Annotated in this window: 95 protein-coding genes, 2 tRNA genes and 4 pseudogenes (2 of these 101 only partly in view); 43 read left to right on the top strand and 58 right to left on the bottom strand. The window is 52.6% G+C overall.

All coding sequences use genetic code 11. The annotated features are described in order from the left end of the window. Positions 1-995, top strand: the 3' portion of a protein-coding gene (locus OOJ60_RS13445; RefSeq protein WP_205612717.1) for a methyl-accepting chemotaxis protein. The gene continues 118 nt to the left of window position 1, outside the view; only the last 995 of its 1,113 coding nucleotides appear in the window; its start codon lies off the left edge, out of view; it ends in the stop codon at positions 993-995. Between the two features lie 63 nt (positions 996-1,058). Here OOJ60_RS13445 and fbp read toward each other — a convergent pair whose 3' ends face one another. Next, positions 1,059-2,057 (bottom strand): class 1 fructose-bisphosphatase, encoded by a 999-nt coding sequence (fbp, locus tag OOJ60_RS13440; RefSeq protein WP_042289463.1) that lies wholly within the window; start codon positions 2,055-2,057, stop codon positions 1,059-1,061. 175 nt (positions 2,058-2,232) lie between these two features. Between fbp and mpl the strand changes: the two genes are divergently transcribed. Further along, complete coding sequence (mpl, locus tag OOJ60_RS13435) at positions 2,233-3,606, top strand: UDP-N-acetylmuramate:L-alanyl-gamma-D-glutamyl-meso-diaminopimelate ligase (protein ID WP_060570914.1); 1,374 nt, start codon at positions 2,233-2,235, stop codon at positions 3,604-3,606. A gap of 103 nt (positions 3,607-3,709) precedes the next feature. On the opposite strand, the gene yjgA is transcribed toward mpl, so the two are convergent. Further along, complete coding sequence (gene yjgA, locus OOJ60_RS13430; RefSeq protein WP_060570913.1) at positions 3,710-4,261, bottom strand: ribosome biogenesis factor YjgA; 552 nt, start codon at positions 4,259-4,261, stop codon at positions 3,710-3,712. Positions 4,262-4,357: 96 nt separating this feature from the next. Here yjgA and pmbA point away from each other — a divergent pair, with 96 nt between their 5' ends. The 10 genes from pmbA (at position 4,358) to OOJ60_RS13380 (ending at position 13,501) form a co-directional block, all read left to right on the top strand. Then, positions 4,358-5,710 (top strand): metalloprotease PmbA, encoded by a 1,353-nt coding sequence (gene pmbA / locus OOJ60_RS13425; protein ID WP_042289456.1) that lies wholly within the window; start codon positions 4,358-4,360, stop codon positions 5,708-5,710. A gap of 328 nt (positions 5,711-6,038) precedes the next feature. Then, positions 6,039-6,377 (top strand): glycine dehydrogenase, encoded by a 339-nt coding sequence (locus tag OOJ60_RS13420; RefSeq protein WP_060570912.1) that lies wholly within the window; start codon positions 6,039-6,041, stop codon positions 6,375-6,377. A gap of 10 nt (positions 6,378-6,387) precedes the next feature. Next, entirely contained in the window at positions 6,388-6,750 is a 363-nt protein-coding gene (locus tag OOJ60_RS13415; RefSeq protein ID WP_000435389.1) for an SFCGS family glycine-rich protein, read from the top strand. 2 nt (positions 6,751-6,752) lie between these two features. Further along, entirely contained in the window at positions 6,753-7,052 is a 300-nt protein-coding gene (locus OOJ60_RS13410; RefSeq protein WP_042289449.1) for a DUF4312 family protein, read from the top strand. Positions 7,053-7,074: 22 nt separating this feature from the next. Next, positions 7,075-7,851: a DUF4311 domain-containing protein gene (locus OOJ60_RS13405; RefSeq protein ID WP_042289446.1), complete on the top strand. Its 777-nt coding sequence runs from the start codon at positions 7,075-7,077 to the stop codon at positions 7,849-7,851. Between the two features lie 11 nt (positions 7,852-7,862). Further along, on the top strand, positions 7,863-8,507 hold the full coding sequence (locus tag OOJ60_RS13400; RefSeq protein WP_042289444.1) for a DUF4310 family protein: 645 nt from the start codon (positions 7,863-7,865) through the stop codon (positions 8,505-8,507). A 92-nt stretch (positions 8,508-8,599) separates the two neighbouring features. After that, a complete protein-coding gene (locus tag OOJ60_RS13395; protein WP_199957015.1) occupies positions 8,600-9,733 on the top strand; it encodes an amidohydrolase/deacetylase family metallohydrolase in 1,134 nt (377 codons plus the stop codon). Next, entirely contained in the window at positions 9,717-10,835 is a 1,119-nt protein-coding gene (locus OOJ60_RS13390) for a DgaE family pyridoxal phosphate-dependent ammonia lyase (RefSeq protein WP_042289439.1), read from the top strand. The genes OOJ60_RS13395 and OOJ60_RS13390 overlap by 17 nt, the downstream gene beginning before the upstream one ends. Next, entirely contained in the window at positions 10,832-11,572 is a 741-nt protein-coding gene (gene dagF, locus OOJ60_RS13385) for a 2-dehydro-3-deoxy-phosphogluconate aldolase (RefSeq protein WP_042289437.1), read from the top strand. The genes OOJ60_RS13390 and dagF overlap by 4 nt, the downstream gene beginning before the upstream one ends. Positions 11,573-11,590: 18 nt before the next feature. Further along, positions 11,591-13,501 (top strand): BglG family transcription antiterminator, encoded by a 1,911-nt coding sequence (locus tag OOJ60_RS13380; protein WP_205612716.1) that lies wholly within the window; start codon positions 11,591-11,593, stop codon positions 13,499-13,501. A gap of 48 nt (positions 13,502-13,549) precedes the next feature. Here OOJ60_RS13380 and nrdG read toward each other — a convergent pair whose 3' ends face one another. From nrdG to treR, 5 genes are all read right to left on the bottom strand, one after another. Next, positions 13,550-14,014, bottom strand: coding sequence for an anaerobic ribonucleoside-triphosphate reductase-activating protein (gene nrdG, locus OOJ60_RS13375; protein WP_042289432.1), 465 nt, complete (start codon positions 14,012-14,014; stop codon positions 13,550-13,552). A gap of 158 nt (positions 14,015-14,172) precedes the next feature. Continuing rightward, positions 14,173-16,311, bottom strand: coding sequence for an anaerobic ribonucleoside-triphosphate reductase (nrdD, locus tag OOJ60_RS13370; RefSeq protein WP_205612715.1), 2,139 nt, complete (start codon positions 16,309-16,311; stop codon positions 14,173-14,175). A gap of 403 nt (positions 16,312-16,714) precedes the next feature. Beyond that, positions 16,715-18,370: an alpha,alpha-phosphotrehalase gene (gene treC / locus OOJ60_RS13365; protein WP_200035692.1), complete on the bottom strand. Its 1,656-nt coding sequence runs from the start codon at positions 18,368-18,370 to the stop codon at positions 16,715-16,717. Positions 18,371-18,418: 48 nt separating this feature from the next. Next, positions 18,419-19,837 carry a PTS trehalose transporter subunit IIBC gene (gene treB, locus OOJ60_RS13360; RefSeq protein ID WP_042289756.1) on the bottom strand — a complete coding sequence of 473 codons (1,419 nt, stop codon included), beginning with the start codon at positions 19,835-19,837 and terminating at the stop codon, positions 18,419-18,421. Between the two features lie 145 nt (positions 19,838-19,982). Then, a complete protein-coding gene (gene treR / locus OOJ60_RS13355) occupies positions 19,983-20,930 on the bottom strand; it encodes a trehalose operon repressor TreR (protein ID WP_042289426.1) in 948 nt (315 codons plus the stop codon). Between the two features lie 189 nt (positions 20,931-21,119). On the opposite strand from treR, the gene mgtL reads away from it, so the two are divergent. Next, positions 21,120-21,173 (top strand): mgtA regulatory leader peptide MgtL, encoded by a 54-nt coding sequence (mgtL, locus tag OOJ60_RS24855; protein ID WP_350396681.1) that lies wholly within the window; start codon positions 21,120-21,122, stop codon positions 21,171-21,173. Positions 21,174-21,319: 146 nt separating this feature from the next. Then, positions 21,320-24,028: a magnesium-translocating P-type ATPase gene (gene mgtA, locus OOJ60_RS13350; protein ID WP_200035691.1), complete on the top strand. Its 2,709-nt coding sequence runs from the start codon at positions 21,320-21,322 to the stop codon at positions 24,026-24,028. Positions 24,029-24,128: 100 nt separating this feature from the next. Here mgtA and gbpA read toward each other — a convergent pair whose 3' ends face one another. The 10 genes from gbpA to arcA form a co-directional block, all read right to left on the bottom strand. Continuing rightward, positions 24,129-25,580, bottom strand: a complete 1,452-nt coding sequence (gbpA, locus tag OOJ60_RS13345; RefSeq protein ID WP_042289422.1) for an N-acetylglucosamine-binding protein GbpA — start codon at positions 25,578-25,580, stop codon at positions 24,129-24,131. A gap of 168 nt (positions 25,581-25,748) precedes the next feature. Next, positions 25,749-26,135, bottom strand: coding sequence for a 2-iminobutanoate/2-iminopropanoate deaminase (gene ridA / locus OOJ60_RS13340; protein ID WP_000047541.1), 387 nt, complete (start codon positions 26,133-26,135; stop codon positions 25,749-25,751). Between the two features lie 75 nt (positions 26,136-26,210). Beyond that, positions 26,211-26,672 carry an aspartate carbamoyltransferase regulatory subunit gene (pyrI, locus tag OOJ60_RS13335; protein ID WP_012907399.1) on the bottom strand — a complete coding sequence of 154 codons (462 nt, stop codon included), beginning with the start codon at positions 26,670-26,672 and terminating at the stop codon, positions 26,211-26,213. A 13-nt stretch (positions 26,673-26,685) separates the two neighbouring features. After that, the gene (pyrB, locus tag OOJ60_RS13330) at positions 26,686-27,621 is read right to left on the bottom strand and encodes an aspartate carbamoyltransferase (protein ID WP_042289420.1); all 936 of its coding nucleotides are present in this window, start codon (positions 27,619-27,621) and stop codon (positions 26,686-26,688) included. 35 nt (positions 27,622-27,656) lie between these two features. Next, the gene (gene pyrL, locus OOJ60_RS13325; protein ID WP_042321688.1) at positions 27,657-27,758 is read right to left on the bottom strand and encodes a pyr operon leader peptide; all 102 of its coding nucleotides are present in this window, start codon (positions 27,756-27,758) and stop codon (positions 27,657-27,659) included. 99 nt (positions 27,759-27,857) lie between these two features. Further along, a complete protein-coding gene (locus OOJ60_RS13320) occupies positions 27,858-28,337 on the bottom strand; it encodes an arginine repressor (RefSeq protein ID WP_205612714.1) in 480 nt (159 codons plus the stop codon). A 29-nt stretch (positions 28,338-28,366) separates the two neighbouring features. Next, positions 28,367-29,770, bottom strand: coding sequence for a YfcC family protein (locus OOJ60_RS13315; RefSeq protein ID WP_042289414.1), 1,404 nt, complete (start codon positions 29,768-29,770; stop codon positions 28,367-28,369). A 58-nt stretch (positions 29,771-29,828) separates the two neighbouring features. Next, complete coding sequence (gene argF, locus OOJ60_RS13310) at positions 29,829-30,833, bottom strand: ornithine carbamoyltransferase (RefSeq protein ID WP_205612713.1); 1,005 nt, start codon at positions 30,831-30,833, stop codon at positions 29,829-29,831. Between the two features lie 123 nt (positions 30,834-30,956). Next, positions 30,957-31,883, bottom strand: a complete 927-nt coding sequence (arcC, locus tag OOJ60_RS13305) for a carbamate kinase (RefSeq protein ID WP_205612712.1) — start codon at positions 31,881-31,883, stop codon at positions 30,957-30,959. Positions 31,884-31,893: 10 nt separating this feature from the next. Further along, positions 31,894-33,114, bottom strand: coding sequence for an arginine deiminase (arcA, locus tag OOJ60_RS13300; protein WP_060570902.1), 1,221 nt, complete (start codon positions 33,112-33,114; stop codon positions 31,894-31,896). 677 nt (positions 33,115-33,791) lie between these two features. Here arcA and OOJ60_RS13295 point away from each other — a divergent pair. After that, entirely contained in the window at positions 33,792-34,244 is a 453-nt protein-coding gene (locus OOJ60_RS13295) for a YhcH/YjgK/YiaL family protein (protein ID WP_042289403.1), read from the top strand. 47 nt (positions 34,245-34,291) lie between these two features. Here OOJ60_RS13295 and argF (OOJ60_RS13290) read toward each other — a convergent pair whose 3' ends face one another. Beyond that, positions 34,292-35,296 (bottom strand): ornithine carbamoyltransferase, encoded by a 1,005-nt coding sequence (gene argF, locus OOJ60_RS13290; RefSeq protein WP_042289398.1) that lies wholly within the window; start codon positions 35,294-35,296, stop codon positions 34,292-34,294. A gap of 163 nt (positions 35,297-35,459) precedes the next feature. Here argF (OOJ60_RS13290) and rraB point away from each other — a divergent pair, with 163 nt between their 5' ends. The 3 genes from rraB to OOJ60_RS13275 all read left to right on the top strand — a co-directional run bounded on the left by rraB (position 35,460) and on the right by OOJ60_RS13275 (position 37,639). Next, on the top strand, positions 35,460-35,882 hold the full coding sequence (gene rraB, locus OOJ60_RS13285) for a ribonuclease E inhibitor RraB (RefSeq protein WP_199957023.1): 423 nt from the start codon (positions 35,460-35,462) through the stop codon (positions 35,880-35,882). A gap of 12 nt (positions 35,883-35,894) precedes the next feature. Beyond that, positions 35,895-36,707 (top strand): tRNA isopentenyl-2-thiomethyl-A-37 hydroxylase MiaE, encoded by an 813-nt coding sequence (gene miaE / locus OOJ60_RS13280; RefSeq protein WP_205612748.1) that lies wholly within the window; start codon positions 35,895-35,897, stop codon positions 36,705-36,707. Positions 36,708-36,808: 101 nt separating this feature from the next. Beyond that, positions 36,809-37,639 carry a topoisomerase II gene (locus OOJ60_RS13275; RefSeq protein ID WP_199957024.1) on the top strand — a complete coding sequence of 277 codons (831 nt, stop codon included), beginning with the start codon at positions 36,809-36,811 and terminating at the stop codon, positions 37,637-37,639. Positions 37,640-37,645: 6 nt separating this feature from the next. Here the strand turns inward: OOJ60_RS13275 and OOJ60_RS13270 are convergent, their stop codons facing one another. Continuing rightward, positions 37,646-38,146, bottom strand: coding sequence for a GNAT family N-acetyltransferase (locus OOJ60_RS13270; protein WP_200035685.1), 501 nt, complete (start codon positions 38,144-38,146; stop codon positions 37,646-37,648). 186 nt (positions 38,147-38,332) lie between these two features. Here OOJ60_RS13270 and OOJ60_RS13265 point away from each other — a divergent pair, with 186 nt between their 5' ends. Beyond that, entirely contained in the window at positions 38,333-39,532 is a 1,200-nt protein-coding gene (locus OOJ60_RS13265) for a YjgN family protein (protein ID WP_205612711.1), read from the top strand. Positions 39,533-39,617: 85 nt separating this feature from the next. Here the strand turns inward: OOJ60_RS13265 and OOJ60_RS13260 are convergent, their stop codons facing one another. From OOJ60_RS13260 to pepA, 3 genes are all read right to left on the bottom strand, one after another. Further along, a complete protein-coding gene (locus tag OOJ60_RS13260; RefSeq protein WP_205612710.1) occupies positions 39,618-42,473 on the bottom strand; it encodes a valine--tRNA ligase in 2,856 nt (951 codons plus the stop codon). After that, positions 42,473-42,916 (bottom strand): DNA polymerase III subunit chi, encoded by a 444-nt coding sequence (gene holC, locus OOJ60_RS13255; protein WP_042289386.1) that lies wholly within the window; start codon positions 42,914-42,916, stop codon positions 42,473-42,475. The genes OOJ60_RS13260 and holC overlap by 1 nt, the downstream gene beginning before the upstream one ends. Positions 42,917-43,036: 120 nt before the next feature. Then, a complete protein-coding gene (gene pepA, locus OOJ60_RS13250) occupies positions 43,037-44,548 on the bottom strand; it encodes a leucyl aminopeptidase (RefSeq protein ID WP_060570896.1) in 1,512 nt (503 codons plus the stop codon). A 153-nt stretch (positions 44,549-44,701) separates the two neighbouring features. On the opposite strand from pepA, the gene ytgA reads away from it, so the two are divergent. The 3 genes from ytgA (at position 44,702) to lptG (ending at position 46,997) form a co-directional block, all read left to right on the top strand. Continuing rightward, positions 44,702-44,752, top strand: a complete 51-nt coding sequence (gene ytgA, locus OOJ60_RS13245; RefSeq protein ID WP_211180521.1) for a protein YtgA — start codon at positions 44,702-44,704, stop codon at positions 44,750-44,752. A 62-nt stretch (positions 44,753-44,814) separates the two neighbouring features. Continuing rightward, the gene (lptF, locus tag OOJ60_RS13240) at positions 44,815-45,915 is read left to right on the top strand and encodes an LPS export ABC transporter permease LptF (RefSeq protein WP_042289383.1); all 1,101 of its coding nucleotides are present in this window, start codon (positions 44,815-44,817) and stop codon (positions 45,913-45,915) included. Continuing rightward, positions 45,915-46,997, top strand: coding sequence for an LPS export ABC transporter permease LptG (gene lptG / locus OOJ60_RS13235; RefSeq protein ID WP_042289381.1), 1,083 nt, complete (start codon positions 45,915-45,917; stop codon positions 46,995-46,997). Before lptF ends, lptG begins: the two co-directional genes overlap by 1 nt. 79 nt (positions 46,998-47,076) lie before the next feature. Here the strand turns inward: lptG and OOJ60_RS13230 are convergent, their stop codons facing one another. Together OOJ60_RS13230 and ahr are read right to left on the bottom strand one after the other, a co-directional pair. After that, positions 47,077-48,579 (bottom strand): helicase HerA-like C-terminal domain-containing protein, encoded by a 1,503-nt coding sequence (locus OOJ60_RS13230; RefSeq protein ID WP_042289380.1) that lies wholly within the window; start codon positions 48,577-48,579, stop codon positions 47,077-47,079. A gap of 135 nt (positions 48,580-48,714) precedes the next feature. Further along, positions 48,715-49,734 carry an NADPH-dependent aldehyde reductase Ahr gene (gene ahr / locus OOJ60_RS13225; protein ID WP_205612709.1) on the bottom strand — a complete coding sequence of 340 codons (1,020 nt, stop codon included), beginning with the start codon at positions 49,732-49,734 and terminating at the stop codon, positions 48,715-48,717. 198 nt (positions 49,735-49,932) lie between these two features. On the opposite strand from ahr, the gene OOJ60_RS13220 reads away from it, so the two are divergent. Both OOJ60_RS13220 and OOJ60_RS13215 read left to right on the top strand, forming a co-directional pair. Then, positions 49,933-50,017: transfer RNA gene (locus OOJ60_RS13220), tRNA-Leu, on the top strand. Positions 50,018-50,215: 198 nt separating this feature from the next. Then, on the top strand, positions 50,216-51,466 hold the full coding sequence (locus OOJ60_RS13215; protein WP_205612708.1) for a tyrosine-type recombinase/integrase: 1,251 nt from the start codon (positions 50,216-50,218) through the stop codon (positions 51,464-51,466). A 106-nt stretch (positions 51,467-51,572) separates the two neighbouring features. Here OOJ60_RS13215 and brxL read toward each other — a convergent pair whose 3' ends face one another. From brxL to OOJ60_RS13145, 15 genes and pseudogenes are all read right to left on the bottom strand, one after another. Next, complete coding sequence (gene brxL / locus OOJ60_RS13210) at positions 51,573-53,633, bottom strand: protease Lon-related BREX system protein BrxL (protein WP_205612747.1); 2,061 nt, start codon at positions 53,631-53,633, stop codon at positions 51,573-51,575. Positions 53,634-53,890: 257 nt separating this feature from the next. Then, positions 53,891-56,494, bottom strand: coding sequence for a BREX-1 system phosphatase PglZ type A (gene pglZ, locus OOJ60_RS13205; protein ID WP_205612707.1), 2,604 nt, complete (start codon positions 56,492-56,494; stop codon positions 53,891-53,893). Positions 56,495-56,711: 217 nt separating this feature from the next. Then, positions 56,712-58,517 carry a BREX-1 system adenine-specific DNA-methyltransferase PglX gene (gene pglX / locus OOJ60_RS13200; protein WP_205612706.1) on the bottom strand — a complete coding sequence of 602 codons (1,806 nt, stop codon included), beginning with the start codon at positions 58,515-58,517 and terminating at the stop codon, positions 56,712-56,714. Further along, entirely contained in the window at positions 58,517-61,519 is a 3,003-nt protein-coding gene (locus OOJ60_RS13195; protein WP_205612705.1) for a reverse transcriptase domain-containing protein, read from the bottom strand. Before OOJ60_RS13195 ends, pglX (OOJ60_RS13200) begins: the two co-directional genes overlap by 1 nt. Before the next feature lie 16 nt (positions 61,520-61,535). Beyond that, a complete protein-coding gene (locus OOJ60_RS13190; protein ID WP_137675670.1) occupies positions 61,536-62,000 on the bottom strand; it encodes a hypothetical protein in 465 nt (154 codons plus the stop codon). A gap of 22 nt (positions 62,001-62,022) precedes the next feature. Further along, positions 62,023-63,957 (bottom strand): BREX-1 system adenine-specific DNA-methyltransferase PglX, encoded by a 1,935-nt coding sequence (gene pglX, locus OOJ60_RS13185; RefSeq protein ID WP_205612704.1) that lies wholly within the window; start codon positions 63,955-63,957, stop codon positions 62,023-62,025. Positions 63,958-64,043: 86 nt separating this feature from the next. Further along, the gene (locus OOJ60_RS13180) at positions 64,044-65,798 is read right to left on the bottom strand and encodes a DUF262 domain-containing protein (protein WP_079805578.1); all 1,755 of its coding nucleotides are present in this window, start codon (positions 65,796-65,798) and stop codon (positions 64,044-64,046) included. Positions 65,799-65,899: 101 nt separating this feature from the next. Next, complete coding sequence (gene brxC, locus OOJ60_RS13175) at positions 65,900-69,622, bottom strand: BREX system P-loop protein BrxC (RefSeq protein ID WP_233470897.1); 3,723 nt, start codon at positions 69,620-69,622, stop codon at positions 65,900-65,902. 101 nt (positions 69,623-69,723) lie between these two features. Further along, a complete protein-coding gene (locus tag OOJ60_RS13170) occupies positions 69,724-70,338 on the bottom strand; it encodes a DUF1788 domain-containing protein (RefSeq protein ID WP_001201808.1) in 615 nt (204 codons plus the stop codon). Continuing rightward, a complete protein-coding gene (locus tag OOJ60_RS13165; protein WP_062933985.1) occupies positions 70,335-70,934 on the bottom strand; it encodes a DUF1819 family protein in 600 nt (199 codons plus the stop codon). The genes OOJ60_RS13170 and OOJ60_RS13165 overlap by 4 nt, the downstream gene beginning before the upstream one ends. A gap of 157 nt (positions 70,935-71,091) precedes the next feature. Continuing rightward, positions 71,092-71,175 (bottom strand): annotated as a pseudogene (locus OOJ60_RS24850) (putative zinc ribbon protein); the annotation flags it as partial. 149 nt (positions 71,176-71,324) lie between these two features. Then, positions 71,325-71,897 carry an inovirus-type Gp2 protein gene (locus OOJ60_RS13160; RefSeq protein WP_038879444.1) on the bottom strand — a complete coding sequence of 191 codons (573 nt, stop codon included), beginning with the start codon at positions 71,895-71,897 and terminating at the stop codon, positions 71,325-71,327. 216 nt (positions 71,898-72,113) lie between these two features. Beyond that, positions 72,114-72,713, bottom strand: coding sequence for a hypothetical protein (locus OOJ60_RS13155; RefSeq protein WP_205612703.1), 600 nt, complete (start codon positions 72,711-72,713; stop codon positions 72,114-72,116). Positions 72,714-72,816: 103 nt separating this feature from the next. Next, complete coding sequence (locus OOJ60_RS13150; RefSeq protein ID WP_038879451.1) at positions 72,817-73,023, bottom strand: helix-turn-helix transcriptional regulator; 207 nt, start codon at positions 73,021-73,023, stop codon at positions 72,817-72,819. A 165-nt stretch (positions 73,024-73,188) separates the two neighbouring features. Then, the gene (locus tag OOJ60_RS13145) at positions 73,189-73,707 is read right to left on the bottom strand and encodes a hypothetical protein (protein ID WP_233470896.1); all 519 of its coding nucleotides are present in this window, start codon (positions 73,705-73,707) and stop codon (positions 73,189-73,191) included. Between the two features lie 463 nt (positions 73,708-74,170). Between OOJ60_RS13145 and OOJ60_RS13140 the strand changes: the two genes are divergently transcribed. The 15 genes and pseudogenes from OOJ60_RS13140 to OOJ60_RS13070 all read left to right on the top strand — a co-directional run. Continuing rightward, positions 74,171-75,082 carry a hypothetical protein gene (locus OOJ60_RS13140; RefSeq protein WP_228751173.1) on the top strand — a complete coding sequence of 304 codons (912 nt, stop codon included), beginning with the start codon at positions 74,171-74,173 and terminating at the stop codon, positions 75,080-75,082. Between the two features lie 99 nt (positions 75,083-75,181). Then, the gene (locus OOJ60_RS13135; protein ID WP_205612702.1) at positions 75,182-76,045 is read left to right on the top strand and encodes a GTPase family protein; all 864 of its coding nucleotides are present in this window, start codon (positions 75,182-75,184) and stop codon (positions 76,043-76,045) included. 95 nt (positions 76,046-76,140) lie between these two features. Then, positions 76,141-76,965 (top strand): DUF932 domain-containing protein, encoded by an 825-nt coding sequence (locus OOJ60_RS13130; protein ID WP_180791979.1) that lies wholly within the window; start codon positions 76,141-76,143, stop codon positions 76,963-76,965. A gap of 208 nt (positions 76,966-77,173) precedes the next feature. Beyond that, positions 77,174-77,884: a DeoR family transcriptional regulator gene (locus tag OOJ60_RS13125; protein ID WP_032686432.1), complete on the top strand. Its 711-nt coding sequence runs from the start codon at positions 77,174-77,176 to the stop codon at positions 77,882-77,884. A 25-nt stretch (positions 77,885-77,909) separates the two neighbouring features. After that, the gene (locus OOJ60_RS13120; protein WP_205612701.1) at positions 77,910-78,446 is read left to right on the top strand and encodes a DUF4339 domain-containing protein; all 537 of its coding nucleotides are present in this window, start codon (positions 77,910-77,912) and stop codon (positions 78,444-78,446) included. Between the two features lie 41 nt (positions 78,447-78,487). Further along, positions 78,488-78,925 (top strand): hypothetical protein, encoded by a 438-nt coding sequence (locus OOJ60_RS13115; protein ID WP_205612700.1) that lies wholly within the window; start codon positions 78,488-78,490, stop codon positions 78,923-78,925. Between the two features lie 66 nt (positions 78,926-78,991). Further along, positions 78,992-79,402, top strand: a complete 411-nt coding sequence (locus OOJ60_RS13110; protein WP_205612699.1) for a hypothetical protein — start codon at positions 78,992-78,994, stop codon at positions 79,400-79,402. 77 nt (positions 79,403-79,479) lie between these two features. Beyond that, complete coding sequence (locus OOJ60_RS13105; RefSeq protein WP_071602627.1) at positions 79,480-79,716, top strand: DUF905 domain-containing protein; 237 nt, start codon at positions 79,480-79,482, stop codon at positions 79,714-79,716. Between the two features lie 85 nt (positions 79,717-79,801). Next, positions 79,802-80,260 (top strand): antirestriction protein, encoded by a 459-nt coding sequence (locus OOJ60_RS13100; protein ID WP_032686429.1) that lies wholly within the window; start codon positions 79,802-79,804, stop codon positions 80,258-80,260. Between the two features lie 15 nt (positions 80,261-80,275). Continuing rightward, complete coding sequence (locus tag OOJ60_RS13095) at positions 80,276-80,752, top strand: JAB domain-containing protein (RefSeq protein WP_205612698.1); 477 nt, start codon at positions 80,276-80,278, stop codon at positions 80,750-80,752. Between the two features lie 8 nt (positions 80,753-80,760). Continuing rightward, entirely contained in the window at positions 80,761-80,982 is a 222-nt protein-coding gene (locus OOJ60_RS13090) for a DUF987 domain-containing protein (protein ID WP_071602634.1), read from the top strand. Between the two features lie 18 nt (positions 80,983-81,000). After that, positions 81,001-81,318 (top strand): type IV toxin-antitoxin system YeeU family antitoxin, encoded by a 318-nt coding sequence (locus OOJ60_RS13085; RefSeq protein ID WP_032686426.1) that lies wholly within the window; start codon positions 81,001-81,003, stop codon positions 81,316-81,318. Between the two features lie 20 nt (positions 81,319-81,338). After that, on the top strand, positions 81,339-81,692 hold the full coding sequence (locus tag OOJ60_RS13080; RefSeq protein WP_205612697.1) for a TA system toxin CbtA family protein: 354 nt from the start codon (positions 81,339-81,341) through the stop codon (positions 81,690-81,692). A gap of 236 nt (positions 81,693-81,928) precedes the next feature. Beyond that, on the top strand, positions 81,929-82,936 hold the full coding sequence (locus tag OOJ60_RS13075; protein WP_205612696.1) for a restriction endonuclease: 1,008 nt from the start codon (positions 81,929-81,931) through the stop codon (positions 82,934-82,936). A 176-nt stretch (positions 82,937-83,112) separates the two neighbouring features. Further along, a pseudogene (locus OOJ60_RS13070) lies at positions 83,113-83,595 on the top strand (tyrosine-type recombinase/integrase); the annotation flags it as partial. A gap of 614 nt (positions 83,596-84,209) precedes the next feature. Here the strand turns inward: OOJ60_RS13070 and OOJ60_RS13065 are convergent. Together OOJ60_RS13065 and OOJ60_RS13060 are read right to left on the bottom strand one after the other, a co-directional pair. Then, a pseudogene (locus tag OOJ60_RS13065) lies at positions 84,210-84,824 on the bottom strand (McrC family protein); the annotation flags it as partial. A 42-nt stretch (positions 84,825-84,866) separates the two neighbouring features. Next, positions 84,867-84,971: pseudogene (locus tag OOJ60_RS13060) on the bottom strand (IS481 family transposase); the annotation flags it as partial. Between the two features lie 117 nt (positions 84,972-85,088). Here OOJ60_RS13060 and OOJ60_RS13055 point away from each other — a divergent pair. Next, on the top strand, positions 85,089-85,682 hold the full coding sequence (locus tag OOJ60_RS13055; RefSeq protein WP_205612695.1) for a hypothetical protein: 594 nt from the start codon (positions 85,089-85,091) through the stop codon (positions 85,680-85,682). A gap of 354 nt (positions 85,683-86,036) precedes the next feature. On the opposite strand, the gene OOJ60_RS13050 is transcribed toward OOJ60_RS13055, so the two are convergent. The 8 genes from OOJ60_RS13050 to OOJ60_RS13015 form a co-directional block, all read right to left on the bottom strand. Further along, positions 86,037-86,333, bottom strand: coding sequence for a hypothetical protein (locus tag OOJ60_RS13050; RefSeq protein WP_205612694.1), 297 nt, complete (start codon positions 86,331-86,333; stop codon positions 86,037-86,039). Between the two features lie 411 nt (positions 86,334-86,744). Next, a complete protein-coding gene (locus tag OOJ60_RS13045; RefSeq protein WP_205612693.1) occupies positions 86,745-87,164 on the bottom strand; it encodes a hypothetical protein in 420 nt (139 codons plus the stop codon). A gap of 128 nt (positions 87,165-87,292) precedes the next feature. Beyond that, positions 87,293-87,733 (bottom strand): hypothetical protein, encoded by a 441-nt coding sequence (locus OOJ60_RS13040; protein WP_205612692.1) that lies wholly within the window; start codon positions 87,731-87,733, stop codon positions 87,293-87,295. Between the two features lie 602 nt (positions 87,734-88,335). After that, entirely contained in the window at positions 88,336-88,545 is a 210-nt protein-coding gene (locus OOJ60_RS13035; RefSeq protein ID WP_268077414.1) for a hypothetical protein, read from the bottom strand. 100 nt (positions 88,546-88,645) lie between these two features. Next, entirely contained in the window at positions 88,646-89,104 is a 459-nt protein-coding gene (locus tag OOJ60_RS13030) for a hypothetical protein (RefSeq protein WP_205612691.1), read from the bottom strand. Continuing rightward, positions 89,104-100,005 (bottom strand): hemagglutinin repeat-containing protein, encoded by a 10,902-nt coding sequence (locus OOJ60_RS13025; RefSeq protein WP_205612690.1) that lies wholly within the window; start codon positions 100,003-100,005, stop codon positions 89,104-89,106. Before OOJ60_RS13025 ends, OOJ60_RS13030 begins: the two co-directional genes overlap by 1 nt. A 12-nt stretch (positions 100,006-100,017) precedes the next feature. After that, positions 100,018-101,712 (bottom strand): ShlB/FhaC/HecB family hemolysin secretion/activation protein, encoded by a 1,695-nt coding sequence (locus OOJ60_RS13020; protein WP_205612689.1) that lies wholly within the window; start codon positions 101,710-101,712, stop codon positions 100,018-100,020. Between the two features lie 655 nt (positions 101,713-102,367). Beyond that, positions 102,368-102,443: transfer RNA gene (locus OOJ60_RS13015), tRNA-Ile, on the bottom strand. Between the two features lie 125 nt (positions 102,444-102,568). Between OOJ60_RS13015 and mug the strand changes: the two genes are divergently transcribed. After that, positions 102,569-103,075, top strand: coding sequence for a G/U mismatch-specific DNA glycosylase (gene mug / locus OOJ60_RS13010; protein ID WP_060570862.1), 507 nt, complete (start codon positions 102,569-102,571; stop codon positions 103,073-103,075). Between the two features lie 88 nt (positions 103,076-103,163). On the opposite strand, the gene rpoD is transcribed toward mug, so the two are convergent. From rpoD to rpsU, 3 genes are all read right to left on the bottom strand, one after another. Then, positions 103,164-105,011 carry an RNA polymerase sigma factor RpoD gene (gene rpoD, locus OOJ60_RS13005; RefSeq protein WP_042289358.1) on the bottom strand — a complete coding sequence of 616 codons (1,848 nt, stop codon included), beginning with the start codon at positions 105,009-105,011 and terminating at the stop codon, positions 103,164-103,166. A 258-nt stretch (positions 105,012-105,269) separates the two neighbouring features. Further along, a complete protein-coding gene (dnaG, locus tag OOJ60_RS13000; protein ID WP_042289356.1) occupies positions 105,270-107,015 on the bottom strand; it encodes a DNA primase in 1,746 nt (581 codons plus the stop codon). Positions 107,016-107,250: 235 nt separating this feature from the next. Then, entirely contained in the window at positions 107,251-107,466 is a 216-nt protein-coding gene (gene rpsU, locus OOJ60_RS12995; RefSeq protein ID WP_001144069.1) for a 30S ribosomal protein S21, read from the bottom strand. Positions 107,467-107,693: 227 nt separating this feature from the next. On the opposite strand from rpsU, the gene tsaD reads away from it, so the two are divergent. Next, the gene (gene tsaD / locus OOJ60_RS12990; protein ID WP_042289353.1) at positions 107,694-108,707 is read left to right on the top strand and encodes a tRNA (adenosine(37)-N6)-threonylcarbamoyltransferase complex transferase subunit TsaD; all 1,014 of its coding nucleotides are present in this window, start codon (positions 107,694-107,696) and stop codon (positions 108,705-108,707) included. Positions 108,708-108,728: 21 nt separating this feature from the next. On the opposite strand, the gene OOJ60_RS12985 is transcribed toward tsaD, so the two are convergent. Continuing rightward, a complete protein-coding gene (locus tag OOJ60_RS12985) occupies positions 108,729-109,397 on the bottom strand; it encodes a LuxR C-terminal-related transcriptional regulator (RefSeq protein ID WP_199957043.1) in 669 nt (222 codons plus the stop codon). Between the two features lie 303 nt (positions 109,398-109,700). Here OOJ60_RS12985 and OOJ60_RS12980 point away from each other — a divergent pair, with 303 nt between their 5' ends. After that, positions 109,701-111,752, top strand: a complete 2,052-nt coding sequence (locus OOJ60_RS12980; protein WP_205612688.1) for a S8 family serine peptidase — start codon at positions 109,701-109,703, stop codon at positions 111,750-111,752. Positions 111,753-111,787: 35 nt separating this feature from the next. On the opposite strand, the gene ureG is transcribed toward OOJ60_RS12980, so the two are convergent. The 5 genes in view from ureG to OOJ60_RS12955 are tightly spaced (at most 9 nt apart) and all read right to left on the bottom strand, a layout consistent with a single transcriptional unit that may run on beyond the window. Continuing rightward, on the bottom strand, positions 111,788-112,405 hold the full coding sequence (gene ureG / locus OOJ60_RS12975) for an urease accessory protein UreG (protein WP_042289346.1): 618 nt from the start codon (positions 112,403-112,405) through the stop codon (positions 111,788-111,790). A 9-nt stretch (positions 112,406-112,414) separates the two neighbouring features. Beyond that, on the bottom strand, positions 112,415-113,089 hold the full coding sequence (locus OOJ60_RS12970) for an urease accessory protein UreF (protein WP_205612687.1): 675 nt from the start codon (positions 113,087-113,089) through the stop codon (positions 112,415-112,417). Further along, positions 113,089-113,553, bottom strand: a complete 465-nt coding sequence (gene ureE / locus OOJ60_RS12965; RefSeq protein WP_205612686.1) for an urease accessory protein UreE — start codon at positions 113,551-113,553, stop codon at positions 113,089-113,091. Before ureE ends, OOJ60_RS12970 begins: the two co-directional genes overlap by 1 nt. A 9-nt stretch (positions 113,554-113,562) precedes the next feature. Continuing rightward, a complete protein-coding gene (ureC, locus tag OOJ60_RS12960; RefSeq protein WP_060570857.1) occupies positions 113,563-115,266 on the bottom strand; it encodes an urease subunit alpha in 1,704 nt (567 codons plus the stop codon). Further along, positions 115,259-115,343: the 3' portion of an urease subunit beta gene (locus tag OOJ60_RS12955; protein WP_042289337.1), read on the bottom strand. Its footprint extends 236 nt past the window's final position; 85 of the gene's 321 nt are visible here — the last part of the coding sequence; the start codon falls outside the window, past its right edge; the stop codon is at positions 115,259-115,261. Before OOJ60_RS12955 ends, ureC begins: the two co-directional genes overlap by 8 nt.

Genomic DNA, 115,343 nt, shown 5'->3' with positions numbered 1-115,343 from the left:
GGTTCTACTATGGGATCATGACCGGCGCGACGCTGACTGCCATTGCGCTGCTGATGGTGGTCTGGTTGCTGCTGCGTAACCAACTCCTGAAGCCGCTTGATAATGCGGTTGAGCAACTGGAGCGTCTGGCAACGGGGGATTTATCGTCTGTTGAAAGTCGTTATGCCAGCGCCGAGTTCAATCGTCTACAGTCGGCGCTTGCCGGGATGCGCGTGGCGCTGAGTGAATCCGTCAGGCGCGTCCGTGACGCCAGCGCGCAAATTGACACCGGCAGTCGTGAGCTGACCGCCGGCAATCTGCATCTCGCTTCGCGTACTGAATCGACGGCGACATCGCTGGAGCAAACTGCCGCCAGCATGGAAGAGCTTACCGCGACGGTGAAGCAGAATGCGGAAAACGCCGACCAGGCGCACCGGCTGGCAAAGTCTGTTTCTGACACCGCCGACCGCGGTAGCGAAATGGTCTGTTATGTCATTGAGAAAATGCGCGATATTTCCGGCAGTTCACACCGGATCGCCGATATTCTTGGCGTGATCGACGGCATTGCTTTCCAGACCAATATCCTGGCGTTGAACGCCTCCGTGGAAGCGGCGCGGGCCGGGGAGCAGGGGCGCGGTTTTGCCGTGGTGGCAGGCGAGGTGCGTAACCTGGCGAGCCGCAGCGCCGAGGCGGCGAAAGAGATCCGTATGCTTATCGGCGATTCTCAGGCGCAGGTGAACGAAGGCAGCGATCTGGCCATGCAGGCGGGCGAAACGATGGATGAGATCGCCAGCGAAGTGATGCGCATGACGTCGCTAATGCGGGAAATCGCCAGCGCGTCACAGGAGCAGAGCCGCGGCATTGAGCAGGTTAATATCGCGGTTAGCCAGATGGATGAAACCGCGCAGCAAAACGCGGTGTTGGTGCAGCAGTCCTCTGCGGCCACCCGCTCGCTGGAAGCGCAGTCTCATGCCTTAATCGACGCGATGGCGACCTTTAAACTGCAGACGGCGTAACGGCAAAACGCAGGTCGGATAGCGGTTTCGCCTTATCCGGCCTGCGCATGCCGTCTGTCATCTTTATGCGTCCGGGTACTCACGAATAAAGCGCTCAACGTCGTCAACCATATGATCGTTACCGACGAAGAACGAACGACGCTGGTGCAGGCTTTCCGGAATGATATCCAGAATACGCTCTTTCCCGTCGCTGGCTTTACCGCCCGCCTGCTCGGCGAGGAACGCCATCGGGTTGCACTCATACAGCAGGCGCAACTTCCCTTCCGGATGGCTGGCGGTGCTTGGGTAGAGGTAGATCCCGCCTTTCAGCAGGTTGCGGTGGAAGTCCGCCACCAGTGAGCCAATGTAGCGCGAAGTGTAAGGACGATTGGTCGGCTTATCTTCTTCCTGACAGAATTTGATGTACTTCTTAACACCATTAGGAAACTTGATGTAATTGCCTTCGTTGATGGAGTAGGTTTTGCCTTTCTGCGGGAAGCGCATGCGTTCCTGGCTCAGACAGAACACGCCCAGCGACGGATCGTAAGTAAAGGCATGTACGCCGCAGCCGGTGGTGTACACCAGCATGGTGGAAGAACCGTACACCACGTAGCCCGCGGCAACCTGCTTGTTGCCTGGCTGCAGGAAGTCTTCTTCCGTCACCGGCGTACCAACCGGGGTCACGCGACGATAAATAGAGAAAATGGTTCCGACAGAGACGTTAACATCGATGTTGGACGAGCCATCCAGAGGGTCCATCAGTACGACATACTTCGCGTGTTCACAGCCTTCAAAAACGACGATTTCGTCTTCTTCTTCAGAGGCGATGCCCGCGACGATATCGCGCGCCTTGAGTGCAGCTTTCAGTTTCTCGTTCGCGAACAGATCGAGTTTCTGCTGAACCTCGCCCTGCACGTTCTCAGCACCGCTGGCACCCAGGATATCGACCAGACCGGCCTTGTTGATATCGCGGTGGATGATCTTGGCGCCCAGCTTTATTGCCGACAGCAAAGCAGTGAGCTCACCGGTAGCATGAGAGAACTCGTGCTGCTTTTCGACAATAAATTCACCTAACGTTTTCATAACACTTTCCCTGCAATTGATATGGAGTAAAGCGACCGTAACAATCTTAACAAATATTTCAGGGGCTGCGCTCAGGTGAATCGCGCCAGCAAAGTACGGATTATCCTGAAATGCGTTTCTCACTTGCCTGACATATGCGTAAAATGGCCCGCAGATTAAAAAAGGATAGTGACGTATGCGCATTCATATTTTGGGAATTTGTGGCACCTTCATGGGCGGCCTGGCGATGCTGGCGCGCTCACTCGGTCATGAAGTAACAGGTTCGGACGCCAATGTGTATCCGCCGATGAGCACGTTACTTGAAAATCAAGGTATTGATCTGATTCAGGGTTATGACGCCAGTCAGCTCGACCCACAGCCTGATCTGGTGATCATTGGCAACGCCATGACGCGTGGGAACCCGTGCGTTGAAGCGGTGCTGGAAAAAAACATCCCGTACATGTCCGGCCCGCAGTGGCTGCATGATTTTGTCCTGCGCGACCGCTGGGTGCTGGCCGTGGCAGGCACCCACGGTAAAACCACCACTGCTGGCATGGCGACCTGGATCCTGGAAGCCTGTGGCTACAAGCCTGGCTTTGTGATCGGCGGCGTTCCGGGCAACTTCGAGGTCTCAGCGCGTCTGGGCGAAAGCGATTTCTTCGTGATTGAAGCCGATGAATACGACTGCGCCTTTTTCGACAAGCGCTCCAAGTTTGTTCATTACTGCCCGCGCACGTTAATCCTCAATAACCTCGAGTTCGATCACGCGGATATTTTTGACGATCTGAAAGCGATCCAGAAACAGTTCCACCACCTGGTGCGCATCGTACCGGGCCAGGGACGGATTATCTGGCCGGAACACGATATTAACCTCAAGCAGACGCTGGCGATGGGCTGCTGGAGCGAGCAGGAGCTGGTGGGCGAGCAGGGCCACTGGCAGGCGAAGAAGCTGAACGTCGATGCCTCTGAGTGGGAAGTGTGGCTGGATGGTGAAAAAGTGGGCGAAGTGAAGTGGTCGCTGGTGGGCGAGCACAACATGCACAACGGCCTGATGGCGATTGCCGCTGCGCGTCATGTCGGCGTTCAGCCTGCGGATGCCGCAACGGCGCTGGGGTCGTTTATTAACGCCCGCCGTCGTCTGGAACTGCGTGGCGAAGCGAACGGCGTGACCGTCTATGATGATTTTGCCCATCACCCGACCGCGATCCTGGCGACCCTTGCCGCGCTGCGCGGCAAAGTGGGCGGCACCGCGCGCATTATCGCCGTGCTGGAACCGCGTTCCAATACCATGAAAATGGGTCTGTGTAAGGACGATCTGGCGCCGTCATTAGGCCGCGCCGATGAGGTGTATCTGCTACAGCCGCCGCATATTCCGTGGCAGGTGGCTGAAGTGGCGGAGGCCTGCGTACAGCCTGCGCACTGGAGCGGAGACGTTGACGCGCTGGCGGAGATGGTCGTGAAAACCGCGCAGCCGGGCGATCACATTCTGGTGATGAGCAACGGCGGGTTTGGCGGTATCCACCAGAAGTTACTGGATGGGCTGGCGAAGAAAGCGGCAGCCGCAGAGTAAAACAGTACCCGGTGGCGCTGGCGCCTACCGGGCCTGGACAATGCGCAATCTCGATAGCCGGACAAGGCGCACGCGCCGCTATCCGGCAGATTGCCACACGCTATTACGCGTCGTTTTCCGCCAGTTCGCGCAGATACTGGAAGATTTGGCGCGCGGATTTCGGCGGTTTATTTCCTTCTTTCTCTTTCTTCGCGTTACGGATCAGCGATCGTAATTGCTGACGGTCGGCATTGGGCCACAGGTTCAGGACTTCCGCGACCGCGTCATCCCCTTCGACGATCAAACGATCGCGCAGGTTTTCGAGCTTGTGGAACAGCACCACCTGCTGGTTGTGGCGGTTTTTCAGCTTGTCCAGCGCCTGACGAATTGGCTCCACGTCACGGCTTCGCAGCATTTTACCAATCAACTGCAGCTGGCGGCGACGGCCTTCCATCTTGATACGCTGAGCCAGCTCAATGGCGGCCCGCAGATCCGCATCCAGCGGGATCTTATCCAGCGCGTTTTTCCCCAGATCCACAATTTCTGCGCCCAGGCGTTTTAATTCCTCGGCATCGCGTTTAATTTCACTTTTGCTGACCCAGATAATTTCATCGTCTTCGTCTTCGATGTCATCACCGGGAACGTCGTCGAGCCAGTCTTCGGGCTGCTTTGTCATCTCAGGCTCCTTAAAAAAAAGAGGCTAATGTTACCAGTTAAGATGCGCACTGAAAAACGGTTCTCTGTTAGACTTCAGAGAAACTCTCTCTACAGTATGGCATTTGCGATGAAAGTAATCTCACAAGTTGAAGCGCAGCGTAAGATTCTGGAAGAAGCGGTCTCGACAGCGCTGTCGTTAGCGTCAGGCAAATCCGACGGCGCGGAAGTCGCCGTCAGCAAAACCACCGGCATTAGCGTGAGCACACGTTACGGTGAAGTGGAGAATGTTGAATTCAACAGCGATGGCGCGTTGGGGATTACCGTTTATCACCAGAACCGTAAAGGCAGCGCGTCATCCACCGACCTCAGTCCGCAGGCGATTGCCCGTACCGTACAGGCGGCGCTGGACATTGCGCGCTACACCTCGCCGGATCCGTGCGCAGGCGTGGCGGATAAAGAGCTGCTGGCCTTCGATGCGCCGGATCTCGATCTGTTCCATCCGGCGGACGTGTCCCCGGACGAAGCTATTGAGATGGCGGCGCGCGCCGAGCAGGCGTCCTTACAGGCGGACAAGCGCATCACCAACACCGAGGGCGGCAGCTTTAACAGCCACTATGGCATTAAAGTGTTCGGGAACAGCCACGGTATGCTGCAGGGCTATTGCTCTACCCGTCATTCGCTGTCCAGTTGCGTGATCGCCGAAGAGAACGGCGATATGGAGCGTGACTACGCCTACACGATTGGCCGCGCGTTGGGCGACCTGCAAACGCCTGAGTGGGTTGGGGCCGAGTGCGCGCGTCGTACGCTGTCCCGCCTGGCGCCGCGTAAACTTTCGACCATGAAAGCGCCGGTGATTTTCGCTAATGAAGTGGCGACCGGACTGTTCGGCCATCTGGTTGGCGCGATTGCCGGCGGCTCGGTGTACCGTAAATCCACCTTCCTGTTGGATTCGCTGGGTAAACAAATTCTTCCCGACTGGCTGACAATTGAAGAACATCCGCACCTGCGTAAAGGGTTGGCGTCGTCACCGTTCGACAGCGAAGGCGTGCGCACGGAACGCCGTGACATCGTTAAAGACGGCATTCTGACCCAATGGCTGTTGACCAACTATTCCGCGCGCAAGCTGGGACTGAAAAGCACCGGCCATGCGGGCGGCATTCACAACTGGCGTATTGCCGGACAAGGGCTGAGCTTTGAGCAGATGCTGAAAGAGATGGGCACCGGGCTGGTGGTGACAGAACTGATGGGCCAGGGGGTAAGCGGCATCACCGGTGATTACTCGCGCGGCGCGGCCGGCTTCTGGGTGGAGAACGGCGAAATCCAGTATCCGGTAAGTGAAATCACCATCGCCGGGAATTTAAAAGAGATGTGGCGCAATATCGTGACTGTCGGTAACGATATCGAAACCCGCAGCAATATTCAGTGTGGTTCGGTTCTTCTGCCGGAAATGAAGATTGCCGGACAATAATCCGCCTCAGGCGGCAAACGCGCGACAGGCCGGATAAGACGCTTTGCGGCGTCATCCGGCATTGCTTCGCACCCATAAGTAAACGTAATACCCATCACACTTCTCAACTTATTCCATCAATAGCATTGTTCGTTTTCCTCCTTTCGTTTCCGCTTCATTTCTCGATACAAATCACACTTTTCCAGCGATAAATCAGCAAAACCGCCTTTTCTGTGGAACAGATCACTATCGCCACTCGCCTTTCCACTTCGAAGTGGAAAACAACTCGCTACAAACTTTTTACCTCCGCCGTTAGTTTTAACCCAGAGCCATTAACGGGGTAAGACGAGTGAATAACGGAGCAGTAATGAACGACATGGGGGAACAGGTGGCGCAGACGGCGGCACTGGCCGATCGCATGCTGGCGCAGGTGTACGCATTACTGCGTGAACATCACATCATTCCCAACGCCGTACAGGAACAAATGCTGACGTCTCATGTTCGCGCCATGGCGCACCGGTCAGTGACCGGCGAGCCTTTGCCGGAAGTGGAAGCCAGTTTATTTGATGAAATATCCGCCGAATCAATGGCGCTTGCCCGCGACGTGGTGGCGGCGTTTGGCAATCTTCCCGAGGAAGAAGCCTGGCTGCTGTCGGTCCACTTCGAAGTCGCGAAAGACAATCTTTAAGGAGCAAATAATGGAACAAATTACCGTTGTGATTGGCGATCGTCTGGGAAAAGGCCAGAAAGTGGCGGCAGGCGTCGAGAAAGCGGGCGGCCGTGCGGTAGTGGTGCCGGGCGTGGCGGCGGATATGAAGCTGGGGGACGTTATGAAAGCGGAAAATGCCACCTTCGGCATCTCTTTCTGCGGCAGCGGCGGCGCAGGTGCGATCACCGCGCAAAACAAACATGGCTATAAAGCCAAATACGGGATGCGCTCAGTGGATGAAGGCGTAACGGCGATTAACGAAGGCTGCAACGTGCTGGGTTTCGGCTTTATGGATAAAGAAGAGCTTGGCGAACGTCTGGTGCAGGCCTGGCAGAAAAAGTACGGCGCCTGAGTATGAAAGAACAATTCACCACCACGGTGAGAGTCTCCGGGAAAGGCGAAGCCAAAGCGCGCGCCTTTGCCGATGCCCTGAACCACGTTCAGGCTGCGGTCATGAAGGCATCGCCGCATATTTTACTGCGTATTGAGCCACAGGATGTGCAGGTTGTTCAGGCGCGTGAATCGGTACGAAAAGAAGCGTTTCTGTTCTTCTTTTTGCGCCGCGAAAGGCGGACGTACAGCGTGGAGCTGGACGTGACCGTCAACGTGACAGCCATCAATCTGGACAAGGTGGATTTTGTCTCGCAACGCTGATTCTTGTTAAAAAGGCATAACTATGTTCCTGATAATTTTAATAAAATCGCTCATCATCGGCGGCCTGGTCGGCGTAGGTGTGGGTGCCGGGGCTGCACGCATGTTTCATGCGCCTACCACACAGGGGATGGGCGCATTTCGTACGTTGGGGGAACTGAACTCCTGCGAAGGGGATCCGGCTTCTCACTTCTCCTTCGGCCTGGGCTTCTTCTTCAACGCCTGGGCGTCCTCCGTGGCGGCGGGGGCATTCACTCAGGACGTCGATCACCGCATCATACCGAACTGGGGCGCGGCGGCGCTGATGCTCAAAAACCGCAACGTGGGTGAAACGCTGCACGATCCGAAAAAGATGGCGATTGCCTGCGGCATCATCGGCATGATCGTGGTGACCTTCCTGAACCTTACCGCCTCCTCGGTGCCGGAAGCCTTGCAGGTCACCGCTGTGAAAGTGCTGGTGCCTGCGGCAAACCTGCTGGTCAACACCGTGATGCCGGTGATCTTCTGGTTGGCGGCGATCGACGCCGGTAAGAAATCCGGTTTCTGGGCGACCGTTTTCGGCGGCGCGGCGCAGCTGATTATGGGGAACGCCGTTCCGGGGCTGGTGCTTGGTATTCTGATCGGCAAGGGCGTCGAAGAGAGCGGCTGGAACCACGTCACCAAAGTCATGATGGCCGCCATTGTGCTGCTGTTTGTCCTGAGCGGCTTCTTCCGCGGCTTCGATATGAAGCTGATCGAATCCTTCCACATGACCGTGCCGAACTGGCTCGAACTGATCCACAACTCGCTTAGCGGCAAATAACGGAGGCCACAATGGAACAGAATAAAGGTTTTTGGTTTGCCGACTGGTCGTTTCCGATCTTCGTTGGCCTGCTCTCTTCCGGCGTGTTTGCCGGGACGCACATGTACTACCTGTACGGTATCGGCGCGTTTAACGAAGTGGCTTTTGTGGCGATGCTGAAGGCGGGGATGGATACCGGCTCCTACGGCGCGGTTGCGGCGTTTGGCGCCAGCTTCCTGTTCGCCCGCATTATTGAAGGTTCGCTGGTGGGGATTCTGGATATCGGCGGGGCCATTCAGACTGGCGTTGGCCTGGGCGTTCCGGCGCTGCTGCTCGGCGCTGGCATTATTTTCCCGGTCGAGAACTTTATCGCCTCTCTGGTAACCGGTCTGGCGATTGGCCTGGCGATTGGTTACGTCATCATTCTGGCGCGTAAATTCACCATCAACCAGAGCGATTCGACCTACGGGGCGGACGTCATGATGGGGGCCGGTAACGCCTCTGGCCGTTTCCTGGGACCGTTGATTATTCTGAGCGCGATGACCGCCTCTATTCCGATTGGCGTGGGGTCGCTGCTGGGCGCGTTGTTGTTCTATATCTGGCAAAAACCGATCACCGGCGGCGCGATCCTCGGCGCCATGATTTTAGGCTCCATCTTCCCGATCGCGATCAGCTGATGACCGCCTCCAGGCCGGATAGGGCAGTGGCGCCACTATCCGGCACATCATCCCGGCGGGCGTAGAATCGCCCGCGCAAACAGGAGAGTGACATGTTTGATTTACTCCTGCGCCGTGCACGTCTGGTCGACGACACGGTATGCGATATCGCGATAAAGGACGGCAAAATTGCCGCGCTGGGCGAGATAAACGATCCGGCGGTGAAAACCGTCGACTTACGCGGCGAATGCTACGCCAGCGCCGGGTGGATTGACTCTCACGTTCACTGCTATCCGAAATCCCCCATTTATTATGACGAGCCAGACAGCGTCGGCATTGCAACCGGCGTGACCACCGTCGTGGATGCAGGCAGTACCGGTGCTGACGATATTGATGATTTCTACACCCTTACCCGCGACGCGGCGACGGAGGTGTATGCGCTGCTTAATATCTCCCGCGTCGGGCTGATTGCGCAAAATGAACTGGCGAACATGGCGAATATTGACGCCGACGCGGTAAAGCAGGCGGTGAAGCGTCACCCGGACTTTATCGTCGGCCTGAAAGCGCGCATGAGCAGCAGTGTGGTCGGTGAAAACGGCATCACCCCGCTGGCGCGCGCAAAAGCCATTCAGAAAGAGAACGGCGAACTGCCGCTGATGGTGCATATCGGCAATAACCCGCCGAATCTGGATGACATTGCCGGGCTACTGAGTGCCGGCGACATTATCACCCATTGCTACAACGGCAAACCTAACCGCATTCTGACGCCGGAAGGGGCGTTGCGCGCCTCGGTCACCCGGGCGATTCAGCGCGGCGTGCGGCTTGATGTCGGTCACGGTACCGCCAGCCTGAGCTTTGCGGTGGCGAAGCGCGCCATCAGCTTAGGCATTCTGCCGCACACCATCAGTTCGGACATTTATTGCCGCAACCGCATCAGCGGTCCGGTGCATTCGCTTGCCAACGTGATGTCGAAATTTCTTGCTATCGGCATGTCGCTGCCGCAGGTCATCGACTGTGTGACCGTTAACGCCGCCGAAGGGCTGCGTCTGAAAAATAAAGGTCGCCTCCTGCCGGGCCAGGACGCCGATCTCACCCTCTTTACGCTTCAACGCCAGCCCACCGTGCTGGTGGATGCTGAAAACGACAGCTTACAGGCTGACATGCTGTTAGTGCCGCTTGCCGCGATTCGCGCGGGCAAGGGCTATATGACCGAACAAGGGAGCGCGGAACATGCCTTCAATTTTTGAGAAATACAATCTAAAACAAGTCATTAATACCTCGGGCCGCATGACGGCGCTGGGCGTTTCCACGCCGCGCCCGGAAGTTGTAGACGCGGCGATGGCCGGGATGAATCAGTACTTTGAAATGAAGGATCTGGTGAATAAAACCGGCGAGTACATTGCGAAACTGCTGGAGGTGGAAGGCGCGACGGTGGTCTCCTGCGCGTCAGCGGGCATTGCCCAGTCGGTGGCTGCTGTTCTGGTGCAGGACAGCGACTGGTTGCTGGAAAACCTCCACGTTACGCCCATAGAAAAGAACGAAATCGTGCTGCCGAAAGGCCATAACGTCAATTTCGGCGCGCCGGTCGGCACAATGGTGGCCCTCGGCGGCGGTAAGCTGGTGGAGGCTGGCTATGCCAACGAATGCTCCGCAGCCCAACTGGCGGCGGCGATTACGCCGCGTACTGCGGCCATCCTCTATATCAAGTCCCACCACTGCGTACAGAAAAGTATGCTCAGCGTCGAGCAGGCGGTGGTGGTGGCGCGCAAACACAATCTGCCGCTGATCGTCGATGCCGCAGCGGAAGAAGATTTGCAGTGCTACTACCGCGCCGGCGCTTCTCTGGTGATCTATAGCGGCGCGAAGGCCATTGAGGGTCCGACCAGCGGTCTGGTGATAGGCAAAACCCAGTATGTGGAATGGGTGAAACGTCAGACGGCGGGCATTGGCCGGGCGATGAAGGTCGGTAAAGAGGGCATCCTCGGCCTGACCTGCGCCATTGAGCTTTACCTGAACGCGCAAAAAGAGAGCGGGGCGGAAATGGTGGAAAAAATGACGCCGTTTATCGACACGCTGAACACCCTGAACGGCGTAAGCGCCCGCGTGGTGTGGGACAGCGCCGGACGCGACATCGCGCGCGCTGAGATTAAATTCGATGAAGCGGTGACCGGCATCGCGACCGGCGAACTGGTAGAGGCGCTCAAACAGGGCGAATACGCCATTTATTTCCGCGGGTACAAAGCCAACGAAGGGATTATTGAAGCAGATGTGCGCAGCGTAGACCGCGCGCAACTGGAGATTGTGGCGCGCCGTATTGGCGAGGTGATTAACCAGGAGAAAACAGCATGAAACTGACCCCTAATTTTTACCGCGATCGCGTTTGCCTGAACGTGTTGGCAGGCTCGAAGGATAACGCCCGTGAGATCTACGCGGCGGCGGAAGGACATGTGCTGGTCGGCGTGCTCTCTAAACATTACCCGGATGTCGACAGCGCCGTGGCTGATATGCGCGAGTATGCCCAACTGATCGATAACGCGCTGTCGGTAGGGCTTGGCGCGGGCGACCCGAACCAGTCGGCGATGGTGAGTGAGATCTCGCGTCAGGTGCAGCCGCAGCATGTCAATCAGGTTTTCACCGGCGTGGGGACCAGCCGCGCGCTGCTGGGGCAGGGCGAAACGGTGGTGAATGGACTGGTGTCGCCTACCGGCACGCCGGGAAAGGTGAAGATTTCTACCGGGCCGCTAAGCAGCCGCGCCGCTGACGGCATAGTTCCGGTCGAAACGGCCATTGCCCTGCTCAAGGATATGGGCGGCAGTTCCATCAAATACTTCCCGATGGGCGGCCTGAAATGCCGCGATGAATTTAAAGCGGTAGCCGAAGCCTGTGCGCGTTATGACTTCTGGCTGGAGCCGACGGGCGGTATTGATCTCGATAACTATGCCGAGATTTTGCAGATTGCGCTGGACGCGGGTGTGAGCAAAATCATTCCTCACATTTATAGTTCAATTATTGATAAGGTGAGCGGTAATACCCGTCCGGACGATGTGCGCCAGCTGCTGGCGCTCACCCGGACGTGCTTAGGCTAAAAAAACGAGGAGAGTGACGTGCGATTCCCCAACCAACGTTTAGCGCAACTGTTTGCGATGTTGCAAAACGAGACGCTGCCGCAGGATGAGCTGGCGCAGCGGTTGTCGGTCTCCACGCGTACTGTTCGTGCCGATATCACGGCGCTTAACGCTCTGCTGACCCAGCACGGCGCGCAGTTTATCCTCAGCCGGGGAAACGGTTATCAGCTCAGGATCGATGACCCGGCCAGTTTTCAGACCTTACAGGCGCAGCAGCCCAGCGCGCTACGCATTCCGCGCACCAGCCAGGAACGCGTGTATCATCTGATGGTTCGCTTTCTGACTTCTGCCTTTTCCATCAAGCTGGAAGATTTAGCTGATGAATGGTTTGTCAGTCGGGCGACCTTGCAAAACGACATGGCGGACGTGCGCGAATGGCTGCAGCGTTACCATTTGACGCTGGAAACCCGCCCGCGTCATGGCATGAAGCTGTTTGGCAGCGAGATGGCGATCCGCGCCTGTCTGACCGATCTGTTATGGACGCTGGTACAGCAGGATCCGGCGAATCCGCTGGTGATGGAAGAGGCGCTGTACGCAGGCGTGCCGTCGCAGTTGCAGCCTGTCCTTGAGGATATTTTTAACCGTTTTCACATTCGCCTGACCGACGAAGGCGAGCTGTTTTTACGCCTTTACTGTGCGGTGGCGGTGCGCCGCATCAGCGAAGGCTATCCGCTGTCGGAATTTGCCACCGAAGAAGTGGAAGAAAATGTCTGCCTGGCGGCGCGTGAGATTGCCGGTGTGATCCAGCATCTGGCGAATCATCCGCTTTCGGTGTCGGAAGAAAACTGGCTAAAGGTGCATATTGCCGCCCGCCAGGTGCAGGAGATTGCGCCGAGCGCGATCAACGCCGACGACGAAGAAGCGCTGGTGAATTACATCCTGCGTTTTATCAATAGCCAGTACAACTACAACTTGTTGAATGACAAGCAATTACATGCGGATCTGCTGACCCATATCAAAACGATGATCACCCGGGTGCGCTACCAGATCATGCTGCCGAATCCGCTGCTGGAAAACATCAAACAGCATTATCCAATGGCGTGGGACATGACGCTGGCGGCCGTCTCCAGTTGGGGGAAATACACGCCCTATAGCATCAGCGAAAATGAGATCGGTTTTTTGGTGCTGCATATTGGCGTAGGGCTTGAACGTAGTTACAACATTGGTTATCAGCGGCAACCGAAGGTTCTGCTGGTCTGCGATGCGGGTAACGCGATGGTGCGGATGATTGAAGCGGTACTGGCGCGTAAATATCCGCAGATTGAAATTGTTCGTACGCTGACGCTGCGCGACTACGAACAGCGCGAAAGCATCGCAGAGGATTTTGTGATTGCCACCGCGCGGGTCGGTGAAAAAGACAAACCGGTCGTGCAGATTGCGCCGTTTCCCACCGACTATCAACTGGAGCAGATCGGCAAGCTGGTGTTGGTCGACCGTACCCGTCCGTGGATGTTGAACAAATACTTCGACGCCGCCCATTTCCGCATTATTGACGGTGAGATGGAAAGGCAGACGCTGTTTAAAACGCTGTGCGATCAGTTGCACCGTGAAGGCTTTGTCGATGCCGAATTTCTTGATTCGGTGGCCGAGCGTGAAGCCATTGTCAGTACTATGCTCGGCGACAGCATCGCGCTGCCCCACGCCCTCGGATTGCTGGCGAAAAAAACGGTGGTCTATACGGTGCTGGCGCCGCAGGGTATTGCCTGGGGAGATGAAACCGCGCACGTCATCTTTTTACTCGCCATCAGCAAAAGTGAATACGAAGAAGCGATGGCGATCTACGATATTTTCGTGACCTTCCTGCGCGAGCGCGCCATGACGCGCCTGTGCGCCTGCCAGAATTTCGCCGACTTTAAAGCGGTGGCGATGGAGTGCGTGAGCCGTTTTTGAGAGCCGTTTGTCCGCTGTTTCAGTATGTTGCGGAAATAAACAAGCCTGTTAACGCAGGTGATGCACAACCTGATTGCTGCTGCCGCGCCAGATAAGCGCCGGGTCTTTCAGATCCTGCACAAATTTGCCATCAACCAGCACGTTGATCAGATCCACTACCTGCATTTGCGCGGCGTTGAGCTCATCGAGCTTGTAGCCGGTCCACACCCAGATATCTTTTCCCGGACATTCAGCACGAATGCGCTGCACCAGTTTCAGGATATCCGGTACGTTTTGAGGATGCAGCGGATCGCCGCCGGAAAGCGAAATTCCCTGACGGTGAATACGCGTGTCGTTCAGATCGTTAACGATCTGGTCTTCCATCTCTTTGGTAAACGGTTTACCGGAATTCAGCCGCCAGGTGCTTTTGTTGTAGCAGCCGGGGCACTCGTGCACACAACCTGAAACAAACAATGTGCAACGGGTACCGGGGCCGTTGACGATGTCGACAGGGTAGTACTGGTGATAATTCATCTTCACTTCTCAATTGACGCCATTACTGCGTTGGCCGCGCTCGCTCACCCGGGTCACTTACGACTGTAAGCTCCCCGGGATTCACTGACTTTCCGCCTTGTCCTGGCGCCAGTTGCTTTGCGAAAAGCGTCGCTCTGCCGGGCAATAATACTGCCTGCTTAACCGAGCTGCCCGTTACCTAAATGCTTAACTCGGCGCTTCACTTCTTCCTGCTTACCGGCGTTAAACGGACGTGCGTCCGGACTGCCCAGGTAGCCGCAGACGCGGCGGGTGACGGAGACGCGGGCGGCGTCGTGGTTACCGCATTTCGGGCAGGTAAAGCCTTTGCTGGTACACTCGAACTCACCGGTAAAGCCGCATTCATAGCACTCGTCGATCGGCGTGTTGGTACCGTAGTACGGCACGTGCTGATAGCTGTAATCCCACACGTCTTCCAGCGCTTTCAGGTTGTGCTGAATGTTTGGATACTCGCCATAGCAAATGAAGCCACCGCTCGCCAGCGGCGGGTATGGCGCTTCGAAATCGATCTTGTCGTACGGGTTCACCTTCTTCTCCACGTCGAGGTGGAAGCTGTTGGTGTAATAGCCTTTATCGGTTACGCCCGGCACCACGCCAAACTCGGCGGTATCCAGACGGCAGAAGCGGTCGCAGAGGTTTTCACTCGGCGTGCTGTACAGGCTGAAGCCGTAGCCGGTTTCGTCTTTCCACTGATCCACCGCCTGGCGCAGACGTTCGACAATCGCGATGCCTTTGGCGCGCAGTGTGTCGTTGTCGTACATGTGCTCGCCGCCGAACAGGGCGTTGATGGTTTCATGAATACCGATATACCCCAGCGAAATCGACGCGCGACCGTTTTTGAAGATCTCTGCGACATCGTCGTCGGCTTTCAGACGCACACCACAGGCGCCTTCCATATACAGGATGGGCGCCACGCGCGCTTTCACGCCTTCCAGACGGGCGATACGGGTCATCAGCGCTTTACGCGCCAGCACCAGACGGTCATCCAGCAGTTTCCAGAACGTCGCTTCGTCGCCTTTCGCTTCCAGCGCGATGCGCGGCAGGTTCAGGCTGATTACGCCCAGGTTGTTGCGCCCATCGTGTACCTGTTCGCCGTTCTCGTTTTCCCAGACGCCGAGGAAGCTGCGGCAGCCCATCGGCGTTTTGAACGAACCGGTCACTTTCACGACCTGATCGTAATTCAGGATATCCGGGTACATGCGCTTACTCGCGCACTCCAGCGCCAACTGCTTAATGTCGTAGTTCGGATCGCCAAATTTGTGGTTCAGGCCGTCGCGAATGGCAAACACCAGTTTCGGGAACACGGCAGTCTTGCGGTTTTTGCCGAGACCCGCGATGCGGTTGCGCAGAATCGACTGCTGAATCAGTCGCGATTCCCAACTGGTGCCCAGCCCAAAGCCAAAGGTCACGAACGGTGTCTGACCGTTAGCGGTGTGCAGCGTGTTTACTTCGTATTCCAGAGACTGGAATGCGTCGTAGCACTCTTTTTCGGTACGCGAATGCGCGTAGCCGTCGGCATCCGGAATCTGCCACTCATCGGCAGTTTTACGGTGCTTATTAAAGCTGGCGGTGACAAACGGCGCCAGCACTTCATCAATACGGTTAATGGTCGTGCCGCCGTAAATATGGCTGGCGACCTGAGCGATAATTTGCGCGGTCACCGCCGTGGCGGTGGAGATGGACTTCGGCGGTTCGATCTCCGCATTCCCCATTTTGAAGCCCTGAGTCAGCATGCCTTTCAGGTCGATCAGCATACAGTTGAACATCGGGAAGAACGGCGAGTAGTCCAGATCGTGGTAGTGGATATCACCCCGCTCGTGCGCCTGTACGACATCTCGCGGCAGCAGGTGCTGACGGGCGTAGTGTTTCGCCACGATACCGGCCAGCAGATCGCGCTGGGTCGGGATCACTTTGCTGTCTTTGTTGGCGTTTTCGTTAAGCAGCGCGGAGTTGGTTTGCTCCACCAGGCCGCGAATTTCCTGGTTCAGGCGGCCGCGCTTCTCGCGCTGGATATCGCGATCGTGGCGATACTCAATGTAGGCGCGCGCCAGCTGCTTATACGGACCGGACATCAGCTGGTTTTCAACCGCGGTCTGGATCTCATTGATATCGACCTGGCTACGTCCATTCATCTGGCTGCTAACGACTTCTGCGACGGTGGCGCAGTAATCTGCGTCATCGACTCCCGCTGCTTTAGCTGCACGCAGAATGGCTTCTTTGATGCGCTCTGATTTAAACGGCACTTTACAGCCATCTCGTTTCATCACATGCGGTGTCATGATCACTCCATATTTATAAGAACAGGTTATCCACAGAGGCTGGGGAAGCCGTGTTGGGCTTATTCATCTCTTTATCCAATGACTTCCCGCAATCCAGACCCATGTTATCCACAATTTTGCCCTCAGGCGGTGTTTTGTCGTTGTAGCAATTGTAGTCGATTAATACAACATGTTGGGTCGGCGTGCATTTTAAATTCTATATGTAGTGATTTGCATCAAAAGTGTTTGAACTTTTCTTGATGTAGCGCAAAGTAAAAACCAGAGCGTACAGATGACGGGCACTACGCGGTTTGTAAATTATTGCGAGAAAAATCTGATTAATTATTCAACGAAAACAGGGAGGTAAGGCGGGAGGCACATTCAGCCCGGGAATCCTTTCGCCGGGCAGGACAGAGGTATGGATTTACTTCCGCAACCACCAGACTGCTTCAAACGGGCGTAGCGTCATGGTTGTCGGCTGCGGCGAGACTTCCTCGTAGTTATGCATCAGGCATTGCCACTTACCGTGCCAGCGTTCTGGCTGCCAGGGCTGGCATTCACCGCTCAGGTTGGCGATCGCCAACAGCGTCTGGCCCTGCCATTCACGACGATAGCACCAGAGATGTGGGCTGTCGGGCAGCAGATCCTGATAGTCGCCCCAGGTCAATACTGGCTCTGCTTTACGCAGCGCGATCAGCCGCTGGTAGGTGTAGAACACAGAATTCGGATCGCCCACTGCCGCCGCCACGTTGATGTCGGCGTAATTATCGCAGGGCGCAATCCACGGTTCGCCGGTGGTAAACCCGGCATTTGGGCTATCGTCCCACTGCATCGGCGTGCGGCTGTTGTCGCGGGATTTACTCGCCAGGATCGCCAATAACTCATCCGCTTCGCGCCCTTGCGCGCGCAGCGCTGCAAACATATTGTGACTTTCCACATCGCGGTAGTCGGTGATCTGCGAGAAGTGCGGATTGGTCATGCCGATCTCCTCGCCCTGGTAAATGTACGGCGTGCCCTGCATACCGTGCAGTACCATCGCGAGCATTTTCGCCGCCGGAACGCGGTATTCGCCTTCATCGCCAAAACGCGAAACGATGCGCGGCTGATCGTGGTTACACCAGAACAGCGCATTCCATGCCACGTTGTGCATTCCCTGCTGCCAGTGGCGGAACAGGGCTTTTAGCGCCACCATGTCCGGTTTCGCCAGCGTCCATTTTTCGCCGCCGGGATAATCCACCTTCAGATGATGAAAGTTAAAGGTCATCGACAGTTCGCTGCCGCTGAGTGACGCGTAGCGCTGGCAGTGTTCCAGGGTGGTGGAGGACATCTCGCCGACGGTCATCAGACCGCGCGGGGTGAACACGTCGCGGTTCATCTCATGCAGAAATTCATGGGCGCGCGGACCGTCGGTGTAGAAACGTCGACCGTCTCCGTCCAGGTCGTCAGGAAAGCGCGGGTCTTTGGAGATCAGGTTAACGACGTCCAGACGCAGGCCGTCTACGCCGCGATCCGCCCAGAACTCGCACACCTTTTTCAGTTCAGCGCGCACCGCCGGGTTCTCCCAGTTCAGGTCCGCCTGTTCCGGCGCGAACAGGTGCAGGTAATACTGTTCACTTTGCGCGTGCCAGCGCCAGGCGTTGCCGCCAAATTTGGAGCGCCAGTTATTCGGAGGCGCGTCAGGCGAGCCGTCGCGCCAGAGATAAAATTCGCGATACGGACTGTTTTTGTCCTGTGCGGCGTTAAACCACGGGTGCTGGGTGGAAGTATGGTTAAACACCATATCGAGGATGATACGGATGCCGCGCGCTTTGGCCTGGGCCACCAGTTCGTCGAAATCGTCAAGCGTACCATAGGCCGGATCGATGGCGGTATAGTTGGCAACGTCGTAACCATTATCTACCTGTGGGGAGATATAGAACGGCGTCAGCCAGAGGGCATCCACGCCCAGCTTTTGCAGGTAGTCGAGACGTCGGGTCACGCCGCGCAAATCGCCGGTGCCGCTTCCGGTGGTATCCTGAAAACTCTTTGGATAGATCTGGTAGATCACGCCGTTTTGCCACCAATGGGGAAGGGTAGTCATAGCAAATTCCTGGTTATGCGAGGGGGCGCAACTGCGCCCCAAATGAAGTCAGACAATCTGTAAGGTGCCCTGACGGTGTTTACGCTGATACACAAACGAAGTCAGCACCATCGGAATAACAATCGCGATCGCCATAGCGGCGGCGTACACCTGCCAGTAGGTGGGCTGAATCGAGAGAATGCCCGGCAGGCCGCCGACGCCAATCCCGTTTGCCATCACGCCGTTCAGGCCGCACAGCAGACCGGCAAGCCCGGAGCCAATCATTGCGCAGAGCATCGGGAAGCGGTATTTCAGGTTGATGCCGTACATCGCCGGTTCCGTAACGCCCAGGTAGGCGGAAATGGCGGCGGGCACGGAGATTTCGCGTTCGTTATGTTTACGGCTGGAAATAATAATTCCTACCACGGCGGACGCCTGGGCGATGTTAGACAGCGCGATCAGCGGCCAGACCGGCGTGCCGTTCATGCTCTGGATCATCTGCATATCGATGGCGAGCGTTGTCTGGTGTACTCCGGTGATCACCAGCGGGGCGTACAGGAAGCCAAACAGGGCGGCGCCAATGGGGGCGAAGCTGCCGGTCATCAGATGGCGCACCGCGAACGCGACGCCGTCGCCGATCATCCGACCAAACGGACCGATCAGCGCGTGGGCGAGGAAGACCGCGAGGATTAACGAACAAACCGGTACGATCACCAGGTACAGGTAGTCCGGCACGATGCGCTTCAGGCGCGTTTCAATAAAACCGAGCGTCAGACCCGCCAGCAGTGCCGGGATTACCTGCGCCTGGTAACCAACTTTAGCGATGCTGAACAGGCCAAAGTCCCAGACTTCCGGCAGTTGTTGCCCGAGGAGATACGCGTTCATTAGCTGCGGTGAAACCAGCGTGACGCCCAACACAATACCCAGGATCGGCGTGCCGCCCATTTTTTTGACCGCCGACCAGCAGATCCCGACCGGCAGGTAGAAGAAAATCGCTTCGCCAATCAGCCATAAAAAGTCATAGACGGTTTTCAGTGCCGGATACATCTGCGCCAGCGTCTGGCCGTTGCTCATCGGCACATCGCCAATCACGTTGCGAAAGCCAAGGATTAAGCCGCCGCTGATCAGCGCCGGCAGTAGCGGGAAGAAGATTTCGGCGAAATGGGAGATCAACTGCTCATGCCATTTCATATTCTGGCGCGCGGCTTTTTTCGCCTGCTCTTTGTCGGCGTGGGCCTGGCCGGTGGTGGCCAGCAGCGCCTTATAGTAATCACCGACATTGGTGCCAATCACTACCTGAAATTGTCCGGCGTTGGTAAAGCAGCCTTTGACCATCGGCAGTTGTTCGATCTCTTTCGGACGGGCAATGGCTGGTTGATTCAGTACAAAGCGCAGACGTGTCAGACAGTGGCTCACCGTCGCGATGTTTTCCCGCCCGCCAACCAGCGCAATAAGCTGGTCGATATCCGTTTGTTTGATTTTACTCATCATGAAGCCTCATGGCGATGACTGTGAAAATGGGTGTTGCTGGACTGGCGACAGAATATATCCGCGATGAATATTTAAAAATGGGAACGTTCCCGAAACGCAGCGAAGATCACAAATTCGCGTACAGAAAGCGGTCAGTTGCGGATCAGGAAAGCATGGAAGGAATGACGATCTGGCGCAGTTCGCCGCGCCCGGTGATCTGATCGATCAGTTGGGAAGCCGCCTGGCGTCCGGCTTCGGCGTAGCCCGGATCGACGGTGACGATCTCGGGATGGAGGAATTTCATCAACGGCGTATTGCCAACGCTCGCCAGTTGCAGCGCGTCGATCCGCTGTTCCTGCAAATACTTGCTGGCCCCGAGGGCGAGGGTGTCAGTGGCGCAGACCAGCGCCGTGGTTTCTGGCGTGATCACGCTGGCGGCATGATCGTAACCTTGCTTCATTGCCAGACCCGGCAGCGCGGCGACGGGATGCAGCTTGCGCTGTTTGCAAAACGCCAGGTACGCCTCATGGCGGCGCTTACCGGTGGTGACGTCGCTGTGGGGGACGCCGAGAAAACTGATGTTGCGGTGACCCTGATCGTACAGGCGCTGCATCAACATTTTTATCGCCCCTTCGTCGTCATAACAGACGGAAGCAAAGCCCTGTGCGTCGCGCGCCAGCAGCACCAGCGAAGCCTGCCACGGCGCAATCATCGCGTCGGTAATGCCGGTAAAGCCAAATAACACGACGCCGTCAATATTGCGGCGCTTCAGCATGCCGAGGTGTTCTTCTACTTTCGCTGTGGAGAACTGGCTTTCCATCATAATGGGATCGTAGCCCTGTTCATAAAACACGGGCAGCATGGTCTGTACGGCAAGATTTTCGGACAGCGAGTCAAGGCGGGTGACCATAATGGCAACCACTTTGTCACTCTGACCGCGCATGGCGCGCGCAGAGCGGGAGGGGGAGAAACCGTGCTGATTCATTACCGCTTCCACGCGTTCGCGGGTGCGCTCGCTCACGCCGCTTTCGTTATTGAGTACGCGCGAAACCGTGGATTTTCCCACGCCGCTCAGACGGGCGATGTCTTTGATAGTCAGCCGATTTTGCATCCCGTTTTCCCATAGCAGGCATCAAGAAGAGGTAAAGAGGATAACTTTACGCATTTGAACCGCAATGAGCAAAGTCTGGTTTATCATTGGTTTAATCACAGGGTGTTATTATATCGCCATAATAGCCACAAAGAGTATGATCTGCGGCTTATAATCTGCGTCTTAAATTATTCACTTACCGGAGGCTTTATGGATCCCGATCCCACCCCTCTCCCGCGATGGAGAAACACTTTTTTCCGGTAAGCCTGCCTTTCGCTGTCTTACCGGCGACGTAAGACAGTGACGCGTTAACGTCCCTGTTAAGAAAATAAATTGCCTGTCAGGTAAGGCTTTGCCACGCCTGAACGCTTTTTCTGCGCCTTTCTGTTTTTGGCGCGGAGGGACTGCCTATGTTTAAAAATATCACTCGCCAGCTTTTTGCCCGGCTCAGCCGCCATTTGCCCGATCGCCTGGTGCATCGCGATCCGTTACCGAACGCGCAGACGCTTGCCAGTACGCCGATCCCGTCATCACTCAGCGAACACTGCCTGAAAGTGGCCGTCATGGATGACGCGACGTTGTGGAAAACTTTCGGCGCCCACCCGGAAGGGTTGACGCCGACGGAAGTGGATGCGGCGCGTGAAAAGCATGGCGACAACCAGTTACCCGCCCAGCAGCCATCGCCGTGGTGGGTACATCTGTGGGTCTGCTACCGCAATCCATTTAATATTCTGTTAACCATTCTGGGGGCCATCTCTTACGCCACGGAGGATCTGTTTGCGGCGGGAGTGATCGCGCTGATGGTGGCGATCTCCACGCTGCTGAATTTCGTTCAGGAAGCACGCTCGACCAAAGCGGCGGATGCGCTAAAAGCGATGGTCAGCAATACCGCGACGGTGTTGCGGGTGATCAATGAAAAAGGCGAGAACGGCTGGATCGACGTCCCGATTGATCAACTGGTACCTGGCGATATCGTAAAACTGGCGGCGGGAGACATGATCCCGGCTGATCTGCGGGTGCTTCAGGCGCGCGATCTGTTTGTCGCCCAGGCGTCGTTAACCGGCGAGTCGCTGCCGGTGGAAAAAGTGGCTAACACCCGCGAGCCGGCGCATAACAACCCGCTTGAGTGCGATACCCTGTGCTTTATGGGGACCAACGTCGTGAGCGGTACGGCGCAGGCCCTTGTGATTGCCACGGGAGCCAACACCTGGTTTGGGCAACTGGCAGGCCGCGTCAGCGAACAGGAAAGCGAACAGAATGCCTTTCAGAAAGGCATCAGCCGCGTCAGTATGTTGTTGATTCGCTTTATGCTGGTGATGGCGCCCATCGTGCTGGTGATCAACGGCTATACCAAAGGCGACTGGTGGGAAGCGGCGCTGTTCGCGCTCTCGGTGGCCGTCGGACTGACGCCGGAAATGCTGCCGATGATCGTCACTTCCACACTGGCGCGCGGCGCGGTGAAACTGTCGAAGCAAAAGGTGATTGTGAAGCATCTCGACGCCATTCAGAACTTTGGCGCGATGGATATTCTTTGCACCGACAAAACCGGTACGCTGACCCAGGACAAAATTGTTCTGGAAAACCACACTGACATTTCCGGCAAACCCAGCGATCGCGTTCTGCACGCGGCATGGCTGAACAGCCATTATCAGACGGGGTTGAAAAATCTGCTTGATACCGCCGTGCTGGAGGGCGTGGATGAAGCCTCCGCGCGCGAACTTGCGACCCGCTGGCAGAAAATTGATGAGATCCCGTTTGATTTCGAACGTCGCCGCATGTCGGTGGTGGTCGCTGAACATGCGGAGGTACATCAGCTGGTGTGCAAAGGCGCGCTGCAGGAAATCCTCAACGTCAGCACACATGTGCGCCATAACGGAGAAATCGTGCCGCTGGATGACAACATGCTGCGCCGCGTGAAGCGCGTCACCGATACCCTGAATCGTCAGGGGCTGCGCGTGGTGGCGGTGGCTACCCGCTATCTGCCTGCGCGAGAAGGCGATTACCAGCGTATCGACGAATCCGATCTGATCCTTGAAGGGTACATCGCCTTCCTCGATCCGCCGAAAGAGACGACGGCGCCTGCGTTAAAAGCGCTGAAGGCCAGCGGTATCACGGTGAAAATTCTGACCGGCGACAGCGAGTTGGTCGCGGCAAAAGTGTGCCATGACGTCGGACTGGACGCGGGTGAAGTGGTTGTTGGCAGCGATATCGAAAGCCTGAGCGACGACGAGCTGGCGACGCTGGCGCAGCGTACCACGCTGTTTGCCCGTCTGACGCCGATGCATAAAGAACGCATTGTCACACTGCTTAAGCGCGAAGGGCACGTCGTGGGCTTTATGGGCGACGGTATTAATGACGCTCCGGCGTTGCGTGCGGCGGATATCGGTATTTCCGTCGATGGCGCCGTGGACATTGCCCGGGAAGCCGCCGACATTATCCTGCTGGAAAAGAGCCTGATGGTGCTGGAAGAAGGGGTGATCGAAGGTCGTCGCACTTTCTCGAATATGCTGAAGTACATTAAGATGACTGCCAGCTCCAACTTCGGTAACGTCTTCAGCGTGCTGGTAGCGAGCGCCTTTTTACCGTTCCTGCCCATGCTGCCGCTGCACTTGCTGATTCAGAATCTGCTGTACGATGTATCGCAGGTGGCGATCCCGTTTGATAACGTGGACGATGAGCAGATCCAGAAGCCGCAGCGCTGGAATCCGACAGATCTGGGGCGTTTTATGATCTTCTTTGGTCCGATTAGCTCGATCTTCGACATTATCACGTTCTGCGTGATGTGGTGGGTCTTCCACGCGAACGTGCCGGAGGCGCAAACCTTGTTCCAGTCCGGCTGGTTTGTGGTGGGGCTACTGTCGCAAACGCTGATTGTGCATATGATTCGTACCCGCCGCGTGCCGTTCATTCAGAGTCGCGCCGCGTGGCCGCTGCTGTTGATGACGCTGGTGGTGATGATGGTGGGCATTGCGCTACCGTTCTCGCCGCTGGCCGGGTATCTGCAATTGCAGGCGCTGCCGCTGAGCTACTTCCCGTGGCTGGTCGGTATTCTGGTAGGCTATATGACGTTAACGCAGTTGGTGAAAGGCTTCTATAGTCGCCGCTACGGTTGGCAGTAATGCGCATTGGGTCGCTTATGAGCCGGTCGGGCAAAGCGAAACCTCCCTCCGGTGTCTGCGGTAAAAAGCCGGACGAGCATGACCCCGTCCGGCAGTCGGCTTAGTGCTTCAGCACCCACGCTTCTTTCCAGTGTGCGCCAACGCCTGGCTCAAACTGGTTAGCGCCTGGAGCGTACTGGACGCAGTAGCCGCTGTACGGGAAAGGCTTACATTCGTAGGTCTTACCGTCTTTTGGTTGCAGCACCACGGTACCGGCTTTGTAAGACGCGATACTGTCCGGGAAGGTAAAGTCGTGGTGACCGGCGTTGTCGGTCGCCGCGTCGCTTTCCAGCATCAGGTTCAACACGTCCTGAGCAAACAGCGTGCCGTCTTTGTTGGTCGCATAGTATTTCAGCATATGGTGACCAGCAGTCACGTCAGTCAGGGTCATGGTGACGTCCTGGTTGGCGTTGTTCATGTCCTGCTTCAGATAGCCTTTTTCCGCGCCGTGATGATTCATCACGTGGGCTTCAAAATTCACATCGCCGTGCGTATTCACGTGGAAAGTCACGGTGGCATTGCCGTGCGCAATCTTGCTGTACTGCAGATCGGTAACGGCGATGGTTTCGTTCACTTGCGCTTTTTGCTCTTCATAAGAGATGGCGACAGACTGCAGCGCGCTGCCTTCTCTTACGAACACGCTATTCGCGCCATGTACCGGGCCAATCTCACCCCCTTCGTCTTTCACGCCTACGCGCACATCGCTGTGGGTGCTGTTGATCAATTGCGCCATATCGAAGGCCCACTGGTTCGCATCGCCCTGAGCAGCGGAGGCAATGGTCATTTCAGTGCGCATTGAGGTTACTTCACCATTGGCGTCAAAGAAGCGGGCAATGACTTTATCGCCTGCGTTCAGGTTATTACCGGCAATCTGACCGCTGAGGGTTTTGCTCCATTCGGAAACCACGCCCGGGGTTTCATCCGGAGTCACGTTGCCGCTGTTACCGAAATCCACGTCAATGGCCTGATAGAAGCTATTTGTCGTATCTGCAATTTCCCACACGCCGTAAATAACCTGATAACCGGTACGTTCAGGAACATTACAGTTCATTGACTGCGTGACCGCCGGCGCCTGGCCATTTCCATTAATGGTACAGAACGGCGTTAAATCAAATTGATCGCGGGTCAGCGGCTTATTTGGATCCCAGTTTTGTTTGGTGATGTAATAACGCCAGTTCGTGGTTTTATGCGGCGCAGTATGGTGCCATACAAACTGGTGTGGACCTGCTGTCATTGGGCTTTTGGTCCAGGCGTTCAGGCTCTGGCGATCCAGTTGAGAATACTGAGAAATACCGGCGCTGGCGAGCTGTCCGTCTGGCGGCATCGCGCCAGTCGGGAAGCCGGAGGTTTTTTCTACGCTCTGCGGTTCGTATTGAACGGAACCACAATCGACGTTTTGCCCCAGCTTGCACATATATGCGCGGCTGGCAGGGGATTCAATATAACCGTGTGCTAACGCTGAAGAAGCAACGGTCAATGTTGCTACCGCCAGCGCGATTTTGGAAAGTTTCATTATTAGTCCATTAGTGTATTAAAACAACGAGTGCGGCAGGAAGTGTATTAATGGACCGACGGTGATGTCATGAAATAGCGAGGATAAAAAAGGTCAAAATAAAAACCTATTTTATTTTTAAAAACATAAGGCAGCGTGTGCTGCCTTAAAAAAAGATAACCGGAATAGTTAGCGACGAACGGCAATCGCTTCGATTTCGATTTTTACGTCTTTCGGCAGACGCGCCACTTCCACGCAGGAGCGCGCCGGGAAGGTGGCGTTGTGCTCGGTGAAGAACGCTTCGTAGGTGGCGTTCACGGTCGCGAAGTCGTTCAGATCTTTGACAAACACGGTGGTTTTCACGATGTCGCCCACTTTCAGGCCAGCCGCTTCGACGATGGCTTTAACGTTTTCCAGCGACTGACGCGCCTGAGCGGACACGTCTTCCGGTACGCTGCCGGTTTTTGGATCAACCGGGATCTGACCGGAAGTGATGATCATGCTGCCCAGATCTACGCCCTGAACATAGGGACCGATAGCCGCAGGTGCATTTTCCGTCGCGATAGTTTTGCTCATGATTTCTCCTGAATACAGCGGTAAAAGAAAGTTCCCGACAATTATAAGGAGCCGGGAATTTATAACCAACCCCAATTAGTTGGCCAGCACCACATAATGAGAAAACTCTTTTTCGCAGTATTTGCATTTGAGCGCAATGTCATCCGCGCGCTTTTTCACTGCAAAGCTGGAGGAAACCGGCTCCGCATGGCTGATGCAGTTGCTGTTCGGGCAAACCAGAACGCTTTCAATGCGATCCGGCAGGCTTGGACGCGATTTTCCTACTACCTCGTAATTGTCGATCCGGTTCACGGTGGCCTGCGGCGCATACAGTGACAGCTGGTTAACCTGCTCAGCGGTCAGGAAGGTGTTCTCAATTTTGATCAGATCTTTGCGGCCCATTTCGCCGGAAGGGAGGTTGAGGCCGATGGTGATGCGCTGGTCGGTTTCGGTCAGCTTGAACAGGGTCAGCAGCTTAAAGCCTACCTGGGCGGGAATATGATCGATCACGGTGCCGCATTTGATCGCTTCAACCTGTAATTTATTGTCGTGTGTCATCGTTTATTCTCCCTTACAGTGCCAGATCGCGGGTCAGAACCAATGCCAGTAACGCCTGGCGGGCAAAAATACCGTTACCCGCCTGCTGGAAGTACCAGGCGTGCGGGGTTTTATCGACGTCGGTGGCGATTTCATCAATGCGCGGCAGCGGATGCAGCACCTTCATGTTTTCACGCGCGCCCGCCAGATCGCTGGCGCGCAGAACAAACTGCGCTTTCACGTTGGCGTATTCCGACGGGTCGAGACGCTCTTTCTGTACGCGGGTCATGTACAGAATGTCCACCTCCGCCATGACTTCCTCAATCGAGGCGTGCAGGCTCCAGGCGATGCCCTTTTCGTCGAGCATATCGAGAATGTACTGCGGCATCGCCAGCGCGTCCGGGGCGATAAAGTAGAAACGGTTGCCGTCGAACTTCGCCAGCGCCTGGGTCAGCGAGTGGACGGTACGGCCATATTTCAGGTCGCCGACCATCGCGACGTGTAGGTTATCCAGACGACCCTGGGTTTCCTGGATGGTAAACAGATCCAGCAGCGTTTGGGTCGGATGTTGGTTTGAACCGTCGCCAGCGTTCAGTACCGGCACCTGGCCGGAAAACTCGGTCGCCAGACGCGCGGCGCCTTCCTGCGGATGGCGCATCACGATAGCGTCCACATAGGTGCTGATCACCGAAATGGTGTCTGCCAGCGTCTCACCTTTTTTACCCAGCGACGTGTTCGCGCTGTCGGAAAAGCCCACCACACTTGCGCCCAGGCGGTGCATCGACGTTTCAAACGACAGGCGGGTACGCGTGGAAGCCTCGAAGAAACAGCTGGCGATGACCTTATGCTTTAGCAGCTCCGGCTGTGGATTCGCTTTTAATTTTGCTGCCGTCGCCAGCACCAGATTGAGGTCATCGCGGCTGAGGTCGTTTATGGAAATGATGTGTTTTTGATACAGCGGATTAGCCATGTTTATCTCCTGACGCCTGGGCAAAAAAAAGCCCCTCATTTGAGGGGCTGTGAATAGGTGAGCAACGGAAAGAAAAACGGCAGGCCAGCGTCTGTTTTCAGACGCGGTAAGACAGAATGTCGTACACACTGAACCATGCTTCCTCCCGGCAAATTGTCCGCGATTATACCCAGCTCCGTTTATGGATCAAGCAAAAAAATGCTCATTTTATTCAAAGCAAACGGTTTTAATGAATACTAATTCATTTTGAGTAAGTAATTAATCTGCTTGTGGACAAGGCCGGTGCGCTGTACGACCCGGGGGGCCACCCAGACAATACTGCTGCCAGCGATAACCCCGAGGATCTCCGGCAGGGCGTGGTAATCGAGGATTCTGGCGACCGCGCGGCCATATCCGGCAACGGTATGGATAAGGATAAATTCGCTGTTGTGATCCACGCTGACCACCATTTCAGCAATCGAACGGGCGGCATCCGGCGCAGGGCGCAGTTGCGGATTCACGGAATAAATTTTTTGACCCTTTGTATTTCGTATTTTTATGACGCCAAGCATTTTCAGCAGGCGCGACACCGTCGACTGACTGATGCTTTCAAACCCGTGTTCCTGCAGGTCGCGGCGTATCTCCTCCTGCGACAGGTAACTTTTTTCGGTAATCAGGCGCTGACAGACCGCCAGTTGCTGCTGCTCTTTGGCGGAGTAATCATCGTAATCCTTCATAAATGCACCTTATCTTTATTATTCGAACGCTACAGCATGGCGCCCACGCTCAGTACGGCCATGTTGAGCACCGTCAGGATCAGCAACAGCGGCGCAACCCATTTCAGATACCGCACGTAGGGAACGCGGGCGATCGCCAGGCCGCCCATCACCACTGCCGAGGTCGGGGTGATCAGGTTGACGATCCCCGACGCCGACTGGTACGCCGTAACAACCAGATCCCGCTGCACATGGGCAAAATCGGCCAGCGGAGCCATGATCGGCATCGTCAGTACCGCCAGTCCGGATGATGAAGGGACCAGGAAGGAGAGCAGAACTTCCAGCCAGTAGGTGACGTTGATGAAAATCGTGGTGGATAGACCGGAGACCAGATTCTCGGCGCTGTGCAAAATGGTATGAGTAATCATGCCGTTATCCATGACGACCACAATGCCGCGCGCGATGCCGATAATCAACGCCACGCCGAGCAGATCGCGCGCGCCGTCGATAAAGGTGCTGGTAAACGCTTCTTCTCCCATGCGGGCGATTACGCCCACCACGATCGCCGCCGCCAGAAAGACGCCAGAGATTTCGGCCATCCACCAGCCGCGCACCGCCACGCCGTAGATCATAATGGCGAAAGAGGCGGCGAAGATCAGCAGAATCCATTTGCGGGTGGCGGTGAAGGCCAGCAGGGTATCGGAACGGTTGCCGAGGAAGTGGGCGCGGTTTTCCGCCATTTTATCCGCCACGATCGACAGTTCAGGGTTGCTGCGTACCTTACGCGCGTAACGCATAACCCAGACCACGCAGATGAGATAGCCGACGAGCAGCAGAATGACGCGCAGCAGCATTCCCTGGGTGAACGGGATCCCGGCGGCGTTGGCGGCAATGACTGTGGCGAACGGGTTAATGGTCGAGCCCAACGTGCCGATGCCTGCGCCGAGCAACACGGTAGCGGCGGCAACCAGCGGATCAAAACGCGCCGCCATCATCACCGGTACCAGCAGCGTGTAGAAAGGGAGCGACTCTTCCGCCATCCCGTAAATCGTGCCTCCCGCGGCAAACAGCGCCATCAGGATGGGGATCATCCATTCCTCTTTGCCGTTAAGTCTGACCGTCACCCGCTCAATGCCCGCGTCGATAGCGCCGGTTTTGTTCACCACGCCGAGGAAGCCGCCGATGATCAGAACAAACAGCGCCACGTCAATTGCGCCTGCGGTGTAGGTTTCGTGATTGTACAAACCGTCAATGGGCGCCAGCAGCACAGCGGTAATGCCCTGCGGATGCGCCTCGGTGGGAGCATAGGTTCCCGCCACCGGAACCTCTTTGCCAAGCGTGGCGTTCATCGCCATCTGGTATTTGCCCGCCGGGACAATCCAGGTCATGACGGCGACCAGCGCGATAAGAATAAACAGGATGGTGTACGCGGTGGGAAATTTGAATTTACCCATGATTTTCTCTCCGGATATCACGGGCAGCCGCCGTCGTAGCGACCGCTGCCCGCAAGGGTTAGTCGCCGAGGGTCGCTACCATCACCGCTTTGATGGTGTGCATGCGGTTTTCCGCTTCGTCGAACACGATGGCGTGGTCGGACTCAAACACCTCGTCGGTCACTTCCAGCCCCTTCAGACCGTAAGCCGCTTCGATTTCGCGTCCTACTTTGGTGTGCTCGTTATGAAAGGCGGGCAGGCAGTGCATGAACTTGACGTTTGGGTTGCCGGTCGCGTTAATCACCTGCTGATTCACCTGGTAAGGGGTCATCAGACTGACGCGTTCCGCCCACGCTTCTTTTGGTTCGCCCATTGACACCCAGACGTCGGTATAGAGGAAATCGACGTCATAGACGCCTGCTTCCACATCCTCTGTCAGGGTGATGCGCGCGCCGGTGGTGCTGGCGATAGCGCGGCATTCGGCGACCAGCGCCTCGTCGGGCCAGAATGATTTCGGCGCCACCAGTCGGATGTCCATACCCATTTTCGCCGCGCCGACCATCAGCGAATTGCCCATGTTGTTGCGCGCATCGCCCAGATAGGCAAAGCGCAGTTCCGGCAGCGTTTTTCCTGGCGCATGCTCCAGCATGGTCATCAGATCCGCGAGGATCTGTGTGGGATGAAACTTGTCGGTCAGGCCGTTCCATACCGGTACACCGGCGTATTGCCCTAACTCTTCGACGATTTGCTGACCGAAGCCGCGATATTCAATGCCGTCATACATCCGTCCCAGTACCCGGGCGGTGTCTTTCATCGACTCTTTATGACCAATTTGCGATCCGCTCGGACCGAGATAGGTCACCTGCGCGCCCTGGTCGAAGGCTGCAACCTCAAAGGCACAGCGGGTGCGGGTGGAGGTTTTTTCAAAAATCAGCGCGATGTTTTTACCGCTCAGTTTTTGCACCTCACGCCCGGCTTTTTTGGCCGCTTTCAGTTCGATTGCCAGATCGATCAGCGACTGAATTTCCGCCGGAGTAAAGTCCAGAAGTTTCAGAAAGTTACGTTTTTTCAGTGAAATAGCCATGTATCTGTCCTTAAATCGTGTAGGCCTGACAAGCGCCGCGCCGTCGGACGATGTCAGCGTTTCGTTGCCGGATGACGGCGTTGCGTTATCCGGTCGACAAAGAGATGAATGAAATAAAAGGGATTACGCGTCGGCAGTTTCGCGTCGGATTAACGTGCCTTTATCGCCAGCGAGGATCGCCGGGCCATCGGTCAGCGAACCAATCCCGGCAATGCCATGGCAGCGGCTGACAAACTCTGCGCAGGCGGTGACTTTCGGCCCCATCGACCCCGCGTCAAACTGCATCTCGCTAAGCAATTCCGGGGTCACCTGCGCCAGCGGACGCTGCGTGGGTTTACCCCAGTCGAGATACACGGCGTCGGCGTCGGTCAGGATCAGCAGCGCGTCGGCGCGGATCTGGCTGGCGAGCAGGGCGGCGGAGAGGTCTTTGTCGATCACCGCTTCAATGCCGTGGTAACCGTCCACTTTTTCAATGACCGGCACGCCGCCGCCGCCGTTGCAGATCACCAGATGATCGCGGGCAATCAGCGCCTGAATCGCACCGCTTTCCACAATGCGTCTGGGCTGTGGCGAAGGCACCACGCGGCGGAACGCGTTGCCGTCGGCTTTGAATACCCAGCCTTTTTCCGCCTCCAGCGCATCAGCCTGCGCCGCGTCATACACCGGACCGATGTATTTAGTCGGCTTGCGAAACGCCGGATCGTGCTCGTCCACTTTCACCTGGGTCAGCAGGACGCTGATTTCCCGCTGTGGTAACTGATTTTTCAGCGCCTGTTGCAGCATGTAGCCGATCATCCCCTGGCTTTCGGCGCCGAGGATGTCGAGAGGATAGGGGGTAACGCGGTCATAGGCGCTGTTCTGTAACGCCAGCAGACCAACCTGCGGACCGTTGCCATGCACCAGCACCACCCGCCACTGCCGGGTGAGCTGCGCGATGGTAGTCGCCGCCAGTTCGATGTTTTTGCGCTGAATATCCGCTTCCAGCGGTTCGCCGCGCTTAAGCAGCGCGTTGCCGCCCAGCGCGACAACCAGAGTCGGTTTCTGTGTCATGGTCGATTCCTTAAATGCCGTCGCGTTCCAGTGGGCAGCTCATGCAGCGTGCGCCGCCGCGCCCGCGTCCCAGTTCGTCGCCAGGGATAGGCAGTACGGTGATCCCCGCTTTGTCGTATTTCTCGTTGGTCCAGATATTGCGCTCGTAGCCCACCACAACGCCGGGGCGCAGGGTGAGGACGTTATTGGCGTCGTTCCACTGTTCGCGCTCGGCCTCAAAGGCGTCGCCGCCGGTGGTGATTAAGCGGACCTGATCGATGCCGAGCGCTTTTTCAATGGCGTTTACCAGCGTGCGCTCCTCGGTACGCTTCAGCCCGCCGCGCCCGTCCGGGGTCAGGGTCCAGCACTTGACGTCCTGACGCACCACTTCCGGGTACACGGAAAACGTGTCGATATCGATATGGGTCATCACCGTGTCGAGATGCATACAGGAGCGGTGTTTGGGCAGCTCAACGGCAATCACCCGTTCGGCCTGACGATGGGTAAACAGCGCCTGAGCCAGAAATTCAATGCCCTGCGGCGTGGTGCGTTCGGACATGCCGATTAATACCGCGCCGCGTCCAATCACCAGTACATCTCCGCCTTCAAGCGTGGCGTGGTCGTAATTAATGTTTTCGTCACCGAAATATTTAATAAATTCGCCGTCGGCAAATTGTGGGTGCCAGCGATATATCGCACGCAAATTATTGGTTTCACGCTGACGGGCGGGTTTCGCCATCGGATTAATCGAAACGCCGTTATATATCCAGCATGAAGTGTCGCGAGTGAATAAGTGGTTAGGTAATGGCTTCATAATAAAGTCATTAATATCGTGAGTATCCACCACGATATTTTTAATGGATGCCGGAATTTCACCGTACGTGAGTCCGCCGCTTAAATGCCGCGCCAGTTCCCGGTGCGGCATATCCGCCAGCCACGCGCGAATGTCGGCGGCAAAGGTTGGGCCGAGTCGGTAATCGGAAATTTGCGTCTCCAGAAGCCAGCGCCTGGCGTCAGCGATATCCAGGGTTTGTGTTAATAAATCAGTCAGTAACAGCACTTCGATGCCCTGTTGACGCAGGGTGTTGGCAAAAATGTCATGCTCCTCACCCGCACGTTCAACCGATAGCACGTCATCAAATAACAGCGCCTGACAGTTAGATGGCGTGAGGCGTTTCAGGCTGAGATTTGGGCGATGCAGCATTACGCTGCGCAGTTGACCGATTTCAGAACCAACATAATGTTTTTCCATTACGATACCTTCCACTCTGTTTCAGGAATAAAAAGGTGGTGGCTGCAAATAATCAGGTTATTCGCAGTCAGGACAGTGCAGATAATTTTCGTAAAGCATCATTAAATTAATTTCAGAGGGATTGTGTGATGGGATTCACATCAGGTGGGATATGTGTATTTTCTTAATTAATATATGACGGGGGTCTGAGAAATAACAAAAATAATAAGTTCTAAAATGAATTACTACGCAATTATGCGGCGGCTTATGCGGCAGTGTTAATTATTTGTTGGGGGCGATATATAAATTATCTCCGCTAACCGATTGATTTGTAAGGGTTGCTAAAAATTAACTGCATAAGTATGCGTAATGCTAATTATATTATTTAGGACCAAAATTAAATCATGCGATAATTATGAGAATGTTGCTCGTTAATGCAGGGAAAATGAAGTGTGATCGGCTGCTGATTTTTCCTGTAAAGAATTTAATAACAGCAGGTTAGGCAGCGTTAAGGAAACGCTGGTTTACCAGTTATGCAGAAAAAGCGCATAAATTACAATTAGCTGTTAACAGTCCATCAACAAGTCCGCCGATAAACATGCGCTGACGCAAAACTTCGTCAGACGGGGGTGGTGCTCCGCTAAAAATTCTCGTATAACAATTTAAAATGAAACGCTGTTTTAATTGTGAGGTATGAGATGATCGTCGGCAATATTCACCATCTGCAATCCTGGCTTCCTCAGGAGTTGCGCGAAGCCATTGAGCACATAAAAGCCCATGTCTCTGAAACAACAGAAAAGGGTAAGCACGATATTGACGGTAACCGACTGTTTTACTTGATTTCGGAAGACATGACCGAGCCGTTTGAAAAGCGTCGGGCGGAGTATCATGCGCGCTATCTGGATATTCAGATCGTTTTAAAAGGGCAGGAAGGGATGACCTTCAGCACGTTGCCAGCAGGAACGCCGGAAACGGACTGGCTGGCGGAAAAAGATATCGCCTTCTTACCGGAAGGTGAGCAGGAAAAGACAGTGATCCTGAATGAAGGCGACTTTGTCGTCTTTTATCCAGGAGAAGTCCACAAGCCGCTGTGCGCCGTCGGCGCACCGGCGCAGGTGCGTAAAGCGGTGGTTAAGCTGCTGGTAGCGTAATACGCCAGGGCCGGGCGGCGATTGCGCGCCCGGTCTCCGGCAACGGATTATTGCGATAACGTCGCGACCATTACCGCTTTGATGGTGTGCATCCGGTTTTCGGCCTGATCGAACACAATGCTGGCCGGAGACTCAAACACCTCGTCGGTCACTTCCATGCCGCCATGCAGCCCGTACTCTGCGGCCATTTTCTTGCCCAGCGTGGTCTGGTCGTCGTGGAACGCGGGCAGGCAGTGCAGAAACTTCACCTGCGGATTGCCCGTAAGCGCCATCATCTGGCTGTTGACCTGATAGCCGCGCAACAGCGAGATACGCTCTGCCCACTTTTCTTTTGGTTCGCCCATCGATACCCAGACGTCGGTATAGATAAAGTCCGCGCCTTTGACGCCTGCGGCAACGTCTGCGGTAAGAGTGATATTCCCGCCGTTTTTCTTCGCCATCGCCTGGCATTCTGCCACCAGCGCAGCCTCCGGCCAGCAGGACTCAGGCGCGACCAGACGCAGATCCAGCCCGGTTAAGGCGGCGGCTTCAAGCATCGAGTTGCCCATGTTGTTGCGCGCATCGCCCGCATACGCCAGCGTCATTTCGTTAAACGCTTTGCCCGGCAGATGCTCCTGCATGGTCAGCAGGTCAGCCAGCAATTGGGTCGGGTGAAATTCATCAGTCAGGCCATTCCACACCGGAACGCCAGCGTAGGCCGCCAGCGTTTCGACCAGTTCCTGGCCGTAGCCGCGGTACTGAATGCCGTCATACATTCGCCCGAGCACGCGGGCGGTGTCTTTCATCGACTCTTTGTGGCCAATTTGACTGCCGCTGGGGCCGAGATAGGTCACGCGCGCGCCCTGGTCATATGCGGCAACTTCGAAAGAGCATCGTGTACGGGTCGAGTCTTTTTCGAAGATGAGCGCGATATTTTTGCCCGTCAGTTTCTGTTCTTCTGTGCCGTTTTTCCTGGCAGCTTTCAGGGAGGCTGCGAGTTGCAGCAGCGCGGTAAGTTCAGCAGAGGTGAAATCGAGTAACTTCAAAAAATGCTTCTGATAAAAACCTGACATAGATCCCTCCTGAGGCATAAGCCACTTATTGAATTAAAATTCAATTTATATGGATGATTATGCAATTGCAACCCCGTTTAACAAATCTTTCCTGGAAAGGTGGAGGCAATGACGGCGGTGTGTGACAATAAGAGTATCGGCAGGACATTATGAGGAACGAGCTATGGCAAACCCGGAACTACTGGAAGAACAGCGTGAAGAGACGCGCCTGATTATTGAAGAATTACTGGAAGATGGCAGCGACCCGGACGCGCTGTACACCATCGAGCATCACCTTTCCGCAGACGACTTCGAAACCCTGGAAAAAGCGGCGGTAGAAGCGTTTAAACTCGGTTATGAAGTGACTGAGCCGGAAGAACTGGAAGTAGAAGAAGGCGACACGGTGATCTGCTGCGATATCCTCAGCGAATGCGCGCTGAATGCCGAACTGATTGATGCGCAGGTTGAACAACTGATGACCCTGGCGGAAAAATATGATGTTGAATACGACGGCTGGGGCACCTACTTTGAAGATCCGAACGGCGAAGAAGGTGAAGGCGACGACGACGATTTCGTCGATGAAGATGACGACGGCGTGCGTCACTAATTGCACAATGCGCTGAACGTGCGGCAACGCTGGTTGCCGCACTGTTTTGACAGGTTACACATGGATTACCCGCAAATACTCGCTCCGATTCTGCGCTTCCTGCACTGCCCAACGCCTCAGGCGTGGATTGACCAGGCGCGCCTCCCGCAACATCTTCCTCTGTTACTGACCGACCATCTGCTCTGCGAGCTGAAAGCAGCGCAAACGGCGATGCTGCTGGTGCGTAAGTACGTCGCGGATAAACAGGGGGCGCAAGCGCTGCTCGCCTGGCTTCAGCCTTATGAAGCGTTTGCCTTCCGTGACGGGCCGGAACCGGATTTCGTCGCGCTGCATAAACACATTGGTAAAAGCGTGATGCCGAAAACCGACGATCCGTGGGAACAGCGGTTGATCGACAGCATGGTACTGCTGATAAAAGAAGAGCTGCATCATTTCTGGCAGGTGCGGGAAGCGATGCAGGCGCGCAATATTCCCTATGTGAAAATCACCGCCAGCCGTTACGCCAAAGGGATGCTGAAAGAAGTGCGCACGCATGAACCGCTTACGCTTATCGATAAGCTCATTTGCGGCGCTTATATTGAGGCACGCTCCTGCGAACGTTTCGCTGCGCTGGCTCCGTACCTGGACGACGCTCTGCAGACGTTCTATCTTTCGCTTTTGCGTTCCGAAGCGCGGCACTATCAGGACTATCTGGCGCTGGCGCAACAGGTGTCACAAGAGGACATTTCGCCCCGCGTGCGCTATTTCGGAGAAGTGGAAGCGGCGTTGATCGCTTCGCCGGACAGCGTGTTTCGCTTCCATAGCGGTGTTCCCGTCGCCTCTTAATTTCGGTAGTTCTGTCTGGCGTAAGGTGACATCACAACGAAAGACGTGAAAAATGGCTCTCTTTTACGCGCGGATCCCTCACGCGCAGGCAAGGAATACCGATGAACTGGACACATGTCATACTCGCAGGCTACGTTGGCGCGATTCTCGCTATCGTCATTGGCCTGTTTCGTAAAAAGGGGTGGGTCGGGAAAGTCTCCGGCGCGGTAATTTTTATTGTGGCGATCGTGGCGTGGAATTTATTTGACGTTCACTATCTGATCCCACGCGAAAAAGCGGCGACGGGGCAGAGCGAAGAACAGCAGTTTAATGAGGCGATGACCACGCTGCCGACCATGCAGGTTTTGAAAGAGCAGGAGCCTGAACTCTGGAATCGTATCCGCGATCAGGCTGTTCAGATGCGTAAAGAAGGAAAATCTGAGCAGCAATTAATTGATACTGTGCAACCGCAGATATTGCAGATCCAGATGGCGCGCCTGCAAAACGCGCCGGATGATAATGTCATTAACTACATGAAAATCAATCTGGAGCAGATTGCTGCTGTGCAGAAAAAGGGGGATGACGCGTGTTTTCGTTTCCTCTTTCCGGCGGTGAAGGGCGGTATTAATCCGATGCGGATGATCTCACCCGAGATCATCAAACGCCGGATGGACAGTGACGTGGCGATGATGCGCGCAGCCTATGGGCCGAATAAACACACGGTGACGGATGCCGAAAAGCAACAGGCGTTGCAGGACCTGCGCAACGTGGTGCCGACGCTGGCGCAACGCTATGGCGATGATTTGCAAATTATGGCGGAACCGCAGAAAGGGATAGGCAAAGAGAAAATTGCCTGCAATCTGGTGCAGGACATGTGGACGGAAGTTCTGACGTTGCCAGCAGCCAACGCCGCTGGCGTCATTCGACTTTCGGTATCCCCTGAAATGCAGTAGCGGCGCTTACAGGGGTTTGAGCATCCGCACTTCGCAGTCGACGTGCCCGGTACAGCCCAGCGGCTCGCTGATATGCTCAAACCCTAGATGTTCGTACAGGCCGATGGCTTCGCGCAGAAAAGCCGTGGTCTCGAGATAACAGCGTTTGAATCCCTGCTCACGGGCGTGGTCCAGCGCCATCAGCGCCAGTTTCTTAGCGAGCCCCTTCCCTCGAATGGTCGGCAGAAAGTACATTTTTTGCAGCTCGCAAATGTCCGGTTCGCTACAGGTCAACGGCGCAATCCCGCCGCCGCCCACCACTTCACCCTGACACTCCACCACCCAGTAGGCGTGACCCGGCTGGCAATACAGCTGATATAACGCATCCAGATTCGGATCGGCAACGGTGTAGCCTTTGTCAGCAGTAAGGCCATATTCGGCGGAAACCTGGCGGATAACGGCGGCAATTGCCTGATTATCGTTAGCCGTCAGGCGACGTAAGGTGGGGGAAAAGTCGACAGCATTCATTGTACAATCCGGATAAATTACGCAAATAATCCGCACTAATAGCACCCTCCGCTAAGTGATGCAAGCGCCTTATCGCGCGTAGGAATTATGTAAATCAAAACATGAATAAGGTATTATTCTTTTACAGGTAAACTATTGCCTGCTAATTATGTGCATTTTTAAGGAACAATTTTTCAGGGATCTAATATGCAGGAAAATCTTATAAAGAGTGAGCCTCCGTCTCATCGTTTTCATTTTCGCGGCGATGGCGGTAGCTATTTTCTTATTTGTCTTGTCAATTCATTACTGGTTTTAATTACGCTGGGTATTTATTTGCCTTGGGCGCTAATGAAATGCCGCCGCTATATTTATGCCAACATGACGCTAAACGGCCAACCCTTTAGCTGGAACATGAAAGGTGGCGATATATTCCTGAGCTGGCTAATGTTGGTGGTGATATATATCGCAGGTGTCGGATTTATTAGCATGGAGTACGTTGCGGTTGGCGCGATGATTCTGGCGCTGCTGATCTTATCGCTTCCCATACTGATGATGAAAAATCTGCAATGTCAGGCGATGATGACCTCGCTGAACGGCGTTCGCTTTGGCTTTCGATTTTCTTCTGTGAAGGCGATGTGGAATCTGCTGTTTCTGCCGGTATTGTTGATACTGGCACTGGTCGTGGTGGTTTATTGCCTGTACCGGGTTTGCCCGCGCGAAAGTTTGGGCGAAATTATTTTTTCGGCGATTGCGCTGGGTCTGATATCGCTGGCGGGAATGGGCACGATCAGCGGCTTTCTCTACAGTCGCCTGATGACAATGGTGGGTGAGGGTGGCAGTTTTGGCATCCACCGTTTTTCGGTACAGGTTAACCTCCGGCACTGCATTAAGTCGGCGATTCTGGCAATGGCGGCGTTAATTCCGTTTCTCACGGTGATCGGTTTTATGGCCGTTGCGTTGATCAAATCCGCCGCAGAACTGGACGTGACGGGGATGTCGGAAGACGAGATAGAGACGCTAATTCTTATCGAATACCAACGACAGATTATGATGATGCAGATTATTTATTATCTGGGCTTTGCGGTATCGACCAGCTATCTCATCGTCGCGTTTCGTAACCATTTCCTCAATAACCTGCAACTTGCCGACGAACATATCCGTTTTCGCTCTACGCTGAGCTGGCATGGGATGGTGTACCGGTTGGGCGGCCTGTATCTGATTTCAGGGATTACCGGCGGGCTGGCCTATCCGCTGCTGCGCGTGTGGGTGATTAAATGGCTGGCGGAGAACACCTGCGTGGTGGGCGATCTGGATACGCTGGCGCTGAGCGACAGCGATGAGCGGCTAGATAACGGTCTGGTGTCGCGCCTGTCCCGCGGCGTGATGCCGACGCTCTATTTTATGTAAAAAAAAGCCGGATGGCGTGACCGCTTCTCCGGCTTTAATCTTGTGAGCCGGACAAGACATTCTGCCTCGTTGTCCGGCTGTCTGCTTACAGTGCGGCAATCACCGCCTGCTGCTCAATCAGCTTGGCTTTCGCTTCGGCGTAGCCTTCCAGCTTCTCACGTTCTTTGGCGATCACCGCTTCCGGTGCGCGCGCCACAAAGCCTTCGTTGGCCAGTTTGCCTTCAATACGGCCAATTTCGGCTTCCACCTTCGCCACTTCCTTCGCCAGACGCGCCAGTTCGGCCTCTTTGTCGATCAGGCCCGCCATTGGGATCAGCAGCTCGGCGCCGTCGATAATCTTGGTTACGGAAACCGGACCTTTATCATCCACAGGCAGTACGGTGATGCTTTCCAGACGCGCCAGCGTTTGCAGGAAGCTACGGTTGTCGTTCACGCGACGAACGGCATCTTCGCTACAACCGCGCAGCAGCAGCGCCAGCGGTTTGCCCGGCGCGATGTTCATTTCCGCACGGATATTACGTACAGCCACGATCGCCTGCTTCAGCCATTCGGTATCCGCCAGCGCCGCTTCGTCAACCTGAGAGGCGTCATAAGCCGGGAACGGCTGGAGCATGATAGTGTCTGCGTTAATGCCGCAAATCACCTTCACGCGCTGCCAGATGGTTTCCGTAATGAACGGAATGATCGGATGTGCCAGGCGCAGCAGACCTTCCAGTACAGTCACCAGCGTATGGCGGGTGCCGCGCAGTTCTGCTTCTGTACCGCCGTTCATTACCGGCTTGGTCAGCTCAAGATACCAGTCACAGAACTGGTTCCAGGTGAATTCATACAGAATGCCTGCGGCAATGTCGAAGCGGAAGCTGTCCAGCGCTTCACGGTACGCTTTTACGGTCCGGTTGAATTCCGCGAGGATCCAACGGTCTGCCAGCGACAGCGTCATTTCACCGCCGTTGAAACCGCAGTCCTGATCTTCGGTATTCATCAGGACAAAACGGCTGGCGTTCCACAGCTTGTTACAGAAGTTACGGTAGCCTTCCAGACGCTTCATATCCCAATTGATGTCGCGACCGGTTGACGCCAGCGCCGCCAGGGTGAAGCGCAGGGCGTCGGTGCCGTGCGGTTCAATGCCGTCCGGGAACTGCTTCTCGGTGCGTTTGGCGATCTTCTCTGCCAGCTGCGGCTGCATCATATTGCCGGTACGTTTCTCCAGCAGTTCCGGCAGGGAGATGCCGTCCACCATATCCAGCGGATCGATCACGTTACCCTTGGACTTGGACATCTTCTGGCCTTCGTCGTCGCGGATAAGCCCCGTCATGTAGACGGTCTTAAACGGCACCTGCGGCTTGCCGTTTTCATCTTTGATGAAGTGCATGGTCATCATGATCATGCGGGCGATCCAGAAGAAGATGATGTCGAAGCCGGACACCATTACGCTGGTTGGGTGGAACTGACGCAGCGCGTCGGTGTTTTCCGGCCAGCCGAGGGTGGAGAAGGTCCACAGCGCGGAAGAGAACCAGGTATCCAGGACGTCGTCGTCCTGACGCAGCGCAACGTCGGCGGACAGGTTATTTTCCTGACGCACGTCGTCTTCGCTGCGGCCGACATAAACGTTGCCTTCGTTGTCGTACCATGCCGGGATACGGTGACCCCACCACAGCTGACGGGAAATACACCAGTCCTGAATATCGCGCATCCAGGAGAAGTACATGTTTTCATACTGCTTCGGCACAAACTGAATATCGCCGTTTTCAACCGCTTCTACCGCCGGTTTGGCCAGCACGTCGACGCGGACGTACCACTGGTCGGTCAGCATCGGTTCGATAACCACGCCGCCGCGATCGCCGTACGGCACGGTAAGATCGTGCGGTTTAATTTCTTCCAGCAGGCCCAGCGCGTCTACAGCGGCAACCACCGCTTTACGTGCGGCGAAGCGTTCCAGCTTCTGGAACTCAGCAGGGATATCGCTTGAGTAAACGTCAGACTCGTTGCCTTTGGTGTCGTACACTTCCGCGCTTTCACGGATGTCACCGTCGAAAGTCAGAATGTTGATCATCGGCAGAGCGTGACGACGGCCCACTTCGTAGTCGTTAAAGTCGTGCGCCGGGGTGATCTTCACGCAGCCGGTGCCTTTTTCCATGTCGGCGTGTTCGTCGCCGACAATCGGAATACGGCGGTTCACCAGCGGCAGCACCACGAACTTGCCAATCAGATCCTTATAACGCGGATCTTCCGGGTTCACGGCCACGCCGGTATCGCCCAGCAGCGTTTCCGGACGGGTGGTTGCGACCACCAGATAATCTTTACCGTCGGCGGTTTTGGCGCCGTCGGCCAGCGGATAGCGGATATGCCACATGGAGCCTTTCGACTCGCGGTTTTCCACTTCGAGGTCAGAGATCGCGGTGCGCAGCTTCGGGTCCCAGTTCACCAGGCGTTTGCCGCGGTAGATCAGGTCTTCTTTGTACAGACGGACGAACACTTCTTTCACGGCATTAGAAAGACCTTCGTCCATAGTGAAGCGCTCGCGCTCCCAGTCTACGGAGTTGCCGAGACGGCGCATCTGGCGAGTGATCGTGCCGCCGGATTCCGCCTTCCACTGCCAGATTTTATCAATGAAGGCGTCACGGCCGTAGTCGTGACGGGTTTTCCCTTCTTCTGCGGCAATTTTACGCTCAACCACCATCTGGGTTGCGATACCGGCGTGGTCGGTGCCGACCTGCCACAAGGTGTTTTTGCCCTGCATACGCTGGTAGCGAATCATGGTGTCCATGATGGTTTGCTGGAAAGCATGACCCATATGCAAACTGCCGGTGACGTTCGGCGGCGGGATCATGATGCAGAAACTCTCCTGGCTTTCATCGCCATTGGGTTTGAAATAGCCCTGCTTTTCCCAGTGCTCGTAAAGCGGCTGTTCGATATCTTGCGGGTTGTATGTCTTTTCCATTATTTCCAGGTTGCCGTATTCAGGTTAAAACCCGCCACGCGGTAGGCTTTGTAGCGCTCGCGTGCGGATTGTTTCAGAGAATCTTCGTGAGGAACGAAGTCTATCACTTCTGTGAAAGCGGTGGCAAAATCTGCAAAGCCGACGCGCAGGCTGATGAGCAGATCGCGTGGGCTGCTGTTGCGCTTTTCCGGCCAGGCGATTTCGACCGGCGCGCCACCGCGCGGGCCTTCCCCGGCCAGATTGTGCGGAACAAAGCTTTCCGCAGGTCTTGCCCATAGCGCTTCATCCAGACGCAGCGCCTGCTTTTCGTTTTCGCAGGCGATCAGTACGCGCTTGCCGCTGCGCCAACGTTCTGCGGCAATGTCACACACCAACTGTTCGACGGCGCTGAGGCCGTCCACGGTGTTGTCGTTGTCGAGAAGGTAGAACGTTGCGTTTCTCATATAGGGGGCTTCTTGTTGTGGATTTATATGCAAAGCCGGATGGCGCGATGCTTATCCGGCCTGCAATCAGCATTTTTACGTCGCCCCGGTAGCATAGCGCCACCGGGCAACAGACAACAATTACTCGTCGCCGTTAAAACCCGCACGGTTCAGCAGGAACTGCGACAGCAGTGCTACCGGACGACCGGTTGCGCCTTTTGCTTTTCCGGAGCGCCAGGCCGTACCGGCGATATCCAGGTGCGCCCAGTTGTACTTACGGGTAAAGCGCGACAGGAAGCAGCCCGCGGTAATCGCCCCACCCGGACGTCCGCCAATGTTCGCCATATCGGCAAAGTTAGACTCCAGTTGCTCCTGGAACTCGTCACCCAGCGGCAGACGCCATGCGCGATCGCCCGCTTGCTCGGACGCGCCGATAAGCTCGTGCGCCAGCGGATTATGGTTCGACATCAGTCCGGTGATGTGGTGGCCCAGCGCAATCACGCAGGCGCCGGTCAGAGTCGCGACGTCAATCACCGCTTCCGGCTCAAAACGCTCAACGTAGGTTAACACGTCACAGAGCACCAGACGGCCTTCGGCGTCGGTGTTCAGCACTTCGACGGTCTGACCGGACATGGTTGTCAGCACGTCGCCCGGACGATAGGCGCGACCGCCCGGCATGTTTTCACATCCCGCCAGCACGCCAATGACGTTAATTGGCAGTTGCAGTTCAGCGACCATACGCATTACGCCGTAAACTGCCGCTGCGCCGCACATGTCGTACTTCATCTCATCCATGCCTTCGGCTGGTTTGATGGAGATACCGCCAGAGTCAAAGGTCAAACCTTTCCCGACCAGCACAATCGGGCGCGCGTCTTCGTCCGGACTGCCTTTGTATTCAATGACCGACATCAGCGATTCGTTCTGGGAGCCGTGTCCGACCGCGAGATAGGCGCACATCCCCAGTTCGCGCATCTGCTGTTCGCCAATGACACGGGTTACAACGTTTTTGCTGTAACTGTCAGCCAGCTGGCGCGCTTGTGACGCCAGGTAGGCGGCGTTACAGATATTTGGCGGCATATTGCCGAGGTCTTTCGCCGCTTTGATCCCGGCGGCGATTGCCAGACCGTGTTGAATGGCGCGCTCGCCGCTGGTCAGTTCGCGGCGGGTCGGCACGTTAAAGACCATTTTACGTAACGGGCGACGCGGCTCGCTTTTGGTGGTCTTCAGTTGATCGAAGCTGTAAAGGGTCTCTTTCGCGGTTTCCACCGCCTGACGCACTTTCCAGTAATTGTTGCGGCCTTTGACGTGCAGTTCTGTCAGGAAGCAGACGGCTTCCATTGAGCCGGTATCATTCAGGGTATTTATCGTTTTCTGAATAACCTGCTTATACTGACGTTCATCCAGCTCGCGCTCTTTGCCACAACCGATGAGGAGGATACGCTCGGACAGAACGTTTGGAACATGGTGCAGTAACAACGTCTGCCCCGGTTTTCCTTCCAGTTCGCCACGGCGCAGCAGGGCACTGATGTACCCGTCGCTGATTTTATCGAGCTGTTCTGCAATCGGAGAAAGGCGGCGTGGTTCAAAGACGCCCACGACGATGCAGGCACTCCGCTGTTTCTCCGGGCTACCGCTTTTTACACTAAACTCCATGCACTACGCTCCTGAATCTTAAAGACAACGGCGGCACCTGCGGTTAGAATTGCAAGCTTTCGTAACTCATGTCCGCTGTTGCGGTGACTTCGTGTTAATCTTAACGTTATTACGGCATTGGCACGTCAGAACGCGTTCTGAGCGGCGAATCCGCTGAGTATAATAATTTTAGCGACGATTTCGACGACTCAAGAGAATAAATGACGGATAAGCCATGAAACAAGCTAAATTCCTGCAAAAGACGAGTTTTTACGGGCGTATTTAAAGTGATAATCATAAGATATCTGGTGCGGGAGACGCTCAAGAGCCAACTGGCGATTCTCTTTATCCTGCTTCTGATCTTTTTCTGTCAGAAGCTGGTGAGGATCCTCGGCGCGGCGGTTGACGGTGACATTCCGGCAAATCTGGTGCTCTCGCTTCTGGGGCTTGGCGTACCTGAAATGGCGCAGCTCATCCTGCCCCTCAGCCTGTTCCTCGGGCTTTTGATGACGCTGGGCAAACTCTATACCGAAAGCGAAATTACGGTCATGCACGCCTGCGGTCTGAGCAAGGCTGTGCTGGTCAAAGCCGCCATGATACTGGCGCTGTTCACCGGGATCATCGCCGCGGTCAACGTCATGTGGGCGGGACCGTGGTCGTCAAAACATCAGGACGAAGTGCTGGCGGAAGCCAAAGCCAACCCGGGTATGGCCGCGCTGGCGCAGGGACAATTCCAGCAGGCGACCAACGGCAGCTCGGTGCTGTTTATCGAAAGCGTAGACGGCAGCGACTTTAAGGATGTGTTCCTGGCGCAAATTCGCCCGAAAGGCAACGCGCGTCCATCCGTGGTCGTGGCAGATTCCGGACACTTGACCCAACTGCGCGACGGCTCCCAGGTGGTCACGCTGAATAAAGGCACCCGCTTCGAAGGCACCGCGCTATTGCGCGATTTCCGTATTACTGACTTCCAGGATTATCGGGCGATTATCGGTCATCAGGCGGTTGCGCTGGATCCGAACGATACCGACCAGATGGACATGCGCACGCTGTGGACGACCGACACCGATCGCGCCCGTGCCGAGCTGCACTGGCGTATCACATTAGTATTCACAGTATTTATGATGGCGTTGATGGTTGTGCCGCTGAGCGTGGTAAACCCGCGCCAGGGACGTGTGCTCTCGATGTTACCGGCGATGTTGCTGTACCTGATGTTCTTCCTGATCCAGACCTCGCTGAAATCCAACGGCGGTAAAGGCAAGCTGGATCCGGCTATCTGGATGTGGTTGGTCAACCTGGTGTATCTGGCGTTAGCCATTGGCCTGAACCTGTGGGATACCGTGCCGGTGCGCCGACTGCGCGCCCGTTTTTCACGTAAAGGAGCGGTGTGATGCAGCCATTTGGTGTCCTTGACCGCTATATCGGTAAAACCATATTTACCACCATCATGATGACGCTGTTCATGCTGGTGTCGCTCTCTGGCATCATCAAGTTCGTCGACCAGCTGAAAAAGGCCGGGCAGGGGAACTACGATGCGCTGGGTGCCGGGATGTATACCCTGCTCAGCGTGCCGAAAGATGTCCAGATCTTCTTCCCGATGGCCGCGCTGCTTGGCGCGCTGCTGGGCCTCGGCATGCTGGCCCAGCGCAGCGAACTGGTGGTGATGCAGGCCTCCGGCTTCACCCGGATGCAGGTCGCGCTTTCCGTCATGAAAACCGCGATTCCGCTGGTGCTGCTGACCATGGCTATCGGCGAATGGGTCGCGCCGCAGGGCGAACAGATGGCGCGTAATTACCGTGCGCAGGCGATGTACGGCGGTTCGCTGCTTTCCACCCAGCAGGGGTTATGGGCGAAAGACGGCAACAGTTTTGTTTATATCGAACGGGTAAAAGGTGAAGAAGAGTTAGGCGGCATCAGTATTTACGCCTTTAACGATCAGCGCCGTTTGCAGTCTGTTCGCTACGCGGCCTCCGCGACGTTCGACCCGGACGAGAAGGTCTGGCGTCTGTCGCAGGTGGACGAGTCGAACCTGCAGGATCCTAAACAGATTACTGGCTCTCAGACGGTGAGCGGTATATGGAAAACCAACCTCACGCCGGACAAACTGGGCGTGGTGGCGCTGGACCCGGATGCGCTTTCCATTAGCGGCCTGCACAACTACGTGAAGTATCTGAAGTCGAGCGGCCAGGACGCCGGACGCTACCAGCTCAATATGTGGAGCAAAATCTTCCAGCCGTTGTCCGTGGCGGTAATGATGCTGATGGCCCTGTCGTTTATCTTCGGTCCACTGCGTAGCGTACCGATGGGCGTGCGTGTGGTCACCGGCATCAGCTTTGGTTTCGTCTTTTATGTGCTGGACCAGATCTTCGGCCCGTTGACGCTGGTTTACGGTATACCGCCGGTTGTCGGCGCGCTGTTGCCGAGCGCTTCGTTCTTCTTGATAAGCCTGTGGCTGATGATGCGCAAGTCGTAACCGCAGTTTTATCCTTGTGATTGCCCGGTGGCGCTACGCTTGCCGGGCACAATGGGTGCAGCGTTCAGTGTCCGTCAGGCTAACGCTTTCTGCCGCCCAACAGGCTTCCCAGCATCCCGCGAATGATCTGATTGGTAACCTGTCGCGCTGCGCTTTTCGCTACGCTTTGTACCACGCCGTCGCGCTTGCCGCCGCGCGGACCGGTGCTGCCAAACAAAATATCCTTCAACCCGCCCAGGATACCATCGTCAACCGCTACCTCTTTGCCTTTCGCTGCAGGCGCGTTTTGCTCTTCAGTCGCGGCCTGAACACCCTTTTGCAGTAACTCAAACGCCGATTCGCGATCCCGTTCTTCTTCATATTTTCCATAGAGTGAAGAGTGGTTTATCAGCCCGTTGCGCTCGTCGTCAGTGACTGGCCCCATACGCGAGCAGGGGGCAATCACCATTGCCCGCTCCACCACCGATGGACTACCTTTGGCATCCAGGAAGGAGATCAGCGCTTCGCCGGTGCCCAGTTCCTGAATGGCTTTTTCCGTGTCGAACGCTGGATTGGCGCGCATGGTTTGCGCGGCGGTTTTCACCGCTTTTTGATCTTTCGGCGTAAAGGCCCGCAGGGCGTGCTGGACACGATTGCCCAGTTGACCGAGCACGTTATCCGGGATATCAGCGGGATTCTGTGAGACGAACCAGACGCCAACGCCCTTCGAACGGATGAGGCGGATCACCTGTTCGATTTTATCCAGCAGCACCTCTGGCGCATCGTTGAACAGCAAATGCGCTTCGTCGAAAAAGAACACCAGCTTCGGTTTTTCCAGATCGCCCGCCTCCGGCAGTTGCTCGTAAAGCTCAGAGAGCATCCACAGCAGGCTGGCGGCATAGAGTTTCGGCATCTGGTAGAGTTTTTCGGCGCTAAGGATATTGATGATCCCTTTACCGCTGGCATCGGTGCGCATCCAGTCTTTGATGTCGAGCATCGGCTCGCCGAAGAAATGGTTCGCCCCCTGTTGTTCTAAAGTCAACAGGCCGCGCTGGATCGCGCCGATGGAAGCGCTGCTGATATTGCCATACTGATTCTGGAAGGATTTCGCGTTATCGCCGATATATTGGGTAATCGCCCGCAGGTCTTTAAAATCGAGCAGTAAAAATCCCTGATCGTCGGCAATGCGGAAGATGATGTTCAGCACGCCGGACTGCACCTCATTGAGATTCAGCAGGCGCGCCAGTAGTAGCGGTCCGAGGTCCGAGATCGTGGCGCGTACCGGATGTCCCTTCTCGCCAAAGATATCCCACAGCACCACCGGGTTATTATGCGGCTGCCAGTCGCTGACGCCGATGTTTTGCAGCCTGGCAAGCAACTTCTCAGAGGCTTGTCCTTCCTGAGCCACCCCGGTGAGATCGCCTTTAACATCCGCCATAAATACCGGTACGCCGATGCCGGATAGCGACTCGGCGAGCTTTTGCAGCGTGACGGTTTTCCCTGTCCCTGTCGCCCCGGTAATCAGGCCGTGACGGTTCGCCATACCAGGCAGTAAAAACAGTTCGGTGTCCGGCGTGCGGGCAATTAACAAGGGTGCGCTCATGAGATTTCCTCCGTTTATCCTGCGTCGAGTATAGGCAACCGTGCGGCACTCTTCACCGCTTTATTCAACAGATTGCGAGGAGGGTTCCAAAGAGGAGGAGAGGACCGGGCAGCGAATGCCGCCCGGTAGAAGCGATTAAAAGTCGGCTTTAAGCACCACGCGATAACGGGCTTTGCCTTCACGAACGTGCTGGATAGCCTCGTTGATTTGCGACATGGGGAACAGTTCGGTGGTGGGCGCAACCTTGCTGCGACCGGCGAACTTCATTAGCTTACGCAGTTCAAAAGGCGTACCTGTTGCCGAGCCGGAGATGCTGCGATCGCCAGCAATCAGGGTAAACGCCGGGACAGGCAGCGGCTTCAGCACCGCACCGACGGTGTGGAAGTTGCCGCCGTGGGCCAGCGCTTCAAAATACGGTTGCCAGTCGAGATCGACGTTGACGGTGTTGATGATCAGATCGAACTGTCCAGCCAGTGCTTTCAGCGCTTCGGGATCGCGGCTGTTCACCACGCTATCGGCACCCATTGCCAATACTTCCTGCTTTTTCGCCGGATTGGAGCTAAACGCGGTCACTTCGCAACCCATCGCATGCAGGAGCTTGATGGCGATATGCCCGAGCCCGCCAATACCGATTACCCCAACACGGCTGGTGGCAGTAATGTGGTGCATCAGCAGCGGTTTAAATACCGTGATGCCGCCGCACAACAGTGGGCCTGCGGATTCAATATCAATGCTGTCCGGCAGCGGAATCACCCATTGCCAGTCTGCGCGAATTTTCTCGGCAAAGCCGCCGCGATTCAAAATGGTAGGGACGGCGCTTTCCAGACAATTGACCTGGTTACCGCTGATACAGGCGTCGCAATGCCCGCAGCTGCGCGCTGTCCAGCCAATGCCAACGCGCTGACCGACCTTCAGCCCTTTATCCTGCGCCGCGCTGCCGAGGGCCGCCACGCGACCAATCACCTCATGTCCCGCCACCAGCGGGTAGCTCGACATACCCCACTCGTTATCGATCATCGACAAATCGGAATGGCAGATACCGCAGTAGTCCACCTGTACCTCGACATCTTCTGCCTTGAGTTCACCCGCATCATATTCAAAGAGTTCGAGTTCGCTGCCCGCTTCTTTCGCGGCATAGCTTTTTATCATCGACATCGTGTTTCCCTCGTGTGGTGTTGAACTGGAAGTGTAGAGCATGGAAAACCGCGATGCTTCGCAGAAGGGGGGATATTGGCGTCAGAAGGGGAAGGTGTGCTGATTTTTTCAACACTTAGTGAACAAGGCAGATGCTACTGCTTGCATGGTTGCGAGCGACAGGTATAATCCACAACGTTTTCCGCATACCTCTTCAGTGCCGAAGTGGCGAAATCGGTAGACGCAGTTGATTCAAAATCAACCGTAGAAATACGTGCCGGTTCGAGTCCGGCCTTCGGCACCATCGGAACATCAATAGACGTCAACGGACGTCTTTTTTTGTGCCTGAAATCCAGTATCCGCAAGGCTTTCCTCGCTTTTTCATTCAACCTAAGTCAACCTGATTCAATCTACATCAACTTACTGATGCGGGTACATCTGCGGGTATATCCCGGTTCGATAATGTTTGTACCCACACAGAACCCTTGAAAGGATACTCATCATGGCTCTGAGTGATGTGAAGGTTCGTTCGGCTAAGTCTGAAGCAAAAGCTTATAAACTTACTGATGGTGAAGGCATGGTTTTGCTTGTTCATCCTAACGGCTCCAAATACTGGCGGCTTCGTTATCGCTTCGGCGGCAAAGAAAAGATGCTGGCGTTGGGGAAATACCCCGAAGTCTCGCTGGCGGATGCCCGGGCACGCCGGGATGAAGCCCGTAAGCTGTTAGCGAATGGTGTCGATCCCAGTGAGAACAAGAAAGCTGTTAAGGTAGAGCTGGAGCAAGAGGCGATAACGTTTGAAGTGGTAGCCAGAGACTGGCATGCCAGTAATCAGAAGTGGTCGGCATCGCATAGTGCTCGTGTATTGAAAAGCCTGGAAGATAATCTCTTTGCTGCTATTGGTAAGCGGAACATTGCTGAATTGAAGACACGGGATCTGCTTGTACCCATCAAAGCCGTCGAGTCATCCGGGCGGCTCGAAGTTGCCGCCCGTTTACAGCAGCGTACTACCGCGATCATGCGCTTTGCTGTACAGAGCGGTTTAATCGACTACAACCCTGCACAAGAAATTGCCGGTGCGGTTGCTACGGCGAAAAGGCAGCATCGTGCTGCGCTCGAGCTCAATCGCATTCCTGAACTACTTCATCGTATTGATCATTACTCAGGCAGGCCGTTAACCCGATTGGCTGTTGAACTCACTTTGTTGGTTTTCATCCGTTCAAGCGAGCTGCGTTTTGCCCGTTGGTCAGAAGTAGATTTTGAAACGGCCATGTGGACGATCCCCGGTGAGCGTGAACCGTTGGACGGTGTTAAACATTCTCAGCGTGGTTCAAAGATGCGGACGCCTCATCTTGTTCCTTTGTCGCGGCAAGCCTTAGCTATTTTGGAAAAGATCAAAAACATGAATGGAAACCGAGAGCTGATCTTTGTGGGCGATCACGATCCGCGTAAGCCGATGAGTGAGAATACGGTTAACAAGGCTTTGCGAGTGATGGGCTATGATACGAAAACGGAAGTGTGTGGGCACGGGTTCAGGACGATGGCTTGCAGCTCGCTGATTGAGTCAGGATTGTGGTCGAGAGATGCGGTGGAAAGGCAGATGAGTCACCAAGAGCGTAACACTGTGCGTGCGGCTTACATTCATAAGGCAGAGCATCTGGGGGAGAGGAGGCTAATGTTGCAGTGGTGGGCTGATTTTCTGGATGCGAATAGGGAGAAGGTGGTTAATCCGTTTGATTTTGCGAAAAAATAAAAAAAGTAACGCCATTGGGAATTAAGTAGTTCTATCTTCACGCCCTGTTTTTAAAACAAATAATGGGCATTTTGCCCATTATTTGTTTCTGATGATGAGTTAGACGTTATTGAACACCTAATGCTTTATACACAGCATCCACCGGATCTGCATAGAAACTGATTTGGAATTTGGAGAAAATTTCAGCAGGCACAGTCGGGATATCAGAAGCTGATGCCATCGGCAGCAGCACGCGTTTGCCCCCACTATCCATTGCTAGTTGCAAACTACCCGCCAGATCTTCAACCGGATTCACCACACCACCAAGTGTCATATCCCCGAGCACGACCATCTGTTCTTGCACTGGCTTGCCCATCAAAATGGAACAGAAGGCTACTAATGCTGCTAGGCTGGTTTTGGTACTAGAGCCTGAGTTATGTAACTCAACGGCATGCAGATGGTATTCATGCTCAGAAAATTTGGAGCTGGCACTGATACGGTTCAGATTGCCCTTGAAATAATCAAAACCTACACGGATGGCTTCTTTTGCTGGAGTATTGGAGCCTAGGCCAGATGTCGTGTGTTTACCATTACCAGGGGTCATTTGAGTCTCGAAGCGATAAAGACCCAGTTGACCAGTAACACCCTTGGTAACCATGTGCACAACTCCCGGTTTACTCAGACCTTCGGGGATCAACTGGCTCCCGCCTTGCTCAGGTACATTGACGAAAAACTCTTCAAGAGTTTCGTTGTCGAGATAGCTGAAATGCACATCGAAAAACTCCATGCCGCCTAGTTTTTTCAACTGCTCTTTGATTCTACGACGTAACTCTAATGCGTAGGTGAGACAAGGACGTACCTCCTCTTTACCAAACACACCATGAGGATACAGTAATTTGAGCAAACCTGAGACCGTGCGGCGTACTGCGATTACATCACGTTGGTTGAGGTTGTTCCCGAGTTTAAAGAAGCGGTCGATAGCATCAGAGAAGCTACGCTTGCGCATTTCTCGCATATATTCGGCCAGATAGTCGGTGATCAGACCGTAGTTATTGGTAAAAAATTCAGGCCGCATCTTAGGGATATCCCAGCCTGGGATATAGGCATGGAAACGGTCAAAGAAGGCTGTATCGATCATCGCTTCCGGGAAAGGTGCCAGGAGGTGACTGGTTTTGACTAACGTTTCTACGCTTTGGTTTATGTTGCCGACAAATACCATGGATGCTTTGGCTTCGATAGAATCACGGCCACGGGAAAAAGAGCCCGATGCCATGTAATCCTTCATGATCTGGACACCATCTTTATCTTTGAAGGTAATACCAGCCACTTCGTCAAAAGCTACCACATCCCACATGCCTACCAGCCCAACCTGCCGGGAACTCATGTTGTAAAACAGATTGGCGACTGTCGTCTGGCCACCTGAGACTAGTAATGAATTAGGCGAGCACTCTTTATAGACGTGGCTTTTACCGGTACCACGTGGGCCGAGTTCGCAGACGTTATAGTTGTTCTCAACAAAGGGGATCATCCGCGTCAACAGGTGCCACTTCACCCGTTGCTTCAGATTGGTTGGCTCCATGCCGATAGAGCGGATCAGGGTATCCAGCCATTGGTCTGTTGAGAAATTAGCCCGGGCGGCAAAAAGCTCTTCCATATCCATGGAGGGCATCTGGATAGGCTTAAGGTTGAAAATTGAGAAGGGCGAAATTCTTTGCCCTTCCTCATAAAAATAGTTAAGAGTAACGATACACCAGATTCCCCCGGTGAGTAGCTTCTCGTTAGCTTTAACAATGTTGGCGGGGATCACGGCATCTTTGATACCGAGGTTCGAAAGCTGAGCTTCGTAGACATCTTTCTTCTGGTTGAGCTTTACTCCGATTTTATCGATCACTTTAAAGCTACCACGCTCACGAATCAGAGATTTTACTTTCTCAGCCTCATCCGGGCGAACATAGTTCTCAGCGAGGATTTTTTTGACGTTTTCCAGACCTTCACGTACCACTTCATCATCGTCTGAAGCACAGTACATACCGAGCAGATACTCCAGTACATAGACAGGGACATTAGCCCCTTCTTTTAGCTGTTTGGTCAAATCCTTACGGACAACTTTACCCTTAAAGTAACGATTCAGACGGGCATCAAGATCCATGCTGGCATGCTGAGATAACTCATCGTCAATGCTGAGCATAGAAGCCTCATCAACAGTAGTTCCGCTCGGCTGGGCAAGCTTCTCCGTGTAAACGTCCATCTGCTGGATCACTACATTGTTCGTGATATGTGTGACATTCACCGCTGGCTCTTGTGCGGTTTCCTTTCCTACAAACTCACCTTCAGTAGGATTTATCTCATCATGTGGCATCTGGTATTGCTCCCGGGTACTGATTAGCTGGCACCCAACATTAGAATTTACTTTTCACATCCGCAGGATCGCTATTTTGCGAGCCATTAAAAACCGAATTCATCCTGTATTGCCAAATCAATAGTGACTGGATAGCGTGCCATTTCAATACCATCCTCATCATCAACGAGCAGCAATTGGTACTGCGCCTTGCGGTCAAATTGAGCACCGGTCAGTTTTAAACGCACGTCTTGCTGGCGCTGATCCAGATTACTTGAGGTCGCTTCAAAGAGTAGCTTCTCAATAGCTGACACGGTTTGTTCTGAACTATCTACCACCGAGAAACGAACCATTCTTGATTTATGACGTTCATCGACGGCATCGGTCTGCAGGAAGCGGATTTTATCGATCAGATTTACCAGCTTAATGGGTTGGTATGCCGGAACTATGTCGACTTTGGTTTTTTCATGCAGAGTTTGTTTCTTGCCACGCAGCTCTTGTACTTCAAGTATTGGAACACAGACCTCTTGCAACATTGCACCACCATGGACGAAGCGGGCTCCACCAACAAAATGGAAACGACTCACTCCTTTCGGAAGCCAGAATTCCACATCAGAGTTACCACCAACAACATTACGCAATTGCCCATGCCAGACATCTTCGTTTGTTGGTAAATTGCGACCAAGGAGATAGCGTTTTGAAGCTTCCAGAGTTCCAGATGGTTCGTGTTTCAGAGGCGATTTTACCCCGTTTTCAACTGAGGCCTGTTGGAATAAGAATCCATGATCGGCTGTGATAACTACGCGAGTAACGCCAAACCCATTGATAATTTTGTTGATGAGTCCATTCAGTTCGTCTATAGCCTGGCGGGCATGAATGAATGTCTTGAGCTCACTTTTCTGAGATTCACTCTGAGCATCGATGACATCGTGATAGACGTAGATTACCTTTGCGTCACCAACCGCCTCGTTAGCTTCTGCCCGGGTCCAGCTCAGCAGACTTTTGGCCGAAATCGCTATACCACCTACCTTACTTAAAATAGTGCTGCGATTTTCTAAACCCGCGCTGCTCTGTCCATCTACTAATACTGTTGAGTTGGTAGCGGCATAGTCTAGTTGCTGATGTGGGAGTAAGGCGGCCATGCCAAGTTGCGTGTAGGTAGGTAGTACCCCGAGCTGGCTCTTGAGCTGCGCAGTGAAGCGCTTGGCTTCATTTATCTGTCCCTGGAGCTCATGAGCAACTTCATAGCGCAAGGCATCACTGATAATAACAAACTGGCGCTTGACGCCGCTTTGGGCAAAGCGTTGTTTTATGACTGTATCATAGAAGCGATGCTGAGAAGGGAGGCCAAGTTGCCAGTTATCAAGCAACTGCTCTTTAACTAGCAAGCCATCCCATGTCAGTCCCAGTTGGTACAGATACCAGTTCACATACAAATCTTCGATTTTACTGGCCAGTACTGCCAGCACTTCTACTGACTGTCCTTGCAGATGTAATAGCGCTTCATTAAACAGGCGATAGGCTGCATCAAACTGGAACAATTCAGCTTCATAGGCAAGATACATTTCTTGCGCTGAAGTGTAATGAAAACCATCCGGTTTCGAACGGCGTAGTTCTAGCAACAATTCAGCTTGTTGCAGCGCCTGGTAAATATATGCATATTTAGGTACAGTTCTGGCCCAGAATCCATGTCGACGACGAGAGATTAGTTGGGCAAACTCTACTCGATTCAGTTTCAAGTCACCGTTGTTTAATCCAGAAATCAGCTCACGGATCAAACCTTGTTCTACCGCTTCAAAGCCTTCGACTTCTCCCCAGAGCCAGATATCTTGCGCTGTCAGGCGTGAAGCAAGTTCGAGCTGATCCGCTACCTGTGCAGATATGTCGGCAAAATTGCTGCTGTACTGGTTAGAATCACGCCAACCAGATAGCAGAGCCATAGCATTCGCACGTCCGGTGGGAGTGGCTAATAGTTGTGACTGTAGCCAGACAGGGCGCTCTTTGGTATCAAGCTGTTCGTAGCATTCACTCACTAGTAACTTACGAATCAGTTCGCGTAGTGACGGTTCTGTCCCTTCAGCTGTATGGTATCCATATTCAAGGTTCATTAGATGCCAAAATCCAGGCAGCAATCCATGCTGTTCTAGCGGAGCAAGAGCGGTTTCAGCATTCTCAAGTAACCGATCGCCAATGCTTTTCATTATTTCGGCAATCTGAGCATGACAGGCCAGCACGACACTTATCATCTTCATATCAAGTGATAGCGGATCTTCTATACCGCCACGGCCGTCCAGGCGACGTTTAAAGGCAGCAGTACGCTCTTTGTTGGCGAAAAAGCTTTTACGTGACGCGATGTGGTCGCGGAGCGCCATATTGGCGAGACCGAGGTCATTAAGCAGAATTGAGGCTGCATCAGCATAAAAAGTGGTGCTATAACGACGTATATCGAGCAACCAGTCTTTAGCTGGTGATGGTTCTGAACTGGGCCAGTAGAGAAGGAACCCCTGCATGGGTTCATCGATTTCAATGCGTTTGCGAGTTTGAAGCTGTGACTGCTCTGCCATATTGAGCACTGTTACTGGCAACCCGTTCCACAGTATGGTGAGCTCTGTAAGCTGTGCAGTAAAGCTCTGTTCTGGGTCGTGCCAGAAAACAATCCGATCTGCGGTGAATTTGTTGTTAAGCCCGGTTTGAAGCTGAGTGATATCCATCAGTACGTCTCGGAATAATTAAGCCATCAGCACCATGGCTGTGAATCGGCGGTAGCGTGTAATGTTGAAGATGATTATACCAACTCTGAACGTTGGTGAGTGACTGAATCCCACATGCTAAAGATTCAATATCTAATCTAACTGATTTGTACAGGGGAATAGTGAGAACAAAGTGATAAAGCGGAGACATAAGCGTACCCGCTTTATCCTTTTGAAATTACTCGGCTTTATCGCCAGTAATAGCTTTCGCTTCAGCTAATAAAGTACCGAACTTGGCGTAGTTGATTTTAACGCCATCGTCGAGATCGAGCTGGATCTTCATATCAGCATAGTGTTTGAGCTGGTCGTCAAAAGAACGCAGCTCGGTAATCTGTTTGGTCAGGCTATCGATCTCTTTACCGATGCGTTTGGCTTCGGCTGTTTCTGCTTCATTCTGTTGCAGACGTAGGCGGTCAATACGGCTATCCATTTGGCCGAGCAGAGGCGTGACATACTCGGTACGCATGCGCGGGAGGGTAGTTTCATTATAGCGATGCAAGTAGACCAGACATTCAAAGGCTTTCTCTTTACCTGAACTAAATAGCCAGTAGATCGGGCGTTTTTTATAGGTCTTCAGGTGGTCTTTAAAGAATTGGGTCGAGAGATAGCGGCGAATAGTCTCGCGTGAGGTTTCTCCTCCTTTTTTCACTGGCTTGATCGCAGCTAAGCACAGGCTATCGGCAATAAATTGCAGGTTTTCTTCCAGATGCTCAATTCCCCAGACTGTGCGGACAAATTCTACAACCTGAGCGGCAACATCATCTTCAAACCAGGCTTCAGAGGTCAGCGGTAGAATACCATCGCTGTCGGCAGGAAAACGGGTAAAAGCACCCTCTTCGACAAGAGTATTGAATCCTTCGTTACTACTACGGGCATAAACCAAACCTTCACGATCAAGAGAAAAGCGGCCCATCATGCAGCCGATAGCATAAGAAATAAGCTCGGATAGGGTATCGCTTTGCAAACGTTTTTCTCGTTCATGGTCAGTGAGATTAGCGCTGTAGCGATAGTATGGGTTGCATGTTAGAGTAATTTCGCTTAGTGATATTTCTGGCGTGAGTTCATCCTGCAAGCCGTAGGCATCGAGAAATAAGCGATTATTTTCTTCTTCGAGACGTTGCATTTCCTGCGTCATATCGTGCCACTTAAGTCGTAGTTTTCGATAGGTAAGCTTTAAACTTTGTATAGGCAGGTCAAAATTTAAAAGATGCAATTTTGAAAAACCCCATGACTCCTCATATGAATCCCAGTCAAGTTTAGCAATTTCAACCAAATTACTGGATTTTATTTTATCTTTATCGACAGACATCATGACTGGAATCTTACCAACGTCACCTGCTTCAAAATTTAATGTCGGAGAGAAAACGGAAAGATAATAAGATGCTACTTTAGAATTTAGGAACGCAAGTATTAATTTTTCTTGTCCATCCAAACCATAAAGCGTTTTACTGCCAGTTCCAGGAATAATCCCGATGTTAACTTCTCGACATGAAAAGCTGCCTGAAGCAACTGCAGACCATGTAATCCCCGGACAGAAAAAATAATCTAAGTTAAATAATCGTCTGGACCAATGCGTTGTATTAGGATCCTTGGGGTTATTAACAACAAATTGTTTTATATCCTGACCTTCATTTTTCCAATTTATGACTGTCTCGTTATAACCATACCAACGTTTATTTCCACCACCTTTATTGTAAGGAAACCATCGACTACCTGAGTTCATTGCATCGTCATGCGAACAGGCTACTCTATTGAGATCACTTGAAGAAACCTCAAACCACATCCGCAAGAATAGTTCAGAGTTACACGATGACATTCCCGACTTAGCTTCTGAGATAGAGGATAAGGTAGGGTTTTTCTCACTGATAGAAACAGCTTCTTTAGAAAACCAGTATGCAATTGGGTTACCAGGAATCTTTTCGAAATCTGCAGCCGGGGCGCGATACAAAAGTTTGTTTGTATTTTTTCTATCTCTTTGGCTCATTACGAGTCTCCTTTAGGTAATTCTTTTCTGCTATATGCCATATCCTGAGCAAATCCATCCGGAACGGGCTTAAAGGGTTTTCCAGGTGAACGGTGGCTGGACTGGAACCGGCGCAATGCGGTTATGTCAATTTCACCGGTGATACAGTAATCGTGATTACCACCTTTCACGCGCATTAAGTCGCGTTGATAGCGTTCTTTGTATGGTGCACGAATACGGCTATCCCCATAAAGGCGATTATTACACTGGATGATGTAGGCATGGATATCAAGTGCAGCGGATTCCACCAATGCATTAAACGTGTCGGTATCAGGGTTCCATTCTGGTACAAATAACGCATCGACTTTACCGCGCAGATCGGCCCGGTAGCGAATATTGGTTAATTCACTGCAGATCATTAGTGCAAAACGAAAATCGCCATGTTGCACTATCGGTGGTTGTGTCCATTGTGTGGTAGGACTTAATTCAAGACCTGCGAGGCGGAAGAGCTCCTGTTCTTCATGTAATGCAGGTCGCTGCTTATCTTGTCGGTAGAGCATCAGAGATGGGAAGCCCAGACCATCATGACTCAGCGAGGCCCATACCTGATTACGTACGCGCTTTTTCGGAGCATGCAGATATTCCACACCACTGATAAATGAAATACCACGCCCCTTAAGTTTGTGGGCTATGCGGATAAACCACTGCGGTGGTAAAGCCAGCTCCGGTAAAATGAGATATCCACTATTATCAGGTCTGGAGATCAGTTCATTGATTAGACGACTGAGTCGCTGATAACGGCGACGACTATCAGGATCGGGTTTGTTCATCACCGCTGCGACAAAACTCGGCCCACTAGTTTCCCAGCTAGATACCGCGATTGTATGCTTGGACTTAGGTTCGCCATCAGGGATCTGAAGTATTTTCTTACCGTTATTCCAATGCGGCATTTTGTGCTTGGTCAGCTCAAAACCACGTAAAGCCTGCATCACCTGGCTCAGCTTAGCGCAGTGAAGCGAATTAAACGGATCTGGTGCTATCAAATACAACTCATTGAGGCTAAAAGGGCGAGTAGCGAAATTTAGACCTGCCGGGATCCCTCTTTTAAATTTGAGCCAATCCACGAGAATACGGATACCTTCCGTTATATTGCAAGGAAGTAACTCATGTGCATCTGAGGTGATTAATTTATTGCGTGCAATGATGCCTCGCTGGCTCACCATCTCTTTGGGCAGGCCGATGAAGCGAAGTGGAATATGCGCTAGATCGTAACTGAATAGCCGAGCATGAGCTCCCTGTAAGACATTGCGGCCGAGAAGTTTAAACAGACTAGACTCTAAGTGCTTTTTAAACTGTAAGGTATTACGGAATTCCTCCCAGGCAACCTTTCCTTCACCACATAGCTTGTGTGGAAAAGACGAAATAATGCTTTCAGCAACAGCATCGTAAAGTGTGTTCCACCAATCATGTTGTTGATATTGCAAGGAAGACTGCAGACCCTTAATCGATATAGTGCAATGATCTTTGACCTTTTCCGTTAGCTTATTAAGAGCCTTAATCATTTTATCAAGATAGCTAAAATCTTCACAAGCGACTGCCATTCGAATGATACGTGGTAGGTATTGAGCCAGTTCGAAAAACTTTATTGGCGTAAGCAAATGACCTGTTACCGCATCGAAAAAAGCATGGCGGTATTCTTTCCAAGCATCAGGCAGAAGGTCGCGTTCATAAGCTTCATAGTCACGCAGATTGAGAGCGAAGCTAGCTCGATGCAGGGTTAAAGCATCAGTTTTACGCAGATTATCGGCTTGTTCACCAATATGACTGGTTGCTTTAAGCAGATCGGTTGCCACTGATTCGGCTGAATCAGGAAGGTTTGGTAAAGAGCGCCATTCGCTTGCACGTTGATTAATCTGCTCAGAGATAGCATTGACCAAAGCAATACCAGCCGCGCCAGACAGAACGAATAATTTATTTTTGTTGTTTGTAAACACGATACGGCTGGAACATGTTTCAAGGTAATCAGGCTTGAAAAGGATAGCCTGTTCTTTTGGGTTATCCATATGTTCCCACTTAAATAACTCTTTGCCCCCATCCCGATTGAAGATCCAATCCCAGAACTGATACGTATTTTTTATCTTATTGGTATTTTCCATCACTAACAGGATGTCATCCACATAGCGACCATAGTAGAGTGGAACAACCTGCTGTTCGATAAACTGATCGAGCTTAAAGAGTGCTGCATTGGCAACAACAGCAGAGGCTGGCAAACCAACGGGTAAGCCTTTTCCGAGTGGTGTTAGTTTTGCCCAGGCTTCCAGTGCAGTAATAAACAATTGGTGCAGTCTCGTCTGACTCTGATCCAATTCGACGCCGATCAGTTTTATAAAGGCCGGATCTTGCATAAAACCGGGATTTAGTTCATGGAAAAAACTGCTCACATCAGCTGTAAGAGCTAAGACCTCTTTTTTATCTTGCAGTGCTGAACGCATAGCGTTAATGCCGCCATCACGCCAGTCGCGAAAAGGTTTGAGGTAAGGGGTAAATGATCCCAGTGCTAGTTCGTTAATTTGATCATGGCGATTACGGCGTAATCGGCTGCCATAAACATTGCTACTGAGTTTTTTATCAAAAAGCGAACCCACCTTGAGCATCCAAAGAGCTGAAAGGACATGGAAGTCCAAACTGCAGCAGGCCATCAAACGAAATTCTGCTGTGACTTCTTTTCCAGCTTCTATTATCTTCTGCCATTCATCATCGGGTGATGCGAAAATTAGTCCTGTGCTGTCATCTGTTTTCTCCGTTTTAATGGCTTTTGGGACCAGAGACCAACCCCCTAGAAAATCTGGGTTGTGTATCCAATCTTGATCTTCTCCATTGATTCGTTCTTGCAAATCAGTGAGGTTAACCTGCAGCTTATCCTCGTAGTCAGCAATGGCAAATAGCGACGGAGTTGTCGAGTAATAGAGGTCTACTTTAGCCTTACGATAAGCGAGCCCTAAATCTTCTAATGTAAAACCCATATCGTGTCTCCTTTCCCTATTTTCGTTTTGCTACTGCTTTTTTTTTCAGATTTTTAGCTGTATCAACAAAGCACCAGAAGTCAGTCTTTTTCATTTGACAGAAGAGTTTTAGCTGGCCTTTATAACGATGTTCAATGTGATACCAGATTGGATTTCCTGCAACTCGTTCAATATCGGCATGAGCAGCTGCATTTCGCAGATGGTAAAAAATACTCTTTAAAATGTTACTCTTCGCGTTATGGAACCAGATCAGATTTTGCTTGTTATCTGCAGTAGGTAGGGTTGATGTCGCCAGTTCTTTTTCAGTCGAGAAAGGCTGGATTTGTAGACTAAGTCCACTCTTTAACTTGCGATATCCTTTAACCTGGGTTGATAACAGTTCAGATGTTAGCCCCTGGTGCTGCTCGTAATAGAGCACCAACTTTTCATAGATGTCGGCTAACTCGGCGCGAGTCAATTTGTGAAGGTTAGAGTTTGACATTATCTGCTTAAGCCCTATTTCTTTAAGCAATAGCTGCTTTAAACATGGCTGCTTTTTCTGCTTCAGAGTTTCCATCCACTAAACGGAGATAAGTGCCCTGATAGCTTGAAAGGTGAAAATTCCCTAATACGAATGCAGTAGTTGAGACGACTTCTCCACCAATACTATCAAATCCTCTTGCCCCAAGATGGGTCATACTCAGAATAGTGTGTTGATTCAAAATTCGGGTACGCAATGACTCGTATGAAGAAAGGAACATCCAGCTTTGCATGGTGATCATCGCTACCACACCTGACTCTTTGGTTAAATCCAGATTTCGTTCGATAAAAATGGCAAACAGGTCTGACTTGCTATTAGGGAACTGCTTTTTAGCGAACTCTTTCAGATCCGCATTCATCCCCTTACTGCCCATGTACGGTGGATTTGCGATCACCGCATCATAGCGTTTAGCTAGTAGGCGAGCTTGTGCTAGCAGCGGTAATAGTTTTTTAGATTCAGGTCGTTGCATATTATCGCCATTTTTGCTGAGTTCCTGAATCGTGGAATAGAGCTCCTCAATAGCTGAGGCTTGTTCAGTAGATATACTAATTAAGGAACCCAGTGTTTTGGCATTAAGAAAACGCTGATGCAGGTCTTTTAGAAGCGTCAGACGGGGGTCATCTGTAGCTTGGGCTACTGTAAGTAGATCTTGAGTCTGGCCATGCTGCGCATCAGCATTGAGATTAAGTGCTTGCCAAAGTTTCTGAATGTTGAGGTGTCGACTTTCCTGTAGGGCGTAAATATTCAGGTCTATATCACAACCATTGTTACGAGAAAACAGACGACGATCATCCTGACGGGCACGCATTAGCAAAGCAAAACCCGCCAGCTGTGCAGCGCGGTCGTCGATATCGAGTCCAAAGAGGTTATTCTTAAGTATTAGCACTGGGATCTCGCGGCTCCGATAACCGCGTTCTTCATAAATTCGATAGAGCACATTATAGGCTTCCACCAGAATATGGCCGGACCCACAGGCTGGATCGAGTACGCGTATTGATTCAGGTTCGATGCTGGCGGTTGTAAGTTCAGCCAGTTGTGCCACTACCTCGGAAGCCTGCTCGCCTTGGTCGATATAGTAGGGCATCGTGCTTTTGAGTGTGGTCTCAGGATAGGTTTGCAGCCAGTAACGTCCCACCGAGTTTTGCACCAGATATTGTACTATCCAGTTAGGCGTGAACAGCTGAGTAGCGGCAGGAATATCTGCGGATTTGACCACCTTACCAATGACCTGCTCTTTTTTCTCACTAATGTAAAATTGGTAAAGCCAGCCGATAACCTCTACTTGCTGCCAGTCAAGTTCTGGGATCTCATCTACCAGTTCGCGCCAGAAGGCATCAGTGCGGGTAAGGCCTGTAGGCAACAGGAGTTCTGTTTCATCATCAATGGCTTCAAACAAAAATGGCATTGCCTGATGCAGTCGGTGACATTGGCCGAGAAGTAGCTCACGGAAGAGAGTCTCCTGCTCATTACCTGCCAGTAACAAGTCCAACAGAGCCGGCTTATCCAAAGCCACACCTTCTGTTATCAGGGAATCGATCACCTCAGGGGCGCGATCCAACACTTCAAAACCCTGTGGCTGAGAAGGGTGTGATAGCAGACGTACACCGTGTTCTAAATATCCCTCTTCGCTTTTCAGCTCCATAAAGCGGATGGCACAGAAGCGGTTAAACCAAGTGTATGCGACATGCTCTATTAAAGTCTCATAACTATCGTTTGCAAGCTGTTGTTGCAGGCGCTTAAGGGCAGAGGCACAACTGGCTGGATGGGTAAATCCAGCAACTTGCAAAACTTCACCGCTAATTACCGGCTCAATATGGCCCTTGGCAGTGATTCCAAATTCAGCAGCGCGTGCTTTGATCGCTGTGATAAATGCTGTACGAGCCCGAGGGGCTATTTTTTTTAAATTGGCAGTGTTCATTAAGGCTCACAAATTGGTTTATCCGGGCGGTATCCCACCATTCAGAATACAATGTTGGATGAGTTGTAACTCACCTGAAAAAGAAATTATGCCGTAAGAGGTTCACTAAGAAGGTGACGTAAACGCGCCAATAATATTTCACGACGCTTATGATAGAACGCCTCAAATCCAGCCAAAGTCTCTGGAAGTGAGTCGATTGCCTGTAAGTGAAGATGATTGGCACGGGCAGCTGGCTCCGGCCACATCACTTCGTACCATTCATGCGGTAACTTCTCACGTTTTTCATTGTTCTGGCCCCCTTCTAACAACTGTAGGTTAGGTAGCCGGTTAGCCATGATCATCCACTCTTCAATCTGTGTTTCATCGGTCATCCCTATCTTTTTCAGTTGGCTTTTGGTAAAGCGGGCTCTAGGGAATATGTGATCAACATGGAAGTGATGGGAGAAGTCATGTCCCGGAAAGAGCAGAGATAGCAAGGCAAAAGTTCGACGGTTACCATAGTCGAGTTCAACCAACGACTGTAGCTCTTCTTCATCAAAGCGTAAGCTCTTGCCACGTTCTGTCATTGCAATCGATATTTCTATCAAAGGAAACTCTTGCTGACCATGTTCCTTGATCTTGCTTCGCAAGCTAGCCAGAAGCGTATCAAGACCACTTCCCCAAATACCGGATTGTTTAAGGATAGAGCGAATTAGCCAACCTCTGATCCCCTGCCTATCAGCAGCATACTCGCTACGGGATAGGTAGCGGTTATCCAGATCTCGATGGTAGAGGTAATAGGCTATGGGGAGTAGGGCGCTGTCTGCTCCCAGATTGTAACTGTTGAAGCCGAAACTGCTGAGTAAATTGACTGCAAGAAGTAAAGCTTTACGGATGCATTCCCAATTATCTTCCAGCTTGCGCATGTTCTCTTTGCTAAAGTTCTCGACTTTAAACCCAACGCTGCCGATATCACTCAGCATCAGACCTGCTTTGAGCACCAGGTCCTTGCTAAAGGAAAAACCATTACCTATTTGGTTCATTTCATCTACTAGCTTGTGAATCTCATCACGCGCATCCAGCGTGCTCCATTGCGTTACGGCGATGGAGAGCAGTAGATCTGAATAGGAGAGTGTTGTTCCGCCACTATTCATACGGATAAAGATATTGAGAACCTTGGATAGCTCCTGACCTTCTTCCAGGTAGTAACTGATCAAAGGTTTATTGTGAATGATGTCATGAAAACGGGAAATCACTTTACCTGCTGCTGGTTTGCGTTCATCTGGCATTTTCATTTCCATGACTGACATCATTACGTCATAGGCATTCATACCGAGAATACGGGAGACTAAAAACCAATGGTGTTGTTCATCGTTGTGGCTTGCCTCATCCTCATTCAAGAACTCGAACTCATAACGAGTTCCGCTGTCAGGGTCTGTGCATTCAAAAAGATTGAGATAGAGGCGACGTTCGATAAAGGCGTCTGCACTGGACCACCATTTACCCTGAGTTTTCCAACTATAGGAACCGCGTAACCCGATGTTTAGTGCCGTCATTCGCTGCTGGCCATCTAGAACCGCGATGCGATCATTTTCACCGATAATATCTAGTTTTTTACAGTGGACTTGATCACGCTGGTGGTAGTCACGCATAAAATCATAAAATTGATACTGACGCAGATTCTCAGTTTTAATTTTCCAAAACAGGAAGGTACCAAACGGGTAGCCTTGTAGTAGAGAGTCAAACAGCTGGCAGATTTGATCTGGCCGCCAGACAAATTCTCTCTGGATTGCAGGCAAAATATATTCATGTTGTTCAACTTTGTTCAGCAGCGTTTCGATGGTGCCACCGGTTTGGTACATGTTTTATCTCTTCCCGTATGGTTGTGTTCGAAGCACTCTTTACGCCCCTTTTGATGAGAAAAGGGGCCGAGCGTTTTACATCCTTGCTTTTGGGCGCAACACTATTTGATCCGCACTCGTTTACCCTGACCTATTGCCTGTTGTAAACGGCTGCGAAGTGTCGCGAGATAGGTGTCGATATCCTGCTCCGTTTCTATAAAGATATGGCTGGCACCGAGTAATTCTGCGGGTGAAACCAGTTCGATAGGTTTAGGTATTGGTTTGTGGCTAACCACTGTCGCAGCAGAGTTATTCGCAATAGTAGTTGGCGAGCCTGATGGATCCGGTTCTCGCAAAGTACCCGCATCGCTATTAGGCGGTTCAGCCGCTTTTTTCCGTGCTGCGGCTTGCTCCGCTTCCAGACGAGCTTGAAGTTCGGCGCTGTAGCGGTTGATCAGTTCTAAGACCTTATCTTCTTCATCATCAGCCTCTTGTTGCAGGCTAACAATCTCATGTAAGGATAAGCTGTTACTGACCCGTTCTTTTAACAGATTAAAGGGACGCATTGCCTGGTTTTGTAACTCAGCTGGTAAGTCAGTAACCAGCGGTGCAACACCTTGCTGGGTTGCATTGATCGCTTCCAAAGCCGCGGCACGTTTCTGTTCTACCAGTTGCAGGTTAATGGCGATGAGTTGATCAATTAACGATCCCACCTGGCGCAGTTTGCTATACGGGGATTTATCATCGTAGATAGCCTGCAGTGCAGATAATGCTTTAGCCGCTTCTGGGTTTTGCTCCAGTGCATGGCGATTGGATTTGAATTGATCGTTGAGGGCTCGACGCAACTGTTGCCAGATATCAAACTGACGAGTGAAAAACTCCTCGACTTCTTCAAAATCTTCGGCAAAATCCTGCCATTCGTTGCTCTGCTGGCAGAGTCCATCGATTAGGGCATAACTGTTGTTGCCCAGCTCAAGCAGGCTGGCGATCAATCGACTGCCGGTAAGCAGGGTGCTTTTGCCAGGGCAATTCCCATCTTTAGCTTTAAAATCAAATTCTTTAATTAATCGCTGCCACTCGCCTAGTACGTCAAGAAGCTTATTCGCCAGCTCTTTTTCGCTGCTCTCGAAGGGTTTATTAAAAATATCTTTCGCCAGTTTAGCCGCTTTAGCTACTTGCTGTTCTGTATGCTGACGTACTCGACGAATACGCAGTGTGCTGTGGCTACGTACCGAGGTAAAATGTTCGTAGCTGCGTTTGAGGGGCAAATCACCATTCGGTGTAGATAGCGCAGCCTTACCAAGCAAGACCAGATGAGTCACCTGTAGCATTACTTCGTCACGGTTCCAGCCGAAGGGACGAGCACTGAATCGCTCTAACAATTCTTTGAGGTAGACCGGCTGATTTTTTTCATCTGCGACATTTAAAAAGAGTTCAATCTCCTTTTTTGCAGCAGCATTGGGGTCTTGTTCACCGAGATTTACATTTAGCTGTGCCATGTCATCGGCCATGATCACCGACTTCAGCTCTTGCACCGGGTTGTTACCACAGCTTTGTAGTAAAGAGAGCTTTTGGAATGAGTTTTCGATTACGTAGGCACAAGCTTCATCAAGCATATTGCTGACACTAGCCGATTTACTTTGCAGCTCATTACCGAGTGCGAATATCTGTGCTTGTTTCACCAGATCATCGAATAGTAATTTCAGACGGCTGCGACGCTGGGTGTTTTCGAGTGCTTTTTCTGCCAGCAATTTCTCTTGCTCAGGTCGTTTACCTCGTATCCCTGCCAGGAATTTCTCGGTTTTCAACCAAGTATCAAATTCAGCCCAGATCTGCTTCTCACTCGACAGGCGTACCAGAATACAACCATTTCCTTCTTGGCTCAGTGCCTTGTAGGATTGTTCGTTATAACTGTCAAAATTGGCATCCAGTGGGGAAATGACTTTGAGCACCAGATCTGTTTGTTGGCTGCCGTCTATAGAGTGGCCGTTACAAAAGCGAGTCAGAGGGTAATCCTGCTTGTTTACCGGATAGCGATACTGACGGCGATTGCCCATTACCTCTTCAAACACCAACCGGGCCAGTTGCCGGTTCTCTTCAGTTGCTTCAACCTGAGTGTGTTTGATCTCCTGCTCGACTTCTTTTTCTTCGTTAGTCAGGAATACGTATTCATCGCCATTTCTGACAATCAATAGCTGGTTTTCAAGACGCTGTAGACTGGCTTCGATTCGGCTTTTCAGTGCCACTTTATCGGTATCTATTTCTTCAATAGAGAGTGTGACCAGATTATCAATGGTGGATTTGACCAGATCGACATAGCGGATTAAAAACAGCGATTTAAGAATATTAATGTCGTAAGGATCGAGGCTTGCTTTCTCAGCCGCTTGTTCGAAGATGCGTTTAACGTTGGTATCGAGGAAAGATTCGATTGCCGGATAAAAGGCATGGAAAGGCACCAATACACCGATATCTTTGTTCATCTGCTGGCGTGCGGCATTCTGGAATGCATCCAGCAGAGAACGTTCACCACGGGAGAGATGTTTACCGGTAGCCCCCACTTTGCGGATTGCTTCGAAGACCTTTTGTACCAGCAGATACTGATAGGGAATGAAAGGGTAGTGATCAACAAACTCAACATTATCACTGTAGTTAGCAAGCTCAGCTGTAGTGCTGGTATCAAAGGTCAACTGGTTGCGAAGAATGTCGCCTTTTTGACTGAACAATTCTGCCAGGCAGTTTTTAGCGTCTTCACTTTTTTCGAGCAGACGTTTCTGTATTACCTCATTGGTATTGGACGAGGAGAGGGAAATCCTTGTGTGAAAACGCCCTTGGATCTTGGAGAAGTCCTGGCCTTTTTTAGCGCTAAGATCTCCTAGTACGGCATCGATATCTTCTTGTGAAGTGACGATTACCCAAGCTCTGCCTCCACAAGCGGTACCGATATTTTCTGTTATCGTCTGCAGTTTGAGCATCATCTGGGTGTTGTTGCCGATAAACTGTCCGACCTCATCTACCAGAAAGACCATGCGTTTACTGTCACCAGATGGATCGCTACGATCGAGATACTCCCGCACCCATTTACAGAAGTTGGCAATGTCGAGAGTAAACATGGATTCGAGATTTTCCATACTCTGCACCGATGAGGCATCTGACTGGCCGGTAGCATAGGCCCAGGCTTTTGCCATTTCATCACGACAGAAACCATAGGCATCACGCTGTTCTTCCCAGCTTGAGCCCGTGAGTTCAGCAAATTTTGCTTTGAATGGCTCGTATTGGCCACGGGAATCTAACTCACGTTCCAGGTGTGCGATATGAGGATGGTCAGCGCAATATCCCAGGCGCTCATTGAAGACGCGCAAGAAAACTTTGAGAATGGCATCTTCTTTGTCTTCAGTATCTGCGCGGCTGTCGATATTAAAGAGAATTACTTCAGTATTGCGGTTAACTGCAGCGTGGATATCACCGTAAAGAAGGGGATCGCTGATTTTCTCTTTGAAAAACTCGATGGCAGCTTTTGTTTGGCCATTGTTAACAGCTTTCTTGTTACCGAGCAGGTAAGAGAGGATCTTTATAAAGTGAGATTTACCGGAACCGAAATAACCCGATACCCAAATCCCAATTTTACCCGCCACACTAGGATCATCTGGATGGCTGACACCAGGCAGGTAGGTCTCAAAAAAGTGACGAAGGTGGCGGTCAAGTTCACGGGTCACCACATACTCGTCAAGCTCAGTCCAGATGATTTGCTCATCCAGCTGCTCGGCTTTCACCACACCATTGATTGGGCGATCCAGTTGTTTGGTAAACAGCTCTCTTATCTGCATTAAAAATTCCGTCTCTATCATTCAGCGAGACGCTTCTGCTCGCTATAACGTGATGACTCTTTCGCGGCCAAGTTAGTGGTTTGAATTCTCTCAAAAAACAAGCTTCGGCAGCAGTTTAAATTTCAGTACTTGGATGCGTGAGGCACCAGTTGGAAAGCTCGGTAGTAGTTGGCTGTTGCCACTTCTGCGCTGTCCAGATCAAAAGGATAAAGTTCGAGGCCGTTGTAACTGCCCGGATAAAACAATACCAATGGTATCGCCCCCATATGGGCATGTAATGCATTAAGCAAACTATGACCACGTAGCAATGGCCAGCATTGGCCAAGACCTGATAACAATACAAATTGAGGCGAGGCCGGAAGCACTTTATCTATCAGATGCTTAGCAATTCGACCTTGTTCAAGAGGTCCTTTAAGTGCTTTGGCTAGCTCATCGGTACCTTTTTTGCGTTCCAGATCAAAAGCTTTATCTAACAATTTACGCTCTTGCAAAATTGCCAGTACCTCTTCGAACAGATTGAGATGAGCGAAATTCAGCCCCTGCCGAGCTAGGCGAGGCAGAGTCAATCTCAGATATTCCCGTACGGTAAGTTCAAATTGAGGTGGGTAATCAAAGATATAAAAACCGATCTCACCACCGAGCTCTTGGTTCTTCAGGAAGCCTTCACTTTTAAGCCGGTCTTCGATTTGTTCCAGACGAGCTGACAATTGCGGCTTACTGTCCAGTTTCGCTCTCATCTGACTGACTCCATCACATCATAGACTTTTTGGCAGTCGAGACTGTTTGCCCACTCTCTTATCTGGGGTAGTAGGAAGACATTTTTCAGCTTTTTGCTGCGGCCTGATTCCAGATACCCGCTATCTGCGAGGATTTTAAATACATTGTTGCCCATTTTCTGGATTGAGCTTTCGGAATATTGATCCAAGCCGACAATGGCACGCTGGCGGGATAGAATAAATTCCTGCCAGTCTTCGCTGCGCAATGATTCACGAAACATCTGTCGGGCATCAGACAGTGTCGTTGCCATGAAATCGGTCAGCACTGGGGATTGGCACATTGTCGCCATTAGCAACATTTGTCTGGCTGCATCATCAGGGGCCTTTAGTAGCTCAGTCCAGAATGCCTCACCCATCGGTTGAATTCTTTTACGCAGGGTTGAAGCCATGCGTTTAACACTGTGCACTGAGGTCTTCTGCAGCACATTGTCATTTACAATAGCATTATGCCATTGATCATCATTTGGTGAGGATATCAGCAGCTCCGCGATGACTCTGCTCTCACGCAACATCAGGCTGCCACCAATGATGTCACCCAGATATTCTTTGGCGGTCATAATGGCTCCACGGTCAGGGTTTAAAAACTCCGTTATGATACGCGAAATTGGAGCATATGGCCTTATGACAAAACACATTTTGCCTTTGCTATCGACCAGCGTGATTTTTCCGCTTCAGAGGCGCAATATAAATTACCACGGATATTGCTGCACACTTGCAGGTGTAGCGATCATAAGGGGCTGTAAGGGCATCGCTCAGACCACCGTTACCTTCGAGAGCGAGAAAGGATTTGGCAAACATATTCTAGGCTCCAGCCAGCCAACACGCAGGCATAAGCCGTCCCTGAAGGGCAGACAGAAGCCATGCGGTTGGAAGGTTTAAAGGTGTTGCGAGGTAAATAACGGTGTGGTAGTAACACTATGAATTGCTGGCGTAAAAAACTGCCTTACTCAGAAGTCAGTCTTGCGTGGTCGCCCGGTTGCTGGTCGTTCAGGGACATCATTGCAGCCGAACAGCAGCAGGCCATGTTTCTGCTGAATTTTGGTCATATACGCCAACACCTGTCGGATGTTGTCGATACTGTCTGGTTCGCTGTAACGCACCGGGATATTGATATTGGCTCTGTAATGTTTTTTGTATTCACTGCGATGTAAGCCCCCTTCACCTTCGGTAATTAACGTCCAGAACTCACGGGCTTTCTCAGCCCAGGGATAAACATTCCGACTACGGTTGCCATCTACCCAGAAGACTACGTGCGCATGGTAGTGATGGTCTTCTGTCCATTCGATAACCCAGAAATAACCCACGACTGCGCCTATTTGCATCATGTGATCCATGAGTAACCGGAGATCCCTCTCAAGATGATGGTGGCTTTGCAGGTAGTACTTAGCGGTGTGATGCTGATAGAACAAGTCGACTCGGAGTGCCCGCAGGCAGGCATAGCGATCAACCATTTCGCAAATATGGATGTTAAGGAGAGATTCCAGATACCAGTCTGGCTCCCATTGCGGTTTATTTTGCATAGAACAGATTCCTTCGTGCTGACAAAGATCAGCAGATGTGAGGAAGCCTCCGTAGGGGAAGGCATGACGCAGTTACTGACAAGGCTTTTGAAAGATTTGGTAATGGTGGGATTAATCAGGGTGAAGGATTAAGAAGGAATGCCTATTAATAATACTAATAACCGATATTAATATTCACACTCACTATTGCCTTCAGAACCCTTGCAGGGCAAGGCATCAGACCTGATTCAGTGGTTCGGCTGTCGTCCGCCATGCAAAGCAGACGTACTCGTCCATCAGACTGGTCAGTATAGGGTTTTCTGCCTGTCGGTCATTGACCCAGCTATCCATCTCTTTGTCTTTTTTGAACCTGAGATTGTCGGTCCAGTCATCAAGGCAATTACCAAGCATCAAATCGTACCAGCACAGCCAGACCAGCTTCAGACGCAGCTCGCTACCGCTGAACTGGCGGAACAAACTGATGAGCCTCTTTGCCAGAGGACGCTGTTTTAAACGCACGCACTCAGACAGCAGAATACCTTCCAGCATGGGATGGTGAGCCAGCAGATGTTCCTGGGTAAATAAGCTGACGCTCAGATCATCATTGACCGCCAGCGATGCTGCTGCTCTGCCATAAATAATCCGGTGCAGGCACTGGGGGACAATAGCAATAACCTCTTCCTCTCCCGGAAACTTAAGGCTGCCAACCGTCAGGGTATGATGGTGGTAGATATTCTGGTGGCACATACCCGATCTTACCGTCAGCTTCGTAAAATCGGTCAACCAGACCTGGTAATACTTATAAAGCTCTTTGTAACGAGGTTTGTAATCTTTCATGGTCCATATTTCTTCTGGCTTAAATTGCAGACAGCAGAAAACCTCCGGAGCAACCGGATAATCATTTTTATGCTGTCGGTTTAGTTAACGCGGGTAGGGTGAATTACATACGGGACTGGTTAATACGTTCCTGAAGCCAGGCTTCCACCTCACTCTGTAGCCATCGTGAGCTTCGCCCAAGTTTGATCGGTTTAGGAAACTCACCGTCTTTGATGAGCTTGTAAAACCACTTATCGGTTAACCCGGTCAGACGTGTGATAAAAGCCATATCGACAAACTGATCTTCAAGCAGGGAAGGTTTAATGGTCATGACTGGACTCTCCGGTAGCTAAAGGGGACCGGAGTCGGTTTATGAATTACTGCTGCCCGCTCCGGCATAGGTACCGGTGGTGCTGTAAAAAAGTGTCGCTAGCTTATTCTGTTTTTCTGGGGCGGCCCTGTCTTGCAGGTTCAGGAATCTCATTACATCCCCAAATTAGATAACCATATTTTTGGTCTTTTTTGTTAGATAACTGGCTATACGTCTGAGACTGTTTATGGCTTCGTTATTGTGATATTCAACAACATTATTAATGTTGTCCTGATGATATTCCTTTGGTTTGCATCGCTGGTATTTTCCCTCGCCATAGGTAATTTGATGCCACAGTTCCCCTGCCTTTAAAATGAATGGGAATGATTTCTGATGTTCCCGGCCATTAAGATAAAAAATAGCATGCGCATGAACTGCCCCTTCTAATATCCATTCCAGTACCCAGAAACTACCGATAACGCCAGGAAGGCTAATCATTGTCTGAGTAAGCTCTCTGAGGTCATCCTGTATTTCTATCGAGGAGTTACGAATGAATCGATTAGTACCCCGCTGATAATCAAAATCCATTCGAAACGCCAGTATCTTGGCGTGACATGCCAGGATCTGATTAAGATGATGGTTGATCAGATTCAGCAGGAAGTCATTAGGGATGATTTTCTTTAAATGTGGGTAATGTTTTTGCATTGTTCAGTTCCTTTGGATGAATTCAAAGGAAATGGCTCATCTGTTTTTTGTCTCTTTAAGGATGCTTGTAAAACAGGATTCAATCGCTTTTGACGGATGTTTATCCTCTCGTGGTGGGGATGTTAGATGTCTATCAATTGAGGTCTACTCTCTATAATACCAATTAACCTTAATTATGTTTTAACCTGATAGACGTCTCCGTTTTCCTACAGTTTTTACATTCATACAACCTGTTACCCTTGGCTGTCGTTGGGGGGGCGCAGAGACAATTTTCAGTATTTCCGGGGAGGCGCTCTACATGACTTAGGTCAAAGTTTCTCCGGTATGATTGAAATCAAGGCATGAAGTACAGGTGTAGAGGCTTATGATAGTCAAAAAAATAACGTAGTATACTACGTAGAGTGCTACGGCTTGTTCTACGATTGTTGTTACGTTTGAGGTTATGATGAGTGCAGGAAAACGAGTGACCAGTCTCTGGACGAAAAGAGTAAATTTATGGCTTTACTGGGATATCTTCCGCTCAGCATTAATGCATGTTGATGAGTCTCGTGAATTAGTGGAAAGAATAGGTGATGCCAATCTTTTCAAAGAGTCTTGTATTAAATATATGAATAAAAAAGAAATGCTTAAGTATAGGAGTGCGGAAGATTTCTTTGAAAAGAGTAGGCGAGAGGTTGAGGGTAAGTTAATACCTTTTAGTGAACTTGAGTGGATTGATTGTGAGCGTTCGTTGTCATTTGTTGCTAATTACATTCATGCCGAATATAAGCTATATGCAAATAATAATACCCCCTCTCTCCTTGATATCACTTTACCTGAATGGAGCCTTGATTCTGATAAGGGTGGCGTAAATTATGACGGGTTAATTCTTTTGATAGACCATCAATGTCGTGTATCAAGTTTTATCCATATCCGCTCAAACTTAGAGCGCTTGAGAAATTCCTGGCTCCGTATCCAGAAAAAATTTGGCAATCCGTTTTGGTTCTCATCAGCCAGATATGATGCTAAATACCTGGCAGATTATCAGTGGGTAATGTCTTACTTCGATAAGAACAAAATGATTAATGGTAATGTGGATTTTTGGTTTGAAAAAAATTTGAATCTGAAAGTTCACTCAATCTTTGATCAATGGGTTGAGAATAAATCCGATGCTGAAGGTGAGTTGTTTATTATAAAAACAAAAAAAGCATGGGGTCAGAAAAAATTCAGAGATAGTGTTGCAAACAAAAAAGTTCTCAATACCTATATTAGCAAAGATAGTAAGAGACAACTTGATTATCTGGCAAGCCAAAATGAAATGAAAATCAATGAATTGATTGAGATGCTGATCAATGATGCATACGCAAAAGCTAAACTGAAAAGTTGGGAAAATTAAAAAAGATCACAGATATATATCATCACTCTGAACATATCCCATTAACGGCAGAACCTCTTAGTTCTGCCGTTTTTGTATACTTTTTTCGGAGGAGCAATAATGAAACAATTTGACGGTCTGCAGTCACTGCAGCAACCGCTTTCCGGCCTGCCCCAGTGGGTCTCTGAACGCATTCTGCAGCAGATAAATCAGTTAACCCACTACGAGCCTGTAATAGGCATTATGGGGAAAACCGGAGCAGGCAAGAGCAGCCTGTGTAATGCCCTGTTTGCTGGGGATATATCACCGGTCAGTGATGTGGCGGCATGTACTCGAAAACCACTGCAGTTTCGCCTGCAGCTCGGCAAACGCTTTATGACAGTTATGGACCTACCCGGTGTTGGAGAGTCCGAACTCCGGGATGCTGAATATGCCGCACTCTACCGTGAACAACTTCCCCGGCTCGACCTGGTGCTGTGGTTGATTAAGGCCGATGATCGAGCACTAGCGGCGGATGAACATTTTTACCGGCAGGTGATTGGTGAAGCATACCGGCATAAGGTGTTGTTTGTTATCAGTCAGTCCGACAAGGTTGAACCCACCAGCGGTGGTGAAAAGCTGTCTACAGAGCAGAAACAAAATATCAGCCGCAAAATCTGTCTACTGCATGAGTTGTTCCAACCTGTAAACCCTGTCTGTGCGGTGTCGGTACGTTTGCAATGGGGGCTGCGGGTAATGGCTGAACGGATGATTCATTGCCTGCCGCGGGAGGCCAGTAGTCCGGTGGTGGTACAGCTTAGTGATCCACTTCGTACCGATGCCATTAATAAAAAAGCCCGTGACGATTTTGGTGAAACGGTCGGCTCGGTGTTGGACACAGTAAGTTCCATGCCCCTGATACCGTCCCCGGTTCGGACTGTCATCCAGTCTGTACGCGACATCGTGGTATCGGTCGCTCGTGCAGTCTGGAACTTCTTCTTCTGAACATTAACCCTTCTAACCCGTAGTTTCCTGAGCCCTGTCGCGATTGATCGGTAGGGCTTTTCTGTCTTTATTTTCCCATCATGAGGAGTCTGCTTATGACCCGTCTGGCTTCGCGCTTTGGCGCATCAAATCTTATCCGTCGTGACCGTCCGTTAACCCGCGAAGAGCTATTTCGTGTAGTGCCCAGTGTTTTCAGTGAGGACAAACACGAATCTCGCAGTGAACGGTACACATATATACCCACGATTTCTCTCCTTGACAGTCTGCAGCGCGAAGGCTTTCAGCCCTTCTTTGCCTGTCAGACCAGAGTGCGTGACCCAGGTCGCCGCGAGCACACAAAGCACATGCTGCGCCTGCGTCGGGAGGGACAAATTACCGGCAAGCAAGTCCCGGAAATCATTCTGCTCAACTCTCATGACGGCACCAGCTCGTATCAGATGCTGCCGGGATTATTCCGCGCGGTATGCCAGAACGGGCTTGTCTGCGGTGAGTCGTTTGGCGAGGTGCGTGTGCCGCACAAAGGAGATGTCGTGAGTCAGGTGATTGAGGGGGCGTATGAAGTGCTGGGTATTTTTGACCGTGTGGAAGAGAAGCGGGATGCCATGCAGTCGCTGATGCTGCCGCCACCTGCACAACAGGCTCTGGCACAGGCTGCACTGACGTACCGTTTCGGTGAGGACCACCAGCCAGTGACAGCACCTCAGATACTCTCCCCACGCCGCTGGCAGGATGAGAGCAATGATCTGTGGACCACATATCAGCGTATTCAAGAGAACCTGATTAAGGGCGGGCTCAGTGGTCGGAGTGCGAAAGGCGGGCGAACGCATACCCGCGCCGTGCGTGGTATCGACGGAGATGTGAAGCTCAACCGGGCTCTCTGGGTGATGGCTGAAGCGATGCTGAGTGGGTTTCAGTCCTGAGCTTGTTATCAGCATGTTAGGTAAGGACACTCCCTGTCCGTTTTACCTCCACTGGGTTGAGTGTTTTTTCACCGTATTTCACGATGTGCCGCGTCGGGCCTGCTTCCGGAGGCAGATAAAAAATAGTTCATTCCATGTCCATACCCTGTCCGCCCCCCTCTTTAGAATCATTTCATATTCAGTCAGTTAACTATTACGGAGATTCAAGATGACACAGGCAGAGCGCCGTCATGACCGGCTGGCTGTCAGGCTGTCACTGATAATCAGCCGCCTGGTTGCCGGTGAAACGCTGAACATGACGCGGCTTGCTGCAGAGTTTGGAGTGTCAGTCCGTACCCTGCGACGGGATTTTCGTGAACGGCTGATGTACCTCGACCTTGAATATCGACGGGGGCAATGCCGCCTGCGCAGCACCGGTGGGGGCGTACAGGGCGAGCTGGATGCGCTGACCTTTGCTCACCGGGCAGGACTGGCCGATATCTTTCCGGGGCTGGACCGACGTCTGGCGGGCATGCTGCTCACTGCAGGAGGGATGCCCTGTCTGGTATGGCAGCCGCCACAGTCTGCGTCACCGGCCAGCTCACTGGTCTTCTACCGTCTCGTCAGTGCCATTACCGCCAGCCAGCGGGTACTGCTGCTGGCCGAGGGAGAGCGCTGTGACGGGCTGGCCCCGTACCGCCTGATATCACTCGACGGCTGCTGGTACCTCACTGGTGAACTTAACGGGTATATCACCGTGCATCCTCTGGCGACCATCCATGCGGTGACAGTCCTCAACACAACGTTCACCCCGCGAAAACGTCTCAGCCAGTTAACCACACAGGCGGGCTTTATCCGGGCCCTTCCGCACTTCAGCTGTATCCGCGAAGTCCTGTCTCCTGGCCCCCCTGAGGAGGAACCGGACAACACACTGATTTAATTATCTCTGTTAAGAAGGAAAAACAATGACCTGGCATTACGAGAAAAATGGCATACGTCACGACAATGTGACCGAAGACGACATCACTGGCCTGATTGCGCGCGTTGAACTCACCGCTGCCACGCTGGTGTGGCGACAGGGTATGCCGGACTGGCAACCGGTCTCCGCCACCCCGCTGGCTTCGGCGCTGCTCCACAGCACCACACCACCAGCGCTGCCGGGGAACCGCATTCCGGGTGGAGTGGTATGGACGCTGGCATTTGCTCCCTTCATTGGTTATGCGCTTGAGCTGTGGACTGCAGGGCTGAACGGAATGTCTTTTGACGAGGCATATGAGGCTGTCTCGGGCGGGCAGTACTGGTTTATCACGCTGCTGCTCAATATCGCTCTGGGGTATCTCGATGAGCGACGCCTGCGTAAGGCCGGAGTGGATACCACCATGTTCGGCAAACTGGCCTGGCTGGTGCCGTTCTATTTGTGGCGTCGGGCGAAAACCCTCGGTCAGAAACCGGCTTACTTCTGGGTATGGCTTGTGATGCTGGCCCTGACCGTATGGGCCTGAATCACCGCTACCTGATACTTTCTCTGTTAAGGACCAACGTAATGAAAACACTGATTAAAATACTGGGCATTACCGGTAGCCTTCTGCTTTGTGCAGGGGCTCAGGCCCAGCCCTATAACCGGACGCTACCTGCAGTCGTCAATGACAACAACGGGAATATTTTCTGGTGTGATGCGCATCGTCAGGTTACCGGAAAATGCGAAGCCATGTCTGTTGACCGTCAGGGCGGGATAGTCACGGTGCGTTCAGCACCTTTTAAAGACTGCGAAGGCGGCCTGTGGGGCTGGATAACTATCATGCGCAACGATGTGTCGAAGGGATTCACCATTACTCCGGACAAGAAATTCGGTCTCACCGTAAAAGACCTGTGCCGTCCGGGCACAGTAGTGACCTTTAAGCCCAACCAGAAGAAGCCTGAATATGACGACCTGGTGGCACTTTACCAGGGCAAAGAGCTGTTTCGCTACCGGCGTTTCTGATAACACCCGATATCAATTTCTCTCATTTTGCCCGACAGCGGGCTGGATTAATTCAGGAAGAAAACCATGCTGAAAATGATAACCTCTGCTGTACCCGCCCTCATCCTGTCACTTGCCGCATTCAGTGCCGGTGCCGCTCAGCTTCCGGCAAGCCTGATGGATAAAGACAATCCCGGCCAGGAGTACTGGTGCCAGGGAAACGACATCAATACCTCCGTGTGCTCACTGACCGGTGTCAGCGACGACCATAAATTTGCCCTGATTCAGGACCTGCCGGGCCCGGCCTGTGAAGACCTAAGCTTCGGGGTTATCGACCTGGTGCGCCAGACCGGTGTCAACATTTCTTACGACGGTGGTGACTGTAAGGGCGATGTGCAGGCCGGGTTTGTGCGCAGCACTAAAGATAATGCCCTGTATGTGAAAATTGTACGGGGCAGCAAAACCCTGCGGCTGTATAAGGTACAAACCGGTTACTGATAATCACCCCACACCTGCATACACTCATAGCCCCTGACGCTTCTGCGTCAGGGGCTTTTGCTTTTAAGGTAGATCGAATGTCTGAATCTCACATGCTGCCACCGGGACCTTTCACCCGACAGCAGGCCGAAGCGGTTACCCGCCGGTATCAAAATATCGCTATTGAAGACGACCAGGGTAGCCACTTCCGCCTAGTGGTTCGTGACTCTGAAGGTCGAATGGTCTGGCGGGCGTGGTGCTTTGAACCTGATGCCGGTGAAGGGCTTAATCGTTATATCCGCAAGTCAGGCATCCTCAGAGTATCCTCCTCCTGACCACATCCATTCATCATCCCTGCAAGTCCTTTATTTCCCATACGCCAGCCTTCGTCGCTGGCGTTTTTATTGACGGAGAATATCCATGACGACACAAACTCAATGCGAATTGATATCCGCTAATGAACCTCAATTTGCCCTTACTGCAACACCAGTACCTGACGAACAGCGTCTCGATTTCTGGCCGCAGCACTTTGGCTTCGTCCCGCAGTGGATAACGCTGGAACCCCGTATTTTCGCCTGGATGGACCGCTTCTGTGATGAGTACAGCGGCGGTATCTGGTCCTTTTACACGCTCAGTAATGGCGGCGCGTTTATGGCACCTGATGCTGACAGTGACGATAAATGGCATCTGTTCAACGGCATGAGCGGCAATAGTGCGCAAATGAGCGCGGAAGCCGCCGGTATCGCGGTCTGCCTGATTGAATACAGCCATCACGCCTGCCGTACAGAGTGTGACGCAATGACCGCGCACTATTACCGCCTGCGGGACTATGCCCTGCAGCATCCTGAAGCTCAGGCCATTCTGCGCATCATCGACTGAACAGAGGAACAACGGATGAAACAGCTTTCCTTTTTACCCGGCGAAATGACGTCACAGGACCGGCGTCTCATTCAGAGGGCACTTAGGGCTCTGGAGCAGCACCTGCTTGAGCCTGGGGTAGCCTTCACCTCCACTCATGCCGTCCGGGATTGGTTGCGACTGCATATGGCCGCGCTTGAGCGGGAAGAGTTTCGGGTGCTGTATCTGGACAACCAGAATCAGCTTATTGCCCATGAGACGCTCTTTAGCGGCACGATTAACCGCACCGAGGTGCATCCCCGGGAGGTGGTCAAGCGCGCCCTGTATTTCAACGAGGCGGCGGTAATACTGGCGCATAACCATCCTTCCGGCGAGACGACGCCCAGCCAGGCTGACAAAGCCCTCACGCAGCGGCTGATTCAGGTACTTCAGATGGTGGATATCCGTGTCCCCGACCACCTGATTGTCGGTGGCAGGCAAATCTATTCGTTCGCAGAACACGGTCTGCTGTGAGGTATTAAATGAAAATTATCAGTAAACGCCGGGCAATGACGATATACCGCCAGCATCCTGAGTCCCGAATCTTTCGCTACTGCGCCGGAAAATATCAGTGGCACGGTAGCGTCTGTCATTACACCGGCAGGGATGTTCCGGATATCACAGGAGTCCTGGCTGTGTACGCCGAACGCCGCCAGGACCGCAACGGGCCTTATGCCTGCCTGATGAGTATCACGCTGAACTGACAATAGTGGAGAACTGTAATGAGCAACATCACTTGGGGCCTGCAATGCGATATCACGCCGCGCCTGGGAACACGTCTGGTGCAGGAGGGCAACCAACTGCACTACCTGGCTGACCGGGCCAGCATCACCGGTAAGTTCAGTGATACCGAATGTCTTAAGCTGGATGTGGCATTTCCGCATTTTATCAGCCAGATGGAATCGATGCTGACCACTGGTGAAATGAACCCTCGCCATGCCCACTGCGTCACCCTGTACCACAATGGTTTCACCTGCGAAGCCGATACCCTTGGCAGTTGCGGCTACGTATACATCGCCGTTTACCCCACTCAACGCTAACTAACTCCACAAGAGCAAATATGAAAACTCTACCTGCAACAACTCCGCAGGCGGCGACGCTATGTCTGTCGCCCGTGGCAGTCTGGCAAATGCTGCTTGCACGCCTGCTAGAACAACATTATGGCCTAACACTCAACGACACACCATTCAGTGATGAAACGGTAATTCAGGAACATATCGATGCCGGTATATCTTTGGCCGATGCCGTTAATTTTCTGGTGGAAAAGTTCGGGCTGGTTCGTATTGATCGCAGGGGATTCAACTGGCAAGAACAGTCCCCATATCTGCGGGCAGTCGATATTCTGAGGGCGCGACAGGCAACTGGTTTATTGAAAAGAAATCGTATTAGCGCGGCACGGGAACACTGGGAATAGCCTCCCTGATTCAAATGCCAGCATGATTTACTCATTATAAAAGCACCAGCTGATGCGGGCCGGTGCTTTTGCTTATATGGACGAAATATTATGCAAATAGAAGCTGTAATTTTAACTGGGCACATTATCGCAAGTACAATCCTAGAATACTGGGCCGTCGTTGTTGATGGTTTTGACGCATGCGGCGAACAAGCTTATGATTCAGCTTAATTTCTTTTCCTCATGAAGGGACGGCTATGGGCAACAGAATGTGGATGATCCGTGGTGACGGCGGCAAGCTCTATGACGATTTTCGCGATAAGCAAATTGTAGGCATCGGTTGGTCTCAGCTGGCTCCATTAGTCAAACCCGGCCTGTCCCGAGCTCAGTTACTCGCCTTATACCAAGAGGCAGATCCATTAACAAAGCTGGGAACTGCGCGTTCTGGTGCATCGCAGGTCTGGCGTTTTGTGAACGAAATCCAAAAGGGTGATTGGGTTATTACCTATTCGCCAGCCAACCGTACTTATTTGCTAGGCAAAGTTACTTCAGATTTCCAATATCATCCTGAATGGGTGGAAGAGGGGATGGGAATCGCTCGACTGGTTAAATGGAATACTCAAGAAATTGATCGCGATCGACTGTCTGTCGCTACCAAGAATACATTGGGTTCTACGCTGACGGTTTTCCAGCTTCCAGAATATGCTCTAGAAGAGCTTTTGCAGGATAAGAAACCCACTGTAGATGTGATTACACAGAATCCAATTGCGATGGATGAAGATGAGGTCGTTTCTGATCCGCTCCGTGATATGGAAATGCTCGCGTTTGAAGGTATCAAAGATCGCATCAACTCTCTTGACTGGGACGAGATGCAAAATCTGGTTGCCGGAGTTTTACGCAGTATGGGCTATAAAACGCAGGTGTCACCTGCGGGAGCCGATCGGGGTAAAGATATCATTGCTTCACCTGATGGATTCGGTTTTGAAAATCCACGTATTATCGTTGAGGTAAAACATCGCAGGGAGCAAATGGGAAGCCAACAGATCCGCAGCTTTATCGGCGGTCGCCATAAAGACGATCGCGGGCTTTATGTCAGTACCGGTGGTTTTACAAAAGATGCTCGATATGAAGCCGATCGCTCAACTATACCGCTAACGCTCTGGACGTTGGACGATCTTGTCAGAGCGCTTATCGAAAACTATGAGCAAGTCGATATCGAGACCAAACTTTTGGTTCCTCTGAAGAAAACGTTCCTGCCTACCTGAATCTTGCTTTGATGTCCATATCGATGTTCTACTGGTATGGCTTAATACCCACTCGCGATGTCTATTTTTTATACGGATTTTAACTTGTGGGTACAAGTGCGGGTATAACTATTTATTCCTGTTTATAAAAAACATTAATATCAGTCTATTAGGTGTGAAATTCGAGTCCGGCCTTCGAACGAGATGCTATTGAAGGAGTAAAACATTCACAGCGTGGCTCGAAAATGCGTACCCCCCATTTAGTACCTTTATCACGGTAAGCGTTAGCAATCCTTAAAGAGGTTTACAAGATTAGTGGCGGTCATGATTTTGTTTTCTTTGGCGATCATAACCCTCGTAAACCGATGAGTGAAAACACGGTGAACAAGGCGCTGCGCGTGATGGGATACGACACGAAGGTTGAGATTTGCGGGCATGGTTTCAGGACTATGGCATGTAGCTCGCTGATTGAGTCAGGGCTGTGGTCAAGGGATGCTGTAGAGCGGCAAATGAGCCATATGGAACGTAACTCAGTACGTGCGGCTTACATTCATAAGGCCGAACATATTGATGAGCGGAGACTGATGCTGCAGTGGTGGGCTGATTTTCTGGATGCGAATCGGAAGAGTGGGATTACGCCATTTGACTATGCGAAGATCAATCGGGGTAATAGTATGTGAGTTATTTACGAATGTACATTTAGGTCTAATATAAAAGCTGCTGAATAATTTAAGCGGGGTGGGGCAGCAGTGTTATCACCGGGTCAATTCTTTGCATTGAGTCGCATTGACGGAAACTCCGCCCCAAGTCAATCAATAAGTAATGCATTAATCAGGTTATTGCGTTGTTGAGCGTAGAAATATGATGCAGTGGTATGCGACTTATATTGGTGAGTTGGGGGGGATTGGTCTGTGGTGGAGGGAGTGTTCGAAACGATATTAATAAATAGCCATCCAGCGGCAAAGGTGGCTATTTATTATCAGGATTCAGTGAGTTTTTACAGTGATATATTTCATCGCAGCCAGCAAATAGGAGGCTTTGAAAGTCACATCCTGGTAGTCTTTAGCTAACAACCTTTCATTTTCTTCAAACCGCTCAACAAACGCTGCAACTTCACTCGGTTTGATGCGACTAATATTGTTTTTCCCGTTTCTGTCAAACAGCTTTTGTTCTTCAGCATACAGAGTGAAAGGCTTTTTTTCGCACTTGTAAACAGTTCAACTGGTTGAGTGAAATACTCCAACATTAAATGGTAGAAATCTTTATAAACCATGATTACTGCTCTCTCATCACTTTATCTCCCAAGAAGTACAGGGCTATTTGGTTGCTCATTATGAGCCATCAGAATCTCATCACCAGAAAAGTAGTGGAGGGAACCTTGCCACTCGCCTTTTACCAACTCACCCGATTCAAGGTCAAAGGGTACACACCATAGAGATAAATCTTCGTCGAAACGGAACACCGGCAGCGGTGTAACAAAGCACTGATGACGCGGATAAATCAGCATCATATTTCCTTTTCCATGAAGATACTTTTGCCCATAGGCGAACATCTGATACAGGTCAGGCTGGCTAATTTCATACTTTCTCAGACTATCATCAGCTCTGCTATCTAATAGTTTCCATTTGGCATCAAGAACCACCGTCTGCCCGCCGGTGATAAGAAAGTCCGGTTTAAGCATGAACCATCGTTGAGATGATTCTTCACCGACAGGGACATGCTCTAACAAGTACTGACACTTAGTCTGTTCTATAAGTTTGTAATCGTGATGCAACGCTCCAGCCAGACCGCATCCTACCCAGCCTTCATATAACCTCTCCATAGGTAACAACAGAGAAATTCCCTGATGGGATCCATGTTGAAAATCTGGATTCATCTGCTCAAGAATGAGCTGGCACCACGGCTTGACCAACAGAAGATTCTGTTGCCGGTCGCTATGCCAGTACCAGCATGAAGAACCAATGATTCGGCAGACTCTGGATACGTTTGTAAGTTCTTCAGCCAGGTTAGGCAAACAGGCTTTGCGTTTGATGATGGGATTGGTAGTATAAAACATGAGAGTTCTCTCATTAATTAATATAAGGATTCGAACTCATCTCAAAACCGGTAAATCTGAACCTTTCAAGACTGTATGCCAGAACCGGTCTCGATTATGCATATAAGGGAATTATTTATGCGAAACCTAACTAAAACTCTATACATAGTACCATGTTCTTTACTTTTATCTGGTTGTGTCATTTCACTGTCGCCACTTTCTGACTATGCAGGAAACGACTCTGCGAAGATAAGAATTGCTAATAATGTTGACCCCTTGTCTTTGAAATTTTTCAAGAAAGTGGGAAATTGTCTTCAGGAAGTCGATTCTAAATCATTAGTGACCGGCGTTAATATTCTTGGTGTCAAATCCACAAAATCAAAAAAGGTTGAAGGTATTAAATCTTCACCAGAAGGCTCTCCATTAATGATGGTAGATGTTATGGAGTATAGCATAAAACCAGAGCAATATCTTCAAATTGGATACCGTACCACGAGTCAGAGTACATATAGTCAACAGGTTCACTCTTCATATCGCTCTTTTATCCCTAAAGCCGGTCATTCATATGAGGCTTATACTCTGACTGGTGGGTATTATATACAGCCGGTTATGATAATGGATATTACCGATGGAAAAAACACACCTGCGCCAGAATGGGATATAAGCGAATGTAATTACGAGGTTAGTATGATGGGGAAAAAGGTATATCAAAAATCATCTTCAGGGGAATAACGAAGAGGCATGAAGGAAATTAGCGCCAGTCACGCTGGCGCAGATAATACCACTCTGCAGATAGGTAGATTGCTGGAATTAATTGTGGACCACATTTAACCGGATTCAGGATAATGGCATCAAAAGTTGATTACCCGGAAGAACAGAAAAAAGATAGCGAGCAAGAACACGGACGGTAACAGATATTGGTGGAAATGTTAAACTTAATCGAGCCTGTCCGTAATTATGCACAGTTCAGGAGGACGAACCACGCATAATCAGTTATGTCTTGCGCCCTTCAGAAGCCTGCGGTGGTGCAGACTGAGGGTCAGGAGACACAGACGGTTAAGAGATTAACTGTCGGGAAGGCTGTTTTTAAAATATAGATGAAACATCAATGTAATTAATTTTCTCGTCTCGCTCATAATCCATTGGCAGAGAATCAAAAGCTTTAATTTCATCCCCGAGATTAGCGATTACTAATGTAAGCCCTTCATCAAAAACTAGCTTTGTTCCAATAACTTTTTGTTCAATTTCAGAGTAGACCACGTAAAATCTACAGAGTGTTTTTCCAATAATTTTCTGAAATAAAAGTGAATTTGATAAATCCATGATTATCTCTTTACCATACTCCCCGAGATCATTTTCTTGTATTGGTGAATTAACTAACACAAGTGAGGCTCCATCCTTCCCGCATTTGAATGCAATATTTTTATTTTCACCAAAAAAACAAGCTCAAGTTGCTGTGGAGTCCCTAAGTCTGGAACATCATAGGTATATATCAGGCCATTGACATTTTGAAGTTTTTGTCCAACTACATTACGTGTCAGTTCTTGATATCCCTCGAAATAATGCCTCATTGCGGCGCCCCCTTCAGCACATTTTTCACTGAGGTATTATTTAGCACCATAATTGTCTATCAATTGTGCTAAATACTCCTTTCCTATTGTTTGTACCAAGTCAATATCTTGTTTCGATTTCATCTTCAACCATTTCCTGAAAACTTCGCAATCAACAAGATTATCGTAGATTAAATTATTAATTGTTTCTAAGCTTTTGCTGACATTAATTCCAATAACACCTTCATCTACTGGTGTTTTTTGAAAAAATAATCCATCGCTGCCCCTGTTCTATAATTATCAAACCACCATAATCGCCATCATCATTCATTTTTCTACTAAGCGTAGCCAGCTTGGTTACCCAATCTTCATTTATATGTAATTGCCCTAAGAACAGAAGCTCTGAACTAGAATAAACATCCGCAGAAAAATGAACATCAAAAGATTTGACAACTATAGTCTTTATAGTTTCAATCAAGTCTTTTGATGAACATATGTCATTATCAAAGAAAAAATATCTTGTAAATTCTTTATGAAAAATACGATCAGGAAGATTCACTCCGGGAATTATCATGTTTTTAAGTCTTGTCATTGTTGCCATTTGACTTCGCTGTTCTTTGACAATTTTTACCTCAATATTCTTGATCCCTAACTCATCAAACATCTTTTGAGTACGATTAGCCTGAGCCTAATCTTTAGCTTTTTTGAGCTGTAACTACCGATATTTTTCTATCGTTAATGACATTGCTATCGACCCCATTAATCTCTTAAGTTTGTCAAGTGATTGTATTATTAGCTATTAAACTTATCAATCTCATATAAAAATACTTTTTCCTTAAAACCATCATATAGTCCATTAACTATGGACAGGCATCCATTTTCCTCCAAAATACTAAACCCTCCAACATCACACTCAAAGTATGTACCAACGCATCCATTTTCTACATTTTTAATTTTATATTCATATATGTTAACAATCTTTTTCCCAATGTAATTAGATAGTTGAAAAATGGTTTTCATCGGATAAGCGAACTCATCATTAATTTCACCAAGATCCAATAACAATGGCTCTGATTTTTCCTGTGTAAATATCGCCTCCCCTTCATTGATGCTTAATGATACCCATCCAGATAAAGATGTTTGAAAAAAAAACAAAATCATTCCACAGATCAACTCATTCTCCATATAAAAAGAACGCCCTCGAAAATCCTTCACATATTCATTAATAATCATTTTTACTCCTATCAGAATTTTGAAGATTTTTCAGGGATCAATGTGTCGAACTCATACTTTCCGTTAGGTAAAATCCTTAAGCTCACCGTACTATTAGTTTTTGAACTATACACATGAATAAGATCGTATTCACCTCTAACAGAAGAGCTTGGGATCACAGGGCTAACTTGAGTTACATTCTCCAAAGTCTCTTTTATAGTCATTTTTGCCTGTTCAAATCCTTCTTTACTAGCAGAATAAGGCAAACGCCCTTGTCCTATTTTCGTACCTAATTTCTTATTAATATCTATTGATTGAGAAGAAAGAAAATCACTTACATTGCCTAAGTTTTTGACTTGCGTCGTCTCCTTCCCAGCGTTCTTCAGTGCGTTAGCCGCAACCGCCTCAGCCTTTGCAGCCGCAGCCTCCGCTGCAGTCTTACCTACACCGATCGCACCACCAGCCCCGACCCCCCCAGGTACTGCCGATTCTGCCGTAATTATACCTGCTTCGTTCAGACAGACTAGCGGTGCAGATTGACATCCAGCAAGAGCGGTCCTGGCTAAAACAGCAATTTCAGCAGTAGCCGCAACAATTGTTACACCTCCCGCAACAATCAGATTTCATTCTGCAACGCCCTTAGCAATATTTGCCTTACATGCCGCATCACAGTCTGGTGTCTTACCGAGCCAGAATCCGATATCTCCTGCTCCGGGACTCAGTGATTTATTCTCAACAACAACTCTCTCTGATGAAGATTGCAGAGGTGAAGTCGATTTTTCACTGTGTTTTCCGTCAGTTACAGCTGTTTTTGCCTGCTGCACTTCCGGCACGACAACTTTTTGCCCCGACGCGCCTTTTTCGCCTGAACATATGATGCTCTAAGGCACAATCCAAAAATCAACATGTTGTTAAAGAGCACATAAAGCCAATTTACACGTCATATCCGGCATTTCTGAACACTGAGCGCACATGGCTAGCTAATCCAACAAGATCCTCATAAGCTACTGGTCCGAAATCAGGCTCATATTTTTCCATATACTTATCAATCGTAAGTTGAAATTCAGACCACGCATAATCTCTTTTTTTATTAACATATTCTGGCAATATACATCTATTAGTACCTTTACCAGACTCTTTTTTTTGACTGATTAATATCCATTTCAAAGTTCCATTGTATGATTTAATCGCTTTTTCCAAGAGAATTATTATTTCGTCATTTTCATTTGCAAATCTAAAACTTGTCGCAGGAGGTACCGATGAACGATCCTCGCTAAACTCAGGCATATTCTTAAATTTAAAGGAAGGATATCTTGATGGGATCCTCCTCCATTCAATTTCCCCAAGCTTGCTGATGACATCATAAAGCTCTCTGCCGTTTGACTTATTCATCACTTCAATCCCTTATACTTATCAGTAATAGTTATACCGTCAGGGTTAATTGACTTCATGTGTTTTTCCCAATCTCCTTTGGGAATGGGGTTTAACGACAACCTTGGGTCATAAACATATTTCCCATCAGTATAGACTTGATGGAAAGTCATATCAGCCTCCGTTCTTCCATTTTCATAAACATTGAGACTCCCTGAAATTATAGGCCTAACTTCAATAATCTTTCCTTGTCCTCCTGCAGCGTCCAGAAGTTTTGGCGCGATATCTGAACAATCAGTACAACTAGTGTTGTTAATCCAAGCAATAAACTTAGGATCGTTCATTTTATCAATAACACTCTGGTTGGCCGGATAGCCTGGATTCTCAGGACGAACATTTTCAAGTCCAGGGATCTTCTCGTTCTGATAGAAAAGGTCATCCAGTGTTGGGGCATCAGGAACCGGCGTGGTTGTCGTCCAGCCATTGTTGTTTGTCGTACCATCGCCGTTGTTATTACCAGTATGATCTATCCCCCCGGTTGCTGCACTATCATTCCCTGTGTTGGAAGGCACATTTCCGGTTACAGTCTGGTCTCCACCTGTGTTTGACGGCCCCGGATTGATAACCTGCGTACCACCTGTACTGGTGATCGTCTTACCCGTCAGGGACTCATAGGCGGCTTTCTGAGCATCGTTTAACTGGCTGAGCAGGGAAGGATCATTGAGCGATGCCACATAAATCAGGTTCATCTTCTCATCATTTGAAAGCGCATCCATTGCCGATGTGGATACACCTACGCCCAGCAGAGCTCCAAGCCCGCTACCGACCAGGCGATCACGGCATGCTGAAATCTTCATACAGCCCTGTGCGGCAAGTTTCCCGCTCTGGATCACAACACTAAGGCTATTATTCTCAACTTCCACCTTCGCGGTGTTGGACGCAATTGCTGCCATCGACAGGTCACCATCCGTGCCTGCTGCTCCGGCCACACCACCCGCAATCGTCACCAGACTGCTCACCAGACGTTTTTCATCGGCGGTGAGCTGGCTGACATCCTTACCGTAAAGTGCACTCACCAGATGGTCCGTCATTGCCGATGCGGTGATGGCCCCAATGGCCCCGGCCTTCATACCGTCAGAGCCGCTGCCACCACTCGCCTGCGTCAGTGCTGCCGCCACGATACCGTGCAGGACTGCACGGAGAGTCGGGTCATCCTGTTTACTGACCAGTTCGGCGAGCAGGGGAGCCGCACCGGCTGCCGCGCCGGCTTTCAGATTGCCACCGAGGGCACCGGCCAGCAGGCCCGCTGCTGCGCTGCCCTTCGTCCAGAATTCACTCCCCGGACCGTAATCGGTACTCTGGTAACCCGGCTGCGTTTTCAGGAAAGCTTCCCGCTCCTGTGCCGTTTCACCCTGCATTGTCCCTTCCGCAGTCAGCTTCGCTTCCAGTGCGGCGTTGGATTCTTTCGCCTTCCGCTCCGCATACTTGCCGTACACATCCAGCACAGAGGTTGCCAGCGCCGCACCTTCGCTCTGTACTGCCAGGTTATCCTTCACCTTCTGTACATCACCGTTTACATCCACACCATGGTGGGCGTTCTCCGTATCACGGCTCAGGTCAGCGATATTCTGTTTCTGATTCGCAGGGTCGCGGATGATAATGCTGCCGTCACTGATGGCTGAAGAAGTGGTGCCACTGCTGCTTTCTTCTGCATGTCCGGTACCGATGGCCGGCGCCATATTGCGGTTTTCACCGCCTGCGCTACCCGAAACCGCGACGGTGTAGCTGTCACCGGAGGTTTTACTCGCGTTGTGAATATCGCTCCAGCCAAGCGTTCCCGTATCCAGTTTGTTTTTGTCGTCCGTTGCCGTGGACGCAATCACCGCGCCATCAAGCTGGGTATGGTTACCGGTGGTGATATCAAAACCGCCTTTTCCGGCATAGATACCGCTCTGGTCAGTGACGCTCTTACCACTCTGGGTGACGTTTTCGCCCGAGGTGTTGACGTTACCGGAAGACGCGCCATAGCACAGCGGAGGAACGCACAGGCTCAGGCCCGCGCCGGAAGAGGACTGTTTGCTGTCGTAAGAGGCGGTATCCTGCACGCTGCTGATGGTCAGGTCGCGCCCGGTGTTCACCGCCACGCGGTTGCCTTCCAGCTCAGCCCCTTTCAGCGTGGTGTCGCGTCCGCTGCTCACGGTCAGTTGCTCTTCGGCACGGATAACGCTGTTAGTGTTGCTCTGTGACTGGCTGTTTTCCTTACCCTTCTGCTGTGAGGCCCCCAGCTCAATACTGATACCGTTCTGAGAACCGATGAGGCTGACACCCACGCCGGCGCTGACCTGGTTGCCGCTGTTTTTACTCTGACTGTTGTGCGTGTTCTGTGAGGCGGTCAGCAGAATATCCCGCCCCGCATCCAGTACCACCTGTTTACCACCAACCTGCACGCCCTGACCGATGATATCGTTGCGGGCATTAATGGTGACATTCTGACCGGCATTAATGGTGGTGCCCTGTGTGTCAGTGCTGTGATACCGGCTGTCCTGTGAGGAAGAACCTGCCGTGACAGAAACCTTGCCCTTCACAACAGCCGAGTCTGTCATCATACCCTGTGCGGCGGTGGTGCCCGCCTGACCCGCCTTAATAGCAGTGAGTCGGGCATCGTCGCCGTTTTCCGCGCTGCGGGCAGCCGTTTCAGCCGCCTTGGCCGCATCAACAGCCCAGCCACCGGCAGAGGCGGTCACCCCGTACTGTGAACTGTTGCTGTGGGCTTCCCCGTCACGGGTGTCGCGGCTTACGTCAAACAGCACGTTTTCACCGCTGAGTGAAACCGATTTACCGGCGCTGACATCCGTACCGGAAAGGGACAGGTCGCCTCCGGCCTGGGCAATAATGTTGCCGTTTGTGCTCGTTAACTGACTGCGTTGCCCGCTTTCAGTGGTCGCGTCATCACGGCTACTGTGTGTCTCCCGGCTGTAGCCTGCCGTGGCGCTGTAACCATCGCCCCCCAGCGTACCGATGGTTTTACTGCTGCCGCTGTTTTCAGCGTGAGACGTGTCACGTCCGGCGGTCACGTTAATGTCGCCTTTTACCGCTGACAACATCAGGTCTTCAGTGGCAGTCAGATGGCTGCCACTGATGTTCACGCTGCCTTCCCGGCTGTTGACGTAAATATCGGAACCCTGAATCACCGATGCGTTCTGAGAGGTGCGGGTACCGCTGCTGTTGCTTTCAGACTGACTCATTCCGCCCGGCAGAAGCTGGCTGCCGTGTTTGCCGCCCCCGGTGGTGGCGCGAGTGGCACTGCCTGCGGTCGGCATTTCTGAGCTGATGTTCCAGCCACTGGATTTACTGCTGTTGCTGTAGGTTTCGGTATCCGTGGAGGTGGTGATGTTCACATCACGCTTCGCATCGAGTATCACCGCTTCACCGGCATCAGCCTTACTGCCCGCAATCAGGATATTGCCGCTGTTGCCACCCTGCTTGCCGGTGGCGGTCATCTGAACATTGCCTGCTGCTGCCAGAGAGCTTCCGCTGTTAAACTCCACCTGGTAGTGTGATTCAGAAGATGATTTGCTGCTGCCTGCGGAGACAGCGACCATCTGTCCCGGACCATCAAGAGCAAGGGCGGCGCCTTCCGCTCCCAGTGACTTCACCTTATCAACGGTGCTGTTACCGCTGCCGTCTTTCCCGCGTACGGTATCACGCACATTGCGCACCGTATCCTCGAACGGCGCTTTCACGCTGACGGTGACGCCGGAGGATTTTGTCTCCTGTTTCACCGATTCGGTGACTGTGTCCCGTCCGGGGATAATGGCAATGTCACTGCCGGTGATATCGATATGCCCGGTGGCTCGGGCCGTGTCGTCCTTTGCCCGTCCGGCAATTACGTCGGCGGCGCTTAACGTGACCTGATTTCCTGCGCTGATAATGACGTTACCGCCGGAGGTGCCCACCATGCTTCGTGCATCGCTCTGCGTGGTCTCAGCGCCCTGGCGGGTGATTTTTGACGTCTGCGAACCAATGGTCACACCGAGACCCGAACCACTGGAGAAGATGCCGGATTTCTTCGTCTTCTTCATGTCGTAATATGTGTCGGTGTTGGTGGCAGCTTCTACCGTCACGTTGTTTCCGGCCTTCAGTGCCACGTCGCGTTCAGCGGCAACGGATGAACCCTGTACCGTCAGGTTATTACCTGCGCTGAGCACCACGTTTTCCCCTGAAATCTGTGTGCCTTTCTCGCGAGTGTGACTTTCCTCGTGGATGGTGTGGGTGGTCTTTTTACTGAACATGCCACCAGAGGTTTTCTTCTTCTCCCGGTATTCATAGTCACTTTCAGTGGCGGTGGTGAGGGTGATATCCCGTCCGGCCACCACGGCCGTGTTTCCGGAAGCATACACGTCAGCCGCCTGCGCGGTCACGTCCCGTCCGGCCACAATGGTGGTGTTTCCGCCGGACGTGATTTCCGTTCCCTGCTGGCGAACGGACTCGTCAATCTCCGTTTTTTTCTTCGACGTATAGCTGTCTCCGGCGCTGGCAGACTCTGCCATCAGGTTCACATCACGCCCGGCCTGGATGGCTACATTGTTTTCCGCTGCAATACCTGCGGCCTGGCTTGTGATATCCCGACCAGCAGCAAGCGTCAGATTATTACCTGCTGTTACCGTGGACACCGCTGCATGGCTTTCGTGGCTTTCGTTGTTGCCGTTGCGGTGAGATTCACCTTCACGGGCTGCGTTCAGGTTCAGGTCGTTACCCGCAGAAAGCAGGGCGCTGTTACCGGCGGAGACGGACGATGCGGTGACATTCAGATTATTGTCTGCCGTCATCAGCAGGTTTCCACCCGCACTGACCGTACTGCCCTGCTGTGTGGTGTGGCTGTTGTCGACTTCATACCGCCACCCGTGGCGGCTGTCGCTTTCGCTTAACGGGTTTGCGGCAATATTAATGTCATTACCCGCAAACATCCCGAGTGAACCTCCGGCGGTGACTTCCGCTCCGGCAATGCTGATATCCTTTCTGGCGTCCAGTGACAGCGAGTCTGACGCGGTAATCATCGCTACAGGGCCGGTATCAGTGCCACTGAGGTGGGTTCGTCCGGCATTCACATTCCACTGTTGTGAGCGGGTCACATTATTGATACTGCCGCCGATACTCTCCAGCGCTACCGTCTTACCACTGATGGCTGAGCCAATGTTGTTGATATCCCCGATGGCGCTCAGGTCCAGACTGCCGCCCGCGCTTATCAGCCCCGCATTCAGGTTGTCGATACTGCTGGCACTGTCGAGCGAGAGACCGCTCTGTGCGGTGATGCTGCCTGCGCTGTTGGTGATATTGCCGCCCGCAAGCTGCACGTTGTTTCCGCTGATAACGCTGCCGTTATGAAGAGTGATATCTTTCGGGGAAAGGTACAGCTTTGGCACCATCACGGTCTGACCATTGATGGTCGCAGATTCCCACCACAGAATACTGCCCGTGAGTTGCGCCACCTGCTCAGCGGTCAGCGCCACGCCGAACTGCAATCCGAGATTCTTCTGCTGGCTGGCGGCGTTGTCCATCAGGTACTGCATCTGCTCGAGATCAGAACCCATGCCATTGATATAACGTGAACCGGTCAGGTTCAGCATCGCATTTGACACATACCGGGTATCAAAGGCCGCATCCCCGAGGAAGCGGTAATCCTTCTCCGGTTTCAGGCCCAGGCGATCAAGGAAGTATGATGATCCGAGGAACTGTTTTTCATCACTCCAGCGCGCATCCGCATGCGGCGCCTGGCCGGGTTTCATCCCGAGAAGTCCGTACAGCCCGTCAAACAGGCTGTTGTCCATATTCCCGAGGCCATCGAGCTTTGGGTTCACCGTAATCAGATACGGGCTGTCGGGGTCAGTTGAGGGCACGAAGTAGCCATTGTTGCCAGAGGGCAGGGGCCAGTTTCCGGTGCTGCCGCTCTGACCGGTCAGGCTGTCGCCGCCGGTAACGGACAGCAGGCCCTCCGTGATGTCCTGCAGCCACTCAGGTCCACTGATGGTGGTGTCTCCGGCACCGGTGAGAGCTGCACCATTAAGACCATTGCCGATACCCTGCGGCGTCAGCGTGTTCAGAGACGGGGCAGTAATGGTGTTGCTGACAACGCCCGCGTTCGCCGTCACCGTGGTGTTGCTGATATCGTTCGTGAAGGTGGCGCTGACGTTACCGCCCGCGCTGATAACCGCACGGTATACACCGCCGTCGGTCACAAATTCGGTTGTGCGTTCACCGAGAATATAGGGTACCCAACTGCGGTAATTCAGCTCATCTCTGTCCGGCCAGTACCAGCTTCCGTCAGGGTACTGTGTCAGGGGTTCCCACTCGTCGCTGTTGCAGTCACTGTAAAACCACTCACAGCGGTATTCGGCCTGGATGTACGTGATACTGCGACCACCCTCCGCCGACAGATTATTCAGCGTCCCGCCGGTCAGCGTGGCATTACGTCCGGCCAGAATATGGCTTCCCCGGTTATCCAGGGTGCCGGTATTAATGATGATATCCCGGCCTGCGGCAATACGCGCCGCCGCACCGCTGGCGGTAACGGACACCACGGACTCGCTCAGCAGGAACTGCCGGATATCACTGCCTGAGAGACGGTAATCAAAATAGGTCCGGCACTGTTCGCCACTGTTACCCCCGCCGCCCACACAGTTATCATGTGAACTCCAGTATATGTTCCCGGCGTTGTTTTCCCACGCCTTCATACTAATTTCAGTATCCGGCGTCCGCTGGCCATTGTAATAACCGTGAAGATATTCACCACGCTCAGGAAGCGCATCCGGATATTCGCGTTCTGTCAGGCTGACCGTCAGGCCATCAGCCTCGTTCAGCAGATGAGCCGTGTTAATGGTGATATTGCCGCTTGTGGTTTCAATGTTCCCTGAGCGGTTGATGATTTCGGTGTTTGCTGCTCCGGCGGCGTTCTTCTGCATCCACAGATTGTTACCCGCCAGGATATCGCCGTGAAGGTTGTGGATTTTGTCGGCAAACAGGGAGAGATTGTTCCCCGCGTAAATCAGCGCGGTATTGAGCAGCGTCCCTGTGGCGCTCATAGTCAGACTGCCAGCAGTACCAGTAAAGCCGTTTACAGTGATATTGCTCCGGCTGGTCAGACTGACATCGCCGCCTGCCTGAAGCGAACCGGAGGCATTCAGCAGGATGTTCTGCGCACTGAAGGTACTGCTGCCACTACCCGTGGTGAGCGTTTTGTTGTTGGTGAACGCGCCGCCCGCACTGAGGGCAATGGCATTGCCCTGCATCACTCCGCTGTTGGTGACGGCGTTCTGCGACGTGACGGAAAGGGTTTTCCCTGCGGCCAGCGTGCCGCTGTTTGTCAGTGCTGTGAGTAGTTTCAGTGTCGTATCACCGAGCGCCACCACCTGACCACGACCGCTGAAGTCCTGCACGTCGAGCAACAGATTGCCTGCGCTGTACAGACGACCGGCGTCGGTCTGCGCCAGCGAGTCTCCCTTAACGGTGAGGGCAGTTGTCCCGAGCGTGGTACCGCTGTTGCCGAACGTCCGGTAATTCACCAGCAGGTCTGCGCCCTGAAGCGTGCCGCTGTTATTAAGCGATGTGCCTTTCAGTTCAGCACTGCCGGTCGCAAGTACGCGTCCGCCGTTGACGGCGTTCACCACATCCAGCAACAGCGTGACGGCCTGCACCAGTCCGCCGCTGTTGTTCGCCAGTTCCGGTGCAGTGAGCGTGAGTTTACTGCCAGAGAGGATTTTGCCGTCGTTCTGCAGGCGGGTAGTGGCTTTTATAGAGGATTCACCACCGCCCTGTATCGTGCCCTGGTTGTTCAGTGTCGTAGTGGTGACATTCAGTGCATTCTGGCTCAGTAACACGCCACCGGAACGGTTGCTCAGCCCCCCGGAGACTGCCAGCGTCAGCGCTTCACCCTGAAGCCGTCCGCTGTTGGTCAACTGCCCCGTGGTGACAGAGGTCGTCTGGCCCTGGAGTTGTCCGCCGTTCGTGATATCGCCCGCGTTGAGCGTCAGATGACCGGCACTCAGCAGTTTACCGCTGCCCTGGTTGTTCAGTGCCTGGTTCAGGGTGACCGCAAGCGCATCCACGCCGGTTATCTCACCGCTGTTCGTCAGCGAATCCGCATCCAGCGTCAGGTTTTGCGCTATCCACTGTCCACTGTTACTCAGCGTCAGTGCCGATAACGCCAGCTCTCCGTTTGAGGTGATTTTGCTGCCGGACAGGCCGGTGAGGCTGTTGCTGATTTGCGCATCCAGCCGCTCTGACGCCTGAATTGCACCGCTGTTAGTCAGTGTTCCGGCGTTAATCAGTATCCGCTGTCCCTGCCACTGGCCCGCGTTACTGGTGCTGCCTGAGGTGATGTTCAGATCACCGGTCGTGAGCAACTTTCCACCACTGTTATTTGTCAGCGTCAGCAGTGGTGCCGCCATCTCAAGGCGTGACGCCAGCGTGAGTGCGGCGACCCCGGTGAGCGTACCGCTGTTGGTGATACTGTCCTGGCGAACCGTGACATGGTTACCCTGGACGGTACCGTTGTTATCCAGAGAATGACCCGAAAGGGAAAGGTCGCCTGCCGAAAGCAGGCTGCCCTGGTTGTCTGTTGTGGCTGCACTGAGCGTGGTATCGCCCTGGCTCATCAGCTCGCCGGTGTTATTCAGTCCCCCGGTAAGTGCTACCGACAGTGAGCCAGTTGCAAGCCCGCGGCCACTGTTCTGCCAGTCACGGACATTAACGCTGACGTTCTGCCCCTGTGTCTGCCCTGCGGTGGTCAGCGTGGTGCCTGAAAGTGTGAGATCCCCGCCCGTGAGCGTGCGGGAGCCTGCCAGTAAATCCAGTATTCCGCCAGTCAGCGACAGGGCGGTATCACCCTGTAACAGGCCAGAACTGGTGAGACGGTCTGCATTCAGCGTCAGCGTGTCACCGGCGATGCTGCCTGCATTCGACAGTGACTGTGCCGTGATGTGGTTTGCCCCCTGTGCCAGCAGCAGACTACCCGCGAGGTTACTCAGTGTGCCGTAATCAACATCGAGTGAAGCACCGCTTACTTCTCCACTGTTGGTCAGTTGAGCTCCTGACAGGGACAACGCGGCATCGCTGGTGATAATCCCGGCGTTTTTCAGCTCAGGTATTGAAAGGGAGATCGCGGACGGACTGTACACCACACCGTTCTCCTGGTTATCCAGCAGACGGGAGACCAGCGAGAGCGTCTGCCCTCCGTGAATCAGACCGCTGTTGACAACCGTGGTGCTGTTGAGTGCAAGCGCGGAGGCGGTCAGTGTACCGCTGTTGCTGAGGCTGCCGCTTTCAGTGTTCAGCGTGGAGGCTGAAGATTTCCCGCCGTGAGTCAGACTGTCACTGGCCTTCAGCGTGAAGCTGTCTCTGGCGGCCTGTATCCCGTTAAGCTGCGCGTTCTGTACATCCACGCTGATGCTGTTGCCCTGGGTCTGTGCGGTGGAGGTGGTTGTCAGACGGTTGCCTTTCACAGTCACGGCACCATCCGCAACGGTCTCACCGGACAGCGTAATGTCCCGGGCGTTGATATTCAGCGCTGAGGCACTTTTGAGATTGCCGGTACTGGTCAGGTCGGTGGCTGTGACCTTCAGACTGTTACCCTGGACTGTGCCGGTATTGTTGAATGTCCCGGTGTTAACTGTGGCGTCCGTCCCGGCGGCCAGTGTGCCGCTGTTGTTCAGACTGCCGGTGCCGACGGTAAGCATTTTCCCGGCAACGGTACGGCCTTTCAGCGTGGCGTCACCCGTGCTGGTGAGGGTGGCATTTCCGGCGGCATTCACTGCCCCTGAGGTCTGGTTCAGGCGCTGTGCGCTGAGCGTGGCGTTCTGTCCGGCGGTCAGTTCCCCGCCGTTCTGGGTAATCTGCCCGGACGAGGACAACGCCAGATTTTTATCCGCCACCAGGCGGGACTGATTCAGCGTCAGCGCGGTTGTCCCGGTAACGTTAAGATTGCCACCGGCTTTATGATCGCCGGACAGTGTGACATCCGTCCCGCTGACAGTTGTGTTGCCGCTGGCAAGGCTGTCTTTCAGTACAAGCTTACCGGCGCTGTTCAACGTGATATCGCCGCTACGGGCATTAAGGTTACCGAGGTTCACCCCGACACCACTTTCGGTGGAGGTCAGGCGGATGCGGTTGGCGTACATCCCGCCGAGTGCGCCAGTATCAATGGCGACTTTCGGCACCTCGCCTTCACCTTTTAGCGCGCTGACACGGCCGTCCGTTGTGATGCGGTTGGCCCCGCTGATGACCGTCAGGTCTTTCGCGTGCAGCGCGGCGTTCACTTCTGTTGCACGGGCAATGATGGACACAGCATCTGACTGGCTGCCGTCCAGACCAGCGCCATTGATAGTAATGCTGCCTTTCGTGACCTCCAGCGCCTGCAGACTGCCGTCGGCGTTCATCACCGGTTTCCCGGTGGTCAGCGTCACGTTTGGGGTATTGATAAATCCGCAGCCGTTACAGGTAATACCGTACGGGTTGGCAACCATCACGTTCGCCGCTTTTCCCGCCACTTCGGTATACCCCTGAAGCTGTGAACGGTTAGCGCCGGTGACTTCGTTAATGATGCCCCTGGCTTCCTGCCCGGCTTTCAGGTTCGGGTTACTCTGAATGAGCCCACCCAGTTGCGTCTGGTTCAGCTTACCGGTGGCGTTGTTAAGGATTAAACCTTCCTTCCCGACGTTATACTCACCGTATTTGTTATGGGATATCCCGGCCCCGTTCGGCGTGGCAATATTTACCACCGGCACACCGTTTCCGGCCTTGTCCATCGTCGTGTTACCGGTGGGGGTGACGGTCGCTGCCACCGCGGGCAGCAGCGGTTGCGTTGCCAGCAGGGTACTTAACAGCCAGCTCAGTACACGCTGAGAAAAACGGGTCTGATTGTTATCCATCGTTTTTGTCCCTTAAAACGCCACCGCCATGCGGTAATAAATAATGAGATGATCCGGTGCCAGCCAGTCCGGGTATTTCACGGGAGTTCCCACGGTAAACTGTGTCGAAAACCAGCGATTCGCGCTGGTCAGCCCGGCAGCCGCTCCCCACAGCGTGCCGCTGGCGTACGGATCCTGGTCGTCCTGTTTCAGCCAGCCGCCATCCAGCGCTGCCATCACGCTGATTTGCCCCATCCATGGCAGGGTAAACAGCGAGTAATTCAGCTCATTTCGCAGATAACCGCCATTGTTGCCGGAGAGATACTGTTCTTTAAAACCGCGGACAGAGCTTTCTCCCCCCAGAGTGAGCTGTTCGGCACCGTAAAGCCGGTCCGGTGACCACTGAAAGTAAACGCTGCTGAGCCACCAGAGATCGGCCGCGACGGGGCGCTGGAAACTGCCGTTGAGGCTCCATTTGCGGAACTCCGCTTTCGGCACATCGCCGTATTTATCGTGATCGTCTTCCGCGCCCAGCCACGGCACGCCGTGGGTAAAAGACGGGTTGAAGGTCGCCACACCGCCGAACATTTTTTGCGTGTGATTGATGCCGAGCATCACGCTGGAGAGCTTGCGGCTGCTGGACTCCAGCAGCACGTCATCAAGATAATTGCGGCTGATGCGGTGCGTCATGCCGGTGGTAAGACCGGTTTTGATATCGCCGTTGCGGAACACCACCCACGAACCGGTAAGCCGGTGTGTTTCGCTGTCACCGGTCGAGCGCCACGGCCAGCCGTTGTTATCAATGGTGTTGAGGTAATTGCTCCAGCTGTAGCTGTAATCGAGCAGACCGTAGCCGTAAGGCACGCTGACACCTGCGGCAAAATTCTGCGCATCATGCGACTTTGAAAAATCACTGCTGCGTCCGCCGCTGATAAACCATTTATCCGCCAGCCCGAGCAGGTTATTGCCGGTCAGGGCGCCGCTGAACTGCCCGGTGCCGGTACTTTTCTGCCCGCTGTTGTCGAAATTTACCGAACCGCTGAGCGGAAATTCCGGGGCGGCGGTGAGATTGACAATTGACCAGCCCTGTTTGTCGCCTGGCTGGATTTCAATCTCCACCGGAACCTGCCGCACGCGGTTTAATTGCTCCATACCCTGTTCGATGTCACGCAGGTTAAGGATTTTTCCTTCCAGCCCGGGAAAGGTCATGGCGAGCGTCCGCTGCGGTACGCCTTCCAGGCGGATTTGCTGTAACCGGCCTTCCAGCACAGTCAGATGCAGCACGCCGGAAGAGAGATCCTGCTCAGTCAAAAAGGCGCGGCTGGTGATATATCCGCGGCTGATGTACCAGTCGGAGACTGCGTTAGTGACCTGCGTCAGGCGGGTCATATCCAGGCACTGATTCAGCCAGGGTGCGGTAACGGTATTCGCATCGCGTGAAGAGAGAAGGGTGGCGCCATGCACCTCAATACGGGAAATAGTGAAACATGGGCCTTCAGTGGTCGGCGGCACGACAGGCGCAGACGAGCGGGGTTGCGGTGTGCTGCGCTCCAGTTCATCACGCTGACGCTGGTTCTGCTCAAGTAACTGTTGTTGTTGCTGTTGAATAGTATCGCGGTCAGCCGGAGAGAGCGGTGCCGCTGTGGCACGCACGCACGCTACCGCCAGAATGGAGATACAGAAGAGGCGCGTGACGACGGAAAATCCGCGTACTGGCTTCCTGCCCATTGCTTGTCCTTAAGTAAAGATTGTATGAAAATTGATCGTGAAAATAAGGCATTAGTAAGATTTTGTAAATAACATTATTAATTTTGTGCATATGATAACTGAGGCTAATGTATTTTTTCATCCCGCTGAAATGGCGAGAAAGTAATGCTTTAACAGACAGGCGTCAGATGTGCTGACAGCAATCGTCAGTCCGGCCTTCGCACTCATTCTCATGCCTTTGACACAACAGGCTCTAACCCTTGTAGAAAATTTCAAAAACATGGTTAGAGAACGTGCACAGATTTTCGTTGGCGGTCACGCGTCGCTTAACCTATTAGCGAGAACACAGTGAACAAGGCGTTGAGATTGATGGGGCACTGGCTGCTTTGCGGAGAACTGAAATTCGTACTTCGAAATCACAGCACAGCTTCTGCGGCACGGGGCGCTTTCTTTTTCGCATTACCTGTAACCAAAGGCTGCTTTTCCACGTATTCCGTCTGCGGTAGTTTGGACGTATACACCGGCGTGATCGTGTTTTTATAAACGGTGTCGCTGGGGATGTTCTGAAGCACCAGAGAATGCGCACCAATGGGGGGCAAAAAGGGGACGCTGACTTATACAAACAAAAAAGCCACTCTTTCGAGTGGCTTAACTTAATGATTTTAAAGCTAAAATTTGGTGGCCCCTGCTGGACTTGAACCAGCGACCAAGCGATTATGAGTCGCCTGCTCTAACCACTGAGCTAAGGGGCCGTGGCGGTGAATTATAAAGTAACTCCCTCCTGCAATCCAGCCATAACCGCACAGGTGCTGTTTTATTAAACAACGTATTTTCAATCCGTTATACTTTTCTCGTGTTGTATTGTTCTGGAGAAACTATGGTTAAGGATATTTTGGCCCCGGGGCTGCGGGTGGTGTTCTGTGGCATCAATCCCGGGCTTTCGTCGGCGGGAACGGGGTTTCCGTTTGCGCATCCGGCAAATCGTTTCTGGAAAGTGATTCATCAGGCCGGATTTACCGACCGCCAGCTTAAGCCGGAAGAGGCTGAACGGCTGTTAGACTTTCGCTGCGGCGTCACTAAACTGGTCGACAGGCCTACGGTTCAGGCGAATGAAGTGACGCGCAAAGAACTGCATGACGGTGGGCGTAATCTGATCGCGAAGATCGAAGATTATCAGCCGCAGGCGCTGGCCATTTTAGGTAAGCAGGCGTTTGAACAGGGATTCAGCCAGCGGGGCGTCCAATGGGGAAAACAGGACATCACCATTGGCGCCACCGAGGTGTGGGTGTTACCCAATACCAGCGGGCTGAGCCGCATTACGCTGGATAAACTGGTCGAGGCATTCAGGGAGCTGGACGAGGCGCTGATCACCCGCGGATTGTAGCGCGGGATAGTATTGCCCCGATGCAGGATCTACCGAGCAGTAAAAAAAACGCCACCCGAAGGTGGCGTCAGTGATACAGACGACGAAATTAATCGTCGAGGAAGCTACGCAACACTTCAGAGCGGCTCGGGTGGCGTAGTTTACGCAGCGCCTTCGCTTCGATCTGACGGATACGTTCGCGGGTAACGTCAAACTGTTTACCCACTTCTTCCAGCGTGTGGTCGGTGTTCATATCGATACCGAAACGCATACGCAGCACTTTGGCTTCACGGGCGGTCAGGCCAGCCAGAACGTCGTGCGTGGCGGCACGCAGACTCTCGGTAGTGGCAGAGTCCAGCGGCAGCTCGAGGGTGGTATCCTCAATGAAATCACCCAGATGCGAATCTTCATCGTCACCGATCGGGGTTTCCATGGAGATCGGCTCTTTGGCGATCTTCAGCACTTTACGGATCTTGTCTTCCGGCATCAGCATACGTTCGGCCAGTTCTTCCGGCGTCGGTTCACGCCCCATCTCTTGCAGCATCTGGCGGGAGATACGGTTGAGCTTGTTAATGGTCTCAATCATATGCACCGGGATACGGATGGTGCGCGCCTGGTCTGCGATAGAGCGGGTGATCGCCTGACGGATCCACCAGGTTGCATAGGTGGAGAACTTGTAACCACGACGGTATTCAAACTTGTCTACCGCTTTCATCAGACCGATGTTGCCTTCCTGAATCAGATCCAGGAACTGCAGGCCACGGTTGGTGTATTTCTTGGCGATAGAGATAACCAGACGTAAGTTCGCTTCAACCATCTCTTTCTTCGCACGGCGGGCTTTTGCTTCGCCGATGGACATACGACGGTTGATGTCTTTCACCTGCTCGATGGTCAGGCCGGTCTCTTCTTCAATCTGCTGCAGTTTTTGCAGGCCGCGGTGAACGTCATCGGCCACGTCGTGCAGCTTTTCAGACCACGGTTTGTTCATCGCGATAGCCGCGTTGAACCAGGTTTCGCTGGTCTCGTTGCCGGTGAACAGGGTGATGAAGTTCTTCTTCGGCATTTTACACTGCTCAACGCAGAGCTTCATGATCAGGCGTTCCTGAGTACGCACACGGTCCATCATCACACGCATGCTGTTCACGAGGTAGTCGAACTGCTTCGGTACCAGGCGGAACTGCTTGAACACTTCAGAAAGCTTGAGGATCTCGGTCTGCGCATCCGCATGACTACGGCCTTTCGCTTTGATGGTGTCACGCGTCACTTCATACTGCGTACGCAGTTCAGCAAATTTCTCGCGCGCCAGTTCCGGGTCGATGCTGTTGTCGTCATCCGCGCTGTCGTCGTCGCCGTCTTCCTCATCTTCATCCTCATCGTCGTCCATGTCTTCCTGAGACAGTTCTGAGCCGACGTGGGTGGCGGTAGGCGCCAGATCTTCTTCCGCGTTTGGATCAACGAAACCGGTGATCAGATCGGACAGACGCGCTTCTTCTGCTTCAACGCGATCGTATTGTTCCAGAAGATAGGTAATGGCTTCCGGGTATTCCGCAACAGAACACTGAACCTGGTTGATCCCGTCTTCAATGCGTTTTGCGATGTCGATTTCGCCTTCGCGGGTCAACAGTTCAACGGTGCCCATTTCGCGCATGTACATGCGCACCGGATCGGTGGTGCGACCGATTTCCGACTCTACGCTGGAGAGAACCTGCGCAGCCGCTTCTTCTGCGTCTTCATCGGTACTGGTCGTGTTTTCAGCAAGCAGCAGATCATCGGCATCCGGTGCTTCTTCCATCACCTGAATACCCATGTCGTTGATCATTTGGATGATATCTTCGATCTGATCTGAATCGACGATATCTTCCGGCAGATGGTCATTGACCTCGGCATAGGTCAGATAGCCTTGCTCCTTACCACGGGTAACAAGAAGCTTCAGCTGTGACTGCGGGTTTTGCTCCATAAGACGGTATCCACACTTAATTCGTTTGATTGGTGTCAGCCAGCGTTGCCGCCAACATTTAAAGCGAGGGCGTATTTGTTTTTTTGCCGCTGCCTCTCAGTGCGGCTGTCGGGGTCTCCCCGATCGCTATTCGGCACTTAAGCCGTTAAATACTTCCTCATTTACGTTGTCCCCGGGGGCGCTGAGTTCCCGAGCTTTACACTCCCGGGATGCATTTCATGCTGCCCTTGATACAACGCGAATGATGTTGTCTTTCAGTTATCTCTTCGCCAGCTCCTGGTTCAGAGTCCAGAGCTCCCGGCGTTCTTCGCTGCTTAAACCATGTGTGCGCTCACGAGCAATCAACTCTTCCTGGCGCAGCTCAAGCATCGAATCAAACATATGGTTGAGTGAGTCGGTGAAGGTTTTTTCAGCAATGTCCTTATCTGCTATATCGTCCCACATCGACAGTTTTTCAAGGGTGGCCGCATCATTTGTGCCACGATAGTGTTCTAAAAGTTGCCCGGTGGTCAGACCTGGCTGGGACAAACAAGTGTTGACCAGTTCTGCAAATAAGCCAAGTCCGGGCAGCTTATTATGATCCAGACCGTTCAACGGTGGGACCAGTGGCGCCAGTTCCGGATTTTGCACCAGCAGTCCTATCAGTATACGCATGGTCGTGCGTTTTAGCTGTGGAGCGGGCCGGGAAGGGCCATTTTCAGACAATTTTGGCATTAATCGTTCAAGCTGGCTGTCGTCAAGGATGCCCAGCTTGTTGCCCAACTCCTGGCGCAGGTAAATGCGCAGCGTTTCGCCCGGCACCTGAGTGATTAACGGTAATGCCAGCGTACTGAGCTGCGCGCGTCCGTCCGGGGTGCTCAAATCGACCTGCGGCAGCAGGCTGTTAAACAAAAACGCGGAGAGCGGTAACGCCTGCTCCATCCGGGTTTCAAACGCTTCTTTACCCTCTTTACGCACCAGCGTATCCGGGTCTTCGCCGTCAGGCAGGAACATAAAGCGTAGCTGACGACCATCGGTCATATACGGCAGCGCGGTTTCCAGCGCGCGCCAGGCGGCGTCTCGTCCTGCCCGGTCGCCGTCATAACAGCAAATCACCGTGTTGGTCGCGCGAAACAGGAGCTGAATGTGATCGGCGGTGGTCGAGGTGCCCAACGACGCCACGGCGTAGTTAATGCCGTATTGCGCCAGCGCCACCACATCCATATAACCTTCCACAACCAGCAGTCGCTGTGGATCGGCGTTATCCTGCTGCGCTTCATACAGACCATACAACTGACGGCCTTTATGAAAAATATCGGTTTCCGGGGAGTTGAGGTACTTCGGCAGGGCATCGCCCAGCACCCGACCACCAAAGCCAATCACCCGGCCACGCTTGTCGCGAATGGGGAACATCACCCGTTCGCGGAAGCGGTCATAGCTGCGTCCCTGATCGTTGGTGACCAACATGCCCGCATCGACCAGCGACTGGCGATTTTCGCTATTGCCGCCAAACCGTTTCAGGACGTTGTCCCAGCCGGGGGGCGCAAAACCAATAGCAAAACGCGCGATCACTTCGCTACTGAGTCCTCGCTTTTCCAGATACTGGCGCGCAGGGGTAGCGGCGGGTTGCATCAGAGATTGCTGATAAAACGTGTTCAGACCGTCCATCAATTGATAAAGGCTTTGCCGTTGATGGCGCTCTATCTGACTGGGGCCAGTGCCTGCTTCAAATGGAACCTCAAGATTGTGCATTGCCGCCAGCTCTTCGACGGTTTCCACGAACTCGAGCTTGTCGTAGTTCATCAGGAAATCGATCGCGTTGCCGTGCGCGCCGCATCCAAAGCAGTGATAAAACTGTTTTTCACCGTTTACGGTGAAAGAGGGGGTTTTTTCGTTATGGAACGGACAGCACGCATGATAATTCTTGCCCTGCTTTTTGAGCTTCACCCGCGCGTCGATCAGATCGACGATGTCGGTGCGCGCCAGCAGGTCATTAATAAATACGCGTGGGATTCGTCCAGCCATAAGCCCCGTTAGTAAACTTCATCCTTCAAACTGTCTCTGCGTTGGCTGCGCTCGTTCACCCCCAGTTACTGACTTCTCTAAGCTCCGGGGATTCACTCACTTGCCGCCTTGATACAGGGTGAATGATGTTGTGTAATTGCTGATTCATAAACGAAAACAAGCCGCGCATTCCTTTCGGAAGCACGGCCTTACAACTACAACTCTGTCTGAATTGAGAGCCCTGGCCCTCAACAGATTAGTACAGACGAGTACGGCGTGCGTTTTCGCGAGCCAGTTTCTTCGCGTGACGTTTCACTGCAGAAGCTTTAGCGCGCTTACGTTCGGTAGTCGGTTTTTCATAGAACTCACGACGACGAACTTCCGCCAGAACACCTGCTTTTTCGCAGGAACGCTTGAAGCGACGCAGAGCTACGTCGAACGGCTCGTTTTCACGTACTTTAATTACCGGCATGTGCCTCTCACCTTTGATTAAATCGGTTTGCCGCTGGCATCAACGCCAGCTTATTTCAAAATGGTGCGGAATTTTACTGCAATTGCTGCTGCTTTGTAAAGCACCGCGGCCTTTTTTGAAAGGGACTTTTGTAAGGGGCCAGAGTATACACGAAGTCAGGTCGCAGGGTATACATCGACCCGCATTCGACCTAAACTGCGCGGTATAAGAGTGAGGTAAAACAAGTCATGCGTGTACTGGGAATTGAAACATCCTGCGATGAAACCGGCATCGCCATTTACGACGACGAAAAAGGTCTGTTAGCCAACCAATTGTATAGTCAGGTGAAATTACACGCTGACTACGGCGGCGTGGTGCCTGAGCTGGCTTCACGCGATCACGTCCGCAAAACGGTACCGTTGATCCAGGCGGCGCTGAAAGAAGCCGGATTGAACGCCAAAGAGATTGACGCGGTGGCGTATACCGCCGGTCCGGGTCTGGTTGGCGCGCTGCTGGTGGGCGCAACGGTTGGACGTTCGTTGGCATTCGCCTGGAACGTGCCGGCCATTCCTGTACACCATATGGAAGGGCATCTGCTGGCGCCAATGCTGGAAGATAACCCGCCAGAATTTCCGTTTGTGGCGCTGCTGGTTTCCGGCGGCCATACGCAGCTTATCAGCGTGACCGGCGTCGGTCAGTATACCCTGCTGGGCGAGTCGATTGACGATGCCGCTGGCGAAGCGTTTGATAAAACCGCGAAGCTGCTGGGGCTGGACTATCCTGGTGGTCCGATGCTGTCGAAAATGGCCGCACAGGGTACCGCCGGGCGTTTTGTCTTCCCACGCCCGATGACCGATCGCCCTGGGCTGGACTTCAGCTTTTCCGGCCTGAAAACCTTTGCTGCTAACACCATTCGCAGCAATGGCGATGACGATCAGACCCGCGCCGATATCGCCCGCGCATTTGAAGACGCGGTCGTCGATACGCTGATGATCAAATGCAAACGCGCGCTGGATCAAACCGGTTTCAAACGTCTGGTGATGGCGGGGGGCGTCAGCGCTAACCGCACCCTGCGCGCGAAGCTGGCAGAGATGATGCAAAAACGCCGTGGCGAAGTCTTTTACGCCCGCCCGGAATTTTGCACTGACAATGGCGCGATGATCGCCTATGCCGGTATGGTGCGTTTTAAAGCGGGCGCGCTGGCCGACCTGGGCGTCAGCGTGCGTCCGCGCTGGCCGCTGGCGGAGTTGCCTGCCGCCTGAGGCGGCGTGTCATCCCGGATGTCAGGTCATAATATCTAATATCCGGGATCTGGCCAGCAGGCAATAGAGCTGACTGTCATTTTTCACCCGCAATTTCTCCATTGCCCGTATTTTATGCGCGCTTACGGTTTTAATACTCAGGTGCATCTGACGAGAGACATCCGTCAGATTTCCCCCTTTGCACAGAAAACGCAACACGTCTATTTCTCTGGCGGAGAGCGACTCCTCGCTTTGAAGGAAGCCTTTCATTAGCGACGGTTCGATGTAGACCTCATCTTTTATGACGAAATTAAGCGTATCGCGCAGGACTGTCTCACTGAGGGCGTGACTGACATAGGCTTTTGCCCCGACTTCAAGCGTCAGCCGGATAAGCTGCGGGCTTTTAAACGGGGCTATCAGCACCACTTTTAACGCAGGGTATTTCTGGTGCAATTTTTTAATCAGCGCCAGTCCGTCCAAATCACAGTGCGGATGAAGGTGTTGTGCGGTGTTAAGCATATATCCCAACAGCAGGATGTCGGGAGTTTCTCCTGCCAGCAACGTAAGCAAGGAAGAGGTCGACCCGACGTCTTCCAGCAGCGAGAAATGGGAACCAGAGCTCGCGCAGGATCTGTCTAACCCTTCAATCATTGCACGTATACCCCGGCGGATCAGGGGGTGCTCATCGGCAATCGCTATTTTTACTGACATCACGTTCTCCAGCATAAGAAGGCGAATATTTTATAAGCACCATACGTTGGTGAGTAAAATTAAAAGAACACTTTCATATAAAAATGTGCTTGCATTAATGTCGATATACGATTTTTTTATTTTGACCGTTTTTATCTTTTTTATGAGTTGACTTGTGTAACGCCTCTGCTTTTTAGCTCGGCGCGAAAGAAAAAGAATTTTCTTATTATTTAAAAGAAAGCTCTACTTGGCCGTTGGGTAATGACTATTTTAGGCTGAAAAAAGGAACAACACAGATCATGTCATAAAGGAATATCGGCTAACATGAAAAAAAGCATTTTATCAATGTTAATTTGCGCAGCAGTAACCTGTGCGGCTTACGCTCAAACCGGCACCGCCTTACAGCACGTACATCAGGCGAAAGAGGTTCAGGAAGGCGTTTCGTATGACGCTATTGTCGTTAAGCTAAAACCGGGTAAATCTCAAACCTACCTGTTAAAACTTGACGATCCCGCACTCGTCGCCACCCGCATGTACCACGCGGACAACCTGAGCCGCGAACGCGCAGCTGAAATTGCGGAGCTAAACGCACGGTATGGATTCGATCGTTATCTGCGTATTGAGCTGCCAGAAAATAAAAAGCAAGATCGAAATTATATCGAACATGTGATCAACACTATTCAACAAAATCAGGATGTTGAGACTGTTTATCCTGAAGCTATGCCCGTAGGTTTTCAGGCAGAAAAGCAAGAAGCAGGTCAGTCTTCAACCCTATTAAAATCGACAGTGAACAGCGGCCTGTCGGCCGTGTCTGTGCCCGATTATCGACAGCAGCAGGATTATTTAAAAGCCCCGGATGACAAGCGTTCTGGTTATTATATTGGCGGGGTGAACCGCGACAGCGTTAATCAGTATATAGGGAACGAGGGTGAGGATATCACTATTGTTTCTTCTGAGAACTGCGGCTGGAATGCAAATCATGTGAATTTACCACCTGCTTCATTCGTTCAGGGACCAAATAAAGATACCTGCAATGAGCGGGAACATAATACGGCTTCTGTTGGTATTTTAGCTGCGCGCGATATTGGTTCTGGTGTTCGTGGTCTAAGTTATAAAAGCAAAGTGGGCTATGCGGCCTGGCCTGCGTCGAATCTCTTTAATGTTATTCCGTTATTAAAAGCGGGTGATGTTGTCTCGTTAAATATGCAGACGTATGGCGGAGAAATTACCGGGACCTGTAAATCAGCCTGTTATATTCCCATTGAATATCTGGACAGTTATTTCAACGTCATCAAGGCGCTCACGGATAAAGGCGTGTTTGTGATTACTTCCGCAGGGAATGGCAATATTAATCTGGACTCTCCCGCCTTTAATGGTCGTTGGGATACGCAAGTGCGTGATTCAGGCGCGATTATCGCCGGGGCATTCTGTTCAAAAGACGGTAAAAAAGCGAACTTTAGCACCTATGGGTCGCGTGTCACCAGTTCATCAAGAGGCTGTAGTGATGTCACAACGACGGGCTATGGCAATCTCTATAACAGAACCAATGCAAATTATACCGGAAGTTTTGGCGGGACGTCTTCAGCAACGCCTATTGTGGCAGGCGTGGTGGCCAGCCTGTCAGGTATTGCCAAAGCGAACGGGATCACCGTTACACCGCGCCAGATGCGTCAAATCCTGGCTGAAACCGGCACGCCAATTGCGAATGGCGACTCGGCGAAGGTCGGTACGCAACCCGATATGGCGCGTGCTGTCGCCCGGATCCTGGCGTTGAAGAATGGCAGCGATATTCCTGCTATTCCTGCTCCTACCGCTGCCGCAGGAGCAGACTACACTATGGTTTCCCCAACCACTGGCGTAAGCACCTATCCTCTGGACGGCAGCAAGAGCCTGAACGCGACATCGTATAACTGGAGCGTAACAAAAGGTGTTGGCACCTTCTTCCTGGAGGAAAAACTGAACGGCGTGCAGGTGAACAGCATCGACAATGCTCATGCCTATGCGGTGATTCCTGCCAATACGGAAGGGCAGGCTACCTTTACGCTGACAACAACAGGGGCGGATGGCCGTACCGCGCAGGACAGCATGACCATCATGGTAAGTAAACCTGCGACGCCAGCGAAGGAAGACACGCCGACAAAAGACGATACGCCGGCGAATGACGACGCGCCGGCAAATGATGACGTGCCGGCGACCAATACGGCGCCAGCCTATAACGGCAAAATAGCCTATCCGACCAAATGCACCAAAGTATCTTACAACGGTAAAATTTGGTTCAACCAGTGGTATGTCAACCCGGGACAGGAAACACCGGGAACGGGCGGCCAGTGGGGCGCATGGCGTGAACAGGGCACATCCAATAACAGCTGCAAATAACCATGAAGGCCTGGCTTATCGCCAGGCCCTTTTAGTCAGATTCGCAGCATCCCTTTCTCTTTCAGAAACGCAATAATCGTCTCCAGACCGTCGCCCGTCTTCAGGTTAGTAAAGGTCCACGGACGCGCGCCGCGCATGCGGTTGGTGTCGCGCGCCATCACCTCCAGCGACGCCCCGACGTAAGGGGCCAGATCGGTTTTGTTGATCACCAGAAAGTCAGATTTAGTGATCCCCGGGCCGCCTTTGCGTGGGATCTTCTCTCCTTCAGCTACGTCGATCACGTAGATCGTCAGATCCGCCAGTTCCGGACTGAACGTGGCGCTCAGGTTGTCACCGCCGCTTTCGACGAAGATCAGATCCAGATTACCGAATTTCGCGCTTAATGCATCCACTGCCGCCAGATTCATTGAGGCGTCTTCACGGATGGCGGTGTGTGGACAGCCGCCGGTTTCGACGCCGACGATGCGTTCCGGCTCAAGCGCGCCCGCTTCTGTCAGGATGCGCTGATCCTCTTTGGTGTAAATGTCGTTCGTGACCACCGCCAGTTGCCAGGTGTCGCGCATGGCTTTGCATAACGCTTCCAGCAGGGCGGTTTTGCCCGATCCTACCGGGCCGCCCACGCCGACGCGCAGGGGATGTTTGTACTCACTCATTGTCTCTCCTCAGGAGCGGAATAATCGGCAGTATTGGGTTTCGTGGCGGGCGGAGGCGATAGCCGCCAGCGGCGTAGCAGAGCCGAGGTGTTCATCCGGACAGCACAACGCCTGCGTTATACCCTGTGCGTAATGTTCGCTGAGGGTTATCATCAGCCGCTGCGCCGTCTGCTGGCCGAAGGGCACCAGCTTAACGCCCGCCATTACGGCGCTTTCAATCCAGCTGTAGCCCAGCGTTAAGGCCAGATCGGCGAGCGGCAGCCGCCACTGTACGCCAAGCCAGGCCATCCCGCAGAGCTGGCTGTCAGCGAACAGCGCGCGCCACGCGGGCGGGCTTTCCGGCACCCAGTCTGTCACCAGCCGGGTAAATGCCGCTCCCCGGTTGCGCTCTTCTTCGCGCAGTTCGCGGGTTTCCCGACAGGCCAGCAGGTACGTCGTCCAGCGGCGGGCGGCGGTGATATCGTCCTGCTCGCAGGCGCGATAAAGCCGGGCGAACAACGGCAGGTCGACGGTAAAAAAATTGTGCTCCATTTGCTGTCGCTGCCAGCGGGCGAAGGCATCGACGCTGTTGACCCAACCGCTCTCCACCGCCCACTCCAGCCCCTGAGACCAGGTAAACGATCCCACCGGCAGGCTGCTGCTGGCGAGCTGTAGCAGGCGCAACTGCTGGCGGGCGTCACGCATCAGTGCGCATGACCGTGATGATGACTATGCCCGTGGGACTCGCTGGCGTAAGCGCCCGCTTCCGGCTCAAACGGTAAATGCGCAAAGGTCACGTCAAGATCGAACTGGCGCAGCATGGCGTCCAGCACATGATCGTGATGATAGCGCAGTTCATCCGGCAAAATTTGCAGCGGTACGTGGCGATTGCCGAGGTGATAGCACGCTTTGGCGAGCAGAAACGGGTTGGCGCAGCGCACCACCGAAACCGCTTCATGGGCGGCGATGATCTCCACCACTTCCGTCCCGTCTTCGCTACGCAGGCGGTCGCCGCCGCGCAACAGCAGGCCGCGCGGCAGCATCAATCCCGCCTCGCGCCCGTCGTTCAGTCGCACTTTGGCCCGGCTTTTTACGCGGATATCAATCGGCAGCGTCAGGGTGGCGGTGGCTTGTGCTGTCGTCTCAACCCGTTGCGTTAATAGCAGCATGTCGGCTCCTTAAAATAAAAAGTAACGTTGCGCCATCGGCAGCACGTCTGCCGGCTCGCTGGTAATGCGTTCGCCGTCAATGCGCACCTCGTAGGTCTGGGCGTCGACGGTGATATCGGGTTGCAGGCTGTTGTGGATCATGTCGGCTTTTTTCACCGTCCGGCAGCCTTTCACCACCGCGGTGGCGCTGTGTAAATTCAACTGCTGAGCGACGCCGCTGTCGTGGGCGGCCTGGGACAAAAAGGTTAACCGGGTGTGATGACGCGCAGCGCCCAATGCGCCGAACATCATCCGGTAGTGCACCGGCTGCGGCGTGGGGATCGAGGCGTTGATATCGCCCATCGGCGCGCAGGCGATCATTCCCCCCTTGATAATGGCGGCGGGTTTGACACCGAAAAACGCCGGCGACCACAGCGCCAGATCCGCCAGTTTTCCGGCCTCAATGGAGCCGACCTCATGGGCGATACCGTGAGTCAGCGCCGGGTTAATGGTGTACTTGGCGATGTAGCGTTTCACCCGCTGGTTGTCGTTATCGCCGCGCTCTTCCGCCAGCGCGCCGCGCTGTACTTTCATCCGGTGCGCTACCTGCCAGGTGCGCAGAATCACTTCGCCGACGCGGCCCATCGCCTGGGAATCCGACGAGGTCAGCGAAAACGCGCCAATGTCATGCAGCACGTCCTCGGCGGCGATGGTTTCGCGCCGAATGCGTGACTCGGCAAACGCCACGTCTTCGGCGATATCGGGGTCGAGATGGTGGCACACCATCAGCATGTCGAGATGCTCATCGATAGTATTCACGGTGTAAGGCAGCGTTGGGTTGGTTGATGACGGCAGAATATTGGCGTGCGCGCAGGCGGTAATGATATCCGGCGCATGGCCGCCGCCCGCGCCTTCGGTGTGAAACGTATGGATCGTGCGATCGCCAATAGCCGCCAGCGTGTCTTCGACAAAGCCGGACTCGTTCAGGGTGTCGCTGTGCAGCGCCACCTGAATATCCATTTCGTCGGCGACGGTCAGCGCGCAGTCGATAGCCGCAGGCGTCGCTCCCCAGTCTTCATGAATTTTCAGGCCGATCGCCCCGGCGGTCACCTGCTCGCGCAGCGTATCCGGATTGGAGCCATTTCCCTTGCCGAGCAGACCGATATTGACCGGCAGGGTATCCGCGGCCTGCAACATCCGGGCGATGTTCCAGGGGCCGGGCGTACAGGTGGTGGCGTTGGTACCCGCTGCCGGTCCTGTACCGCCGCCGATCATCGTCGTCACGCCGGAAACCAGCGCCTCCTGCGCCTGCTGCGGACAGATCCAGTGAATATGGGTATCGACGCCGCCAGCGGTGACGATCTTACCTTCTCCGGCGATCGCCTCCGTCCCAACGCCGATCGGGATCGTCACGTCAGGCTGAATGTCCGGATTACCGGCTTTGCCGACGGCGAAGATCCTGCCGTCTTTGATGCCGATATCCGCTTTAACGATCCCCCAGTGGTCGACGATCAGCGCGTTGGTGATCACCAGATCCACGCAGGCGTCGGCGCGCATCTGTCCCTGACCCATACCGTCGCGGATCACTTTACCGCCGCCGAATTTCACCTCTTCGCCATAGGTGGTGAGATCGTTTTCCACTTCGATCCACAAATCTGTGTCCGCCAGACGCACTTTATCGCCGGTGGTGGGGCCAAACATATCGGCATACGCTTGCCGGGAGATCTCAGCCATTGTTGACCTCCAGCGCGCCCATGACCTCGCCGCGAAAGCCAAAAATACGCTGCGCGCCTGCTACGCGCACCAGCTCG

This window comes from Citrobacter sp. R4, from assembly GCF_026719175.1.
In the GTDB taxonomy this organism is placed as follows: Bacteria; Pseudomonadota; Gammaproteobacteria; order Enterobacterales; family Enterobacteriaceae; genus Citrobacter_A; species Citrobacter_A sedlakii.
This window is presented reverse-complemented; position numbering and strand designations above follow the sequence as displayed.

Excerpts from the sequence above, each read along its gene's own strand:
- ureE (WP_205612686.1), bottom strand. The coding sequence starts at position 113,553 with ATGCTGCTATTAACGCAACGGGTTGAGACGACAGCACAAGCCACCGCC.
- arcA (WP_060570902.1), bottom strand. The coding sequence starts at position 33,114 with ATGGAAAAACATTATGTTGGTTCTGAAATCGGTCAACTGCGCAGCGTA.
- OOJ60_RS13315 (WP_042289414.1), bottom strand. The coding sequence starts at position 29,770 with ATGGGTAAATTCAAATTTCCCACCGCGTACACCATCCTGTTTATTCTT.
- dagF (WP_042289437.1), top strand. The coding sequence starts at position 10,832 with ATGAAACTGACCCCTAATTTTTACCGCGATCGCGTTTGCCTGAACGTG.
- OOJ60_RS13115 (WP_205612700.1), top strand. The coding sequence starts at position 78,488 with ATGAAAACACTGATTAAAATACTGGGCATTACCGGTAGCCTTCTGCTT.
- OOJ60_RS13190 (WP_137675670.1), bottom strand. The coding sequence starts at position 62,000 with ATGTCAAACTCTAACCTTCACAAATTGACTCGCGCCGAGTTAGCCGAC.
- OOJ60_RS13320 (WP_205612714.1), bottom strand. The coding sequence starts at position 28,337 with ATGAAGGATTACGATGATTACTCCGCCAAAGAGCAGCAGCAACTGGCG.
- OOJ60_RS13105 (WP_071602627.1), top strand. The coding sequence starts at position 79,480 with ATGTCTGAATCTCACATGCTGCCACCGGGACCTTTCACCCGACAGCAG.
- OOJ60_RS13100 (WP_032686429.1), top strand. The coding sequence starts at position 79,802 with ATGACGACACAAACTCAATGCGAATTGATATCCGCTAATGAACCTCAA.
- OOJ60_RS13125 (WP_032686432.1), top strand. The coding sequence starts at position 77,174 with ATGACACAGGCAGAGCGCCGTCATGACCGGCTGGCTGTCAGGCTGTCA.
- OOJ60_RS13130 (WP_180791979.1), top strand. The coding sequence starts at position 76,141 with ATGACCCGTCTGGCTTCGCGCTTTGGCGCATCAAATCTTATCCGTCGT.
- OOJ60_RS13195 (WP_205612705.1), bottom strand. The coding sequence starts at position 61,519 with ATGGGTTTTACATTAGAAGATTTAGGGCTCGCTTATCGTAAGGCTAAA.
- OOJ60_RS13110 (WP_205612699.1), top strand. The coding sequence starts at position 78,992 with ATGCTGAAAATGATAACCTCTGCTGTACCCGCCCTCATCCTGTCACTT.
- pglZ (WP_205612707.1), bottom strand. The coding sequence starts at position 56,494 with ATGGATATCACTCAGCTTCAAACCGGGCTTAACAACAAATTCACCGCA.
- argF (WP_042289398.1), bottom strand. The coding sequence starts at position 35,296 with ATGTCAGGTTTTTATCAGAAGCATTTTTTGAAGTTACTCGATTTCACC.
- OOJ60_RS13080 (WP_205612697.1), top strand. The coding sequence starts at position 81,339 with ATGAAAACTCTACCTGCAACAACTCCGCAGGCGGCGACGCTATGTCTG.
- holC (WP_042289386.1), bottom strand. The coding sequence starts at position 42,916 with ATGAGAAACGCAACGTTCTACCTTCTCGACAACGACAACACCGTGGAC.
- OOJ60_RS13120 (WP_205612701.1), top strand. The coding sequence starts at position 77,910 with ATGACCTGGCATTACGAGAAAAATGGCATACGTCACGACAATGTGACC.
- OOJ60_RS12985 (WP_199957043.1), bottom strand. The coding sequence starts at position 109,397 with ATGTCAGTAAAAATAGCGATTGCCGATGAGCACCCCCTGATCCGCCGG.
- mgtA (WP_200035691.1), top strand. The coding sequence starts at position 21,320 with ATGTTTAAAAATATCACTCGCCAGCTTTTTGCCCGGCTCAGCCGCCAT.
- OOJ60_RS13390 (WP_042289439.1), top strand. The coding sequence starts at position 9,717 with ATGCCTTCAATTTTTGAGAAATACAATCTAAAACAAGTCATTAATACC.
- OOJ60_RS13180 (WP_079805578.1), bottom strand. The coding sequence starts at position 65,798 with ATGTACCAAACCGGTGGCACCATCGAAACGCTGCTGAACAAAGTTGAA.
- OOJ60_RS13020 (WP_205612689.1), bottom strand. The coding sequence starts at position 101,712 with ATGGGCAGGAAGCCAGTACGCGGATTTTCCGTCGTCACGCGCCTCTTC.
- mpl (WP_060570914.1), top strand. The coding sequence starts at position 2,233 with ATGCGCATTCATATTTTGGGAATTTGTGGCACCTTCATGGGCGGCCTG.
- pyrB (WP_042289420.1), bottom strand. The coding sequence starts at position 27,621 with ATGGCTAATCCGCTGTATCAAAAACACATCATTTCCATAAACGACCTC.
- OOJ60_RS13405 (WP_042289446.1), top strand. The coding sequence starts at position 7,075 with ATGTTCCTGATAATTTTAATAAAATCGCTCATCATCGGCGGCCTGGTC.
- OOJ60_RS13090 (WP_071602634.1), top strand. The coding sequence starts at position 80,761 with ATGAAAATTATCAGTAAACGCCGGGCAATGACGATATACCGCCAGCAT.
- ureC (WP_060570857.1), bottom strand. The coding sequence starts at position 115,266 with ATGGCTGAGATCTCCCGGCAAGCGTATGCCGATATGTTTGGCCCCACC.
- OOJ60_RS13265 (WP_205612711.1), top strand. The coding sequence starts at position 38,333 with ATGCAGGAAAATCTTATAAAGAGTGAGCCTCCGTCTCATCGTTTTCAT.
- OOJ60_RS13030 (WP_205612691.1), bottom strand. The coding sequence starts at position 89,104 with ATGAATAAGTCAAACGGCAGAGAGCTTTATGATGTCATCAGCAAGCTT.
- ridA (WP_000047541.1), bottom strand. The coding sequence starts at position 26,135 with ATGAGCAAAACTATCGCGACGGAAAATGCACCTGCGGCTATCGGTCCC.
- pglX (WP_205612704.1), bottom strand. The coding sequence starts at position 63,957 with ATGAACACTGCCAATTTAAAAAAAATAGCCCCTCGGGCTCGTACAGCA.
- OOJ60_RS13415 (WP_000435389.1), top strand. The coding sequence starts at position 6,388 with ATGGAACAAATTACCGTTGTGATTGGCGATCGTCTGGGAAAAGGCCAG.
- rpsU (WP_001144069.1), bottom strand. The coding sequence starts at position 107,466 with ATGCCGGTAATTAAAGTACGTGAAAACGAGCCGTTCGACGTAGCTCTG.
- OOJ60_RS13135 (WP_205612702.1), top strand. The coding sequence starts at position 75,182 with ATGAAACAATTTGACGGTCTGCAGTCACTGCAGCAACCGCTTTCCGGC.
- gbpA (WP_042289422.1), bottom strand. The coding sequence starts at position 25,580 with ATGAAACTTTCCAAAATCGCGCTGGCGGTAGCAACATTGACCGTTGCT.
- pmbA (WP_042289456.1), top strand. The coding sequence starts at position 4,358 with ATGGCATTTGCGATGAAAGTAATCTCACAAGTTGAAGCGCAGCGTAAG.
- OOJ60_RS13045 (WP_205612693.1), bottom strand. The coding sequence starts at position 87,164 with ATGTTTGATGAGTTAGGGATCAAGAATATTGAGGTAAAAATTGTCAAA.
- arcC (WP_205612712.1), bottom strand. The coding sequence starts at position 31,883 with ATGACACAGAAACCGACTCTGGTTGTCGCGCTGGGCGGCAACGCGCTG.
- ahr (WP_205612709.1), bottom strand. The coding sequence starts at position 49,734 with ATGTCGATGATAAAAAGCTATGCCGCGAAAGAAGCGGGCAGCGAACTC.
- OOJ60_RS13215 (WP_205612708.1), top strand. The coding sequence starts at position 50,216 with ATGGCTCTGAGTGATGTGAAGGTTCGTTCGGCTAAGTCTGAAGCAAAA.
- pyrI (WP_012907399.1), bottom strand. The coding sequence starts at position 26,672 with ATGACACACGACAATAAATTACAGGTTGAAGCGATCAAATGCGGCACC.
- ureG (WP_042289346.1), bottom strand. The coding sequence starts at position 112,405 with ATGAGTGAGTACAAACATCCCCTGCGCGTCGGCGTGGGCGGCCCGGTA.
- brxL (WP_205612747.1), bottom strand. The coding sequence starts at position 53,633 with ATGCTCAGCATTGACGATGAGTTATCTCAGCATGCCAGCATGGATCTT.
- OOJ60_RS13025 (WP_205612690.1), bottom strand. The coding sequence starts at position 100,005 with ATGGATAACAATCAGACCCGTTTTTCTCAGCGTGTACTGAGCTGGCTG.
- pepA (WP_060570896.1), bottom strand. The coding sequence starts at position 44,548 with ATGGAGTTTAGTGTAAAAAGCGGTAGCCCGGAGAAACAGCGGAGTGCC.
- OOJ60_RS13410 (WP_042289449.1), top strand. The coding sequence starts at position 6,753 with ATGAAAGAACAATTCACCACCACGGTGAGAGTCTCCGGGAAAGGCGAA.
- OOJ60_RS13165 (WP_062933985.1), bottom strand. The coding sequence starts at position 70,934 with ATGACCGCCAAAGAATATCTGGGTGACATCATTGGTGGCAGCCTGATG.
- OOJ60_RS13160 (WP_038879444.1), bottom strand. The coding sequence starts at position 71,897 with ATGCAAAATAAACCGCAATGGGAGCCAGACTGGTATCTGGAATCTCTC.
- brxC (WP_233470897.1), bottom strand. The coding sequence starts at position 69,622 with ATGATAGAGACGGAATTTTTAATGCAGATAAGAGAGCTGTTTACCAAA.
- fbp (WP_042289463.1), bottom strand. The coding sequence starts at position 2,057 with ATGAAAACGTTAGGTGAATTTATTGTCGAAAAGCAGCACGAGTTCTCT.
- OOJ60_RS13400 (WP_042289444.1), top strand. The coding sequence starts at position 7,863 with ATGGAACAGAATAAAGGTTTTTGGTTTGCCGACTGGTCGTTTCCGATC.
- OOJ60_RS13395 (WP_199957015.1), top strand. The coding sequence starts at position 8,600 with ATGTTTGATTTACTCCTGCGCCGTGCACGTCTGGTCGACGACACGGTA.
- OOJ60_RS13295 (WP_042289403.1), top strand. The coding sequence starts at position 33,792 with ATGATCGTCGGCAATATTCACCATCTGCAATCCTGGCTTCCTCAGGAG.
- OOJ60_RS12980 (WP_205612688.1), top strand. The coding sequence starts at position 109,701 with ATGAAAAAAAGCATTTTATCAATGTTAATTTGCGCAGCAGTAACCTGT.
- nrdG (WP_042289432.1), bottom strand. The coding sequence starts at position 14,014 with ATGAATTATCACCAGTACTACCCTGTCGACATCGTCAACGGCCCCGGT.
- dnaG (WP_042289356.1), bottom strand. The coding sequence starts at position 107,015 with ATGGCTGGACGAATCCCACGCGTATTTATTAATGACCTGCTGGCGCGC.
- pglX (WP_205612706.1), bottom strand. The coding sequence starts at position 58,517 with ATGAGCCAAAGAGATAGAAAAAATACAAACAAACTTTTGTATCGCGCC.
- OOJ60_RS13040 (WP_205612692.1), bottom strand. The coding sequence starts at position 87,733 with ATGATTATTAATGAATATGTGAAGGATTTTCGAGGGCGTTCTTTTTAT.
- OOJ60_RS13095 (WP_205612698.1), top strand. The coding sequence starts at position 80,276 with ATGAAACAGCTTTCCTTTTTACCCGGCGAAATGACGTCACAGGACCGG.
- lptG (WP_042289381.1), top strand. The coding sequence starts at position 45,915 with ATGCAGCCATTTGGTGTCCTTGACCGCTATATCGGTAAAACCATATTT.
- OOJ60_RS13170 (WP_001201808.1), bottom strand. The coding sequence starts at position 70,338 with ATGAGAGCGAAACTGGACAGTAAGCCGCAATTGTCAGCTCGTCTGGAA.
- OOJ60_RS13260 (WP_205612710.1), bottom strand. The coding sequence starts at position 42,473 with ATGGAAAAGACATACAACCCGCAAGATATCGAACAGCCGCTTTACGAG.
- OOJ60_RS13270 (WP_200035685.1), bottom strand. The coding sequence starts at position 38,146 with ATGAATGCTGTCGACTTTTCCCCCACCTTACGTCGCCTGACGGCTAAC.
- rpoD (WP_042289358.1), bottom strand. The coding sequence starts at position 105,011 with ATGGAGCAAAACCCGCAGTCACAGCTGAAGCTTCTTGTTACCCGTGGT.
- tsaD (WP_042289353.1), top strand. The coding sequence starts at position 107,694 with ATGCGTGTACTGGGAATTGAAACATCCTGCGATGAAACCGGCATCGCC.
- OOJ60_RS13150 (WP_038879451.1), bottom strand. The coding sequence starts at position 73,023 with ATGACCATTAAACCTTCCCTGCTTGAAGATCAGTTTGTCGATATGGCT.
- OOJ60_RS13075 (WP_205612696.1), top strand. The coding sequence starts at position 81,929 with ATGGGCAACAGAATGTGGATGATCCGTGGTGACGGCGGCAAGCTCTAT.
- OOJ60_RS13055 (WP_205612695.1), top strand. The coding sequence starts at position 85,089 with ATGCGAAACCTAACTAAAACTCTATACATAGTACCATGTTCTTTACTT.
- OOJ60_RS13230 (WP_042289380.1), bottom strand. The coding sequence starts at position 48,579 with ATGAGCGCACCCTTGTTAATTGCCCGCACGCCGGACACCGAACTGTTT.
- OOJ60_RS13145 (WP_233470896.1), bottom strand. The coding sequence starts at position 73,707 with ATGCAAAAACATTACCCACATTTAAAGAAAATCATCCCTAATGACTTC.
- OOJ60_RS13275 (WP_199957024.1), top strand. The coding sequence starts at position 36,809 with ATGAACTGGACACATGTCATACTCGCAGGCTACGTTGGCGCGATTCTC.
- yjgA (WP_060570913.1), bottom strand. The coding sequence starts at position 4,261 with ATGACAAAGCAGCCCGAAGACTGGCTCGACGACGTTCCCGGTGATGAC.
- OOJ60_RS12970 (WP_205612687.1), bottom strand. The coding sequence starts at position 113,089 with ATGCGTGACGCCCGCCAGCAGTTGCGCCTGCTACAGCTCGCCAGCAGC.
- treB (WP_042289756.1), bottom strand. The coding sequence starts at position 19,837 with ATGAGTAAAATCAAACAAACGGATATCGACCAGCTTATTGCGCTGGTT.
- mug (WP_060570862.1), top strand. The coding sequence starts at position 102,569 with ATGGTTAAGGATATTTTGGCCCCGGGGCTGCGGGTGGTGTTCTGTGGC.
- treC (WP_200035692.1), bottom strand. The coding sequence starts at position 18,370 with ATGACTACCCTTCCCCATTGGTGGCAAAACGGCGTGATCTACCAGATC.
- nrdD (WP_205612715.1), bottom strand. The coding sequence starts at position 16,311 with ATGACACCGCATGTGATGAAACGAGATGGCTGTAAAGTGCCGTTTAAA.
- pyrL (WP_042321688.1), bottom strand. The coding sequence starts at position 27,758 with ATGGTTCAGTGTGTACGACATTCTGTCTTACCGCGTCTGAAAACAGAC.
- OOJ60_RS13155 (WP_205612703.1), bottom strand. The coding sequence starts at position 72,713 with ATGAAAGATTACAAACCTCGTTACAAAGAGCTTTATAAGTATTACCAG.
- argF (WP_205612713.1), bottom strand. The coding sequence starts at position 30,833 with ATGGCTATTTCACTGAAAAAACGTAACTTTCTGAAACTTCTGGACTTT.
- treR (WP_042289426.1), bottom strand. The coding sequence starts at position 20,930 with ATGCAAAATCGGCTGACTATCAAAGACATCGCCCGTCTGAGCGGCGTG.
- OOJ60_RS13085 (WP_032686426.1), top strand. The coding sequence starts at position 81,001 with ATGAGCAACATCACTTGGGGCCTGCAATGCGATATCACGCCGCGCCTG.
- rraB (WP_199957023.1), top strand. The coding sequence starts at position 35,460 with ATGGCAAACCCGGAACTACTGGAAGAACAGCGTGAAGAGACGCGCCTG.